Annotated in this window: 61 protein-coding genes, 1 tRNA gene and 2 pseudogenes; 17 read left to right on the forward strand and 47 right to left on the reverse strand. The window is 52.3% G+C overall.

The window, feature by feature from the left end; translation table 11 throughout:
* Positions 1-165: 165 nt before the first annotated feature.
* From IPH59_07585 to IPH59_07665, 17 genes and pseudogenes are all read right to left on the reverse strand, one after another.
* Positions 166-864 (reverse strand): uracil-DNA glycosylase, encoded by a 699-nt coding sequence (locus tag IPH59_07585; protein MBK7091568.1) that lies wholly within the window; start codon positions 862-864, stop codon positions 166-168.
* Position 865: 1 nt separating this feature from the next.
* Positions 866-2,062 carry a bifunctional phosphopantothenoylcysteine decarboxylase/phosphopantothenate--cysteine ligase CoaBC gene (gene coaBC, locus IPH59_07590; protein MBK7091569.1) on the reverse strand — a complete coding sequence of 399 codons (1,197 nt, stop codon included), beginning with the start codon at positions 2,060-2,062 and terminating at the stop codon, positions 866-868.
* An 18-nt stretch (positions 2,063-2,080) separates the two neighbouring features.
* Entirely contained in the window at positions 2,081-2,542 is a 462-nt protein-coding gene (locus IPH59_07595; GenBank protein MBK7091570.1) for a DUF494 family protein, read from the reverse strand.
* Between the two features lie 166 nt (positions 2,543-2,708).
* On the reverse strand, positions 2,709-4,271 hold the full coding sequence (gene purH / locus IPH59_07600) for a bifunctional phosphoribosylaminoimidazolecarboxamide formyltransferase/IMP cyclohydrolase (GenBank protein MBK7091571.1): 1,563 nt from the start codon (positions 4,269-4,271) through the stop codon (positions 2,709-2,711).
* Positions 4,272-4,306: 35 nt separating this feature from the next.
* Positions 4,307-5,200, reverse strand: coding sequence for a phosphoribosylaminoimidazolesuccinocarboxamide synthase (locus IPH59_07605; protein MBK7091572.1), 894 nt, complete (start codon positions 5,198-5,200; stop codon positions 4,307-4,309).
* Between the two features lie 3 nt (positions 5,201-5,203).
* Positions 5,204-5,808 (reverse strand): annotated as a pseudogene (locus tag IPH59_07610) (phosphoribosylglycinamide formyltransferase).
* Positions 5,809-5,810: 2 nt separating this feature from the next.
* Complete coding sequence (gene gatB, locus IPH59_07615; GenBank protein MBK7091573.1) at positions 5,811-7,247, reverse strand: Asp-tRNA(Asn)/Glu-tRNA(Gln) amidotransferase subunit GatB; 1,437 nt, start codon at positions 7,245-7,247, stop codon at positions 5,811-5,813.
* Positions 7,244-8,665: an Asp-tRNA(Asn)/Glu-tRNA(Gln) amidotransferase subunit GatA gene (gatA, locus tag IPH59_07620; protein ID MBK7091574.1), complete on the reverse strand. Its 1,422-nt coding sequence runs from the start codon at positions 8,663-8,665 to the stop codon at positions 7,244-7,246. Before gatA ends, gatB begins: the two co-directional genes overlap by 4 nt.
* A 2-nt stretch (positions 8,666-8,667) precedes the next feature.
* The gene (locus IPH59_07625) at positions 8,668-9,993 is read right to left on the reverse strand and encodes a glutamine synthetase (protein MBK7091575.1); all 1,326 of its coding nucleotides are present in this window, start codon (positions 9,991-9,993) and stop codon (positions 8,668-8,670) included.
* A 299-nt stretch (positions 9,994-10,292) separates the two neighbouring features.
* Positions 10,293-11,279 (reverse strand): NAD(P)-dependent alcohol dehydrogenase, encoded by a 987-nt coding sequence (locus IPH59_07630; protein ID MBK7091576.1) that lies wholly within the window; start codon positions 11,277-11,279, stop codon positions 10,293-10,295.
* A gap of 97 nt (positions 11,280-11,376) precedes the next feature.
* Entirely contained in the window at positions 11,377-12,159 is a 783-nt protein-coding gene (locus tag IPH59_07635) for a slipin family protein (protein MBK7091577.1), read from the reverse strand.
* On the reverse strand, positions 12,160-13,455 hold the full coding sequence (locus IPH59_07640; protein MBK7091578.1) for a nodulation protein NfeD: 1,296 nt from the start codon (positions 13,453-13,455) through the stop codon (positions 12,160-12,162). It abuts the gene before it with no gap.
* Positions 13,456-13,753: 298 nt separating this feature from the next.
* A complete protein-coding gene (locus IPH59_07645; GenBank protein ID MBK7091579.1) occupies positions 13,754-15,991 on the reverse strand; it encodes a hypothetical protein in 2,238 nt (745 codons plus the stop codon).
* Between the two features lie 116 nt (positions 15,992-16,107).
* Positions 16,108-17,619, reverse strand: coding sequence for an amidohydrolase (locus tag IPH59_07650; GenBank protein ID MBK7091580.1), 1,512 nt, complete (start codon positions 17,617-17,619; stop codon positions 16,108-16,110).
* Positions 17,610-19,475 carry a selenocysteine-specific translation elongation factor gene (gene selB, locus IPH59_07655; protein MBK7091581.1) on the reverse strand — a complete coding sequence of 622 codons (1,866 nt, stop codon included), beginning with the start codon at positions 19,473-19,475 and terminating at the stop codon, positions 17,610-17,612. The genes IPH59_07650 and selB overlap by 10 nt, the downstream gene beginning before the upstream one ends.
* Positions 19,463-20,842 (reverse strand): L-seryl-tRNA(Sec) selenium transferase, encoded by a 1,380-nt coding sequence (selA, locus tag IPH59_07660; protein ID MBK7091582.1) that lies wholly within the window; start codon positions 20,840-20,842, stop codon positions 19,463-19,465. Before selA ends, selB begins: the two co-directional genes overlap by 13 nt.
* A 12-nt stretch (positions 20,843-20,854) precedes the next feature.
* Positions 20,855-20,947 (reverse strand) — tRNA-Sec (locus IPH59_07665).
* 235 nt (positions 20,948-21,182) lie between these two features.
* Between IPH59_07665 and IPH59_07670 the strand changes: the two genes are divergently transcribed.
* The 7 genes from IPH59_07670 (at position 21,183) to IPH59_07700 (ending at position 36,536) form a co-directional block, all read left to right on the forward strand.
* Positions 21,183-23,711 (forward strand): tetratricopeptide repeat protein, encoded by a 2,529-nt coding sequence (locus IPH59_07670; GenBank protein ID MBK7091583.1) that lies wholly within the window; start codon positions 21,183-21,185, stop codon positions 23,709-23,711.
* A 181-nt stretch (positions 23,712-23,892) separates the two neighbouring features.
* Entirely contained in the window at positions 23,893-26,634 is a 2,742-nt protein-coding gene (locus tag IPH59_07675) for an SBBP repeat-containing protein (GenBank protein MBK7091584.1), read from the forward strand.
* A gap of 1 nt (position 26,635) precedes the next feature.
* Positions 26,636-28,516, forward strand: a complete 1,881-nt coding sequence (locus tag IPH59_07680; protein MBK7091585.1) for a hypothetical protein — start codon at positions 26,636-26,638, stop codon at positions 28,514-28,516.
* Positions 28,517-29,052: 536 nt separating this feature from the next.
* A complete protein-coding gene (locus IPH59_07685) occupies positions 29,053-29,259 on the forward strand; it encodes a hypothetical protein (protein ID MBK7091586.1) in 207 nt (68 codons plus the stop codon).
* A 251-nt stretch (positions 29,260-29,510) separates the two neighbouring features.
* The gene (locus IPH59_07690) at positions 29,511-31,502 is read left to right on the forward strand and encodes a HAMP domain-containing histidine kinase (protein MBK7091587.1); all 1,992 of its coding nucleotides are present in this window, start codon (positions 29,511-29,513) and stop codon (positions 31,500-31,502) included.
* Positions 31,503-31,618: 116 nt separating this feature from the next.
* A complete protein-coding gene (locus IPH59_07695) occupies positions 31,619-33,004 on the forward strand; it encodes a sigma-54-dependent Fis family transcriptional regulator (GenBank protein ID MBK7091588.1) in 1,386 nt (461 codons plus the stop codon).
* Between the two features lie 118 nt (positions 33,005-33,122).
* The gene (locus tag IPH59_07700; GenBank protein MBK7091589.1) at positions 33,123-36,536 is read left to right on the forward strand and encodes a TM0106 family RecB-like putative nuclease; all 3,414 of its coding nucleotides are present in this window, start codon (positions 33,123-33,125) and stop codon (positions 36,534-36,536) included.
* Between the two features lie 24 nt (positions 36,537-36,560).
* On the opposite strand, the gene bshB1 is transcribed toward IPH59_07700, so the two are convergent.
* From bshB1 to porU, 29 genes and pseudogenes are all read right to left on the reverse strand, one after another.
* On the reverse strand, positions 36,561-37,277 hold the full coding sequence (gene bshB1, locus IPH59_07705) for a bacillithiol biosynthesis deacetylase BshB1 (protein ID MBK7091590.1): 717 nt from the start codon (positions 37,275-37,277) through the stop codon (positions 36,561-36,563).
* A pseudogene (locus IPH59_07710) lies at positions 37,267-38,159 on the reverse strand (glycosyltransferase). Before IPH59_07710 ends, bshB1 begins: the two are co-directional and overlap by 11 nt.
* 17 nt (positions 38,160-38,176) lie before the next feature.
* The gene (bshC, locus tag IPH59_07715; protein MBK7091591.1) at positions 38,177-39,796 is read right to left on the reverse strand and encodes a bacillithiol biosynthesis cysteine-adding enzyme BshC; all 1,620 of its coding nucleotides are present in this window, start codon (positions 39,794-39,796) and stop codon (positions 38,177-38,179) included.
* Positions 39,777-42,455 (reverse strand): efflux RND transporter permease subunit, encoded by a 2,679-nt coding sequence (locus IPH59_07720; protein MBK7091592.1) that lies wholly within the window; start codon positions 42,453-42,455, stop codon positions 39,777-39,779. The genes bshC and IPH59_07720 overlap by 20 nt, the downstream gene beginning before the upstream one ends.
* A 422-nt stretch (positions 42,456-42,877) precedes the next feature.
* Positions 42,878-43,897 carry an efflux RND transporter periplasmic adaptor subunit gene (locus IPH59_07725; GenBank protein MBK7091593.1) on the reverse strand — a complete coding sequence of 340 codons (1,020 nt, stop codon included), beginning with the start codon at positions 43,895-43,897 and terminating at the stop codon, positions 42,878-42,880.
* Positions 43,898-45,235 carry a TolC family protein gene (locus tag IPH59_07730; GenBank protein MBK7091594.1) on the reverse strand — a complete coding sequence of 446 codons (1,338 nt, stop codon included), beginning with the start codon at positions 45,233-45,235 and terminating at the stop codon, positions 43,898-43,900.
* The gene (locus tag IPH59_07735) at positions 45,232-45,840 is read right to left on the reverse strand and encodes a TetR/AcrR family transcriptional regulator (protein ID MBK7091595.1); all 609 of its coding nucleotides are present in this window, start codon (positions 45,838-45,840) and stop codon (positions 45,232-45,234) included. Before IPH59_07735 ends, IPH59_07730 begins: the two co-directional genes overlap by 4 nt.
* 47 nt (positions 45,841-45,887) lie before the next feature.
* Entirely contained in the window at positions 45,888-46,856 is a 969-nt protein-coding gene (corA, locus tag IPH59_07740; protein MBK7091596.1) for a magnesium/cobalt transporter CorA, read from the reverse strand.
* Between the two features lie 130 nt (positions 46,857-46,986).
* A complete protein-coding gene (locus IPH59_07745) occupies positions 46,987-48,015 on the reverse strand; it encodes a flippase-like domain-containing protein (GenBank protein ID MBK7091597.1) in 1,029 nt (342 codons plus the stop codon).
* A gap of 123 nt (positions 48,016-48,138) precedes the next feature.
* Complete coding sequence (locus IPH59_07750) at positions 48,139-48,876, reverse strand: tetratricopeptide repeat protein (protein ID MBK7091598.1); 738 nt, start codon at positions 48,874-48,876, stop codon at positions 48,139-48,141.
* On the reverse strand, positions 48,873-50,681 hold the full coding sequence (locus tag IPH59_07755) for a protein BatD (GenBank protein ID MBK7091599.1): 1,809 nt from the start codon (positions 50,679-50,681) through the stop codon (positions 48,873-48,875). Before IPH59_07755 ends, IPH59_07750 begins: the two co-directional genes overlap by 4 nt.
* Positions 50,682-50,696: 15 nt before the next feature.
* Positions 50,697-51,548 carry a tetratricopeptide repeat protein gene (locus tag IPH59_07760; GenBank protein MBK7091600.1) on the reverse strand — a complete coding sequence of 284 codons (852 nt, stop codon included), beginning with the start codon at positions 51,546-51,548 and terminating at the stop codon, positions 50,697-50,699.
* Positions 51,541-52,566, reverse strand: a complete 1,026-nt coding sequence (locus IPH59_07765; GenBank protein ID MBK7091601.1) for a VWA domain-containing protein — start codon at positions 52,564-52,566, stop codon at positions 51,541-51,543. The genes IPH59_07760 and IPH59_07765 overlap by 8 nt, the downstream gene beginning before the upstream one ends.
* Positions 52,567-52,614: 48 nt before the next feature.
* Positions 52,615-53,601: a VWA domain-containing protein gene (locus IPH59_07770; GenBank protein ID MBK7091602.1), complete on the reverse strand. Its 987-nt coding sequence runs from the start codon at positions 53,599-53,601 to the stop codon at positions 52,615-52,617.
* Positions 53,598-54,542 (reverse strand): hypothetical protein, encoded by a 945-nt coding sequence (locus tag IPH59_07775; GenBank protein ID MBK7091603.1) that lies wholly within the window; start codon positions 54,540-54,542, stop codon positions 53,598-53,600. The genes IPH59_07770 and IPH59_07775 overlap by 4 nt, the downstream gene beginning before the upstream one ends.
* Positions 54,529-55,752, reverse strand: a complete 1,224-nt coding sequence (locus IPH59_07780) for a glycosyltransferase family 39 protein (protein ID MBK7091604.1) — start codon at positions 55,750-55,752, stop codon at positions 54,529-54,531. The genes IPH59_07775 and IPH59_07780 overlap by 14 nt, the downstream gene beginning before the upstream one ends.
* A 23-nt stretch (positions 55,753-55,775) precedes the next feature.
* On the reverse strand, positions 55,776-55,997 hold the full coding sequence (locus IPH59_07785) for a hypothetical protein (GenBank protein ID MBK7091605.1): 222 nt from the start codon (positions 55,995-55,997) through the stop codon (positions 55,776-55,778).
* A 1-nt stretch (position 55,998) separates the two neighbouring features.
* Positions 55,999-56,877, reverse strand: a complete 879-nt coding sequence (locus tag IPH59_07790) for a DUF58 domain-containing protein (protein ID MBK7091606.1) — start codon at positions 56,875-56,877, stop codon at positions 55,999-56,001.
* Between the two features lie 3 nt (positions 56,878-56,880).
* A complete protein-coding gene (locus tag IPH59_07795) occupies positions 56,881-57,750 on the reverse strand; it encodes an AAA family ATPase (GenBank protein MBK7091607.1) in 870 nt (289 codons plus the stop codon).
* A 166-nt stretch (positions 57,751-57,916) separates the two neighbouring features.
* Positions 57,917-58,744, reverse strand: coding sequence for a BatD family protein (locus IPH59_07800; GenBank protein ID MBK7091608.1), 828 nt, complete (start codon positions 58,742-58,744; stop codon positions 57,917-57,919).
* A gap of 56 nt (positions 58,745-58,800) precedes the next feature.
* Positions 58,801-59,646, reverse strand: a complete 846-nt coding sequence (locus IPH59_07805) for a geranylgeranylglycerol-phosphate geranylgeranyltransferase (protein ID MBK7091609.1) — start codon at positions 59,644-59,646, stop codon at positions 58,801-58,803.
* Positions 59,643-61,253, reverse strand: coding sequence for a BamA/TamA family outer membrane protein (locus tag IPH59_07810; GenBank protein ID MBK7091610.1), 1,611 nt, complete (start codon positions 61,251-61,253; stop codon positions 59,643-59,645). Before IPH59_07810 ends, IPH59_07805 begins: the two co-directional genes overlap by 4 nt.
* Positions 61,250-64,366: a hypothetical protein gene (locus IPH59_07815; protein ID MBK7091611.1), complete on the reverse strand. Its 3,117-nt coding sequence runs from the start codon at positions 64,364-64,366 to the stop codon at positions 61,250-61,252. Before IPH59_07815 ends, IPH59_07810 begins: the two co-directional genes overlap by 4 nt.
* A 169-nt stretch (positions 64,367-64,535) precedes the next feature.
* On the reverse strand, positions 64,536-65,480 hold the full coding sequence (locus IPH59_07820) for an NHL repeat-containing protein (GenBank protein MBK7091612.1): 945 nt from the start codon (positions 65,478-65,480) through the stop codon (positions 64,536-64,538).
* Positions 65,481-65,484: 4 nt separating this feature from the next.
* A complete protein-coding gene (locus IPH59_07825) occupies positions 65,485-66,231 on the reverse strand; it encodes a hypothetical protein (GenBank protein ID MBK7091613.1) in 747 nt (248 codons plus the stop codon).
* A gap of 2 nt (positions 66,232-66,233) precedes the next feature.
* Complete coding sequence (locus tag IPH59_07830; GenBank protein MBK7091614.1) at positions 66,234-67,079, reverse strand: hypothetical protein; 846 nt, start codon at positions 67,077-67,079, stop codon at positions 66,234-66,236.
* A 22-nt stretch (positions 67,080-67,101) separates the two neighbouring features.
* Positions 67,102-70,245 (reverse strand): T9SS type A sorting domain-containing protein, encoded by a 3,144-nt coding sequence (locus tag IPH59_07835; GenBank protein ID MBK7091615.1) that lies wholly within the window; start codon positions 70,243-70,245, stop codon positions 67,102-67,104.
* 9 nt (positions 70,246-70,254) lie between these two features.
* Positions 70,255-73,395, reverse strand: coding sequence for a PorV/PorQ family protein (locus IPH59_07840; protein MBK7091616.1), 3,141 nt, complete (start codon positions 73,393-73,395; stop codon positions 70,255-70,257).
* Between the two features lie 35 nt (positions 73,396-73,430).
* Positions 73,431-77,297: a type IX secretion system sortase PorU gene (porU, locus tag IPH59_07845; GenBank protein ID MBK7091617.1), complete on the reverse strand. Its 3,867-nt coding sequence runs from the start codon at positions 77,295-77,297 to the stop codon at positions 73,431-73,433.
* Positions 77,298-77,791: 494 nt separating this feature from the next.
* On the opposite strand from porU, the gene IPH59_07850 reads away from it, so the two are divergent.
* Together IPH59_07850 and IPH59_07855 are read left to right on the forward strand one after the other, a co-directional pair.
* Positions 77,792-78,118: a hypothetical protein gene (locus IPH59_07850; GenBank protein MBK7091618.1), complete on the forward strand. Its 327-nt coding sequence runs from the start codon at positions 77,792-77,794 to the stop codon at positions 78,116-78,118.
* Between the two features lie 3 nt (positions 78,119-78,121).
* A complete protein-coding gene (locus IPH59_07855; GenBank protein MBK7091619.1) occupies positions 78,122-79,051 on the forward strand; it encodes a hypothetical protein in 930 nt (309 codons plus the stop codon).
* 45 nt (positions 79,052-79,096) lie between these two features.
* On the opposite strand, the gene IPH59_07860 is transcribed toward IPH59_07855, so the two are convergent.
* The gene (locus IPH59_07860) at positions 79,097-79,537 is read right to left on the reverse strand and encodes a nuclear transport factor 2 family protein (protein ID MBK7091620.1); all 441 of its coding nucleotides are present in this window, start codon (positions 79,535-79,537) and stop codon (positions 79,097-79,099) included.
* Positions 79,538-79,879: 342 nt separating this feature from the next.
* Between IPH59_07860 and IPH59_07865 the strand changes: the two genes are divergently transcribed.
* The 8 genes from IPH59_07865 to IPH59_07900 all read left to right on the forward strand — a co-directional run.
* Complete coding sequence (locus IPH59_07865) at positions 79,880-81,346, forward strand: dockerin type I repeat-containing protein (protein ID MBK7091621.1); 1,467 nt, start codon at positions 79,880-79,882, stop codon at positions 81,344-81,346.
* 187 nt (positions 81,347-81,533) lie between these two features.
* Complete coding sequence (locus IPH59_07870; protein ID MBK7091622.1) at positions 81,534-82,517, forward strand: polyprenyl synthetase family protein; 984 nt, start codon at positions 81,534-81,536, stop codon at positions 82,515-82,517.
* Between the two features lie 47 nt (positions 82,518-82,564).
* Positions 82,565-83,656 carry a hypothetical protein gene (locus IPH59_07875; GenBank protein ID MBK7091623.1) on the forward strand — a complete coding sequence of 364 codons (1,092 nt, stop codon included), beginning with the start codon at positions 82,565-82,567 and terminating at the stop codon, positions 83,654-83,656.
* A 10-nt stretch (positions 83,657-83,666) separates the two neighbouring features.
* On the forward strand, positions 83,667-84,752 hold the full coding sequence (locus tag IPH59_07880) for a hypothetical protein (GenBank protein MBK7091624.1): 1,086 nt from the start codon (positions 83,667-83,669) through the stop codon (positions 84,750-84,752).
* A 306-nt stretch (positions 84,753-85,058) separates the two neighbouring features.
* A complete protein-coding gene (gene eno, locus IPH59_07885) occupies positions 85,059-86,363 on the forward strand; it encodes a phosphopyruvate hydratase (protein ID MBK7091625.1) in 1,305 nt (434 codons plus the stop codon).
* Positions 86,364-86,372: 9 nt separating this feature from the next.
* On the forward strand, positions 86,373-86,675 hold the full coding sequence (locus IPH59_07890; protein ID MBK7091626.1) for a septum formation initiator family protein: 303 nt from the start codon (positions 86,373-86,375) through the stop codon (positions 86,673-86,675).
* Positions 86,676-87,298: 623 nt separating this feature from the next.
* Positions 87,299-88,084 (forward strand): DNA repair protein RecO, encoded by a 786-nt coding sequence (recO, locus tag IPH59_07895; GenBank protein ID MBK7091627.1) that lies wholly within the window; start codon positions 87,299-87,301, stop codon positions 88,082-88,084.
* A gap of 431 nt (positions 88,085-88,515) precedes the next feature.
* On the forward strand, positions 88,516-89,792 hold a 1,277-nt coding region (locus tag IPH59_07900; GenBank protein ID MBK7091628.1), incomplete at its 3' end, for a glycine--tRNA ligase.

Below are 89,792 nucleotides of genomic sequence, written 5' to 3' on the forward strand. Positions count from 1 at the left end.
TAAACAACCGGTGTTGATAGCTATACACACATAGACTTGTTGCGCACAACATATTCACATAGAAATCGATTGAATGTCAATCACTTTCGAGGATATCGACACAAGTCACACTCGGTATCGAACAAGGTGTGGATAAGTGCAATGGGGTTGGATAGAACGGTTGTGCTACTTCGCCATAAACGCGTCGTATTCGCGGCGCAGCATCTGCACATCTTCCCAGGTGTCGCGCTTGTATTCAGGGAATCGCAGTAGCGCAGCCGGATGATAGGTCACCATCAACTTGCGGCCCTCGAATTCATGCCACTTCAATCGCAGTTTGCCCAGAGGCGTCTGCGTATTGAGCAATGCCTGCGCGGCAATTCGGCCAAGACAGCAAATGAATCGCGGGTTGATCAGTTCAATCTGTTGTTTGAGATACGGCATGCACTCGGCCATTTCGTCAGGCTGGGGATCGCGGTTGCTCGGTGGACGACATTTGACGACGTTCGCGATATAGATCTGTGTGCGATCAAACTGAATCGCCGCCAGAATCTTGTCGAGCAATTGCCCGGCGCGGCCAACGAACGGCTCGCCCTTGAGATCTTCATCACGCCCTGGACCTTCGCCGACAAACATGACCTTGGCATTCGGATTGCCGACGCCAAATACGAACTTGTTGCGACCCTGATGAAGCCTGCACTTGGTGCAGGTATTTATCTGTCCGCAAAACTCTTCGAGACTTCCCGCCTTGGCCGCCAATCGTCGCGGCTGCGGCGGAGTGAGCGTGTTGATCAGATCGTATGACAGCCTGATCCCGCCGAGGCCAAGCGCTTCCTGTTGTTTGATCGCTTTGGCGACTAATTCGAGCGAGCGTTTATCGGTCATGCTATTTTGCCAGTCTTTCAATTGCGTCCAGAATACGACCAGCCATTTCCGACTTGGTCATTCTCTCAAGCGTGACCGGAGCCGCATCCTTGGAGAATAAAGTCGCAGCATTATGATCTCCGCCGAATTCGATTCCCGGCAAAGTCGGATTGTTCATCAGAATCATATCGAGATTCTTCGCGTGCAACTTCTTGGTAGCATTCTCGGCGCTGGAATCCACCTCGAGCGCAAATCCGATGTTTATTTGTGAAGGCTTCTTCATCTTGCCGATTTCGGCAAGTATATCCGCGTTCGCCGCAAGTTCAATCTTGTCGGGAGTTGGGTGCGACAGCTTCTTCGTCGAATAACTCGCCGGTCGATAATCTGCCACTGCCGCCGCCATAATCAAGACGTCGCAATTTGCGTAGGCGCTCTTGACAGCTTCCAGCAACTGCTGCGCCGATTCGATGTTGACTCGCTTCACGCCAGCCGGCGTATCAAGCGCTGTCGGTCCGGAAATCAAGGTCACATCGGCACCGCGACTAGCAGCTTCCTGCGCCAGTGCATAACCCATCTTTCCCGAAGAGAAATTCGAGATGTATCGCACCGGATCTATGCGCTCGATCGTCGGTCCTGCCGTTACCACCACGCGTTTACCGGCGAGCGTTTTCTTTCCACCGAAGTACTCAACGACGCGCTGGTAGATATTTTCCGGCTCTTCAAGTCTTCCCACGCCAACAGTATGACAAGCTAACTCGCCGGAGGCCGGCATCACGAAGATGTAACCGAGCTTCTGCAATTTGGCAATGTTCTCCTGCACAATCGGATTGTTGAACATCTCCGTGTTCATCGCCGTAGCGATCATAACATCCGATTGCTTTGCCATCACAATCGTACTCAGCAGGTCATCGCCAATCCCGCTCGCGATCTTGCCGATGATATTCCCCGTCGCCGGAGCGATCACAATCAAGTCCGCCCATTCGGCGTAAGAGATGTGATGTGTCGCAACAAAGCGGTCAGCGGGAAACATCTCGACCGCGACTGGATTATCGGAAAGAGTTTCGAGTGTGGTGACAGTTACGAATTTTGTGGCTGATTCAGTGAGAACAACTTTGACCTCGGCGCCGGCTTTGCGAAAGTAGCGCACGAGATAACAAGCTTTGTAGGCCGCGATGCAGCCTGTAATGCCCAGTAGAATTTTCTTGCCTGTAAGTGGCATGCGTTCAGATCGAAGCGATCAATTGACCACTTCACTCCCGTCGATATTAAACAAGTTCAGATCGACGGATGTTCCGGAGGAAAACACGTAGCGGGATGCGATCACTTTCATGACCGGCAAATCAATCTTCTCGGTTCCGAGCAGAAACGCCTTGTCGACGATTCGCTCGAACTGCGCCGGGGAGATCAATCGGAATCGCAGCATCAAGATCAGGAATCCGGCGGCGTCCGGCGTGAAGTGTTCCATCTCCAGTTGGCTCATGACGCGCACGGCCTGGGATGAACTGCTGTTGGGATTGACCTTGCCGCCTTCTTTTTGGAGTTCCTCAAGAAACCAGCCATACGCCGAAGAGATTTCGGAATCGGTAAACCCGCGGCTCTTCAGATCTTTCGAGATTGCCCGAAACGGCCCGATTTGGCCATTGTGGCTGCGAAGATGCTCCACGAGGTAAAATACTATTTCGAGAATTCGTTCTTCCATAGCCGTACTCAATTCTATTATCGGCTGTGAACAGTCAATTTCTTTGCGGATGATTCACTCATCCTTGTCTTGAAGGTACGTTGCTGAAGGGCAATTCGCAAGGATAAAACAGCAGGAAAAAACCGGGCACGCCACTGCGAACCCGGTTTTATGAACTACAATTTGATTAGTGACGGAAATGCCGTATGCCTGTCATCACCATAGAGATACCGGCCTTGTCGGCGGCAGCAATTGCCTCATCATCCTTCTTCGAACCACCCGGCTGGATGATTGACTTCACTCCGGCAGCAACCGCGGCCTCTACGCCGTCCGGCATCGGGAAGAACGCATCGGAAGCCAGCACTCCGCCTTTGGCGCGTGCGCCGGCCTTCTTCACGGCATTCTCCACAGCATCAACGCGCGAGGTCTGCCCGCAACCCATGCCAACCATCGTCGTGCCGTTCAGAATGGCAATCGCATTTGACTTGATGTGCTTGATCAATTGGAATCCGAACAATAGCGACTTGATCTGTTCTGCAGTCGGCTTTACTTTGGTAACGATACTCAACTCGGCTTCGGTTACAGTATGACGATCTGCAGATTGATACAGAAATCCGCCATGCACAGCCCGCAACCAGCGCGATGCCGGAGCGATCTTGCCAATCGCTGGAAGTCGTAGGAGTCGGCGCTGTTTCTTCTTTTCCAGTAAAGCCAGCGCGTCGGCATCATAGTCGGGCGCCAGAACGCATTCGACGAATTGTGTTTCGTGTAGCAACTGTGCGGTCGCCATATCGACTTTGCGATTGAGGCCAATGATCGACCCGAAAGCCGACATCGGATCGGCGTCGTGAGCTGCGCGATATGCTTCGATCAATGTCGCTGCACTCGCAGCACCACAGGGATTGGTGTGCTTCACAACACAAGCAAACGGCTCGGCGAAATCGAGGACCATCCCCAACACCGAGTCGAGATCGACATAATTGTTGTATGATAGTTCCTTGCCTGCAAGTTGTTCGGCATCGGCAATCGAGAGCGTCGTGTCGCCGATGGTCTGATAAATCGCCGCCGCCTGATGCGGATTCTCGCCGTAGCGCAAGTCAGCATTCTTCTTCAGGTGGAGATTGATTTCCGACGGGAACTCACTTGCCGATTCATTTGAAGTTTTTGCTGCAGCCGATCCAGCGAAGTAGCCGCTTATTGCTGCATCATATTCGCTGATCATCTTGAACACTGCACCAGCATAACTGCGGCGCAACTCAGGCGATAGTGCGCCGCCGGTCGCCTTGTAGTCCTTGACAAATCCCTCATACTGATTCGGATCAACCAGCACTGCCACCGACGAGAAATTCTTCGCTGCAGCGCGAATCAGCGTCGGACCGCCGATGTCAATGTTTTCGATGATGTCCGCCTCCGGCTTTCCCGAAGCCACTGTCTGCGAGAACGGATACAGATTGACGATAACCAGGTCAATCGGCTTGTAGTCGAGTGAATCCAGTTGCTCGCGGTCTTCCTCAACTTCTCGCCGGAACAAAATTCCCGCCGCGATTTTCGGATGAAGCGTCTTCACGCGCCCATCGAGAATTTCTGGAGCGCCGGTAAATGACGACACCGGGACGACCTTGATTCCGGCATCTTTGAGAGCCTGTTTGGTCCCGCCGGTCGAGATAATCTCGATCCCTTCGTCTTGTAGAAACTTCGCCAATTCCACGATTCCGCGTTTGTCGGAAACGCTGATCAGGGCACGTTTCATTTTGTTTTCCTTCTTGCCTTTCGTCATCGTCATCATCACTTCGCCAGAAGCAAATTCTGGACTTCTTCATATTTCTTGCGGGTGCCTTCGATAATACCGGCTGGCAAGTTCGGCGGCGGCGAGTTCTTGTCCCAGCCGCAACTGGTCAAGTAATCGCGCACGAATTGCTTATCAAACGACTCCTGCCCGCGTCCGATCTGAAACTTGTCCTTCGGCCAGAATCGCGACGAATCCGGCGAGAGAATCTCGTCGATCAAAATCAACTTGCCATTGTGCATGCCGAACTCAAACTTTGTGTCCGCAAGAATGATACCCCGCGTCTCGCAGAAATTCGCTGCCTTCGTATATATCTGTTTCGATACGGTGCGCAGTTTTGCCGCCAGTTCTACGCCGACAATTTGCGCCATCTCCTCGAATGAGATATTGATATCGTGCCCGCTTGCTTCCTTGGTTGCTGGAGTGAAGATCGGCTCGTCAAATTTCTGTGATTCCTTCAAATCAGTCGCAAACTTGAACCCGAGAACCGTGCTGTTACCCTTCTTCACTTCGCTTTGATATTCTTTCCAAAGCGAACCGGAGATGTAACCGCGCACTACGCACTCGATATCGATACGTTCTGCTTTGACGACGAGCATTGAGCGCCCCTCGAGCTGATCGCGGTACTTGTGCAATTCCTGCGGGTAGTCATCGACATTGGCGCTGATGAAGTGATTGGCGACAACGTCCTTGACATAGTCGAACCAGAACAACGACATCTTGGTAAGAATCTTTCCCTTGCCGGGAATTGCGTCGGGAATCACATAATCGAATGCCGAAATGCGGTCGGTTGCGACAATAAGCAGTCGATCGTCGAGATCATAAACGTCGCGCACCTTGCCGCGCGCAAAGATTTTGATGTCGGGCATTTCGGTTTGCAGAAGGCTATCCATGTTTCACTCCAATGAAATTTCTCCCGATGCGATCTTTCCCACCGTCTCGGGATATAACTGATGTTCCAATTCCAATACTCGTTCTTGCAATGTTTGCGGCGTGTCACCGTCGCGAACCTGCACTTTTTCTGCGCGAGAATCCGGCCGTCGTCATACACCTCATTGACGAGATGTATCGTAACTCCGGTCTCCTTCTCACCTGCGGCAATCACGGATTCGTGCACGTGGATGCCGAACATCCCCTTGCCGCCGTGCTTCGGCAGCAGCGCCGGGTGGATGTTGATAATCCTATTACGGTACTTTTCGATGATGCGTTTAGGAATCATTTTCATGTAGCCAGCGAGGCAGATGAGATTCACGTTGCGGCGCGCCAGTTGCGAAGCAAGCTCTTCGGCATAAGCTTCCGGCGTTGCAAATGCCGAATTTGTCATGATCAGGGTATCGATGTGATGATTGCGCGCGCGTTCTAGCGCAAACGACTTGCTGTTGTTGGATACGACAAGCACGATTTCCGCGTCGATTTGCCCCGAAGCGCAACCGTCAATTAGTGCCTGGAGATTTGAGCCGCCGTGTGATGCAAAAACCGCAATGCGGAGATGTTGCTTCATTGTTATCTATCGAGCCGCGCCTTCAACAGCGCCCCGGCTGTCTCTGGGTCGGCCTTCCCCTGTGTCGCCTTCATAAGTTGACCGACGAAGAATGCAAACAACTTCGTTTTGCCCTCGCGATATCGGGCAACTTCGTCGGGATGATCGCCAATAATCTTGTCGATCAGTTTTTCAAGATCGCCGGAATCGGTTACCGGAGCAAGCCCTTTCTCGGAAATGATCGCATCCAGATCGCGGCTGTCGCTTAACATCAACTCAAACAAGTCCTTCGCCATTTTGCCGGTAACTGCCTTAGACTTGATTTTGCCAATCAATCGGCCCAGCCGTTGTGAAGAAATCGCAAACTTGGAAACATCAATATGTTGATCCTTGAGCCGCGCCAGCACCTCGGTCATAATCCAGTTTGATGCCAACTTGGCGTCCGCACATTCCTTCACGACCGCCTCGAAGTAATCCGCCAATTGGCTGGTGGTGGTCAGAACCTCCGCGTCATAAGCCGGTATTCCATACACGCTCACGAATCTTTCGCGGCGTGCCATCGGCAATTCAGGAAGCGAGGCAGCAATTCTGTCAATCCACGAAGCGTCTACGGTCAATGTCACCAGATCGGGATCGGGAAAATAGCGGTAGTCGTGCGACTGCTCTTTCGACCGCATTGGATAACACTTGCCGTCGGCATCGTTGTATAGCAATGTCTGCTGGACAACCTTGCCACCGGAGGACACAACCGCGATCTGTCTGCCAATTTCATAAGTTATCGCTCGCTCAACGCCGCGTATCGAATTGAGATTCTTCACCTCCGTCTTGGTGCCGAGCGTTGTTTCACCAACAGGACGAATGCTGACATTGGCATCACAGCGCAACGATCCCTCTTCCATATTGCCATCGCAGATGCCGAGATACTCGACAATTTGCTTGAGTGAGTGCAGATACAGAAATGCCTCATGCGGCGTGCGAATCTCAGGCTCAGATACGATCTCAATCAAAGGCGTCCCGCAGCGGTTGACATCGACGCGCGTGTAGTCCTGCGACGTATTCTCCGGATGCAGAGATTTTCCGGCATCTTCTTCAAGGTGAATTCGCGTCAGATTGACGCTTTTCCCAATCCCACCATCAATGAAGCTAATCGCGCCGCCGACCCCAATCGGCTTGTCGTATTGTGAGACTTGATACCCTTTGGGCAGGTCTGGATAAAAATAGTTCTTCCGTGCAAAGACCGATTGCTTGCCCACTTCGCCGCCAACAGCGAGAATCATCTTAAGTGCAAAATCCACTGCCCGTTTGTTCAACACCGGCAATGCTCCCGGCAATCCGAGACACACCGGACACGTGGCACTGTTTGGTTCTTGGCCGAAGCTCGCTGAACATCCGCAGAAGATTTTGCTAGTGGTCAGAAGTTGCGCATGAACTTCGAGCCCGATTACAGCTTCGTAGTTCATTTCGCGAGTCTTTCCACTGTCTTGCCGGCTCGAAACAAAACTGCTTCGTCAAAGTGCTTGGCTGTCAACTGCAATCCAATCGGAAGATTCTTGCCGTCCTTTCCGATCGGCACCGACATCGCCGGAACGCCTGCGAGATTTGCGCTGACAGTGTAGATATCTGAAAGATACATCTCCAACGGATCATTCGATTTTTCGCCAATTTTGAACGCAGTCGTTGGTGTTGTCGGAGTCAGAAGAACATCCACGACTTTGAACACATCAGCAAATTCTTGCTTTAAGATGCTCCGTACGTTCATCGCTTTCTGGTAGTACGCATCATAGTATCCCGCCGACAACACATACGTTCCGAGCATGATCCGACGCTTGACTTCCGCGCCGAATCCTTCGTGGCGCGTGTTCGTATACATCGAAATCAAGTCTTCATTCTTCGCCCGCAGGCCGTACTTGACGCCGTCATACCGTGCAAGATTCGAGGAAGCCTCCGCATCGGCAATGATGTAATATGTCGCGATCGCATACTCCGTATGCGGCAGTGACACATCAATAAACTCGGCGCCTTCGGATTTCAGTTTCGCAATCATCGACTGAATGGAAGAGCGTATCTCGTTATCAAGTCCATCGCCAAAATACTCTCGCGGTAATCCGATCCGCAGCCCCTTTATGCCCTTCTGCATTTCACTTTGATGATCCACCGCTGTAATCTGCGCAGAAGTCGAGTCCTTCGGATCGTGCCCCGCAATCACGCTATACAACAACGCCGCTGATTCGACATCGCTTGCCAACGGTCCAATCTGGTCGAGCGACGACGCATACGCCACCAGCCCATATCTGCTCACTGCGCCATATGTCGGTTTGAGTCCCACCACGCCGCAATGTGCCGCTGGTTGGCGCACCGAACCGCCGGTATCGGAACCAAGCGCAATCGGTGTCAAACCCGCAGCAACGGCGACCGCCGATCCGCCCGATGATCCTCCCGGAATCCGCGTTGAATCATGCGGATTGAGCACCGGACCAAATGCCGAGTTCTCATTCGATGATCCCATCGCAAACTCGTCCATGTTGGCTTTGGCGATAATCACCGCATCTTCAGCAATCAGCCGATCGATTACGGTTGCATTATAGGGCGGAACGAAGTTCTCGAGGATTTTCGAGGCACACGTCGTCGGGTAGTCGCGCAAGCAGATGTTGTCCTTGACTACAACAGGCAGGCCGAAGAGTTTTCCCTTCGGCCTGTCATTCTTCAAATTAGTCTTCAATCGTTCGACAGTAGCCATCGCCAACTGATTGGTGATGGCAGTCAGACAATTGAATCGCGCTTTCGCGCTTACGCACTCGCTTAACAGCGTTTCATAGTAGCTTTCGAGAGAAATCTCCCCCGCAGCTATTCGCCGCTGCAAATCAAGCGCGGAGTCCATTCCTACAGAATCGGATAGAAGCGTTCGATTTCGTAGTTGCTGACTTGGATACGATACTGGTCCCACTCCTTCACCTTGTTGGCAATTAGACTGCCGTGAATGTGGTCGCCGAGCGTTTCCTTCATCAGCTTGGAGTTCTCGAAAAGCTCAATCGCCGATTCCAGCGTTCCCGGAAGCGAATCAATCTTCTTCTTCTTGCGCTGGGCGTCGTCCATGTGGAAGATGTTCTCTTCTACCGGATTGCCAAGTTCATACTTGTTCTTGATTCCTTCGAGACCTGACGCCAGCATCACGGCGAACGCCAGATACGGGTTGCAGGCCGGATCGGGTGACCGCAACTCGACGCGGGTCGCCTTCTCTTTGCCGTAGCGATACATCGGTATGCGCACCAGCGACGAACGGTTGCGCTGTCCCCACGAAATGTAGACCGGCGCTTCGTAGCCCGGCACTAGGCGCTTGTACGAGTTCACCCACTGATTCGTCACCAGCGTAAATTCCTTCACATGCTTCAGTAGACCAGCGATGTATGAACGTCCAGTGTCGGAGAGATGATACTCGCCCGTCTTCGAGAAGAACGCATTATTGCTGCCCTTGAAGAGCGACTGATGACAATGCATTCCCGAACCGTTTTGGCCGAACAACGGCTTCGGCATGAAGCTTGCAAAAATACCGTTCTCCAGCGCGACTTCTTTGACGATCATGCGATAAATCATCGCTTGGTCCGCCATCTTCAGTGCATCGGAGTACTTCAAATCGATTTCGTGCTGTGACGGCGCAACTTCGTGATGCGAACATTCGACCTGAATGCCGACTGACTCCAGAGCGACAACGGTTTTCTTGCGGACTCTTGCGCCCTGATCGATAGTGCCGTAATCGAAATATCCCGACGAATCAATCGTCTCCGGCGTGCCATTTTGTCTGAAATAGAAAAATTCCAACTCCGGCCCGATGTAGGCAGTGTAGCCCATGTCGGCGGCTTTCTTGAGCACGCGGCGCAAAATCTGGCGCGGGTCGCCGCTGTACGGTTCACCAGTCGGTGTCTGCACATCGGCAAACATCATCGCGACTCTCTCGCCCGCGATATCCCACGGGAAAATTCTGAACGTCGATAGATCGGGGCGGGCGCTCAAATCGGATTCTTCGATACGGGCAAATCCTTCGATCGAAGATCCGTCGAAGCCCTGACCATTCTCAAGCACTTCGTCGATTTCGCTGCGCGTAATCGACATGCCCTTGAGTGTGCCGAGGACGTCGGTAAAGTAAATGCGAATATACTTCACCTTCTCCTTGTCCATCAGCTTGGTAATTTGCTCGGCGGTATATGTCATCCATTTCTCCTTAAATAGAAGTTGGCAATTAATGAGTTCGAATTTTCGCTGTCAAATGAATCTTGGAATTGGCTGGACTCCCTGGTGTGCTGAAATCCACAATCCCAGAAAGCGCTAAACAATATAGATTTCTTTACTCTACACAAGAAAAATTGTCAGCAATGCGCCAATTAGTCCATAGTACGTCAAAGGATGCCGCCGAGATTAGCTTTGGGTGATGTACGATTTTGGGAATGTAGACCAGTTCAATCGAGAATAGGAGGGCTCGCATTAACACCGGCGCGCGGTGATTTAAGGACCTACCACAAACTGCCACTACCCACAGCTACTATCGCCTTCCCCCGCATATGCCCTTTTTCAACAAAGCGGATTACTTCCGGAACCTCGCTCAAGGAATACTTCTGTTCTATGACCGGCACAACTTTGCCGGACTCCAAGAGCTCTTTTAAGATCTCCAAATCTGACTGCTTAATTCTCGCCATGAACGAGACGAGCTTTCTTTTCGCGATCAAAGCAATCACGGGATTAACAATCAGTGAGAGCAAGACACTTGCGCTAGACGAGGAATCGCCGCCGACCATGACATAGATCCCATTTGGTGTCAGTGCGCGCAGTGATTCTCTGATGGATTGAAATGCTGCGTTGTCGAGAATCAGATCGTACTGTTTTCCGCTCTTCCAGAAATCTTCTTTCGTATAGTCGATCACATGGTCGGCGCCAATCGACCGGACCAACTCCAGATTCTTCGTGCTGCAAACACCCGTCACTTGAGCACCAAGCGCCTTGGCGATTTGCACCGCAAATGTGCCCACGCCTCCCGATGCGCCGTTGATCAACACATTTTGCCCCGACTGGATTTTTCCGTGATCGCGTAAGCCTTGCAGAGCCGTGATTCCTGCGACCGGTACGGCGGCACACTGCTCGAATGTGAGGTTTGCCGGTTTCGACACCAACTTATCTTCACGCATGCATGCGTATTCTGCGAATCCTGCCGTTCCGGCACCAAACACCGCATCGCCCACCTTGAACTTGGTCACATCCTTGCCTACGGCCTCTATGCGTCCGGCAATGTCGGTTCCGAGCAGTTGTTGTTTCGGCGTAAGAATTCCAAATCCCATCAGCCGAATCAAAAACGGCTCACCGCGCAGAAGATGCCAGTCAAGCGGGTTGACCGACGCCGCACAGACTTTCACAAGTACCTGATTGTCCTTTGGAATGGGCTTATCAATCTCGCGCAGTTCCAGTACATCCGGCGATCCGTATTTGGTGCGTACAATTGCTTTCAGACAGTAACTCCGAGGAATGAATTCGGATTTAGTAGGCAGTTTGTAGGTCGGGTTCCCAACGAAGTGCGGAACCCGACATCGTCAAGTTTCTGGTCCCCTACTCCTTGATCTCCTTCGCCGCCATCTTGCGATAATGATCAATAAATGGCGTGAACAAATCTATCGGGAACGGGAACATCAACGTCGAATTCTTCTCGGTTGCGACCTCGGTCAATGTCTGCAAGTAACGCAACTGCAGCGTATAGCTCGAGGTCTCCATCACCTTGCCGGCGTCGGCGAGCTTCTGCGCCGCCTGGTATTCGCCCTCGGCATGAATGACCTTGGAACGGCGTTCGCGTTCGGCTTCTGCCTGCTTGGCGATTGCGCGGGTCATCTCCTGCGGTAAGTCGACGTTCTTGACTTCGACGACAGTGACCTTCACGCCCCACGGCTCGGTCTGATCGTCGATAATCTTCTGCAATCTCTTGTTAATCGATTCGCGCGCTGAAAGCAGATCATCCAGATCTACCTGTCCCAGCACCGAGCGCAATGTGGTCTGGGCAATCATCGACGTCGCATAGAAATAATCCTCGACATTGACAATCGCCTTTTGTGGTTCCATCACCTGGAAATAGACGACAGCGTTGACCTTCAGCGTGACGTTGTCGCGAGTAATGACGTCCTGCGGCGGTACGTCCATCGTGTAAGTCCGCAGCGACACCTTGACCATGCGGTCAACCAATGGTATTAGCAGAATCAAACCGGGGCCCTTGACACCGATCATGCGGCCAAGCCGGAAAATCACGCCGCGCTCATACTCCTGAAGTATCCGAATCGCATTCATGAGGATGAATAATGCGAAGAGTACGACAACAATTAACGGAACTGCACCTGCAAACATTTATCCCTCCCTGGGAGTTGAGACTTTAGCCACTTTCAAAATCTGATTGTGTCCCGACAAGATCGTTACCGGCTCATCCTTCTCGATGATTTCGTCCGCAACAGCCTTCCATAGGGCTCCCGCGACATACACCATGCCTTCGCTTTCAATCCGCTCCGACACCTTGCCAATCTGCCCGACCATTCCCTCGAATCCCGTCAAGACCTGCTTCTTGCGCGCGACAATCGCTCCGACAACCAAGACGAGGAACCCACCGATGCAAATTGTGATCGTGATAATCACACTCAACGACACCCTGAGCGCCGGTTCCGGACTATCGATCAAGAATAGCCCCCCCAGCACCAGTGAGATGACTCCTCCTACGGTGAGCATGCCGTAGCTCGTGACTTTAATTTCTAGCAGGAACAAGACGACGGCCAGCACAATCAGCGCCAGCCCCGCATAATTGATTGGTAAGGTTTGCATAGCATATAAGGCAATAATCAGACAAATTGCACCGACAACACCGGGCAAGATCGCGCCCGGATTATATAGCTCGATTGCGAGCCCCAGTGTACCCAGCGAAAACAGTATGAAGATGATATTCGGACTGGTGAGAACTTCAAGTACTGACTCCGAAAACGTCTTCTCGATTTCCTCGTGTGTAGCGCCCGCCAATCGAAGCGTGTCTTCGCTCTCCGGCATCGTCACGACCATTCCATCTGCCTTTGTCAGTAACTCCTCGAGGTCCTCAGCAATGAAATCGACGATATTCGAATCGACCGCTTCATAGTACGCAATGCTCGCGCCCTCGCGAACGGCTCGCTCAACCCAAGTCTTGTTGCGTCCACGTTTCTCTGCCGACCCGAGCAAGTTTGCGACAGCGTCATTGACGACCTTCTTCACCATTGCCGAATCCATTTGCTCGCCGCCCATTGTCACCGGCGTTGCCGAACCGATATTGGTCGACGATGCCATCGCCGCCACGTGCGCGGCATAGGTGATATACACACCCGCCGATGCCGCTCGTCCTCCCGATGGCGCAACCCAGACAATGATCGGCACCTTGGAATTCATGAACGCCGTCGTGATGCGCAGAGTGGTTTCCATCACACCGCCCGGTGTGTTGAGCTTGACGACCAAAGCCGCAGCCTGTTCATCCTCCGCGATTTTGATCGCGCGTTCGACATGTTTGAGAGTAATCGGCCCGATAGCGCCATCAACCGTCATGACCTTGACAACGGCTGCCTGCGTAAAGCTGGTCAACAACAGGAGTGCGGCGAAAAGCGCGACAATCGTTACACGAAGTTTCATCATTTCACCTCACCTTATATACGTAGCTTGCAATGTTGTAATCTGAGGAAAGTAGCAATTAAGGTCAACTAAAATCAGTGTACTGGATTGTGATACACGCGCCCACTTTGTCTGCTGTCGTAGGGCAGGTCTCATTGCAGAAAACGCGTGTATTCAGGAGTACATTCGCTGGAGCCCTGCAATCATTCGGAGTACTTCTGCAAGGAAATTGGCAGGTCTCTGTCGACTTGCTCCAAAATCCCAATCAACTTCCAGAAAGGAGACCTGCCCTACCAAAGAGCAGGCGTCCCGCGAACTGTATCTAAAACTCCGCCACGCCAAACAGATTCGGATCAACCGGTCCCAGCGGCTCGCGCGTCGGCAGCAAAAAGCCCAACGACTTCACCAAACCTGAATTGTCAGCAGTATCGTAGTCCACGATTTCAATCCCAAGACCAACGCGCTTAGTCTGCGGTGTGTACCGCTTGCCAAATGCCGCCAGCGGGATCTTCGCCTCGAAGCTGAACCCCGTTGCCGATTGCTGTCCTGCGATTTCATATGCTGCCGCTACGTTCATTTTGAGATTGGCGCGCGGTAGTGCGTTCACAGTGACAGTAAAGCATCCATCGCCACATGCGCCGCTACGAGTAAAATAGCTTCCCGCTTCCTGGCGCATATCCAAGTAGAACGTCACGCCGTCATTCTTACCGTCGGGAAATGACAGCAACGTGTTATCAATGACGTTGCCGGCGATGTAAAGGAATTCTTTCGAAGCAGCAACATAGAATGACGCCGACAAGTCATTGACTCCCGACCACAGTGCTGGACCGTAGACATACCCGCCGTCACCGGTTAGTGTCAACGCTTTCTGTTTCTGCCATTCTTCGATATTGCCATCCATCACAATGTCGTCCTTGCGATCACGAATCTTGTAAAACGCGGCTGCATTGCCAGTCGCTAGTGCCAGCCGCGCCGACAGTGATAGCATCGCCATGCGATCTTGTATCGTCGCAACCTGCGCTTCTGACTCGACGAAGCATCGCTTCGCAAGTTTGGTTTCATTTTGCAATTGCAGGTTATATCCAAGAGTGAAAAACAACTCCGCCAGAATTGGATTCTGCGCCGACACCTTCAGATACTTCTCGGCTAGACGTTTCAGATAATCCTTCTGATACTCTTTGTCGAATTCGGCAAGGCGATTCAATGCGTTCAAAATGTCATATTGTTGGGGCTGGCGTTTGTCCGCCGAAGACATCAGGAAATCAGCGTAGTTGTCCAACGCACGCATGCTGTATTCTGCCGTCTGCCCGAATAGCTTCTCTTCATAAGTGATATCCCCCATCCTTGCACCGGCAGTGATTGCCGCAAGGCTCAGTGGGTGAAGCGAAATCACTTTGTTGTAGGTTGCGACGACTTCATTCTTTCGGCCCGCAGTGGCATAGAGATACGCGAGATCAAGATAGCTGTCGGCAATCGAATTGGAATCCAGCGAAGTCGCCATCGCGGCTTCTAATTCGCGAATCTGCGCATCGACATCGACCTGCACTGCACCGACTTGAAGCGGTATCGCTCCTTCAATAGCATCGCCAAAATTCTTGCTGCTTTCGTCGGTAAGATTGACCAACACTGGTCCTGCGGTCTTGTCGCTGCCAATCCAATAGGCACCCTTGTTGAATACCAATCCATGCGCCGGTGACGCTCCGTGAAGGAATCCCTCTGCGGCTGTCAATTCAAACTGGTCACCTGAGCGAGCCATGTGATAGACGCGCACGTTTACTTGCGGATGTGTCTGGGCTTGATGATACGCGAGCACCATCCGCGTCACGTCGGGCGAGACACTGATAGATTGCGGACCACGCCCGACATCGTTGAATATCCAGAACAACTTGTCACTTTCGGTATCGATAACCGCCACCTGCGAACCGCCGCGTCGTCCACTATCGAGTCCTTGGCAGGCGGCAAAAACCAGCTTGCCATCCGCGCTGATTGCAAGATCAACCGGCTCCGGTCCAACATCGATCGTCTTCACAAGCTGGAAGCTCGGCACCGACACTTTGGCGACGGTTCCGTCATTGAATAGCGATACGTAGAAGAATTTCGAATCGGGCGTTGTGACGATTGCAGAAGGCGATGCAAATCCGCCGACACTATAGAGAGGCTCTTTCGTCGTGCAGTCAATCGCCATCACGGAGTTACCGGGTTTGTCTGATGTTGTTCCGACGACAAAGCAATACTTGCCGTCGGCGGTGAATGCCACATCTGTCGCCATAATCGTCAGGTCAATCGTACGGACAATGCGGTCGCTGATACTGTTGATGACATAGCAATAGGTGCTGTGCTCGCCAAAGAGCCAAATCTCCGACGCATCGGCGTTTGCAGAAGCGATACCAACTTCAAACGCGCCGGAAATCCGGTTAATCACCGACCCCGACTCCAATCCGTACACGGTCGTTACATTGCTCCCGGTGCCGGACGGAATGTACAGCTTGGTCACCGGTTGCGCGCTCAACACAGCCGCCCACAGCAAGCTCAACGCAGAAATTAAAATCAGTCTTCGCATATTCAATCCCTCTTCGACTTGTTACTCAGGAAATCCATTCCCGGAATATTTCAACTCACCGTCAATGTATGTCGCGACAACTTTGGTGTCGAGAATTTGCTCGCTCGAACAGCGCATCAGGTTTCGGTCAAGCACGACAAAGTCTGCGCACTTGCCAACTGCAAGACTCCCGCGGTTTGCCTCATCACCGACGGCGCGCGCACCCTCAATTGTAAATCCGCGGATCGCCCGCTCAACCGACACTGTTTCGGTGCGGCTGTAGGCAGTCTTCCCACCAATGCGCTTGCCGGTGACGGCGGCATAAATCCCATGCAGCGGATGAAGTTCTTCGATTGGCGCATCCGATCCAAAGCATTGGGTGGCACCGGACTTGAACAGTGAGCGCATTCGGTAACTGTCTTTTGCCGCTCGCCTAAGTATCGTTTCATTATATCAATATCGGCTGTGGCGTGGCTCGGCTGTACCGAAGCAATCACTCCCAACTTCGCAAATCGCGGCAAATCGCGCTTGTCGAGTATCTGACAATGTTCAATGCGGTGCCGGTGTTTGCGCGAAGCATGCTTGCCGACCGCTTCATAAGCGTCAAGCACATTGCGATTTGCGCGATCGCCAATGGCGTGAATCGCGCAGGCCAGCCCTGCCTTCGTCGCCAGTGCAACCAGACGCTTCAAATCGCTCGGTGACGTCACCTCGATACCGATATTTGATTTCGATCCCTTGAACGGTTTGAGCATCAACGCAGTCTGCGAACCGAGTGCGCCATCAGAGAAAATCTTCACACCTCCGATTGACAAGCGCTGTGACCCGAATCCCGATCGCAACTTGAGTCTAATGGCGTCCTCGAGAAACGCGACCGGCAGGTAGTAGACAACTTTGATTGGAAGTTGCTTTTCCGCTTCCAGCGACTGCAATACATCAAATCCATTGAGCTGATCGAACGAGGTTACACCGACGCACCCCTGACGGTACATCTCTTCAAATCCCGATTCTACAAGCGGCTTCATCTCGCGGACCGAGGGCGGAACGTACTTATCCCACACCGGTTTGTCTGCGTGGTCTTTGAGAATTCCATTGGGCTCGCCGTCAGCGTCGCGCATTATCTCGCCGCCGACTGGATCGATACTATCGCGCGTGATCCCAGCGATTTCCAGCGCACGCGAATTCACCCAAGTCTGATGTTCGTCCTTTGAGTAAATTGCTGCCGGTCGATCCGGCACGAGTTTATCAAGGTCCCGTTTGTGCGGCCAGCGAATTGACTTCCACTGTTCCTTTTTCCAACCTTTGCCGGTAATCCACGAGCCTCTGCGGGCAGGATGAGATTTCAAATGCCGCCGTATGCGCCCGAGAGCATCCTCGTACGAAGTTGCTCCATCAAGATCAATCTGTGTCCGCGACAGCGCCCAAAACACAACATGCGTGTGCGAATCGATGAACCCCGGGAATATCGTGCGCCCATCGAGATCGATCATCTCATAGTGACCACTGGGAATCGCTGACAAGTCTCCTGCTGTACCCAACCACGCAATGCGCCCGTCGCGGATGATCATCGCGTCACACAGCGGCTGTTTGCTTTCCATCGTGTAAATGCGGCCGCCGAATAATAATGTTGGTGTATGGTTCATTCGCATAGGTATCGATAGTCTCCTTCGCGCCGCGTAATTCGCTTGCGGTCAAGTTCTTCCAACACCGGCAGCACTACCTTGCGCGAGGTACCGGTGATATCGCGCACTTCGGCGACAGTGATCTTCCCGCGCTCCCGCAACGCCGCGACAATTACGGCGACCAGCGCTTCGTAATATTCTTTCTTATAGACGCTGCCGCTAACATCAACAATTAGTGCATTTTGCTTCAAATACGCGTAAACTTTTTTTGCCTCTTTGTCCAGAGCATTGATGTCATCGCGCGATGCCACTCCGCCCGATTTTTCTGCAAGCAGTTCGAAGATGCGCTGTTTGATTGATTCCAACTCCGAACTTAATCCGGCCGAATATTCCGCCAGTTTCACTCCAGATTCGTGCCGTTGCAGTTTGCCCAATGCGACTAACGATGACAGCGCAAAATCGACCAGTTGACTCGGTAACGCAAGGCGCGAAGTCAGTTCCGCCAGCGACATTGAAGCCAGATGCTGATTGCTGTCGTGAAAGTTCTTCACCTGCGACAAGATCGCAGCTTGCGCTTCATCCCAGACACTTTTGAGTATTAGGAAATCGTCCCGCTTTAACACGGTCTTTTCAGCTAACATGCGGGTGATCGCAGCACTAGTTTCAGTTTCCGGAATCAACGACTGGAAAAGCAATTCGCCATCGCGAATCAGGCTCTTCTCCCTTAGTTGCACTGCAATCAAATCTTCAACCTTTAGCGAAGACGCTTGTCGCGCCAGCGCCCACATCTTCTTGTCGCGACGATCTATTTCGCCATTCCTGAAATCTGCAACAAACCCGCCGCCGATCAGAAGCGACGGCGTCGGCAGTCGAAGTATGAATCGATCTCCGATTTTGCAGACGACCGGCGTAGACAACTTAAGCACAGCCACCAGCGATCCATCATCAAGCGCAATAGGTTCCGGCGGGAGCATGAGTTTGCCTTCTGCTTCAGATGTCCCATGCAGTAGAACCACATCGCGATTGTTCTTGAGATAGCGCGCTACCTTTGGCTCAACACTCAGCCGAATAGTCACACAACTTGCCGACTCGAGATTTTGCGGAGTGTAAAGCAAGTCACCACGCTGGATTTGCCCTCGATCGAGCGCCTGTAACCCTACTGCCAATCGAATTCCCGGCGGAGCAGTTTCCAACTGTGCATAGAAACTCTCCAGACTGCGTACTTTGGTCTTTGCTCCAGATGGATGATGATACAGCTCCTGTCCAATCGAGAGATTCCCCTCACGCAGCGTGCCGGTTACCACTGTGCCCGTTCCGGCAACACTAAAACTACGGTCGACATACAGGCGCGTCGATCTCGCCGGCAGTGTCCGCAATGTCGTCCTCAACATCTCTTCAACTGTACCGAAAATCACTTCGAGATTACGATTGTCGGTCGCCGAGAATTCAATGATCGGGCAACCCTCCAAGAAGGTCCCGGTTGTGCGATTGCGCAAATCAGCCTTGACCATTTCTCTCCACTCGTCTTCCACCAGATCGACCTTGGTCAGCACGATAAGACCGCGCTCCACGCCAAGATAACGTAGTATTGCCAGATGCTCTTCCGACTGCGGCATCCAGCCGTCATCAGCGGCAATGACAAACATCACCAAATCCAAAGCGCCGACCCCGGCGATCATCGTCTTGATAAATCGCTCGTGCCCGGGGACATCGATGATGCCGATCTCTTCGCCGCCGGATAGCCGGAAATGCGCGAACCCCAATTCGATTGTCATCTGCCGCTCTTTTTCTTCCGGCAAACGATCCGGGTCAATTCCGGTCAAGGCGCGAACGAGCGAAGATTTTCCGTGGTCTATGTGCCCCGCGGTGGCTATTGTAAACATGAGGCGATATTTGCGAGAACAGCGATCAATTCCGCATCCTCGCTTGGATCAATGGTGCGCAGATCGATATAAAATTCCTGTTTCTCGATGTACCCCACCAGCGGCGGGTTGGCATCAAGCAACATTCTTGTCAGCTCTGTCGGTTTCACGCGTGGAGTCAAAACAATCGCAACGGACTCAATCGCTCCTCCCGGAAGCGAACCACCACCCGGTGTCGCTTGTGACTTGCGAATCGTTGCATTCACGCCGTGCTGCAACAGCGCCTTTTGGATCAGTTCCGCTCTTGCCTGCAATTCCGCTACCGACGTGCGAATCTGCCGCCACAACGGGAGGATTGTGCTGTCTTCCTTTCGCAAGTACGCAAACGCGGTCTCTTCCAGAAGCGCCATCGTTAGCTTGTCGAGACGCAGAGCGCGATAAATCGGGTTGGAGTGCAATTCTGATGTGTACTTCTCTTCACCGATTATGATACCGCCCTGCGTACTTCCCAGAAGTTTGTCCGCTGAGAAGCAAACCAGCGTCGATTTCGATCTAAGTGCAGTCGTAATATTCGGCTCAGCTTCCATACTGAATTTCTCAGTCTGGTGATACGCCCCCGATCCGACATCATACACCGAAATCAGTTTCTTCTTCTCTGCCAATTCCGCCAGCTTGAAGGCGTCAACTTCATCAACGAAACCTTCGAGATGAAAATTCGAACGATGCACTTTCAAAATCATCGTCGTCTTGTCGGTGATAGCATCGCGATAATCGCGCAAAGTCGTCTGATTGGTCGTGCCTACTTCCACCAATTTGGCGCCGGCGCGGCGAATAATATCCGGTATCCGGAATCCCCCGCCGATCTGCACGAGTTCCGATCTCGACACCACGACTTCACGCTTATTGGCAAATGTGTTGAGAATCAGAAACAGCGCCGCCGCATTGTTGTTTACAGCAATCGCGCTCTCAGCGCCGGTAAGTTGCGCCAGCAGATAGGCGAGGAAACTTCCGCGCCGACCCCGTTTGCCGCTCTCAAGATCAAACTCTAATGTCGAGTATCCGCGGACCCGCTCAGTCACGCGCTCGAGCAGTTCTCTGCCTAACGGCGAACGTCCCAGGTTGGTGTGAATCAATACGCCCGTCCCGTTGAGGACTCTGGTAATCCGCCGCATTGTCAACACGCGACAACGCGCTTTGACAATTTCAATGATCTCTTCGAGAGTTGGCGTCGACTTCGATTTCTTGTGCGCTTTCCTCGACTCAGCAAGTACTTCCCGCACCACCGTCGTCACCAGCGTACGCGACAGCTCATTGGTCTCAGTCTTAAGCTGGCTCGAATTGAGCACTTGATCGACGGATGGTAATGACCGTAACTTGTTTTCTGTCACAATTCCTTCATTTGGCGGAAGGGGTAGGAGTCGAACCCACCGCGAGTGCGAACACCCGCCAACGGAGTTGAAGTCCGCGAGAGCCACCGGGCCCCATCCTCTTCCGCGCGGATAAACTGTTGACCGCCAATATACTCTCCACAGGGAGTTTCTACATCAAAATATTCGCCCTTCAATGCAACTCCATCATCATCAGGGTACCACATGAAATCGGATAGTCAAAGTAGTCTTTCGGCTCGGCAAATTGATATTAAATTGACATGATTGGTGCATAAAGTATACATTGGCACCTGACTTCACAGTAATTAGCTAACACAGGGGGCGACTTCGCAGGGAGTTCATGAGCGACAATAATCAGGACCTCGATCCGACATTCGAATCCGACAAAAACAAAGCCGACAAGGACAAGACTGTCCTCTCCTCAGATCCTTCAGCAAAATCTGCTCCGAGAGCTTCCGCACCAAACGAAATCGGCGGATATCGCATCATTGGCATTCTCGGCGAGGGTGGAATGGGTGTAGTATATGAAGCCGAACAGCCGTCCCCGCGTCGCTTAGTGGCTCTCAAGGTCGTCCGTGGAGTCGAGTTAGTCGACGATATGCGACTCAAGATGTTTGAGCGCGAGGCCGCAACTCTGGCGCGACTCGATCATCCCAACATCGGCAGAATCTACGAATCTGGCCGCACTGCCGAGGGTCGTCATTTCTTCGCAATGGAATTAGTCCGTGGTCCGATTCTTTCAACCTGGCTTGCACAGCGCCCAGTCAATCCCGACCGTGCCGAAATCGAAACGCGTCTGCGTCTCTTTCGCCAGATTTGCGAAGCTGTGAATTATGCACACCAGCGCGGCGTCATTCACCGAGATCTCAAACCTTCCAATCTCATCGTTACAGATGCGCCTTCCATCGGAACCGAGTCAGAAATGTCCGTACCGGCAATGGTCAAGATTCTTGACTTCGGTCTGGCACGAATTACCGAAGAAGACGTCGCCGCCACGCAAGTCACTGAAATCGGCGTCATCAAAGGCACTCTTCCCTACATGGCGCCTGAACAAGCACGCGGTGAAGTCGATGAAATCGATGTACGAACTGACGTATACGCCTTGGGTGTAATCCTCTACGAGCTTCTGACGGGCAAGCGTCCCTACTCTACCGATACCGGCTCGCTACTTTCGGCGGTGCGTGTGATCTGCGAACAAACGCCGCGACCATTGCCCGAGGTTTGGAACGCTTCCGTCCGCCTCGATCCCGATCTTGCCACAATTACCGCAACCGCTCTCGAAAAGGATCCCGATCGCCGCTATGCTACAGCCGCAGCATTTGGAGAAGACATCGGCAGATTCCTCACCTCGCAGCCGATTCAGGCACGACCGCCCAGCACAATGTACCAGCTGAAGAAACTCATTTCGCGCCGCAAGCCGCTCTTCGCGACTGCTGCAGCTGCGTTGGTATTATTAGTTGTTGCGGCGATTTCTATGAGCGTGCTCTACGTCCGCTCCGAGGCAAACCTCGCTCGCGCGCTGGAAGCCGAGAAAATCGCACAACGCGAAGCCAACACCGCCGAACGAACATCGAACTTCTTGGTCGAGCTGTTCCGCAATTCTAATCCCGAAATCACCCGCGGCGAGACCATCACCGCCAGAGCAATTATGGACGAGGGCGCCAAACGCATTGAGACGGAACTCAGCGGCGAGCCGGTGTTGCAGGCGCGTCTGATGAACACTATTGCCGAGGTCTACCAAAGGCTGGGGTTGAATGAACCTGCCCACGATCTTGCCGCACGCTCACTCGAAATTCGTCGCCAACATTTGCCACCGGACCACATGGATATTGCAGCCGGCACTCACTTACTTGCGCGAATTCTCCAAGGTCAAGGCAAGTCTGCGGAAGCGCAAAGTCAATTCATTGCCGCTGTGGCGCTATATGAAGCCCACGGCGACAGAGGCGTTGCCCGTCTCATTGACGTTCTTGGCAATCTCGGTTGGATGTATGGCGAGATGGGTCAGCTGCGGCAGGCAGACAGCATTCTCAATCGCGCTCTCGCTCTTGCCGACTCAGCTAACTCCGGCGATGAAAACCAGATGCTCTCGTTACTTAACAATCAGGCTTCGGTCAAAATGAACTCAGGTCAGCCCGACACGGCAATTCAAATACTCGATCGAGCGCTGCCGATTTCCAAAAAAGTACGCGGCGAACGGAGCCACCACTCCGCCGATATTCTCACCAATATCTCAATTGCCAGCGGAATGATGGGGAATCTGGAGCGTGCCGACACAACTGCCGAGCAAGCTTTGGAAATCTATCGGGAAATCTATGGCAATTCCCATCCACTCGTCGCCAAAGCGCTGGCCAATGTTGCCATCACGCTTTCACAACTGGGCAAGTTCGCAGACGCACGCCCCTACTTCGAAGAAGCGCTTGCGGCACTGATCACAATTCACGGTCCCGATCATCCCGATGTCGGAGCGGGCTACACCAACCTTGGTCTGCTGAAACTCCAGTCCGGCGACCCGAAAGGCGCTGTTGCCGAGCTCCTTCAAGGAGTCGCAATTCATGGTGGCGTCGACGGAGCAGGCACGATTAGTCTCTCAACGGCTCTTTATCACCTTGCCAGTGCTCGCTCTGCCCTTGGTGAATTTCCGGAAGCGCGCCGTTTGATGCTGCGCGTCGTCGCAATTGACGAAGGTATCTACGGACCCGATTCGGAAGTAATCGCCGATGATCTTGAAGGCCTAATCGGCATCGAACGCGAATTGGGAAATCATTCCGAAGCCGATAGACTCGAAGCGAGAATGAAGTCGATTCTCGCGAAATCGGGCGGTTCAGCTCCCGCTGAGGTTCCAGAGGACAGCGCCGCCAGCAAGTCTTAGCGCCATCCTGCCACAAGTGGCCGAACACCTGAAGGTTTGGTTCGGCTCCAAGCAAGTTTACACTTGCTACCTGATTCGTACCGATGTATCTTGGAATAAATAGGTACATTTTCTCCATACTGAGACCATTCACTTACAGGCGGTGAGGTCGCAGTACAATCATATTCCCAAGTGAGGCAGTATGTCCGAATTCGTCCTCTGGCGCTCTTCACGGGCGCACCACATTATAACTCCGCAGTTGCTGCTTGCCGCTCTCATCTTGACACTACTCCTTTCGCCGGCGGTGTCGCAGGCTGAATCTCAATCATCAAGCCCATCGACTGTCCAGGTTGCTGCCGGTGCCACCGGCCTGACGGCAAATGCGGGCTCGCAAGTCGATGCTGAAACTGAACAGCGAGTGGACGAATGGATGGCCGGGATCAACTCCGGATTCCAGCCTAATCGCGGACAAGTCGCAAATTCGGAAGGAAAGTCTGCGGATGAAGTACTCCTGTCAGCCAACGTCCGGGGTGCTCAGGTTTATGTAACGACCAGTGGATTGTCTCATTACTTCTTGAAACGGATCAAGAAGGGCGCGAAACAGTGGCGGCCGAAGAACGCCGGTTTCAGTTCCAAGGAATTCGAATGGTGTCGTCTCGATGTCGACTTGCTCGGCGCTTCAATCTCGCTCGATCGCATGGTATTGGAAGAGCCGCTTACTGACATCGGGGTTACCAACTTCTATCGCGGACATTGTCCCGATGGCGTTGTTGACGTCACGACATACGCCAAGATAACTTTCTCTGAGGTTTATCCCGGCATCGACTGGGTTGTGCTAAGTCGATCCGGCGAAGCTGTTCAACATGACTTCATCGTGCGCCCCGGCGCAGATCCCTCACAAATTCGCATGGAATACAAAGGCGCAGATGCTATCGACATATCCGATGACGCACTGCGATTGACGATTCAAACGCCGCTCGGGACGGTAGAAGAAGGCGCGCTCTATTGCTACCAAGGCGATCGTGCCAATATTGTTGGTGCCCGCTATCACATTGAGGGAAACATCGTCACACCGATCATAGAAGCCTATGATCACAGTCAGCCGCTCACTATTGACCCGCCACTCGTTTGGAGTACTTATTACGGCGGCTCGAACTTCGATGGTCCGCGCTCAATCCTGTGTGATAATGTGAACAACTATCTTTATGTCGTCGGCTACAGTTATTCAAACAACATGCCGACACAAAACGCCGGCGGCGGTGCCTTTTATCAAGGGACGTTCTTTAGCGGCACTATAATAGACGGATTTGTATGGAAATTCACCCAGGGCGGCGTCCGCCTGTGGGCAACCTACTATGGCGGGCTCGGTGACGAGATAAACAGCGACGCTGTGCTTGATCAATTCCAAAACCTTTACGTGAGCGGGGCTACCTCGGCTACAAACTGGCCCACGCAAGTTTTGCCAGGCGCCTACAATCAAGGAAGTAACGCCGGCGGTGCGAATGACGCGATCATCATCAAGTTCAATTCTCTCGGCGTTCGACAGTGGGCATCATACTTTGGCGGCAGCGGCTATGATTGGGGAACGAGCCTTGTGTCCGACGCTTCCGGCTCCATCTATATGACCGGCTACACCCAATCCCCTGACTTTCCTTTGGTCAATCCCGGAGGAGGCGCCTATTTCCAGAATACTCTCGGCGCGGTTGAGGATGCGTTTGTGTCAAAGTTCAATCCCCTCGGCGTGCTCGAATGGTCAACCTTTCTCGGTGGTCCTGACCTTGACGAAGGTCACGGTATCGCGAGTACTGTCGGCTCGATATATGTCAGTGGCCTGACGAAATCACCATCGTTCCCGACTTCTAACCCCGGAGGCGGAGCCTACTTCGACAGTACTCTCAACGGCTCTCAGGATGGCTTCATTTCCCGCTTCAGTCTCTCCGGTGTGATGTTGTGGTCAACCTATTACGGCGGCGACAGCACCGACTGGGCTGATGATCCTGCAGTCGATGGCAGCGGCAACGTATTTGTCGCGGGCTACACCGAGTCCAACAATTTTCCCACGCTCAATCCGGGCGGATCGACCTTCTATCAAGGTACTCCGGGCGGCGAGCTTGACGTAACACTCGCCAAATTCAACAACGCCAACGTCCGCATGTGGGCTACTTATTACGGCGGCAGCGATCTCGATTTTCTCCTTGGTGTCAACGGCAAATCGATAACACTCGACCCGCAGGGGAGACTATATGTCACCGGCTTGACAGTCTCCACGAATTTTCCAGTGTTTAACCCGGGCGGAGGGTCATTCTATCAGGGTACGAACCTTGGCGGTCCTCATGATGCATTCATCGGCAGGTTTAGCAATACCGGAACTATGCTCTGGTCGACATATTGGGGAAGCGATGTTCCCGACTTCGGCTGCAGTATTGCCATCGGTAACTCAGGCTGTATTTTTGCCACCGGCGAGACGATTGACGTCGGATCGCTATTCCTGATGAATCCCCTTTTCGGCGCATATTTTCAATCTGTCTCCGGCGGATTGGATGATGGTTATATTGCCAAGTTTTGTCAACCGACGGGTTCCTGCTGCATCGACTTCAATTGTTTCGGCGCTAACTCGCAGGCCGAGTGCACGCAGATGGGCGGGCAGACGTTCTATCCCGATCAACCTTGTTCGACCACGGCCTGCAGCATACTTTGCAACATCTGCGGTACCAAATACAACGACCTTAACAAAAACGGCACGCAGGATTTGGGCGAACCGGGTATCTCCGGTTGGACGGTTCAACTCTACTATTGGAATGGTCCCCTGTTCGCGTCCACAACTACCGATTCACTCGGCAACTACTGTTTCAATAACATCCCCTTGCGGCGCATGGACTGTCAACGAACAACTTCAGCAGGGCTGGGTACAGACCTATCCGTCGCCCAATGTACACAACTATAACATGGGAACGGGAACAACTCTCAATGATATCGACTTCGGAAACGCAACCTGTGTACAGGATACCTGCTGCGTAAAACCAGCCCTTGGAATGATCGCTTGGTATCCTTTTGATGAAGACTCCCCGGGACTTGCCCACGATATTGCCTCGAAAACTCAAAGCGGTTGGCACTATCTGGATCAATTCGGTACTACTGAAGGCAAAGTCGGCGGTGCTTTCGTATTCGATTCCGAACGCTATGTTCGTGTCTTCGAAGATCCGTTCGCACAAATCGATACCGGAGATTTCACGATCGATGCCTGGATACAGCCAACTGCATTCGACCCCGATTGCCTGGACTACCCGTACCATCCATGCGCGGCTATGCCGATTGTCGACAATCGTCGTTGGGTAGAAGGCGATACCGGCGACAACGGTATAATGTTCTATGTCAAACCTATCTCCGCAACTCACGGTCGTCTCGGCCTGGCAATGAACATTCACCCGAATGCACCGGACTCATTTGAGACATCAACTGCTCCGGTCGTGCTCAGCGACTGGCAGCATGTAGCGGTCACCGTTGCGCGTAACGGCGGAACCACACTTGGAACATTCTACTACAACGGCAACCCCGTCGGCACATTCATCCCGTTGGCAGGATCAATCTTTAGCACAGCAGGTCCGGGATCGACGATGGACATTGGCCACGGTCCGACCAGCAGCAGCTATGGCGCAGGACAGGCTTGCCGCCAGAAGGAAAAGTACTTCACCGGGCCCATCGACGAAGTTGAAATTTTCGGACGCGCGCTAATTGGTGTCGAAGTTCAAGACATTTACCTTGCAGGCTCGCGCGGCAAATGCAAGATCTCGTGTGCGATTCCCGGTTCCGTCGTGTTGTGTCGAACCGCGACGACAGTCACAGTGAACATGACAATCTGCAACCAGTCGCCATACACCTCGGTTGCAAACTTCTCGTTTGCTCCCTTGGCATCCGGCTCGGGCTGTAACTTTGATGCGTCCGGCGTGACTTTCAGTCCGGCGAACGGCACTCTCACTCTTCTGCCGGGACAGTGCACTCAGATTCCTGTAACGCTGACTCGCCCCCTTGGATTTGTGCCGGGCAACGTCGCCTGCTTCTGCATCACCGTGCGCGATACACAAACTGGCGCAATGAGCACTTGCTGTTCAAAGCTCCTTGCCAGCAATGCTTGGTGTGTGACAGTCAAGGATCCGATCGACATTATCAAGTTGAACACTGGAATGGCGCGAGCGTTTACCTTCACGGTCAAGAACGAATCCGATTCACTGGCGACCTTTGACTATTCCCTTCGTTCCGAAAGCGGCGAACATGGCAGTACTCCAACTTCACTGGCTCTCAACGGCCTCCCGCCCGGCGCTCCGGTGAGCGGCTCGCTCGTCCTCCCGCCGTGGTCCGAAAGTGATATCGTTGGTGATGCGGTCCTGATGGCCTATCGCCCGATGGATCTGGAGTCGATTTTGTTGGAAGCTGATGTCGATGGCGACGGTATTCCCGATCCGCTCGGTTCAGTTCGAATTCAGCCAACGAGCTTCCCTGATTGCAATGACAATGGTATTGATGATGCACTCGACATCCTCAACGGAACATCCGCTGACGGCAATAGCAACGGGTTCCCGGACGACTGCGAAGGCACTATGAGCGATCCTTCTCAGTGCTACATTTGCGGTGACGCGGATGGCAGTAGCGTCGTAACAATCAGCGATGTCGTCTTCCTGATCAATTATATCTTTGGCGGTGGTGCTGCACCAAATCCAATTCTTGCCGGCGATGCCAATTGCGACCTCTCAGTTACGATTTCGGACGCAGTTTCGCTGGTGGGTTACGTTTTCTTGGGCGGCGCGCCTCCTTGCGATGCTTGTCCATAGAGATCGAATTACCATGCACAAAGGCAAAGGGCCGGCTTGCGCCGGTCCCTTCTGCCCTCCCTTTTCCCTTTAGCTTTTGAGCCCTGCCCTCATTGTTGGCCTTATTGTCTCTGACTTGTCGCTAATTATCTTACTTCACGGCCTCGCACGTTTTCTCTTGTCGATCGCGAGCTTGTCCAAGAATCGATCGCCGCAATAGGTCTAATCAACTTTCGTGCCAAGCAGGAAGCAGACTCAATCTGTCTAACTCGTTAGATTTCAATTGGGATTTTGTCTTCTTGCGCGGACCTTCTCCACCGCGTGGCAAATCCACCCATAAATGGCACTTCCACTCATGGCAATTCCGCCATATTGATTCACAGATCCGCGACAATGTTAGGACTGCTCAGTAGATTTCGCTACTCGCCTTCCCCTTATTCTAATAAAAGACTCATCGCCCTTCATTTCCAGTTTGACCAACAGGCGATAGAGGACTATCTTGCAGTAAGGATGAAGACATTTTGACAACTCGATTACTTGTGACTCAATCGCACACTATGACACGTAGCATCCCTGGAACTCGCCAAGTGCTCCTGCTTCTTGCCTCTCTGTTCATCACTCTTTCGCCAAGTCTATTCGCGATTGAAAAGTTCTCGATCGAAATCGACCGCGATACATCGTTGCTACCCTACAAATTCGTTACGCGCTACAACAATCCGGATGCCGTGAACCGCGTCCCAATTAGCGGCGTGGTGCCGTTCTGAAACCGTTTGTCGAGCCATCCGATTCCGGTATTGTTATCTTGTTGCGAAATGGCAATACTGCCGAAAGAGGTCCAGCAGTTATCAGCAAAAACCGGCTTCCTTCTCTATACGGCATTGACTGCTCTCCGTTTCTAACAATCACAAACTGGAGTACCTACCGCGACTCACTACGCCAGCGCGAATTACTCTGTGGCTGCGCACATTGGAACGATTCTGTCTGGGCATTTCGATTTGACCCGGAGACCGACTCGTTGAAAAAGACCCTTTTGCTAACAGTTGACACTCCCGGATTTCCACCCAGCTCTTCATGCTCACCAACCCTTCACTTAGTTTCGGACTATGACTTCGATGGAATGCACGAAATGATTGTCTACTTTGATGCAGGAGCCAAGCGTCTGCCGCGCGAGCTCTTCTCTATCAAACTGGAAACAATGGAATTGCAGTGGTCGCTACCGATGGCTTCCGAGATGCATCCAGGTTGTCTGTTCGACTGTCGCGATTCGCTCCGACCAGCAATCATACTTGCAACCAGCCCATCTGGTCAGGGAATGGAAGATTCTGAGTTCAGCGACTTCTACAGCTACTTGGTCAAAATCGACCGAAATGGCAAGATCTTGCTGAAGCGAGTCGTAGCTGCCTATCCGTATCACACCTATTTTCAACGATGGTCCATTCCCGGAGAGTTTCTTCTATTGCACAACATCAAGTCTGATGAATCTGAGACGAATACCGAGTACGTCACTAATCAAAACTATCTCTCCGTCATCGACATTGATGGTGCTTTGCTGCAGTCGACACCGATTGGAGACTACGTTGCAGGTGTGTGGCAAATGCCGTACCGCGAGATTTCAGCCGCCAACTATCTGCTTCTCCAGGACGACATCATCAGAGTATATGATGACTCGCTTCGACTCATCGCCATTTCCAATCAATTGGACAAAGTACGTGCACCAAACAACTACTTGGGTCACTTCAAACTGCCTAATCGTGCGGACGAGGTATTTGTCTTTTGCAATGGCGTTTATTCACGCGACATGGAGAAGCTCCTGGCGTTCCCGTTTGGCATAGAGTACTACGATTTCACTGCATTCGACAGTAACGGTACCGCGAGCGAATTCTTGATAAGCAGTATCAATGGCTATGCGATTGGAAAGATCGAATACCGAAGTATCTGGGAGCGCCTGTCAATCCTTTACGTCGACTACCAGAAATACATTCTCGTCGCCGTAACTGCCCTGCTCGTAACTTTGGTGCTCACCAACTTCTATCGTAGCCGCACCAAACGCAACCTGCTGATGATAACCCAACAGAAACAGGAAATCGAACGCTCGCATCACGAGATCACCGAAAAGAATCACGCACTCGAAAAAGCTTATCGCGACCTCGAAAGCGCCACCGAAGAAATTGCTCTTCAGCGCGCTCGACAGGCAGCCGCTGAGCAATACCGAACGGCCTCAGGGCAGTTCAGGCACGAAATCAATAACGCACTCGGTGCAGTTAAGATTTTCGTATCCAATGTCGTTCACGGCACAGCCGGCGGCGGACACCGCATCCAATTCGAAAAACGCCATTCGGAGTTGTCCCAGTCTCTTGATCATTTGTTTCGCGATGTGACCAACATCGACCCGGCGATGCGCTCGAGCATACTGGCGCAATTGGTCGAACTCGATGCCATAGACAAGAAGCTGATGAAAAGCATGGACGAAGTCGTTCTACGAGGCGTCGAACGGGGATTGGGACTGGCCGAACGTCTGCGCAAGTATGAACGCATCGATCACGACGACACGTGGCAACCAGTATCTTTGGCAGCCGTCATCGACGAAATCGCTTTTCCATCCCAACAACAACGCTCCGAAGCCGGGATCGCATTTTCCAACTCAGTAACCGCCGATTCAATCGTCACCGGAAGCTACGAGCTGTTCGCAATTCTTTTCCGCAATCTGCTCGACAATTCCATCGACGCGCTGATCGCAAAAGTCGAAGGCAGCCGCAAGATCGAAGTCAGCACTTTCGCAGCCGACGATAAGTCGATCTCTATCAACTGGACAGACACCGGCGTCGGCATCTCAGCCGAGAATTGTCCGAAGATATTCGAACCATTCTATACTGAGAAACCAACTACCGGAAGCGGACTCGGATTGTCAATGGTCAGGACCATTGTCGAGAAATACAACGGCAGCATCAGCGTCGAAAGTACGCCCGGTCAATACACAACTTTCTCACTTGTCTTTCGGAGAAGTTAATATATATTGAACTATCCAGTTTCGCAGAATTGGACAACAGGACGCTATACTAAAGCAGGAAACAGGTACAAAGGTGTTCTCAACTGGTACGTTTTTCATACTCCAATCCGTACGATATGAATAGTCAACTTCGCGACGTCCTTTCCCAAGCCACCATTCTCCTTGTCGATGACGACCCCACAATGCTCTCTTCTCTGGCTGCCGTGTTTGGCGACCAGTACCAAACCGCGCTTGCAGCATCGGGCCAAGAAGCAATCGATGCCGCAACTTCCGATAAAGCGATTGCTTGTGTGGTTATGGATATCAAGATGCCCGGCATGGACGGCATCACAGCGGCGCGCGAAATCAGGCGCACCAACCCTGATCTGCCGGTGATCTTCTTCACAGGTTTTGCAGGTCAGTATTCAGAAAACGATATCGACCGCTCAGAGAAACCGTTCGACTTCGTCACGAAGGGACAATCGCTTACAACCTTGTCGCGTTCTATCCGCAACGCCATTGAGTCATTCTATCTCAAGACTAACAACAAATTACTCACGCTCTATGGCGAAACCAACTACGGCATCATTGGCGGCTCATTTGCCATGCAAAAAGTCAGCGCCCTGATCCGTCAGGCGGCACAGAGCAACACGCGTGTGATGATTCTCGGCGAGACTGGTACCGGCAAGGAATTGGTTGCGCGGGCGATTCACGCCCATTCGAGTCGCAACAACAAGCAACTCGCTATTCTCAACTGCAATCATAAGTCGCCTGACTTGGTCGAATCAGAATTATTCGGTCATATCAAAGGTGCCTTTACAAGTGCAATTGCCGACCGCACCGGCCTGTTCGAGTTTGCCGACGGCGGCACGGTATTTCTTGATGAAATCGGCGACCTCGACATCACAACGCAGGGCAAACTGCTCCGAGTGCTCGAAACCGGCGAGTACCTACCGGTCGGCTCGACCTCAACCCGCAAGACCGACACGAGATTGCTGTGTGCAACTCACCGTGATCTCGAGCAAATGATCAAAGACGGCAAATTTCGCGAGGACCTGTATTATCGCCTCAAAGGTGTCGTTATTACAATACCTCCGCTGCGCTCGCGCAAAGAGGACATTCCCCTATTGGTGGAAAGGCTATTTGAAAAACTCACCTTGGCTTCGGGTGCGCCAATGAAAATCTTCGACCCGTCCGCCATCAAAGCCCTCCTCGAGTTCGATTGGCCCGGTAACGTCCGCCAACTTCTTAATATCATCGAGTCGGCAGTTGTGCTTACGCCTTCAGATTTGATTATTGCCGATGACATTTACAGCCTTCTCAACTCATCCCCAGTCGATGGTAACAACAGCCGCCAGCGTCTTTCTGAAAGACTGCGAGATATGGAACGAACTCTCATCATCGAAGCGCTTTCCGAGACAAACTACAATGTCGGCGCCGCGGCAGGTCTTTTGGGCATCGACAGCTCAAATCTCCACAAGAAGATAAAATCCTACGCCATCAACATCGCTACTCAACGCTAAACCAATCTTGAATTCAACTGCATCAGTTGCTTGTCAAACTTCAGTCCTACCTTATCTTCCCAATCACTTGTGCTCATCACCCGGCGCTTCTAAAACTAATGGCTAAAGGGCGAGAATCTTGAAAACTGTCGATAACAAAACCGTCTATTCTGCAACCGATCTCTGCGATCACCTCGAGTGTCTTCATCTGACAACGCTCAAAGTGCGCGACTTGACGGAGGATCTGCCCAAGGACGCCCCCGATGATCAAAGCCAGATCATCATGGCTCGCGGTATCGCACACGAACAGCGCTTTCTCGATCATCTGCACAGCTCGGGCAAGACCATTGCCAATTTGAAAGACTTGCCCAAAGACGACGACCAACGCGCCCACGCTACGATGGATGCCATTCGCTCCGGTGTCGACGTAATCTATCAAGCCTACCTTCGCGATGAGCCCTTTGCCGGTTATGCCGATTTCCTGATCAAATCTACGACTCCATCAAAGCTTGGAGACTTTTCCTACGAAGTCGTCGACACCAAACTGGCGCTTCATGCCAAACCGCTTTACATCATCCAGCTCAGCCTTTACACCGAGTTTCTCGGCAAGGTTCAGGGAGCCGCACCAAAACAGATGCACGTCGTTCTCGGCGACAATCGCCGCGAGTCGTATTTGCCGCAGGATTTCTATCACTATTACTGCCAATTGAAATCAGACTTCCTGCAGCACATCACAGCTCAGCCGGAGGTCTATCCTGACCCTTGCGATCACTGCGGCGTCTGCAGTTTTCGTACCCTGTGTCAAACGCGTCGCGAAAAAGACGACCACCTATCGCAGGTTGCCAATATCCGCTCCAGCCAAATTCGCAAACTCGCTACCGCCGGAGTTTTGACCCTCGCGCAACTCGCAGACACAAAGGAAACTCACATCAAAGGCGTTTCCGACAACTCGCTTGATCGACTAAAACGCCAGGCTCAACTTCAACTGCACAAACGCACAACCGGTGACGACAAATACATCCTGCTTGATCCGCACGGTGATAATCTCGGCCTTCATACAATTCCCGAGCCCAGCGAAGGCGACCTGTTTTTCGATATCGAAGGCAATCCCCTCTATCCTGAAGGTCTGGAATACCTCTTTGGAATCTACAGCATCGAAAAAGGTATCCCCAACTTCAAAGACATCTGGGCGCACAATCATCCCGACGAGAAACGTTCATTCAAAGAGTTAATCAGTTTCTTTATCGAGCGCCTCGACCAGTTTCCCGACATGCACATCTACCACTATGCGTCATACGAAGAGACCGCCGTTAAGCGCCTCATGTCCAAATACGGCGTTATGGAATTCGAGGTTGACCGGCTTCTTCGCGGCAAGGTGTTCGTCGACTTGTACAAAGTCGTCACCCACTCGCTGCAAACTTCGGAGCCGTCATACTCCATCAAGAACATCGAGACTTTCTACATGACCAAGCGCCAAAGTGAAGTCAAAACTGCATCGGCGAGCATCGTCTACTACGAGCGCTACATCGAATCGCACGACCAGAAGTGGCTCGATGACATCAAATCGTACAATCTCGAAGATTGCAAATCACTGCTCCTGTTGCGCGATTGGCTCCTGAAACTTCGTCTTGATATTGTTCGTCCAGCAGTACCCGCACCGGAACCTGACGAACCGAGCGAGAATCGTCTTCAGCAGGAACGACAGATACGTGAGTTTGAACTGGCGCTGACATCGACTTTGCCCGATGACGAATCGCTCTACACCCCGGAACAGCAACTCGACAAACTGATCTTTGACCTTGTCGATTTCTACCGGCGCGAAGCCAAGCCTGCATGGTGGCGCATGTTCTCGCGTCAGACGATGACTACCGAAGAGATCATCGACGACGGCGATTGCATCGGTGGACTTGAGATTTCCACCGAGCATCCGCCCTATCCTGACAAGCGCTCAATGGTCTACACCTACAAGTTTCCCGAACAGGACTTCAAACTGAAAGTTGGCGAGCAGTGCAAGATCGCTGCAAACCTCGCTCTCGCAGGAACTATCATCGACATTGATCCCGATAAGCGTCTGGTCAAACTCAAGCGTGTCGATGCCGGCAAAGAGCCGTTGCCGACCCGCTTCGATCTCGTACCCGGGAGTCCGATTAGCACAGATCCGCTGCGTTTAGCTTTATGGCGGTTCGTCACAGATTATATTGACGCCAAGCCCGCCGGACAACGGCCGTATCCCGCCCTTCTCGACTTGCTCCAGCGTCGCGTTCCGAATATCACCGGCATTTCACACGGTACGCCGCTGTATGATCCACCATCGCTCAAACCCGAAGTCTGCACTTCACTCGCCAAACGCATGTCCGATACCTACCTCTTCATTCAGGGTCCTCCCGGTACCGGCAAGACCTATACTGCCTCTCGCATGATTGTCGAACTGATGAAGTCGGGTAAGAAGATCGGTGTCACTGCCAACAGTCACAAAGCTATCCACAACTTGCTTGAGAAGATTGAAAAGCATGCCCTCGAAATCGGTTTCAATTTTTCCGGCTACAAGAAGTCCTCTCGCGGCGATGACGACACCGCCTTCAACGGGCATTTCATCGAGTCAGTCCCTGCAAACGAAGATGTTATCGCAAATCTTCCCGGCTGTAGCCTTATCGCCGGAACCAGTTGGCTCTTCGCCAATCCAGGGCTGATTCAGCAACTCGATTATCTCTTCATCGACGAAGCTGGCCAATTGTCATTGGCGCACATCATTTCCGCTGGAATCTCGGCGCGCAACCTCGTTCTCATCGGCGACCAAATGCAATTAGCACAACCGACGCAGGGAGTTCATCCCGGCGAGTCCGGCAAATCTGTATTGGATTACTTGTTGCAGGGAAACCACACAATCCCTATCGAGTCCGGCGTTCTCCTCGATACCACCTATCGTATGCACCCCAGGGTTTGCAGCTTCATCTCAGACGCAATTTACGATGGTCGTATCAAATCGCATCCCAAGTTGGACCAGCATCGTATCCAACCATCAGCAACTGAAAAGATGACCCTGCCCGACGCCGGAATTCTCTGCGACTTCGTCGTCCACATCGGCAATGGCCAGCGCTCCGCTGAAGAAGCCGCCCGCATTCGCGATTACTATAGCCGACTACTCAAGCTCGAGTTTCGTGATAGCGACAGCACAATCAAGAAGCTGACCGAAGACAACATTCTCGTCGTTTCGCCATACAACATGCAGGTGAATCTACTCAAACAGCAGCTTGGCCCTCTTGCGCGAGTCGGCACCGTGGACAAGTTCCAGGGTCAGGAGGCCGAAGTCGTCCTAATCTCAATGTCTACCTCAAGCCCGGAGGAAATCCCGCGCGGTCTCAACTTCCTCTACAGCCAGAATCGTCTCAACGTTTCGCTCTCGCGAGCCAAAACACTGGCTATTCTTGTGCTGAGCCCGGAACTGCTAAGCGTCCGCTGCAGCACCATTGATCAAATGCGTTTGGTCAATACACTTTGTTGGGTTAAGTCGTACAGTGAATCGCTAAATGGGAAGACTGATAGGCTTGACTAAGTCGCCAACTGTTTATCGAAAGAACTAAATCGACAAACCGCCCAATTTCATCGGGTCATCTATCGCAACAATCTCTTTCAAGACGTATGCTTCGGCAAACTGCACTCGTATTTGACTTCCCAGCGCTCCATCATTGGCTCGAACGAAATCAAACAGATCGGCGCCGGGCGAAAATACCTTGTTTGTCTTGTCCCCTTCGCGGAACTGCGAGTTATAACACCGGATCGCGGCAAGCTTACGCTCGTATTGCGCGGACACATCAACCGCGAAACTCGGAACTGTTGGCTCGTAATACGTAGAATACAGAATTTTTCTCGGTCGATGCGGCTCTCCGGTCAACTTTGCCTTTTTCAATCCCGCATAATGGCACGCATCAAAACTCAACTGCGAACAAACACGATGATCCGGATGCCGTTGCTGCCAATGTGGAATGATTATTAACTGCGGCGCAAAATCGCGAATCTTCTGCGCCAATACTGCTCTTGCTGCCAGTGAATTTTCAAGATACGCATCCGGCAGTCCCAAATTCGCACGCTCCTTGACACCGAGTATCTTTGCCGCTTCCGTCGACTCCGCCAATCGCGTCGCCGAATCTCCTCGAGAACCCATTTCCCCTTCCGTCAAATCGAGAATCCCAACGCTGTAGCCGAAATCCACAAACTTTGCGATCAGTCCGCCGGACGTTATCTCCACATCGTCGCGATGAGCCGCGATCGCCAATACATCGACTTTAGTCGTCATTGTTTCTCCCTGCGATTACGCGCAGATAGTAGTCCTCGTACATCGGCACCATCCGGTCAGCGGAGAATCTCGTCACTGCAGTATTGCGCGCCGCTTCCTTCATTGTCGCCAGCTTGCCCCTATCGCTCAACAGCCCTATCGCCGCCTCCGACATACCTGTGACATCCCCAACGGGTAACAGAAATCCATCCACACCATTCGTGACCAGTTCCGGCAATCCGCCGGTATCGCTGACCATCGCCGGGACGCCACACGACATTGCCTCCAGCGCCGATAATCCAAACGACTCTGTTTGCGATGGCAGTACGAACAAATCAGCCACTGGAAGAATCGTCCCGATCGAATCCTGATTGCCCAACAGCATCACTTCATCATTTAGTCCGTGCTGTCCGATCAGATGTTCCGCCAGACTCATTTCCGGGCCGTCGCCCACAAGTACCAGCTTCGTTTTGACTTTTTCGCGGACGCGCCTGAATATCTCAATCACGTCGGGGATTCTCTTCACCGGGCGGAAGTTCGACGCATGCATCATGATCATTTCGTCTTCTGCCGCGAACGTCCGCCGCGAGCAATGGCGCACGCCCGGTTTGAAGTCGTCGACATCGACGAAGTTCGGAATCACCGCAATCGGTTTCTTAGTGTCGAACATCTCCACGGTCTGCTCGCCAACGACAAGGTGTAAGGCGGATACTTGAAAAGCGGGTAACTGGACACATCCACCTGGTGGAAGAACACATTGTCGCGGAACTGATCGAGACGAAACGGCAATTGGTACGAAATGAAATGCACCTGATGCCCGCGCGCAGCTAACAGCATCCCCAACTCAGTAGCGACAATGCCTGATCCACCGACCACAGGGTAACACGTTATGCCGATCTTCATCTAATCCTCGCCACAGCCTACTCCAGACTGATCAAATGATGAACCTTGCTGTTGCAGTCAACCGCATCATACAGTGTATCGACAACGCTCGGTCCGTACTTTGCTATGTAATAATTCAAAGGGAAACTGCGCTCCTGCATCTTCCCGTCCGGAAACAAACTGAACGCCACCCGCTCTACTTGCGCTCGCAAGGTCTGATTTTTTTTACGATGCGCTTGGAAAACCTTCTCTTCGAGATTCTTGATCTCAAGGTCGAGCCTGCCCGCGATACGGTTCGCATTTGTAATCAGCCCGTGGTCGCTTTGGTCGAGATGCACCGCGATTTCATCCATCTGCCGTTTGACTTCCTCGCGCAATGTCGCAAAGCGTTGCTCGAAATCTGAGGGGAAAGTGCGCTTCAATATCTCATTGGTCAAATGCCCGAGATCCTGCAACGCATCCTCAAACGAAATTTCCAGCTTTTCCATCAACCTCGCTATTGCCGGTTCGATTATCGTCGCTGAATATCGCGGATAGATGATAGGCGCCGCCTCATCAAATACGTCGAACAACTCCTTGATCTGACTGAAATACGCCGCCTCCGCCGGACCCGCAAAATACACCAATGTCGGAAACATGTGGCTCTGCACAATCGACCGCAAAAACACGTTTGGCGAAAACAGCGATGGCGATTTCTCCAACATTGCCTCAAGGTCAGTCTGCGAAACAAACTTCCCTTCAATCGCAAATCCGCCCTCGGCGAAGTCGATTCGCGTCCGTTTGCCATTATAGTAGAACAAATTCGAATACGATCCGGGGCGCGCTACCTGAAGATGATAACCCTGCTGCTCAAGCCGCGAATTGCGTTCTTCTACCAGTTTCGCAGCCTTCTCGCGCAGTTGCACTTCTTTCCTGAATATCGGTAATGCTAACTCCCGGAACACGGGATCGGTGGGATCAATAAGTACCAAACCGCGATCGGCGAAGATCTTACAAAGATATTTGCCGAACGCCGTCACAACCGATTCACCCGGTTGATAGCATTCCCGCAAAGTCGCCATCAATTCTGCGCGAAACTCCGTTTCCGGCAGCGTCTGCTCATAAGCATCAAGCAACTCGACAATCTTCTCGTCCAGTCGCACCGAACCCATCGGCTGACCGCTGATCGGCGTGGCCGGCTCCCAACTCAAGTTCGCCATCTTGTTGTCCGCAGTCGGCACGGTTATCTTGGCGACTTCTTCAAAATCCGCATCGTCAGCGGCGAGCCAGAAAATCGGCACAACCGTTCCCGCCAGTTTGCGGCAATTTGACTCGGCCAGTTTGATCGCAAGGCTGGCTTTGTAGAACGTAAACAGCGGCCCACCGAAGAGCGTAACCTGCTGTCCTGTGAAGACTGCGCTAGTCGCCGGGTCAAGCAGCCTATTGATATTGTCTATTGTCTTCGGCCCGGCGCCAAATGCCTGGTTTTGACGCAATAACGCCGCTACGATCTTCTCTCGATCATAGCGGCGTTGTTTTACTTTGTCGTGCACTTGTTGAAGCGCACTATCCGAATTGAAGTCGTAATGAAAGTAGTCCGTTGTCTTGCCCGCCAAAAAATCCAGAAACAGCTTCCGGCTGCCGGGCATCTTTTCGAAACTAATGACCTTCTGCGACAACAACTTCTTTCTTACGCCATTTCTTCGTCAAATCATCCAGCAAACTATATACGACTGGTACGACAACCAGGGTCAATCCGGTTGAAGTGATCAGTCCGCCGATTACGGCGCGGGCGATACCGGCGCGAAGTTCCGCACCCGGCCCGATTCCCAGCGCCAACGGCAACATACCAAAAATCATCGCTGCTGTCGTCATAATAATCGGCCGCAATCTCACCGAGCTGGCCTTAATCAACGCTGCCCTTCGTTCAGTGCCGCGCGCCATTTCCTGTTTGGCAAAATCAATGAGCAAGATTGCGTTTTTCGTCACCAACCCCATTAACATCACAATTCCAATCAGCGACATGATCGAAATCGAACTGCCAAAAAACAGCAGCCCAAGGAACGCTCCCAGCAGTGACATCGGCAGCGATAACATGATCGAAAATGGATCGGTCAGACTCTCGAACTGCGAAGCCAACACCAGATAAATCATCACAATCGCCAGGAAAAGCGCTTCAATGATGTAGCCGAATGCTTCCATCTGGAATTCCGCCTCGCCGGTCGCGTAAATGCTGTACCCGGGCGGCGTCGGAATCATCTGTGCCTTAGCCAGCGCCTCATTGCGGACATCGCCCGCAAACCGACCTGCGTTATTGCCGGTAACTTTGACCGTTTTCTGCCGGTCATAGCGCGTGAGTTCAGCAACGGCACTCGCTTCATTGAACTTCGCTACATAACTCAGCGGGAATTGGTGCCCCTTCTGGCCGTCAATGTCCTTTGCCGAGGGAAGCAGAATTCTTGACAGGTCTGACAGATCATTCCGGTCCTCAGTCTTCAACCGCAGCCTCACATCTGCCTGCTTGTCACCTTCCTGGAATTTGAACGGCACGACGCCATTCACCAGATAACGCGATGCCAATGCAATCTGCGCGACATTCAGACCCAGATCCGATAACTTCTCTCGATCAAGTTCAATCTGAATCTCCGGCTTGCCCTCGCCCAGCGAGTTGTCAACCTCGACAGCGCCGGGAGTCGCACGTACTGAATCCTCGACCATCGCCGCCAATACCTTCAGTTGGTCCATCCGGTCGCCCGAAATCGAAATTTCGATCGGTGCGCCGCCGCCTTCGGCCTTTTCGCCGGTTATACTGATCTGCAATCCCGGATAGTTTGCCAAGTCTGCACGAAGCGACTCAATCACCTCAAACGAGGACCGCTCGCGCTGATCCAGTTCGACCATCCTCACCGTGATGGTTCCTTCATTGTCCGGGTTGATTCCGGTGCCGATTGTAGTGTAAACATCCTTCACCTCTGGATACTTCGCCAACACCTTTTCAATGTCGCGCGAAAGCTCCGAGGTCGCGTTCAGGCTCGTTCCCGGTGAGGTTTTAAACGCTACGAAAAACTCGCCGCGATCATATTCCGGCACAAACTCGGTTCCAATCAGCGGAACAATCATCAGACTGCCGGCAAATGCGAGCGTGGCGACGAGCATCACTATCGCTCGTCTATTTAATGCAAATCCCACTGAGTTCTGCAGGATGATATTCAGCTTTTCGAAGATCCCATTCCACCAGTTCGTGAATCGATAGATTGGATTCTTAGTCGCCTGATGGAATTCATGCTCCTGTTGAAGCCAGCGCGAGGACAACATCGGCGTTAGCGTAAACGCCACGAACAGCGACACCGCAACACTCACTGCCACAGTGATGCCGAATGCGTAGAAGAACTGTCCGACGATGCCCTTCATAAACGCCACCGGCACGAATACCACAATAATCGTCAGCGTCGTCGCCAATACCGCAAGCGCTATCTCCTTGGTGGCATCATAAGCTGCATCCGCCGGTTTCTTTTTGTATGACAAATGCCTGTAGATATTCTCGATGACGACGATGGCGTCGTCCATCAACAAACCCACAGCCAGCGACAATGCCAGCAATGTCATGAAATTCAGCGTGAAGTTAAGCATTCCCATGAACAGGAATGTCGCCACAATCGAGGTCGGAATCGCAATCGCCGAAATAATCGTCGCGCGCAAATCGGCCAGGAAGAAGAAAATCACAATGACCGCCAGTAGGCCGCCATAGATGATATTGACAATTACGTCGTGTACGGCTTCTTCGGTAAACTTCGACTTGTCCGCTGCGATCGTCACTTCGATATCGGACGGTAGCGTTTTCTGCAACTCTGCCAGACGCGACTTGACGGCTGCTGCCACGTCAACTTCATTGGCGCCGGATTGCTTCACCAGATCGAGTCCGACTGCCCTGCGGCCATTCAGTCGCGAAATCGACTCGACCTCCTTGGTCGTATCCTTAATCTCGGCAATATCTCGCAACAGCACCTGAACGCCTTGGTCGTTCTTGATTACAGTATTCGCCAGCTGTTCGACACTCGTAACCTTTCCGAGCGTGCGGATCGACACATCGCGGTCACCGCGCTCGATCTTGCCTGCTGGAAGTTCAAGGCTCGCCGCCTCAATTTTGTTCTGCACTTCGAATATCGAAAGATTGTACGACTCGAGACTGGTCAAATCCAGCTCCACCAGAATCTCCCGTTCTTCGCCGCCGACCAGTTCGACATTGCCGATACCGGCTGTACTCTCCAGTGCTTTCTTTATATCTTCCTTGGCAATCAGCGTCAGTTCTCGCGTCGAGCGGTTGCCTGCGATAGCCAAGCGAAATGATCGGCTGTGCCATTGGGTCGAATTTCTGGATAACCGGCTCTTCCATATCGTCCGGCAATTCGGCTCGAATACCGGCAATCTTGTCGCGCACATCCTGCGCTACAATATTCTCGTCCGACTCAAGCTGAAACTCCGCGAATGTAAAAGCATAGCCCTCATACGATGTCGATGTAATATGCCTTACACCCGAGACCGTGTTGATCGCGTCCTCCATTTTGGAGACGATCTCCGTTTCCATCGTTTCTGGTGAAGCGCCCGGATATTGCACCGTCACCACCACAAACGGGAATGAAATGTCCGGAAACATCTCGACGCTTAGATCGCGATAGGCGAACATTCCCAGTACCAGCAGCGCCAGCATCACCATCACAGTGAACACCGGCCGCGCTATCGAGATTTTTGCTAGTATCATATTACTTCTCTGATCTCACTACCGGATAACCGTTGGATAGAAAACCCTGTCCCAAGTAAACAACCTCGTCACCAGCTTCAAGCCCCGACAAAATTTCAATCGTTGTCTCATTCTTCAAACCCAAAGTCACAGTACGAGCATAGGCAGTGTCGTTCTTCACAACAAAGAGACTGTACACGCCTTCCTGCGACAACAGCGAAGACTGCGGCACACGCAACGCTGCCTCCGAACTCTCAATCACAAACTTTGCTTTAGCGAATGCGCCCGGCTGAAGTCTCTGATCCAGATTCGGTACCGACACCTCTACGGTGAATGTCCGCGTCTGCGGATCCGCCGCCGAAGCTACCCGCGTTACAATGCAGGTGTAATTGCTGTCGGCCATTGCCAGATGCAATTCGCCTGTCATTCCTACCGAAAACTTCTCCGCAAGACCTGCCGGAACTCCAAATGACATTCGCAGCGTATCCGTCCGGGCGACTCGCGCCGCTACCTTTCCCGCCGGAGGGATGTCGCCAACCAGCACATTCAATTCGACCAGCGTTCCGCTGATTGGCGAAGTAATCTCCACCATTTCCCGCGCCGCTGCAAAATTCGCCCGCGATACCTCGTATGCGCTCTCAGCTTGATCAAACTGTGTCTCGCTGATCGCCTTCTCTTCAAAGAGATACTTCATTTTGTTGAACGTTTTCTCAGCGTTCTCGAATGTCGATTTAGCCTGGAAATAGCTCGAGGATGCGCCACTCTTATCCAGAAACACCACCACGTCGCCTGACTTCACTTTGTCGCCGATCTTATGCGGAAGCGCTGTTACGGCTTCTGACAACCTCACATATAGATCTGCCTGCTTGATACCGACTAGTCCGCCGCCAAACTCGCGCTCGACCTCGATTCGACCAATCTCGGCAGCCGCCGTCTTGACCGGAATTGTCGGCAACGGCGTCGCCAGCTCGGCGTCAGAATTGTTTCCGCATGACGCCAACATCGCGGCAGCCAGTAATATTAGTAACCACCTGCTTCTCATCTATTGCTCCTTAAGTGCATCGAAATTATCCGAACCTGTAACCCGCTGAAGTCTATAAACCGCCAGCGCGACATCGTGAGTTGCCTGCACGTGATTTGTGCGCGCCAATGTCAACGCCGACTCCGATGAAAGTATTTCCAGTTGCGTACCGACACCATTCTGGTATCGAATCCTTGCGATTCGCAACCCTTCTTCTGCTTGTTCAATCGTCTTAAGCTGCGACTGCAGTCGCTCTACCGCTTCACTGTAGCGCAGGTATGCGTCGCGAACCTGAAATTCAACCTGCTCACGAGTTTTTTCATATCCCAACTCGGCTTGCAGCTTGTCGACCTTTGCTTTTCTGACCGATGCCTTGGTCGAGAATCCATTGAAGATTGGATAGGACAACGATATCGAAGCGACCCAATTCGGCGACCAGTCCTTGCCGTTTAGCCCAAGATCATCCGACTGGTAACGCCAGCCATATTGACTAACAAAATCAAACTTTGGCGAACCTTCCGACTTGGCAATTCCCACAGCGCGTCTGGTGATTTCCTTCAAGTGCTCCCTCTGCCTCAGCGACGCCCGATTGGCAACAGCTAATTCTGTCAACCGCACAAGGTTCAGGGTCTGAACATTCGAACTTGCATCATAGGAGTACTGAAGCTCCAGCGGCTCCGTCAGATCCATTGAAAGCAGATTTCTCAGCGCGTGCAGCGCCAGTTCCGATTGATTTTGCGCTTGCAGTAGTTGCGGACGCAAGTTCGCGACCTCAACCTCGGCGCGGAGTTTTTCATATTCTGAAACAACCCCCTGGGACTGCATCTTATCAACCATCTCCAGATTCAATTCCGCCGTTGCCAAAGCGTCGCGGTAAACGCTAACAACGTCGCGAGCCAGAATCACATCCAGAAACGTATTCCGAACCGCAAATGCAATCTCCGCTCCCGTTTCGTTGACGGCCTCTTCGACATACTTCCTGTAGGTGTGAGCAATCTTGATTGCCGCCAGTACCTTGCCGCCTTGCCAAATCGGCTGCGTCACGGTCAACCCTGCATCAATTTGATTGTCCGACCCCATCTTGAACGTCTGCCCTCCAAACACCACCTCTGGCACCAACAGATAGCGCGAATAGGTCGAACCCAGGCTCAGATGCGGGTACGCATCAGCCGTCGCCTTCTGTATTTCAGCTTCGGCTTTTTCAAGCTCCGAACGCGCTATCAGGTAATCCTGATTACTACGCAATGCCTCGGCTACGGCATCCTCAATAGTTAGTGTCCGCGCCGTCGCCTGATCTGCAACTATCCCCGACAACACGACGAACATCACCAAGGCCAACAGCCTCGCAACTATTTTCATCTCATAAGTCCCTTCAACGTAATTTCCACAGCCTCTCGGATATCTTTGCGACGGGAGTGGCCTTTGCCATAAAGCTGGCGTTCAACTATCAGTTTCATTAGCGATAGAAAATATTCTGCCGCGAATTCCGAATCGACCTTCTTGATGCGCCCGGCGCGAATATCTTCCTTCACAGTGGCGGCAATTACCTTCAAAAAGTGATGATACCCGGCATCCATATCCAACTTGACTTTGAGCCGCACTTCCGGCTGCTCAATCATCATCACCCGGTAATAATTCGGATATTCGACAAAAAAGTCAACAAATTGTGTCAATCCCGTCGTGATATGCTCAGCTACTTCGCATTTCTCTTCTACGAGATTGGCAAATCGTTGCAGTAGAGCGGTATGCCCCCGTTCAACTACTGCCGCAAACAGCTCCAATTTCGATGGGAAATGACGGTATATCGTCCCCTTGCCCGTGCCTGCCAATTCCGCAATTGCATCGACATTGCAGGTGTCGTAACCGTGGGTCGCAAACGATTCTAACGCCGCATCGAGAATCATCTCTTTGCGCTCGTTTTCCGGCAAATTGCGCCGTTTTGGCTTGATTGGTTCTCTTAACATTGTCTATTAGACGGACTGGTCAGTCCGTTTGTTCCGAAAAAAAACCATTATATCCACTTTTTTCTTTTGAAGAACCACAGAAGCCCGACAATTACCCCCACAATCAGAAGTACCGCAAAAGGATAGCCGAATTTCCACCGGAATTCCGGTATCGTCTCGAAATTCATTCCGTAGAACCCTACAATGAATGTTGCCGGGAGAAATAACGCCGAAAGTATCGTCAGAAACTTGATTACGGCATTGGTCTTGGTCGATACCATCGAGAAGTACAAATCCATTGCCGAGTTGATCGAGTCGCGCTGATTATCCGCGGTAGAAATCATCACATGCAGATGGTCATTGATATCCGAAAAGTAAATCGCCGCTTTCGGTGTTATTACATCAAACTTCTCTCTTGTAAACTGCGACATGATTTCCGACTGCGGCACAATCACGCGCCGGATAATCGCCAAATCTCGCCTGATCCGGAACATCTTCTTGAGAATATCCTGATCTGGATCTTCGAACACTTCCGCCTCTACCCCGTCTACTTCCTTCTCCATGGTGTTCTGCGCGCTGAAGTACGTGTCAACGATATGATCGAGCATCGTATGGAACAAAAAGTCCGCACCGCGTGAAATCAGCCGGCTGTCGCGCTGAAGCCTCTGCGCCACTGAATCCAGCGATGGTACCTGATGGAAATGCACTGTCACGACTGCATTCTGCGTCAGAAACAGCCCGATGCCCTTTGCCTCGATCTCGGTTTCCTGCACCGGTGGACCAAGTACTTGCACAATCGTGAACAAGTATGTGTCGTAATCATCTATTTTGGGATGCGACATTTCCGACAGAACGTCTTCAATCGCCAGAGGATGGAACTTGAACTCCGATGTCAGGACATACGACTCTTCGTCGGTCGGCGAGGACAAATCAACCCACAGCACACTGTCGCGTCGTGCGCAAAGCTTCTGGAATTCGCTAATTCCTTCGGCATAATTCAATCCGTCGTCGGTGGTATAGTAAAATGACCTGATCATCGCGGTTTCTCCGCCGTTTGCCACCAATTCTTAAGTGTACGCACGGCAATGTTCACATCTCGGGCGGTCGTGCAGGTTCTTGACCGGCCGCGCTTGGGAAGTGGGTAATTAGGCTGTTTTTAGCCCTTTGTCAAGGTTGAAGTGTCTCCGTCGTGTCTGCCTTCTGAGCCTCAATTTCGGCCTCGGCGCGGAGCTTCTTGAAGGTAATGTGATTCGTAAACAGGAAGTATATCCCGATGACAAAGACCGGAACAATATCCATGAAATGCAACACCAAACTGAACGCGGCTGCTTCTGCCCTTGGCACCTTAAACAGCTCATGCAGTACACTGATTACGATAATCTGGAACGAACCGATGTTTCCTGGCGATATCGGTATCATCAGGAGAAACGAGTTGATAATTACCACTACCACGCCCGCCCACGCCGGAATGTCAAGTTTGAATGCCAGGATCAGTGTGACTGCAACCAGCACATGGAATAACCACACCAATATCGAATAATAGCTGACCTCAAGGATTCCCCGACCACTCTTGAGCGAGGTCAACCCGCTGATCATCGACTGCGTCCATTTCTGCAGTTTCGTATACAGATTGGGGAAACGGCGCTTGATTCGCGTCTTGCCAAAATACTCCAGCGCCCTCTTATTCCGCCAAACCAGGAAGGCGACGCATAGGAATACGCCAATCCCGATTGCCGCGTAAATCTCCGCCTGTCTCAGCCAAACCGGGAAGGCAAAGATAAACGAAGCCAGATAGACGAGTACTATCAAGCTGATTCCGTCAAAAAGCACTTCCATCGCCACGGTCGTGAAGCACAGCGTCTTGGAGAGCCCTTCAGCCTTTGAAAGCATGACAATCCGCCCCGCCTGCCCGGTCAATGCCGGCAACGAAAGATTGATCATCTGCCCGACATGGAACAAAGCAAACATGCGCGTCTTTGACACAGGCTTGACTTCTCGAATCAGAGCCCGCCAACGCATCCCCTTGGCCCAGTTCATTGGTACGGCCGCACCAAACGACGCTAATAGATAGAGATAGTTGAGTTGGGCGATACTTGTCCACAACTCGCGCAGATTAACTTTGTAGAAGCTTAAGAATAGCAGGCCAATTGCCACCGCTACTCCCAAGACCTTCTTCCAATCCAGATTTTTGATCAATACCTCAGTCTTAATGCGATTCAATTGAAGAGCGAATAATAGTGTTCAATTGTGGTAGTGTCAACGAATTAGAGCGGGTTAGGATCAAGGGGAAACAAGTCCGGCTTTGACGCAAAGCGGCCGTCAAATGGTGACAACGTCTGAACGTCGCACCCAACCCTTCAATTGATTGGCAAACAACGCCAGATAGTAGTCCGGACGGCTTTCGAGAATTGTGAACATTAACCCCTCATGCGCTTCAAACTGCAATTCAAACTCATCCCCAGGTCCCGACATGATTTCCGTTTGTTCGACCGTGACAACCCCTTCTTGGATCAGATAATTGTTCTGCAACACCCACACCATCGCCACAGCACAAATCACTGCGACCAGCACCAGCGATACCACACTGGTCGACCCGATACTCACCTTCCCCATCCGTTTGAGCGTTAACAATCCGAACAAAACCGCAATCGCAAGGAGCGAAATCAAGAAGTACTGATTCGGTGAGAGAACGTTAAGCACCCTCCCGATCTGCGTCTGAAACGACGCACCCTCCTGGTCAATCTTGTCAACCGTGTAGAGCCGGGCAAACTCCAAATTCGCCTTGATATCGGCATCTTCTGGATTCAACCGCTCAGCCCGCCGGAAATTGGCTATCGCTAGACCGATTCGACCCGCTTTGTAGTACGCACATCCTGCATTGTAAAAAAGCTGAGGCGAAGAGTACCCTTTATCGATGATCGCTTGGAATGCCGTCGATGATTCAACAAACTTCCCCTGGTCATACAAGCTTATCGCAGCACGAAAGTCGTCATCCGCACCGGCAAACAACGTCACCGGCACGAGCATAATCAAGGCAATCCACAAGAATCGCTTCAACGCGTCTTCTCCAGATCAATAATCAACTGCCGTGCATCATCAAGCAACTTCTGCATCTGCGCTGTCTCAGAACCTCCCGGGGCGAATCTGCCAAAATCGCACTGTTGCAGCAACTCAAGCATCTTTGCGACAAGAACATCGCTTTGTTTGCCCGCCGCAAATGCTTTGATACTATCCGCCGTCAGTCCGTAAGCCGGCAAGTTGTAGCGGTCGGCAAAATACTCTATCAGTGAGCGATTGATCTCGGTGTAGAACCCATCGGCGTCATTTGCAATTAGGCTCGACTTGGCACGTGCCAGCCTGCCTTCTGCCATTTTGCGCGCCTGCTTCAGCCGCCGGAAGCCGTGATCGGTTTCCAACCTCTCTTTGCGTCGCTGCGTCTGCAGAATCGCCACATAGCCGATAATCGGAATCAAATACAATGCGAGAAAGAACGGGCTCATCGCCAGCGGCTGACTGCGGCGTGTATTCAAATCACCAACATCCGACTTCAAATAGCGAATGTCCTTCGCCGCAAGATCGATGCGATTGGTCTGAAGATTCTGCACCTGCGAAGCAAACCTATCTTGCGATGGCGTCGCTTCAATCTGAATCGCATCCGTCGTAATAGTCTTGTAACTGCGAGCCTTTGGATCAAAGTACGAGAAACTTAGCGACGGGATCGTATAAGTGCCGGCGCGCTTCGGGATAAACACTTGCTCATAGATCTTGCTGCCGCCCAACACATAGTCCATTCGTTCGATATTTTCAGAATCACCCGCCTGATAACTGCGGAAATCGGGCATGTCTGGAATCGATGGCATTCCAACAGTCTTAATATTGCCAACTCCGGAAATCTTCACCGTCATCGTAATCGGCTCATTTACCGGCACGGTTCGCCTGTCGACGCTCGCTGTCATCGTGAATTGGCCCACCGCACCGCCGAAATCAACGGGCTTGCCTTGAGTCGGCAATGGCAGGGCAACAACAGCAATCGGATCAGAAGTCAGTTTAACGCTCTTCGTTTCGCCAAAAACACCAAAATTGTTGAAGATCGAAAACGGATCGCGATTTCGTGCCCGTTCCTGAACCAAACAAGTTAGACTCGCCTGCCCAATCGATTGAATTCCCGGAGCCGTCGGGAAGAGTCCGCTCTTGATCTCGGTCACCCGGTAGTCGCGTCCATTGACAGTCTGATAAATTGACCGCTGCGGCCCCAAGTCCTCGACCCAAAACCCCGTCTTCTGGGGTGGGACATAGTCAGTACCCTGCAGCAGTTCAATCCCCTGAAAGAACTTGAATGTCAGTGTAATCTGCTCATTGACATACACAGTGTCCTTGTCGACAACAGTGCGGATAAACAGGTCATCCTTGGCTACACCGCTCTGCTGAGATTGTCCTTGTCGCCTTGTTGTCTGCGGATTTGTATTTCTGGTCTGCGGCGCACCGCCGGCACTTACCTGAACTGTCTGCGCTTGAGTCATGTAACGTTGGCCGTCAATATCAAGAGCAAACGCCGGTATCTCCAGCTTCCCTGACCGCTTGGGTGTCATCCGGAATACATAACGCTTGGTGTTTTGCGACTGACCATTCACCCACGTGAAGCTTTGGCTCGTTCCTGTCGAGTAGACCTCGAAATCCCCCAGCTTCGGCAACGCCACATTAGGCACCTTCGATACGTCGCCGCTGATTTCGACCGTGTACTCAAGCGATTCGTCTTGCGAGATCTGCTTGCGGTCGACTCGTGCGGTCACGGCTACGTCACTGGCAAGCACGATCGCATGCGCCAGAAGAACAACAAATATCCGAGTCAGTATTTTTCGCAAACTGCCAATCATCGCTTACCAGTCTTTTTTGCTATCGTAATTTCCGTACTTGACCTTAGTCCGGTTGATTTTCTTCTGCAAGTCCTTTTCGGCATTTCCGATCGCCTTCAGAATACGATCTGCGTCTTCCTTGCTCATCTTTTCATCCTGCCCCTTGCCCTCTTGCTGCTCAGTTTGGCCCTCACTGCCCTGCTGCTGCTGCCCCTGGTCTTTTTTATCCTGCTCCCCTTCGCCTTGCTGCTGCTGTTGTTGCTGCTGCTTGTCTTCGCCATTCTCGCCTTGCTGGCCCTGTTGCTGCTGTTGCTGTTGATCCTGCTCGCTTTCGCCCTGATCATCCTGCTTTTGCTGATCGTCGCCCTGCTGCTGTTGTTGCTGGTCTTGCTCTTCTTGCTTCTCCTGGTCTTGCTGCTGCTGGTCCTGCTTTTCATTCTGCTGATTTTGTGCCTGTTCTTTCAACTTCTTGCGCGACAATTCCAGATTGTACTTCGCATCGACATCATCCGGTTTCAGCTCAAGACACTTCTGATAGGCGTTGATCGCCTCCGCATACTTCTCGTTACGGAAGAAGCTTGACCCCAAGTTATAGTATGCATCCGCCTGAAATGCCGGGTCGTCAGTCAGAAGCGCCTTCGAGTAACGCTTAACTGCATCCTCGTACTTCGCCTGGTCGAATAGTGCCGTTCCAATATTGTATTCTAATACCGGCTCCTGCGGTTTCTCTATTTCCGCTTCTTGATAGTATTTCAGCGCCTGCTCAATATCACGCTTCGAATAGGCTTCGTTCCCCTTCTTGTTCAACTTCCGGTAGTCCGCCAACACGCTCGTGCTCACGCAGGTTATCAGGATGAAAATCAGTACTCTACGCATTGGAACCATTCTCCTTCTTGCGGCGCCGCCGCTCTGACAACAAAGCTTCTCCCGCCAGGAATACGATGGCGAACGGCAAAATATACTGATAGCGGTCCTCATACTGAGTCAACAGCATATCAGACAGCTCTTTCTTCTCCATCTTCGAAATCTCTTCATATATCATGTCCAGCGCGATCTCGCCCTGTGATGCATGATAATAGCGCCCATCCGTCTCAGCGGCGCACTTTTGCAGCGTAATCTCATCGAGCCGCGTCATGATCAATTCGCCGCCCTGATCCTTCTTGTATCCGACCATTTCACCGCGAACATTGCGGATCGGAATCGGTTCGCCTTCGGGTCTGCCAATTCCAATTGTGTAGATATTGACGCCGGCAATTTTCGCTTCATTTATCGCCGCATCGATCCCTTCGCCAAAATCTTCTCCGTCAGTGATAACGATCATCACCTTATTCTTGCGTTCCTTAATCACGAAGGCCGCGGTCGCCACCGAAATCGCCTCAGCAATATTCGTTCCCGGATTGGGTATCAAGTCTACGTCAAGAACATCTACAAACATCTGTGCCGCCGAGTAGTCGAGAGTCAGCGGACATTGCACAAACGCGCTGCCGGCAAAAGCCACCAGTCCGATTCGGTCGCCCTGCATTCGTGCAAGCAATCCGCGGACCTCTTGTTTTGCGCGTTCAATGCGATTCGGTTTCATATCCTCTGCCAACATCGAAGCTGAGCAGTCTACCACGATCATCACGTCCTGCCCCTCGCGCTTCAACATCTCCATGTGCGTGCCGAACTGTGGCCGCGCCAGACAAAAGACCAGGAAAATCATTGCGAGGAAAATGAACGCCGTCTTGTAGCGGCGCTTCAAAGGCGAATAGTTCTGGATTAGCCCGGCAAGCAACGACCGGTCGGCAAATGACTCCAATTGCCGTTTCTTGCGGCGAGACACCTGCCACATGAACAACGCCAGTGCCGCTATGACAAGGAATCCGTACAGATACTCCGGAGCCGCAAATCTCATCTAACTGCCTCGACCATATTAGTTATACCCGCCATAAACCTTCTGTGTTTACGGCAACCTCCTGAAAATGGTTTCTCTCAATACCAGTTCCAGAAGCAGCGCTATTGCCGCCGCAATCAGGAAGTACGGAAAGAACTGGTCAAACTGAAGGTACTCTTTAATCTTGAACTTCGTCTTTTCCAGCTCGGAAATCTGCTGATAAATGTCCCTCAGCATGTTCTCGGATTTGGCGCGGAAATACCTGCCGCCGGTTAGTTCGGATACCTGCGTCATAAGTTCTTCATCGATTTCATTTTCTAACTGAACATATCGCCGGCCAAACATCGGATCATCCACCGGATACAGCGCTTTGCCCAACTTGCCGGCACCTATTGTGTACACGCGAATTCCCAGAGTCTTGGCGATTTGTGCCGCCGTCAGGGGATCAATCTCACCCGCGTTGTTTATACCATCAGTCAACAAGATAATAATCCGCGACTTCGCATCTGACGACCGAAGCCGGTTGACGGCGTTGGCTAACCCCATCCCGATCGCCGTTCCATCCTCGATCATGCCAAAATCAACTTGTTCGAGGAAGTTCAGCAGGACGCTATAATCCATCGTCAACGGACACTGAGTAAACGACTGCCGCGAAAACACCACCAGCCCGATTCGATCGCTCTGCCGCCCTTGCACAAATTCCTTGATCACTTCCTTGGCGGCAACCAGTCGGTTTTGCGGCTTAAAATCTTCAGCCTTCATACTGCCGGAAACGTCAAGTGCCAGCATGATGTCGATGCCCTCCGACGAAACCTCCGTCGTCTTCTTCCCAGCCTGCGGACGCGCCATCGCAATGATTAGCAATACCAGAGCCAGCAGTCTCAGTGCATACAGTATCTTTCGATTCTTGACCCGGCGGCTTCGTCGTACATTGCGCAGAAGCGAAATATCGGAGAATTTGATCGCCGCTTCGCGACGACGGCGAAACATGAAGTATGCCACCAACGGCACCGCCAGGAGCAGCCACAGGAACATCGGATTGGCGAATTGTATCATTCTTGCGCCCCTCCCTTTGCCGAGGAATATGGCAATGAGCGGGTCTGCAATACGAATTCGCGCGCTACTCCAAAATGCCGGTCAATGTCTTCATTTGATGGATCATACTTGGCAAATTTGACCAGATCGCATTCGTCCAGGAAGCGATTGATGACTTCTTCTTCTCGTTTGTCCAGTGCAAGTCCGCGGAACTCCGTGATGATCTCATACGTTGTCCGCTCCAGCGCCGATATACCGTAACGCCGTTCGAGATATGCGCGGAAAATTTCCGACAACCGCAAGTAGTATTCCTTGTATTCGCCTCTCGCCACCAAATCTGATGCCCGCAGCGCATCCAACTCCGCCAACGCAATTTCCCATGGCAATCGCTCATCAACCGGCTCCTTGCCCAGATCAATTGGCTTGCTGGCACGGCGATACAGATACCAGAACACCAGAATCCCCACCACAATAGCGATAGCAGCCGCAATCATCCAAATCGGAATCCGGCTCTCAAATTCCCTCGGACCGCGCAACGGCTTGATATCTTCCCCCTCTTCGCCGGTCAGAAGCGAATTCACCTTTATCGCAATCGCATCGGTTGTAACCGATTTCAGCTCGCCCGTTGCCGTCGAGTATTTGATCGTAATCGGTGGAATCTGATAATCACCCGTTGTGAATGTCGTAATATTAAACGACTCGGTCGAAACCTTCATTTCGTTGCTAATCTCGGTCGAACGCGGAGTATAGTCTTTCACCTCAAACATGCCGAGATTCGTGCCGACGACCAGCGAATCGACTATCAGCGAAGTGTCCGCCGAAATCTTCACGGTATATTTTATGATATCGCCGATGGTCACCGACTGTCTGTCGACATTCGATTCAACCGAAATCCGCTCCTGCGCCAAAACCGGAGCCGCAAGTGCGAACATCAGCAACAGAATCCAACTACAGCGCTTCATTGGCCCTCTTATAGATGAAGGTCTGATCGTGTTGATCGATTAACCGATAGTGTGCCGCCAATGCGCCTTCCCATTCGGGGTATACCTTGTAGTCAATTATCACCAGATGCGGCCTCTGCGCCGACAGCGCCGAAACAATTGCGGAATTCGTCAGCAGGTGATGATCGTTGTATTCTGTTTCTGTCAATTCGAGTGGAAAATGAAATCCCACATGCTCCGAGCCGGTCAATTGCGGCCTCTGCGACAACGCGCTATATCCCGCCCACTCCGATAGCAAACTGTCTGAAGTCGTCGAGTTGTTTTTGATAGCTTCGACAACGCTCTCCAATTGCGGCCATTCAAAACGATGATCCTGCTCGCGCGGTGCAACAATGAACAGATACGCGAATGGCACAATGCCGACAAGATACAACACTGCTGCCGACCGCAGCATCGGCTTGAGACGCTCATGATGAAGTACAAACTTTGCACACGGCAGAGCCAGCAAGATCAAGTAAGGTGTCGCCTGCTGAAAGTATTGCATATGCACCGGCGTCGGGATCAAGTAGACTATTGTGATCACCGCAGCAAACATCGCCGCCGGCTTCTGAGTCATCATCCGGGCCACATGCCCGTACTTGATGAGCAGGTATGATGCCAAAGCCGCTCCCAGAAGCAGAATCGTTTGCGGCAACGCCAGAAACTTCCCGAATACCGTCGCCTTGTGTAGCAACAGCGCCGAAAACGGTTCAATCGGTTCGCGCTGAAGGTGAAATCCCAGATTATTGAACAAGAACTCATTTGGCGCTGACACGAACAAATAAATCGCCGGCAGCGTTGGAATGAGAATCCCCAATAACGCATACTTGAGCGCCTGAGCATTCCCTACCTTTGCGCGGCGTGCCGACAGCACCAGTGCGTAGATATAGATTGGCAGCAACAGCAGAAATATCGATCGGAAATTTATCGCTACTCCCAGCATCAACCACGATAGCAAGATCGCCTTGCCGTCTAACCTTTCGTCATTGCCGCTCTTGAGCAGGTAGAGAAACGATATCAACAACGCGAGATCGACGAACGCGTATGGCTTAAATGTCGAGTGCCACGTTAGGAACAAGCCGCAAAACGCCATCAAGAATGCCGCCACTAACGCTGTCGCGTCGTTTCCGTTCTCGCGTCTCACTAGCCGATACATCACCACCGTGCTGACAACTCCCGCCAATGCAGCCAATACTCGCAGCAGGAGCAGCGAATTCAGCCCCAGTTCGAAAGTCCGAAAAATGTCAGTGGCAATAGTGGTGCCTGCGGAAAGAAGAAATCCACATACGGCATCATCCCATCGGCGACACGTTGAGCTGCCGCCAAATAGAATCCCTCGTCGGCATCGACGGTGCGATAGTAAACAAATACCAGCGCTGCCGCCAATTGCAGCGCCAATATCAATATCAAGCGCTTGTCGAGAGTCTTGATCGACACTCTAACGGTACCTCCGCTCGCGCTTCTTGAAGAACGAAGTCAGCGGTACGAAGTAATCGCGCCCGGTAGTCAATTGCACAAAATCTATTCTCATCCGGCTGAATGCCTTCTCCAGTTCAGTACTCAAATCTTCTGCCTGCATTCCATATTGCCGACGGAAATACGAATCCGATGTATCTACCGAAATAATCTCCCCCGTCTCGGCATCCTCAAAATCGATCAGACCGAAATTTTCCATCTTCGCTTCGCGCTCGTCGCCGATCTTGATCGCCACCACATCGTGTTTGCGATTGGCGATCACCAAATCCGAGGCATACCCTGAACTCAAAAAGTCGCTCACCAGGAACACAACTGACTTGCGCTTAATCACGCGGTTGAGATACTCCAGCGCCTTGCTGATATTGGTTGATCGCCCCACCGGCTTGAAATACAAAATCTCCCGAATCAATCGCAGTACATGCCCGCGACCTTTGCGCGGCGCAATGAACTTCTCGACTTCGTCAGTGAAGATGATCATTCCCACTTTATCATTATTGCGAATCGCCGAAAACGCCAACAGGCCGCAAATCTCCGCAGCCATCTCTTCCTTGAGCTGGCTGCGGGTGCCGAACTGGCCGGATGACGAAGCATCCACCAGCAGCATGACAGACAACTCGCGCTCTTCGCGAAACTTCTTGATAAACGGCACTCCGGTGCGCGCCGTGACGTTCCAGTCGATCAGGCGTACATCATCCCCCGGCTGGTACTCGCGTACCTCCTCGAATTCCATGCCTTGTCCGCGGAAACTCGAGTGATATTCGCCCGCAAAGACATCATTCACCAATTTCTTGGTGGTGATCTCAATGCGCCGGATTCTTCTCAGGACTTCTGCTGGAAGCACGGCCTACGGTACCTCAACCTCGTTGAAGATCTTCGTGATGATTGCCTCGCTGTCAACCTCTTCCGCTTCAGCTTCGTAGGTCACAATGACGCGATGGCGCAGCACTTCCATGCCGATCGACTTGACATCATCCGGCGTGATATAACCGCGGCCCTTCATGTACGCATGTGCCTTCGAGGCCAGCGTCAAATTGATGGTCGCGCGCGGCGAAGCGCCGTATTCAATCAAGCCCTTCAAATTGAGATTGAACGCTTCGGGATTACGTGTGGCAAAGACGATATTGACTATGTATTCCTTAACCTTGTCGTCGACATAAATCCGGTTTAGCACTTCCCGCGCCCTGACTATATCCGCAGGCGTGATCACCGGCTTGGTCTCGAACGTCGTCCCAACCGTCATTCGATTGAGAATCTCAAGCTCTTCCGCCTTGCTCGGATAGGTTACCTTCAGCTTGAACATAAATCGGTCGACCTGCGCTTCCGGCAGCGGGTAGGTGCCTTCCTGCTCGATCGGATTCTGTGTCGCCATCACCAAGAACGGTTTCGGCAGTGCATGTGTCGTCTCGGCGATTGTCACCTGACGTTCCTGCATCGCTTCCAGCAACGCCGACTGCACCTTGGCGGGTGCGCGGTTGATTTCGTCCGCCAGAATCATGTTCGCAAAAATCGGCCCCTTCTTGACAGTGAACTTGCCGTCGTTCTGCGAATAGATCATCGTTCCAATCAAGTCCGCCGGCAGCAAGTCGGGTGTAAATTGAAGTCTCCGGAAATCCGCCTGAATCGCCTGGCACAGCGTTTTGATCGCCATCGTTTTCGCCAGACCGGGCACGCCTTCGACAAGAATATGACCGTCGGCAAGCAGCGCCATGATCATCCTGTCTACCAGATACTCCTGCCCGACAATTACCTTGCCGATCTCCGCCTTGAGCCGCAAAACGAAATCGAAACTGCGCTCAACTTCAGCCTGAATTTGTCTAATATCCTGATCCACCGATATATCTCCCTAAACTATTGATTCATTTCGACCAAATTGTACGAGATCATTTCAAAATCAGTTCCAGCAATTTTGTCGCGTTGCTCACCGCCGCGCGCCCGCTCTGGACATCCACCTTGCCGCTGGAAAACTTCACCTCTTCACAAAACGCAAACAGCTCCTTGCAGTGGCTGCGAATCTCCTTTTCGATTCCCCGCTCTTCCATCCACCGCAATATGTCTGTCGTAGTATACCCCGTCAGCCTCGCTTCGTTCGCTTTCTCAAGCAATCCGACCACAAACTTGCTCGCTTGCGAGGAAAATTCACGGTAATCCTCTCTCTCGGCCAACCGTTTGATCTCGGCAAACTTCGCCTGCGCCTCTGCCTTCCAGTCAGCTTCAACAATCACCGGAGCTTTTGTCCTGCGACGACGGAAAAGCAGCGCCGCAATTATCGCGGTGCCTATTGCGGCAGTGATGAAAATCGGAGCCAAACTCACCCGCGAGTCCTTGCTTGGCCGCGGCTGTGCGACATTCACAACTATCGGGTCCGAAGTCAGCGTATCCACACCTACCGCGCTCTTGAATTCCACCTTATATGACGGAATCGTCACTTCGCCGCTCCGTGCAGGCTTGAGGTTGTACGTGTATCGCCTTACCGTCAACTCGCCAACCTTCTCGACACTGCTGCCCGACCCGCCGACACGAAATCCAATCATCTCCGGCGGCGGCACCGGTGTCGTTGTAACTGACGGATCACCCACACTCACTTCCAAGGTCAATACAAACTCGTCTTCAAAGGCCGCTTGCACCTTGTCAACATGCGCCTTAAACCCGATTTGCGCCGAAGCAACTCCTGCCAGGCACAACACAATTACCCATGTTTTCAGTATCATGTACATAACTTACGGAATTATAACGGTTAAGCTCGCCCTGGTTTCAGTTTTTAACATTAATTAACGCCGGCAAGCAGCAGCGCCATCAAAGCCGGCAACATTATCACTTTTAGCGCCATCGAGGTCTGCCCTGCTCCCTCTTCAGCGCCCTTCCTCATATAAATAATAAAAATTAATGCCAGTGGCAAATTCACTCCTACACTAATTGCGACCAAATAGCTCCTTGAAAGCTCCAACACCCAATATCCGCTATAACTCGTCGCAATCAGCACACCAAATAGCGCTATCGCCGCCACCCTTGCCCGATTCGGTCCCCATTTCAAGGGCACCGTCGACCGCTTAATCGCCTTGTCTCCCGACATATCCTCGATGTCTTTTACAATCTCCCGTCCAAGATGATAGAGAAAGGTCAATATGGCGGACAATATCAATAGCTCGACCGCCTTGCCTTCGACCTCGCATCCCAGCGCTCCCAGATAAAACACCGAAGCGCACAGCACTGCCACCAGCACATTCCCGACAATTAGCCAGGAAGAAATCGCCGCCGCATACAGATACAGCGCCGATGCTACAGAGAGATAGTACAGAGCACATATCGGATTCGCTCCGAACAAGAATACCTTCCCTGCAATCAAGAAGAACACCGCAACTACCCACGCATTCTTGACCGACAACACTCCCGAGGGAATTGCTCGTTTCGGGCGATTTATCAGATCTGCCCTCAAATCGAAGATGTCGTTTATCGCATAGCCGAACGACACGAGGAAGAATATCAACCCAGATTCCCGCCACGGAAAAGTCAACTCCCCGCAAGCTATCGACGCCGCCGGCACGACCGAAAGTGCCGCTACCAGCCCGTTAACCGGCCGAATCAGCTTTATGGCGGCTATCAGCTTCTTCATATCCCCGTCTCAAATCCGAAATGCACCAGCATCGCGTCGAGCTGCTTCTCCTCGCCAAGCGAAAAATCGAGCCGGAATCGACCCATCGTCGTTTCCAACTCCATCCCCAACCCGAAACCTGTCAACCGCTGTGTTCCAGCCTCTGTTTCGACAACAGCATTATCGCAGAAGATTCGGGCAAGAAAATTACTCTCAAAGAGATACCGCAATTCAGTGGCCGAGACAACACCGATATCGACCAAGAAGCTCCGCTCCCGGTACCCGCGCAGACTTGCCGCTCCGCCAATTTCCATCAACTGCTCCGTCGGAATCGGATCAAAATCCGATCTGATCTGAAACGGCATCAGTCGCTGATACACAATCCACCTTCTTCCCAACGGCTGCCAAAGCTCCCCTTTCGCCTTGATAGTAGTCGAGTATCCGGTGCTGATATCATTGCCGCTGTCAAACGACTTTCGATAGAGCGAACCGAATTCGGTCGTCACCGCCACTCCCTTACGCGTTGACCTGAGTCGATCCCGCTTCTGAAACGCCGTTTTCAGCGTTACTCCGGCGATTCGCGCCGAGGGCGAATCCCTTCCCTCGTCCGGCGTAATCTTCTCCCAGGAAATTGTCGAACCAATCTGCCATTGCTCGCTGAGATGATACATCGCACCTGCTTGAATCTTCGCCGACACATACGCCGAATCTCGATCACTCTGTGCGACATCGAATTTCAAGTCCACGGGATATCCTCCCGCAAACGGGAGTTCCACACCTATCCCCAACTCGCGCGAGTTCTTGTTTTGCCGCGACCAATGCAGCCCAACTCGCTCCCCAGTACCGAAAATGTTGAGCAGATCCAAATCACCACTGCCGCCAATCGTATTGTCAGAATTCAGATAGAACAACCCGTCCACCGTGAGATTTCGTTCATCCCGCATTGCAAATACGACGTCCGCGGAGTTTGTGCGCGTATTGTGCGCCACTACCGGCGCCGAAATCGCCCTCGTGAAATTCAACATCGTCAACGCCCGCTCCGATTGACGCAGCTGCGACTCGCGGTAGGACTTGCCTTCTTCCAGCTTCAGCCTGTCACGCAATCTTTCCTTCTTCGTTGATACCAGGCCCGTGAATTCAACTCTGCCAAACGTTGCCCGTGGTCCGGTGACAACGGTATATTCGATTTTGATTTCATCGCCCCAGACGTCTGCCCGCTTTATCTCTGCTTGGCAGAACGGATATCCCGCCTCGGCGTAGGCATCGACGACACGCTTCGACAACTCCTCGATCTTCGCGGTTGTCACCGGGCTATTGTCATTTAACGATTGCCGCTGTACCACAATACTCGTATCGATTCCGCCGAGAATCACATCTGAAACTCGATATCGTTTCCCTTCAACAATCGTGACTGTCGTGTCATTTCCTGCATCGATCTCTGCCGTCGCCGCGAAATATCCAGCCGCAAAGTACGATTCGAGCACTTGTCGCTGGTATTCCTCAAGCGAACCGGCCGTTCTCAGCTCCTTGCGCAGCTCTTCCGATCGAAAGAGCCGATTCCCCGCAATATGCACTTCTCCCAGCGCACAACCGGCAATCAACAGCAATATCAACAATACCTTGATCATTGAAATGTCGAGGTTAACTCGCTCCTTAAGAAATACCGGTTTTCATCATGCTCGCGAAATTCCGCCTGCCCGATAATCTTGAAACTGAATGTATCCGAAATCCCGATATCAATTCTAATTTTCCCTCCCCAATGCGTCCCTGTTGGAAATCCTTCCGCCATCTGCAGAAACAAACTTCGATCCGCGTACTCGCTGACATTCAACACGAACGGCGACAACTCAACGCGGCCCCTTGTCGACAAGCTGTAATTCACACCCGGTGCCACTCGCACGCTATACGCCAGCAAATCCAGCGAGTCCGCATGTTCTCGCGCGATACTCGATGACACCGTCCACTCCCACGCTCCGCTGAAATGCGAGGCCGTCAGCTCAATCCGTTTCTCCCGCAGATTCAGTCTCAGCCTGTTGTACTCGGCAATCGCGCGCTCTCGATTCACCAATCCCAACTGCAGATTGTCGCGCTCAGCAATGCTCTTGCTGAATGATAGCCGCACTTCATCAGATTTGCGCTTGATCGGCGCGGTCACTTCTAATCGGTTCTCATCACGGCGTATCGTGTAAGATAACTCCGTTCGCAACCCGGCGCTCCATTCATATCTTTTCAGTCGATAGTCGAAGTATCTCTGTGATACCCTTGTATCACCTTCAAAATATCGCGTCGGCGGAAGCAGCCACTCTGCTGTAAAATCACTCTCTGGCGTACCGATTTCGCGCAAGCTTACTTCGTAACGAAACGACGTCCCGCGCGTCAATACATTCGCCGCCCATTTCGCGAACTCAAATTCTGCCTGAATTCGTTTCTCTGCATCAATATTCTGCGATACATCCCCCACTTGCTCAGTCACTAATATGTAATCCCCGCGCGTCTGAGCGACATACACCGAGTCAATCAGGACATAGTCGCCCTCGCCCGCATCAACCTTGAGATAGGTCTGATTCGTCTGCGAATACCCGCGTCGATTCAGTCGATAATTCGCAGTCAGCGCCGTTCCGGGAATCAGCGAGGGCCACGCCAGTGACAACGACCCTGTCTGATAATCTTCCTTAACCCCGCCTTGCGTATACCGATTGACATTCACATTCGCATCGACCTTGTTCCCGCTGCCGATTACTCGACTCATCGAAGCTACCATACTACGCTTGCTATCAATCAACTTCCAGCCTGCGTCATCCTCAAACCAGTTCTCTCGCAGTCTCCCGCCCAAACTCACGCCGCCATAGCCGATCGTCGATTCAATTTCTCGTTTGCTGTCCGTTCGTTGACTGCTGTCGCTCTCAAGTCCGCGTTGATCATACTCACCCCTGACAACAACTCTCACCGGCAGGAAGTCTGTCTGCAATTCCGGCCGCAAATCAAGCAGCGTCCGTGAATTCCCGCGCTCTTCTGACGACGCAAGATTGACCTTCATCCTAAGCTGCGAGTGCTTTACGCCCTTGATTTCTGTCTCGAAGTTGAGTCTCCGAGCCGTCAGTCCGGTCTCTTCATCGCTGAATCCCGTTGATACCTTCCCGGAAAATTGATCGCTTGGCCTCAAAATCAATCCACCCAAAATCCGCTTACGCCCGCTGTTTTCAGTCGTTTCCCGTTGCCACAGATACTGATCTTCTATTGCATCCAGTCGCGCGATCTGCGGAAATCCATCAGGAACAATCTCCGCGCTCGCATCAGCCTCAACTTTTCCCGCCGGCTTCCTGTACCTCAACCCAACCAGTCCCGCAACACTGCCGTTGTCTCCGTCATCCTTGTTCGAAAATCGATTTCGATCGTAGTTGGACAGCACCGACTCGACATTAACTCGCAGTCCCGGTGCCAACGAAGCTTCCCCCGCCACCGCAGTCAGATGCACCGTCTCCGGCATCGGCAATTGCTTAAGCGGCAGAAACCGTCCTGCACCCTTGCCGACATACTGGTACCACCCATTGCCGAGATACGTATAGTCGCCGACTTCAAACTCCGAGAAGCTCACCACATAGTCGCCCAGACCTTCGCCGATGTATGAATAGACCGCCTCCCCGCTCGTGTCCGTCTCAGCCACATAGCTTCCCAGACCTGTGCCGACGAACTTGGCACCGGATATTATCGTCGAGTCGCTGTTGTCCCCTGCCCTTTCCAAAACGTCGATTTCATCTTCCGACAAACTAAAATCCAGAGGATCATTGCGCGCACTTAAAAAACCGCTGTACCCAATAGTTACGCTCCTGCTCGAGTCCGCCGAAGTGAACTTATTACTTGCCGTTAACAGCGTCTTGCGATACTCCAACCGCTGAAACTCGTATTCAACACGCACCCGGTCGTCGGCATCAATGACCCGCCTCCCGGTGAAATACAGTTCACCTTGCAGGTAATCGAGATAATAATCCTGGTCGCGTCCGCGCTGAAGTTTTTCTCCATTCAACCACAGCACATCCGAATTCTCAACTACGGCGATACCCTGCTCGCCGTTGCGCCCCGGTAGCCGGTATGGCCCATAGTTGCCGTCGCGTGTGACAAATTCATGCTCTCCATAGTTGCCCAGCGGTACCGCAACTGCAAACTCCGTCCGGCTCGTCGGCAGTGTGTAAGCTAGTTGCAATCCCTGCACGCTCCGCTGATAAGCGATCAGCGAGAACTGCGTCTGTTGCTGCTGGAAATTTCCGAACACACTTCGAAATTTCGGCGACTCCACCTCAAGATAGATATTCTCCAACTCCGAGAATCTTCTCGTCACCAGCCGATTGTCTCGCAATCCTCGATCGGAAAAACTCCCCCTTACCGAAACATCATGCCCCAGATCCCCCGTCACCGTCATCGTCAAACCCTGCGCCAGTGTCGTCCGCCCGCGATCCGAAACATCCGCATAGAAGCTCTTGCTTCCTGCCACTTTGAGATTCGACTTGGCAGCGCCAATTCCTCGGACAGTATCCGCTTTCGGTTCCGGTACGCTTGCCAGTTGCGTGGTGGTCAAATATGGCCGCAGGCTGAACGGATTAGACGAAAGGCGATGATCCAATCTCGTTACAACCATCACCGAATCGCACTTCTGCGCCGCTTCACCAAGACAGACTCGACTCGACAATGAGTCAACCTGGTCCGTCAGCGAAATTGTGTCTCCACGGCAATCGATAACAGCCACGAGCTCAGACGTCGAGACCAATCGCTCAAGACATCCGTTCGAATCAAGAGCGACATATCTGTGAATGAAAATTGGAGTGGTTGAATTGTTAGCGAGGATCGCAGTTGACAAAAATATGGCGAGAAGTAATGCCGACAAGCCCGCCCGTGACAGCATCAAAATCAGACGATCACGGCAATGGCGCCGCAAGCTCATAGATCACGATGCGATTGTTGCCGGTATCGCAGACGTACAGAAGATTATCGCTCCGCATCGCAAGTCCTGTCGGACCGTTCAAACTCAGGGTACCCGATCCGAAGCTCCCGGTCGCCATCATTCGCTCGCCGTTCATGTCGTAAACCACGATTTCGTGGCGCTCCTTATCAGTCGCGATGATCATACCGGTGCGAACTATGAAATCGCCCAGAATCCCTGCATCCTCAAGTTCAATTGACCCTTTGGCATTGCCGAAGCTATCGAATATGTAAATCGCATCAAGATCGCGATCATACACGTATGCGTTCCCCTCATCGCCAACCGTCACGATAGTGCACTGCGCAAATCCGCCGGCCGGAAACAACTCCTGCTCACGCGCATAGTCCTTGTCCAGCATAATCACTTTCAAGTTGTCGGGATCGACCAAATACATATTGCCGAACCGCGAGAAAGCGATATCCGCAATTTTCCCGGCCAGTTCCAGGTCCGGATTCGAATTGAAGCGAATCTCATCGGAGAACACCAGATTGTAGTCCGAACGAATGATTCGATTGTTGCCTTGATCAAGAATGAAGAAGCTAATCCCGCCATCCGATTCCATCGACACCGGATGACTCAGTCCGTTGAAACCTAATCCGTAGCCGCCATTTTCCCGCTCGAATGTATTATCCGGTCTCAGCTTAACAACGCGGTTATTGCCCTGGTCGATCACATAAGCGCTGCGGCTCATGTCGAACGCAATCGCCACCGGCAGGCTCAATTCCTCGTCGCCAAACTCGCCTTTGATTTCGCCAACGTAACTGAATTTTCCGGCAATTGGTGTTGGTGCAACTTCCAGTTGCGGCGGCGGTGAGCACGCTCCCAGCATCAAACTGAGAACCAATACTCCGCCAAGCAATCCTTGCTTTGCAACATTCACGAACTTAGAACCTCGCGTTCAATGTCAACTGCCATCCGCCGTCATCAAGCATCCGCAAATCGACGCCCGAAAACCCTGACTCGATGCCGCGATTGTGCCGCTTCGCGCTCCAATAAGCATCGACCGCGGAAAGAAAGTGATTCGCGAGGATGAATCCAAGTGCAAAATCGGAATTGCGCTTATAACTCTTGCTGTCGTTTTTCAAATCCCGGTATCGTTCGCGCGCAATATCCGAACTCCAATTCCAGAAATACTCCTCATTGTCAGGGTAGTACTGCCGGCTCGGATCAAACACGCCGCCGACCCGGTTGTATTCTTCGCGCGAATCGTAGAACCCGACAACATCAAAATATCGCTCGTCCTTGCCTTCAACATCGGCGCCTGCTTCACGCGCTGCCAAAAGCCGATAGTCATCTTCGCGCCAGTTGGCAAGATGCTTAAACGAAATCAGCGAAACCCACCCGCCGACTTCCGCGATCATGAAAATGCGCGACTTCACTGTTGACCCCGTGTACAGTTCCCCCGTACCCGGTAAGACCAACGACATCGCAAATGCTTGCCACGGGCTCTTCCGCAGATCGTCGCCCGACTTCTCGTCGCGAACCTCCGTATACCCGGAGCCGCTTTCCACCTGATATTGAATCGTCGGCGGCTGTGCGGAAGCAAACTTCGATTCCGGCAATTTGCTCTCCGCAAATAGACTGCCGGTAACCACCAGACCTGCTGCGACGATTGCGATTGTCTTCTTCATGCTTAGAACTTATAGGTGAAAATCAGTTTAGGGATTTGCTTGCCTTCATATTTCGCCAGACGCGCCTTCACGGAAAACTCCGAGAAGCTGTCCTGCTGACGATTATAGCGCCGCGCCGACAATGCCGCATCAAATGCTGAGAACAAGTGATTGGCAAGCGATACAATAGCGCCCAACTTCGCCTTGTCAAACTTGCTGTTCGCTTTGTCGCGATCGAGCAGATACGCCGCCCGGTACGCCGAACTGCTGTCTTGCGTCAAATAGTCGGAGTCAACCCAGCCGTAGCGGAACTGCTCGTACTTGCCTATCATTTCGTAAAACTGCTGTGTCTTGGTGTCGGGAAGATGGTGCGTAAACGTCTTCGTCTCGTCACCTTCGCTGAACTCCATTGTGTCGCTCGTGATCCCGTAGGTCTCGATCAACCAGTTGTAATAGCGTTCCGGATCCCAATTGGCATCGGCAAATGCGTTGTTGTCATCTTCCTGCTTCTTTCCCTGGCCGTGCCAAACCATGTATCCGCCCCACGCCAGAGCTTCAATTCCCATGAAAATGAACGCCTTCGTTTTTGAACCGGCATACAATTGACCTGTGCCCGGTATCATCATCGAATACAAGAATCCCTTGCCCGGCGACTTGTAATTGACATCGAAAATGTCCGAGGTCATCGGAAAATCTTCGAAGCCGGATGCCGCAAGATTGAAGTCGGTCAGCTCCGTCAGGCGCTGATACTGCTCCAGCTCTGTCTTCGCCAGCGCCTTGCCGATCTCGCCAGTTGGTAATGACTGGTCGTCGGCAAATCCAATTGCTGCCGAAAGCAGTACCAACATTATGACCAGATACTTAATCATGAATTTATCCTCCAAAGCAGAATTATTTCAATATCGCTATCGAGCAATGCTTGCGATCGCCCGAATTAGTTTCCAATTGACAGAAATACACCCCGGCTGCCAGATTCGAAGTATCTACCAGGTGTTCATTATCGGTGCCTGCGACGGCCGCCACGCTCGACTCAAGGACGAGATCGCCTGCCGTATTGTAAAATTTCAAACTAACCGTCCCCGATTGACGCAGTGCAAATCTGATTGTCGTCTGATTCACTGCCGGATTCGGGTAATTGTACACATAACCAATCGCTTCATCCGAAACCTTGACTGCCGGAACACCACGTGTGTATGAACCGGTGTTGTTCGCGCTTCCATATTGCGTGTTCCAGTCGCGATCCTGCGCCCGCGCAATGCTGAACGCGCTGATTTCGCCCTCTCGTGATTGTGCAACTGCCAGCCCTGCATTTACAGAACGAGCGATCGCAATCGGCAGGTCGATATTGCCGCCGGCTGCGCGCGGGAAATTCTCAAGGCGATGTCCTTTGATATCGAATCCACACAATTCGCCATTCGCCGTACCGACAAATATCTCCATCACGCCGTTGGCATCAACGTCGACCAGCGCTGGACTGCTGCGCAGCGGTCCCGCCGGATTTGCTCCATTGACGATGATCGGAAAATCTTCCACCGGCGTCCCGTTGTAGTTGTAGGCATAAATCAAATTGTCGCCGCAGAAGAGGATTTCCACGTGCCCGTCATTGTTGATATCTCCCAGCGAAATCTCCGAAAAAATCGGGCCGCCGACGTTTATCGTCAGCGGATTCGCGGAATAATTGATCTTGAGTGATCCGTCGAGATACACTTCGCACGTTTCGTAGGTGCCATTGCGGTCAAAATCACCTGCCGCAGCGCCGCGAATACTGGTTGCATTCACATTGCCACGCATACCGCCTTCGGGCGATGTCAGCTCAAACTGATGCAGCGAGTCGGTAAAAACTCGATACGGCCATGTCGCCGCCTCATTGACAATGATTGTGCCGCTCTTATCGAGCACCAGCTTGCGATTCGTCATCGTGTAAATCAGAATCTCCTTACCGCTGACCGCCGCATCGTAGTCAAGAATGATCGGCGCTATCGCAATCGGTTCGTCGATGAAAACTTCAAATCGCTTTACCGCCTCACCCACCTGGCTCAACGCCCGCGAATTAAATGCCGCTATCGTAAATCTATTCGTTCCACCGACGATCTCCGGGAATCCGTCGCCGTCAAGATCACCAATTGCCAGCGGCATGGTGAATTCACGATCGGGAGCTACTCTCCCGAGTACCGCCAATGTGTCCTTTACCGCACCCTCACCATACAGGGCCGGTCGCTCAGCGATTACTTCGGTTCCCGGTATTGGTTGGAAATACGATGTGCCGTCAAAGCGATATGCCAGCACATAGTTGTCGACTGCGGTAATAATTTCCTCTGTCCCATCGGAATTCAGGTCATACACACGCAGTGGCGAAGCGCCTTTGCCGACAAAATTCGGCCAATTCGTACCCTCTCCATCGGTGCGTATTCTACACGTCATCGTCAGCAACGCTGCCGAGATATTGTCGATTGTAATCCCGCTGTAAGCGCCGGTATTCGCCGCTGAATTCGGGTTCGTAAACGGTCCAAAGTTGTTGTTTCCATTGATATCGAACAGATCGCGCTGACGGCCATAACCGGCAAAGTACTCGCGAATCAATTCAATACTGCCATCCGCTTCCATCACCGCAAGGAACGGATGGCGGTTGTCCCAGCGTCGCGGAAGCGACGGAAAATTGAACCACTGCAGATCATTGTCATCAAAGTTGTTGAATCCATCGCCGTCATAATCAAGCCGTGCCGCTAACTCGTCGACATGCCAAATCAACATTCCCGATCCCGGCGTCAAGAAGTCATATTCGCGATTGTTGGCGGCACTTCCCGGTGACCGCGGATGCATTATCACATCGGTAGCTTCATCTGCTTGCAAATTTGTCACACCGTCGCCGTCAATATCGGTGCGGCGATTCTCAATCAAGAAATACTCGTCGGCATTGATCGGCACGAGAACTACCTGATTTTCACTCGTGCTCATCTCAGCCGCCGCTACCCGTACATTTGTGCCGGACGTAACAGTGACCACATCAACGAATCCGAGATATGCCCGCGACCAGGCATCTGGAAAGATCGGCATCACTCCCTGCACCAGCACCGGTACATCTTCGCCAAGATCGATGTTCACTCCAAAACCGTTGTTATCCATCAACGAGAAATCACCGACAGCAGTATTGAACGTCCGCGAATCGTACAGGTCAACCAATCCCAATTGATGTCCAAACTCATGCGCCATCACGGCATTCAACGCCGTCACTCTGCCGTCCTGCGACACCGTCTCCGGCATCACCATTCCATCCAGAATCATCAGGCTGTCGTTTTGCACGAAGATTGGCCCACCCAGCTTCAGATAGCCTGTAAACAAATCGCCAGGAGTGGCATCACCAAAATTCGGGAGGTTGTTCTGCTGGTCCGAACCGGGATGAAACACTACGAACGCGTCATAATTCGGCTCGCCGGTAATCGGATTCACGAATTGTAGTTCCGGATCTGTATCCGCCGCTTCCCAGGCATCCTGATAGAATTCCCCTAGACCAAACTCCGGCTGCTGCAAACCGTAATATGCCATCGTTTGATCCAGTTGGTACACTCCTGTCGGATCGCTCGGATACACGTCAAAAACTAACGTCACTCTTCCATTCGAGACTGTCTCGTAATAGGTGTTCAGCGCCTGCAAATGCGCCTGGAAATATTCGTTGTTGTGTGGAGTCGGGTCAATCGAATGACCTTCTGCCTGCCGGAACTGCTCCTTTGTTCGCAAATCGAAATTCCCGTCACCCGTCGTCTGCGGATCATCCGGCACTTCTTTCACGAATTGCGCTTTGATCGCCAGAATCCGAATTACTCTCGGCTCGTTAATCGATAGCGCCTGCTTCGGCAGCGAGAACTTTGACTCTCGCTCCAGACCCAGTAGATTGCGCTCCGATACACCCTGGTCAATGCACCCGCGAGTCGGTGTATCCACGACTTGCTTGCTGCGAATAGTTAGATTCTTGGCGACAGCGCTTAGTGTCAACACCGTCACCAAAATCAAACTTATTACAATCTCCCGCTTACGCATCTTGGCTTCCTACAGCTTCACCGTTAGCGACGTTCTCAGAGTATTGGCAAGCGGCAGATTGTCCGATGACGGGATGTAGGCAAAGTCCAAACGATACCGTCCCTTGTATTGCAGACCCACACCAAGTGTCGGTGTCTTGATCTGGCCTTCCTTGTCATAGATATAGCCCGCGCGCAGCGCCAATAACGAGCCGTACCAGTATTCAATACCGACATTCTCAACCGCTTCTTGCAGCTCGGTCGAGAAATCGTCGTTGACCGTCGCCAACAGCTTGTTGATTTCGCCCACTACCGTCAGACGATTGTAGGGCGAATCCAGAAGCTTATAAGAAAAGCCCAACGCCAGGTTGCGTGGCAAAGCATCCGACTGCGCCGCGTCGATGTAACTCATGTCTGGACCGAGATTGGTTATCACCGCACCAAGTCTGAGTCTCTTAGTGGCCGAGTAGAGCAGACCGCCTTCGACTGCCATTGAAGTTCCCGAACCTTGTCCCACTTCGGCGCCCGCTCCAACTACTGACAGTTTTGAGTAGATGATCTTCGCCGAAAGTCCAACTGCCAGTTTCTTCGACGCCCGCGTTCCGTACGACAGCGTTACCGCTACGTCAAACGGGTTGATTTCGCCGGTTACATCTGAAGAGTTCTCTCCCGTAGTCGGAATCGTTCCATACGACAAAAACGTCACGTTTCCACCGATGGTACCGAGACCTCCGAACGGCTGTGTATAGCTCAGGAATTCGTAGTACAAGTCTTCCGCTAGATCCGGAAGCCAGTTGGCGTGGGTAAATGCCAGTTCATTTTTGCCCTGCGCGAATACGACAATTCGATCCGCCGTAGCAAACCACATTTCGCCGGCATGTCCGACGATATCGCGCGTATTGGCTTGATGCAGCCCTTCATGATAGTAACGCTCCCACGAACCGCCACCGTATGAAAACGTACCATAAATTGATCCGACATACAGTCTGCCGCCATGGAACTGCAGCGAGTTGATCGTACTGCCCGCTGGATTGGCATAAACCCAAACCACGCGCCCGATCTGCAAATTGCCCTGCTGAATCGTGTTCTTTTGCTTGAGGATACTCACGAAGCTGTTGACCTTGTCCGGCTCCGTCGTCTTCAGATATTCCTGTGCCAATTCTTCGATAGACATCGTGCGTTCGACCTTGATAGCTTTGTAGCCGTAACTGGTCCACGAGCGGCCATCGTACTTCTTGATTCCCAATTCAGTACCGACCCAGAGATTGTTGTCATTGTCCATCTCCAGCGCCGTGATCTTGCCCTCAAACACCGGCTTGTGCGAAAGCGTCACAGTCTGACCGGCTTTGGAATCGCTATTGAATTCCGGATTGGTTCCCCCGAACTTCATGATTACCTGATCGATGCGCGTCTGATCAATTGATCCGTAGAACCTATGCAAGATCGACTCTACCGAATCACCCACGGAAGTTGTCATCTTGTGCAGATTCGTCCACTTGGTACCATCAAACGAAAACAAGTCGTCTTCGGTCGCCGCCCAGGCTAATCTGTCATTCTTCACATAGATGTGCTTAATCGGTCCAGCTGTAATTCCCAGATCCTGCCCAAAACTCGTCCACTTTCCATCTTTCAGGATATGGACACCATTCTCCGTTCCGACATAAATCAAACCGCGCTTCACCGGGCGAATCGACCACACGGCCGAAGAATCAGCCGGGATGTTATACTTCTCCCAGCTCCGGCCATTGTAGCGATAAAGTCCGCTCGCCGTACCGGCATAAAGAGTCTTGTGATCCACACCGATGTCATTTATCTGACCGTCAAACACCGCAGCAAACGGGAATCGCAATTCGTCCGGCAACCGATCGCGAAATGCCTTCTCCAGCGAAAACATTAAACGGTCGCCTTCCGATTCAGTGATTTTGTTATCTTGCATCGCCTTTCCATAGTCCGAGATGAACATGTTCATCCGGACATTGTCGAGCCGGCAACCCATCCACGCCTCTTCAAGACGCGCCAGGTTCTTCACAAATTCACTCCGCCCTTCAAATTCTTCCGGCAACGCCGCTTCTACTTCAGCCTTGATCTCGGCAATGCGCTCGCGCGGTATCGTATTATTAGCGCGCGCCACCATGTCGAGACGCGGATTAATGATTTCTTCCTTTGCCGTTCCTAATGCACGCGAAATGATATCCTTCAGATTGTCGCCGCGTCGCGGTTGAATTGCGTCGCTATTGAGCCAATTCGTACCGTCGTAGCGCATCAGCCCGAAATTCGACAACGCCCATATATCGTAGTGGGTGTAGTTGTCGCTGGGAACGCCGTTTTCCATCACAGCGATCTTCTCGATGCGCTGTTCCCACGGAACTTCCCAGCCGCGCCATACCGTCAACAGAATCGGATACGTCACCTTGACAACTTCCGGACGCGTCGTTGTCTCGCAGGCGTTTGCCTCGCTCTCAATGCGATTGCGCTCATCCGTCGTCAGCTGACCATCTATCGTGACTTCTTCCACGCTGTTCTTAAATGCACTAAATGCTTCCCCATTGATTCGCAGATCCTGCCAGTTGGCGAGCAACTTCTCCGTCATTGCATTGATTTGGTCGGCGCCTTCTTTGCCCGCCAACTTCATCAGCTTGACCCGCAAGCTGTTGATCTCATCGAACGAGATTCCAGTATTCACTTGGCTGATCTGACGAACTGCTTCCTTGAATTTGTCCTTGTCGGCAGCAATTAGACGACGCGACAAACTCGCCAGTACCGTCTTTGAAGTATCAATCTTGATCTCTTCCCATTCCAGCCACTGTTCGTTCTCGAAGCGGCTGATCGTGTTTCCTTTGATCTGCCACGATTGAATGCGCTCGAAAAACGTCTCGGAGAGCTTGCGATCAAACGCACTTGCAGCCAGCTCCTTGAGCCGGTTGTCGTCGGCAACCTGTATCTCGTACCACGCATGTGCCAGCGGATACTCGCCCAATCCTGCCGGATTCCAGTGTGTCGCTGAAGCGTCATCCGCCACTGCCACAAACGCTTCTCCCATACCGGCGCTGCGTGCACCCGGGGCAATGCGCAGGAACAACACCGCCGCATCGCTCACCTGCGCTTGCGCTTGGACTGCACCGAGAAGTAGCATTAGGCCGAGCAAGAATATGAAAACCAATTTGCGTTTCATCAATCTCTCCTTAATGTATGAAAACAACATTTCTTCTATTTTAGAACAACCAGCTTGCCTGAGGCAGTGGCCTTTTTATTATCGACAGATTCCCCGCCGCCGTTCGTCGGACGAGCGGACATTTGGATCAGATAAACCCCGTTGGCGATCCGGTCGCCGTCGGTATCAAGACCATTCCAGCTGATGCCCTGGTGATAGCCCCTCGTCCCCGGGAGATTGCCCGACGACCAAATTTCCAGCCCTGAAAGTGTAAACAGTTTCAGAGTGACATCATCGGCATCCGCAGACAGCGAATAGCTGAATTCGCAGCCTTGTTGCACCGGATTCGGATAGCAAAGCAAATCCCGAATTTCCAATCCAGCTGAGGACGAAACATTCACTGAAACCAGCTTTTGGCTCGAATTATTCGCCGAATCCCACGCCTTTACCCGTAAGCTGTGTTCGCCCGCACTCAGGTTCGGCAGTTTCATTTTGGCACTGCCGCGTTGGTAACTATCCGCGACATATGTGAAGCTGTCGGTCAATTCATAGCTGAATTCCCGATTATCATCAAATTGCACTTCAATTCCGTGTCCGATTTCGCCGCTCAGATTTATCCCCAACGAATCGAACAATTCGATCGTCAGCTCGCTCCCCGGCGTCACGGTCGCGCCCTCATTCAGGGTCGCCGATCCTGCAAGGATCAGCGTTATCTCCGGACCGACACTATCAACGACATCCTTGTTGATGCTTCCGATTGCTATCGGGAAAATCGCCCCTGCCGCTCCCGTGCCTGATCCGGCTGCATAGCCGCTGATTCGCGCATCTCTTCCGCCGTAGGTGATATCCTTGGGCACGACAAACTTCAAACTGAAATCGCCGTCTGTCACCGCGATACTTCCACGGTAAATCTCCGGGCCATACTCCGTGTAATTCACCGTGAACGCGCTGCTGCCGAATGGAATCGAAACACTGCGCTCGCGAGAATTGTCGAAAACACTCACCGTCGCCGTGCCGTCAAAGCTATCTTGCTTAATGCCATCCTTGTTTACTATCTGTCCGGCCAGTTCGGTTACCGTCAAAGCCACCAGCGAATCCGGTTCAAATGTCACATACTGAATCTCATTCGGTGCAATCGCCAGCCTCGTCAACGGGTCGCCAATGTAAATATACTTTCTGTCATTGTCGCCGACTCCGAATCCGCCTTGACGAAGAAGCTTCGTCACGAACACCGCCTCGGCAATCGTGTAATTCTTGTCACCCAACAGCTGTGTCATCCCGGCTTTATTGAACTCAAAATTCGGACGCGAATAAACCAACCTCGTTGCCGAAATCGTCCCCACCGCTCCGCCATTGGCGTAACGCAGCAGGTCTTCTGCCATTCCTTCACTTCGTGGATCATCAAAGAACCCGATCGAGCAAGAGGCGTTGAATATCAATGGCTGGCGAGCTGTATTGTTCAGCCTCGGAATATCCTGCGTACGTCGGAAAATTCTCTCATCCGCCCACAGATTCTGATTTCCATGTCCGGTGTAGTTCACAATCAACCGCCCGTCATTGATCGCGCGAATGATATCCTCGCGCATCAGCGGCTTCTCTGCAGCTGCACCGAACGGATAGGCAATTCCATAAATCTTATCGAGCACGAAAGTCGGCGAGATAATCGTAGTCGCCAGCACCTCAGTGTCCTGCGTGTGAAAAATCTCTGGCAAGCTCGACTGCGGATGATTCTCATCATCGGCAATCAATGTGATCATATTGCGCCAACTGCCGGCATCGGCGCCCTCGTCATAGCTTTTCATCTTGTCGAACACCGTCTGGAATTCCGCCGTCGACTTGACCGGCCAGCGTGCGATCACCATATCGACGCCTCGGTCTTCCGGATACGAGTTGTCGGAATCGAGATCGAATAGCGAATCAAGGAAAACAAAATTCTCATCCGATACGGTCTCGTCAGCATCTACAACAAATGGCGGAACATAATTCACACCGCCGGTGCCGAGATTATTGCGGAAATCATAAACTCCGTCTCCAACCAGCAGGCAGTATGACGGCTTTGCACCGCTCCAGTTGTAGTAAGCGTGTCTCAAGAAATCGCGGATCGCGATCGGGTCGAGTCTGCCGCCGGAAAACTGCGCATAAACATCCGAAATTCTCACTGTACGTACTCGGAGATTATCATGCGCCTGGCGATAGGCTGCGTACACTTGTGCCGATGCATAGAAGTTGTCGTGTGTTATCACAATCAAGTCCGCTCCATTGCCTGCCGACTTGATATCGTCAATCTGCGTGCTTACAATCGAGAGCGGCGTCTTCAAAGCAGAAGTATTCGCGACAAAGTACGGAGCAACTTCTCCATTCGGAATATTCTCTGAGAATACCAGCTGATTAGCAGAGCTGTTCGCCGTTATCAAGACTTGATTATGCAAATCCCCAATTCCAATCAAATAGGGCGTCGCAAATTGACCATTCATCTTGAAAGCACGTAGACTGCCGTTGCCCGCGCCGGTGAACATCAACTCACCGCTCGCCGGAAGTGTCAACGTCCTTTGCAGCTCGACAAAGACATCATCGGTATAGCCATCGTTGAGTTGGTAATCCAACGCTATCTGGTTCAAACCGGTCGTAAATCTATCCGAAGTATACGAATGCACATTGCTGCCGCTCGATTCGCGCGTCAGTTCGAAATTATTCAAGCGAAGCGTAAACGACTGACGCGTCGTTTTGATCCACAAACGATTTACCGATTGTGCCACCGGCTGTGGGAGCGTGACGAACATCGTCAGATCGCCCGCCAATCCCCAGTACCAGTTGTAGTAATCAAAGATATCGCCGCCAGACGAGCTTAACTGCGCTTCTTCTTCAAAATGCAGGTAGTCTGTAAATTGCGACACAGTGTCGACAGCATTCGGTAACGTACCGTCAACAACCGCCATCCGCTTGACCGGTGTGGTAAACGTTCCGCCGAACGTCATGTAATACACGTTGCGGTCGCTATAAGGGTGACGAACAAATCCCGGCGCGTCGTCCCACGTATTGAAATCTCCCCCATTGGCGTAAAACATCACGAAATCCTGATCGCCGAAATTCCCATCGCTTTCGCCGAATATGGTAATCGCCATCTCCATCAGCGAGTCGTGCGGCGTCGTGTTCGAATTCGGCAGCGGGCGCCCGCCTGCGTTGAATAGCCTGATCGTCCTCGGATCAACAGCACCGATATTGACCCCTGCGTTGACAAGATCCGTCCGCGAGATTCTGTAGATGCCGCTCTGAGTAATCGCAATTCTCAGCCAATTGCTCGATTGTGCGAACGGATTGTAAATCTCCTTTGGCGTCGCAACCTTCGAATAAGCACTCCAGTTGCGAGCTTCAGCGCTATTCACCGCCAGACCGTCGAGAACCCGATCAAGCGGACCCGCCGGAGTTTGTGCTGTTTCCACATTTGGCTCACCAAACGACAGTTCGACATCCGCCGCAGAGACTTCGTACCATTCGCCGCCCTGATTGGCTATCTTCGGTATGATGATTTTCCCCAGCCAACGTCCTCGCACCAGCACTGGCTCAACAATCTGAACCCGCGTTGCCGGACCGTCCGTCAATGAGTTTGAAACTCCCGCTGCCTGCTTGCCGACGATGATATTGCTCCGCTCAAAAGCCACTTCGTTCGAAGGCGCCCAGAAGCAGATCACATGAGCATCAACCGTAAGGCTGTCATCGAACGCAAAACTTGACTGCTGTGAATTGGATAGTCTCGTAGATGTGGATAATGCGCTTTTATTGGCTGTAGCATCCGCTTCCCAACGCAATGACAACTGCCGTTCATTGGCAATATTGATCGCTACGCCTGCAAAACTAATAGTGCTGAATTGGGAAATCAGAAGTGCAGCAATAGATATGAGAACGCTATACGAGATTCTGGACATCAGTTCAATCGACCTAACCTTAGAATTTCGAGTATACTCACGTCGCCGGATTCTGCAAACTAAAAAACGGCAAACGTAAGTCAGCTCTGAACTTGTAATGCTCCGCTGTCGCGGACAACTTCATTACCTATCGGTCGATAAAACTACTCCGTATCTCCTTAATAACTTTCTCGTTAGAAATTAACTACTTTGCTCCCCATTTGTCAATCTGTTCGTGCAACTTTCCTGCCAACTTGACGACCTATGGGAACTTTTCATGATTTGATTTGCCTTGCATTATAACCTCTTCATTTGCGTCAAGTTCCAGCTATCATTGCAAGAATCTCGTCAACGAAAATCGACACTTCGACTCCCCATTCCATACCCTTTTCTGCACTCGCGTGCATATCTTGAACACTCACCACCCTTTCACTGACACAGAACCCGAGTCAATTCGACTTTCATTTCCCTGTTGCTAAAAATCACCCTAACGGCCTATATTGTCTGTGACAAGGATGTCGACTTCAATACCGGACGGAGCTCACCCTCACGGGCTTATCGCCAGATTCAAAGTCGACAAAGGCTGGGTAAACAAAGGAATTTTGCGTTCAGAAGGTGCTCTTCACCTTCCGGGCGCAGAATTCCCCGGTCATACACAATTGAGTGTTGTGCTCGCCGGTGTCTTCACCTCCGGTGAGTTCATTGCCTCGGGTTGTATGGCGCCGGATCGTCGACTGCACGGTGAGTCCATTTGGGCAGATCAGGACTTATTCGCCGCACCGCCGGCGCCTCAACCGCTATCGCAAAAAGACCTCGCATACATACAGAATGTCGTATACTAAATCATGTTTGGTGTTCGAATCCACAGCCTGATTTCGTCGCTTCTTCTCTCCATCGCCCTGTTCCCTTCGCTCGCACTCTGTGGTGACGCTCTCAAAGTCCCTTTTCGCATCGAGCGCAACCGCATTATCATCCCAACCCAAGTCAACGGCTCGCCACCACTGAGTATCATCCTCGACACCGGAATGCGTTTCGACGGCGTCTACTTGTTTCATCAGGACGCGTTGAAATTGATCGACACAACCGGAGCCGTCGAGGCACGCGTCCCTGGCGCTGGAAGCGGCGAAGCCTCTATTGTAACGATGATCGAGACAGGAAACGTCAAATTCGGCGAGGTCATCATCACGAATCAGCGCATAATGGTATCTCACAGTGCGCACACCCAGACCTTTCCTACCGACGGTGTCATTGGCTGGAATCTCTTCGGCCATTACATCGTTGAGGTTGATTACGACCAACAACTAATCCAATTGAGGGACACGGCATACTTCTCCTTTGATTCAAGCTGGACAGTTATTCCCGTTGAAATGCGCGATGATTTTCCCTTTTTCGATATCACTGTCGAAGTCGTCGATGGCGAAGTCGTGCCGCTCGAGGTTTACATCGATCTCGCATCTGGTGATGTGCTCGAACTGCTCGTCCACCCAAATCAAAAATTTACTCTTCCGAAAAACGTGACTTGGGACCGGCTCGGCACTGGACTTAGCGGCGACATTTACGGAAACCGGGGACGCAGCAAACGTCTGCTACTGGGCGGCTATGAACTGACGAATGTTACGACTTCCTTTGCCCCAACCGAAGTCCGCTCCAAACAAGAAACCGGCGATGGCATCTTTGGCAATGACCTCATTCGCCGATTCAACATCGTATTTGATTACCCCCATCAGCGCCTATTGATCAAACCCAACAAAACCTTCACGCAACCCTTTGAATAGACACATATTGTAAACTCCCCGACAATCGACTACTTTTCCCTAGCGTCACTTCTTCGCAAAATCCTCCGTCGCATGAGAGAAGTGCATTTGCACAATCTTCCAGTCGCCATCGCGTTTTTCCAAGACTCCCGTCCACCGCACATTCTCCCAATTTGCCGGCTTGCCGTCCCACTCATTGAAGTCATCTAAGTAACACGACCACCACGCACAGTCGCCCGACTGCGACAGGCTGACCCGCAGATCCTTGAAATCCGCTTTAATTGCCTTGAATGCCGGATTCATGAACAAATTGTCTACCAGGTCCTGGAAAGCCGCAAATCCAGATATCGTACCGGCGTTGTCAGGGCTGAAATAGAACAGCGTCGAGTCGTTGACGAACGAATTGTACAACAGCTCCTTGTCCTTGTTGACCGCCCACGTGATCGAGTTCTTTATAACTTGCTCGACTATTGCCTTTTCTGCCCGACTATCGATTTTCTCGGTCATCTTTCGACATCCTCCCGTTAGTATTGCCAAAATCACTAACACTACCAACATCTGCCAAAATCGGTGCATGGTATACCTCGCTTTGAGGCACGTGGTCGGGTTCAACCACGACCTCCTGTAATCAGCGGCACAATGATTGATAATTACATATACGTTCAATGGCGCTTATCGTTGCTTTATTGTTCAGCACGCGCCCGATAAGGAAGTCTGTCTCCTGCTTGTGCATTTAACGAACGGATTTGCCGCAAGGTTGACGACGCCCAATCCCTGCTTGATTTATTCCCACTTGGTGCTATATTCAAACTGATAGCTCGACTACTTACTCGCTCAAGGATACTCACAATGCGCTACTCTGCCACCGCACTGACATTCTTTGCCCTTCTTCTGTCTTCTTCTCTGTTCGCGCAAAGTTTCCCGACACCATATGCTCCCAACTTTCACAGCGCGCCTGACTCAAACACCACTTTTCAATATGATATCCCCGACTCAACCTTCTACAGCCCAGCCGCGGTTTATCGAATGAACTACCGCAATGTCAGTTCCACCGCTTGGAATCAAGTCGCGATGGATGTTCTGTATCAAACTTGCTCGACTTGGACCGTTTCCGGCGCACTCAACTATTTCCCGCCTTCAGGAAATCTCGAATACTATTTCCGCTCCGAGGTCGACACCATCGTTATATCCCAGTCACCGAAGAACGCCGCCAACACCTTCCCGGTCTCGGTTGATCTGCTCGCCGACATGGGTTCCGACCCGATTGGCGATGTCGACGGCGGTGGCGGCACGCATCTCGATATCACTGCCTGCGCTATGAGCTATTCCGATACCCGCATCTATGCACGTTTGACCAACAATGGCGGCGGATTCCCAACCTCCAGCGGCTTCAATTTCTTCCTCTACTCAGTGGGCATTATCGATCCCGACGCCACTGACTCTGCCGCCTATGCGATGATCTATGTCAATGTTCCGCTCGTGTTGAGCGCCGGCTTATACAGAATCAATCCCGTCGACAGTTCCTTCACCAAGATTGGCAATATCTCGACTAATATCAGCGGCAGTAATCTCAACCTTGCCTGCAACATCGCCGACCTCACTGCCCAACCCGGCTGGTCGACTTGGCCGCCACCCTCGGGGATGATCTTCACCGCTCCGGTTACTGCAACCCAGAATCTCACCGACTTGACCAGTAATGACATTGGTCGCGCCGGAGGATTTGTTCCCTCGTCACAAGTCCTTGCCTATGGCGCCAACATTGCCCCGACCTTGTCTTCGCCGCAAATCTCGTTCACCGATGACTCGGTTTCTGCTTCGATAACTTTTGCCGATCCGGACAACAATCTCGCAACCCTGCTTCGCTTCGTATTTGGCGGTACATCTTTCGAAATGGTAGCCTGCGAGAAGCTCTACCAATCCGGCACAGACTTCGACGTAACTGTCGACTACGACACTTCCGGTTGGTATGAGTACTACTTCGAGTTTTCCGATGGCCGCGACACTGTCGCGACCACACCACAGATGATTCACGTGCAAACATTGCTCATCGGCGATTGCGATGGCAGCGGCTCTATCACAATCTCCGATGCCGTCTTCCTGATAAGCTACATCTTCGCCGGCGGATCTCCGCCAGTTCCTCTGCAAGTCGGTGACGTCAACTGCGATACCCAAGTCTCTGTCTCCGATGCCGTCTACTTGATCAGTTACATCTTTGCCGGCGGACCCCCGCCATGCACCTATGGGGTCACCTTACTCGGCCCCAAGCCGGCAACGGTGGGTCCGAACTCTCGTTTCGAATCACACCCTATTTCATAGCATACCGTCGCAGAGTGATAAGAGTTTTCCCCCTCTCCCATTTTGGGAGAGGGGTTAGTGGTGAGGGCGTTTACAGGGAGGTGAGGGCGTCTTGTACGAGTCGCTCCGAACCTTCATTCCAAAGCACCTCTTCCCGTATCATATAAAAAGATTGACGCACGCCTCAGAAAGCGATACAATACAGCCCATGTTGAAGAGCAGCGAACTGAAAGAACTGATAAAACCAATCGAGGCCGACCTTGAGCGTTTCAAAAAGCTCGAAGTCCGTGTTCTCAAAAATGAGTCGCCGCTCATTTTCACCATCTCCAAGCACATCCTCAACACCCGTGGCAAGCGGCTCCGTCCGACCTTTGCGTTCCTCGTTGCCAAGACGACCGGCTTCAAGTCGCCGCACTTAGTTGAAGCTGCACTTGCGGTTGAGATGATTCATACGGCAACCTTACTCCATGATGACGTAATTGACGAGTCGGACACCCGCCGGGGCGAGTCGACGGTCAACAGCAAGTGGAGTAATCTTGTATCGGTTTTGATGGGCGACTATTTTTTCGCCAAAGCCTTTACTCTGCTGGTCAAAACCGGCTCGCTCGAAATGCTCGAACGCGTCTCAAAGGCTACCGAACGGGTCTCTGTTGGTGAACTTCGCCAAATCGAAGAAGCCCACAACTACGAGCTTACCGAACCCGACTATATCAAGATCATTTCCGACAAAACCGCCAGCCTCTTCCAGGCATCCGCGGCATCAGCGCCGATATTGTCCGGTGCCTCCGAGGAGATGGTCAAGCGCCTTGCATTCTTTGGCGAATACACTGGCTGTGCCTTCCAAATTGCGGATGACCTTCTCGATTTCGTCGGTGAGGCCGAACGCACCGGCAAGAAAGTCGGCAACGACCTGATCAACGGCAAAATCACCCTGCCTTTGATTCACGCTTTCCGCAAGTCACAAGCCCGCACCAAAAAGAGCATTATCAAGATTCTCGAAAACGGCGTCGAGCAGAAGGGCTTTGATACAGTCCTTGATTTCATTCAGGATTCCGGCGGCATCGACTATGCCCGCACTCGCGCCCAGTCGCTTGCCGATCAGGCTCTGTCGTACTTGAAACCCTTTGCCAACAGCCGCCACTATGATTCGCTCGAAAAACTGGCCACTTTTTCGATAAATCGTGACGTTTAATTTTCTCTTGATACATCTTTTCACCCCTCCGGCAGTATAACCATAATATGCTGAACGTTTTGCTGGTCACACATTACAGCCTGTCGTTCACCTCGGTTTGGCTGTGGGTGATCACTCTGACATTCCTCGCGACAATTGCCGCGACCTATTTCTATTATCGCCGCACCAATCCGATGCTGACCCGTGGTTTCCGGATTACACTGGGCGTTTTGCGCGGACTCGCACTCGCCGCCTTGTTCTTCGTTTTTGCCGAACCGTTGCTGATTATGGAAAACTCGGAGTCGAAGCCGGCCACCGTCGCGATACTAGTCGATAACTCAACTTCCATGGCGCGCAATCGCCACTCATCTGAACAATTTGCCCAAATCGAAAATATCATCACCGGCATCGAATCCAGACTCCCTGCCGGATCAGAGATCATCCGTTATGCCTTCGCCGACACACTTACTCGCGATGGCGTTATCGACGGCTCATTTCCCGTCACAGCAATTGGCAACGTTCTGAACGCCCTTGACAAAGAACTCGCTGAGGCAAACTTGCAGGGCGTGATTCTCCTCTCGGACGGCGTTTCCAATTTTGGCGCCAACCCTGTTACCGAGTCCCGCTCTCTTGGCGTCCCGGTAACAACACTCGGTTTTGGCGATCCGAACCCGCTCGCTGATATTAAGATTTCGCAGATCAACTGCAACCCCATCGGTTTTGTCGGCAAAGATTTCCCAATGGAAGTCATCATCGAGTCGCGGGGCTTTGAGAATCTCCGTCTGCCGATTCGCATCCGGCAAGGCGAGCGCGTCCTCGTTCAAGAAGACATCGACCTTGAGGGCCAGGGGCGCCAACAAAAGGTCGCTCTTTCGTTTTTGCCCGCCAAAGAAGGTGATATCGTACTGGAAGCATCTGCACCGGTTCAATCAAACGAAGAGTCCGAGAAGAACAATAGCAAACAGGTTTCGGTTAAGATTCGCGCAAGTCAAATTCGCATCCTGCTGGCAACATCCTCGCTGAATTGGGATTTCAAATTCTTCAATCGCGCGCTTGCAGCGAAACAAGATTTCAAGATCGACCAGTACATCAACTCCCCTCAGCGCATTAACGGCACGATTCCGTTTCCCGGAAAATGTCGATGCGCTCGCCGCCTATGATGCGTTGATATTGCTCGATTTTGATTCCGATTGGCTCGCCGATCACAAACAATTACTCGATGCATTTTTCGAGCGCACCGGCAAAGGCATGTTCTTCCTCGCTGGCGAAAATTTCGGCGGACGTCCCAAAACGCGGCTCCCTGCGGACCTGTTGCCGTATCAGCCCGTGAAGTCGAACTTCGCGATCGTTACGCAGGAAACGAATCTCCAACTTACCGAGCGTGGTCGCATTCATCCTTTGATGCGTCTTTCCGAAGATGGCGCCACAACTCAACGACTTCTCAATGCGCTTCCGCCGTTTGCAGGTTTCCTTCGCGCCGAGAATCTTCGCCCCGAAGCCACCGTCATCGGCATCGTACCCGGCGCCGCAACACCTGACCAGTCGATTCCGATTTTGGCTGCACAGCGGTATCGCAACGGCAAGATTGCGATTCTCTCGGCATTTCCGCTCTGGCGTCTTGATTTCCTCGCCAAGAGCATCAACGAATCCGATTCGACCTACAACAAGATGATTGACAATCTGGTACTCTGGCTCGTCGCCCGAGAAGATGTCGAACGCGTTACCATCACACCCGAGCGCCCCATTTTCATCGCCGGTGAATCAGTACGACTCAATGCCCGCGTCTTAGATGAAAGCTATATCCCGATCGACAACGCCGAAGTTGAAGCCTCCCTTAGCTCGCGCCAGAATCCCGGCGACAGCATGGTCGTCAGTTTCCGCTATGACCGACCGGGCAACTATTCGGCGGACTTGCATTACCTGCCGTCCGGCGAATACGAAGTCAAAGGCACCGTCAAACGCGAAGGCGTCGCCATCGGCAGACCGTCATCGTCATTCATCGTCGAACCTTATAGTTTGGAAGACCTCTCCCAGACCGCCAATTTCGACGCGCTCAAACGCATCAGCGAAGTCTCCGGCGGTCAATTCTATGCCGTCGCCGACACCGCATCCATCACGCAGTTCTCCGGCCTCGCTCCGAAGACTTTTACTTCCCGCAGCGAACTAACCCTTTTCGACAACAAATTCCTGCTGGTGTTCATCATCCTGATGCTCTGCACCGAATGGTATCTGCGCAAGCGCTACCAACTGCTGTAGTCAGCCTGACCCAATTTAGTTTAACAAGTCCTCTTGGAACTTGATATTCCATCATGATTGTCATTCCCGCGGAAGCGGGAATCCAGGTTAGCGGCGCAGATCAAATCCTCAGCTTACCTCGCACTTCAGTTGAGTGCTTTAGGGGTTGCGCTGAAATGCTGGTTTGTATTTCTCACCCCAAGTTGACCACAGCGAAGTTCGAAGAGTTGTCTGCGACGTTCGCGCGCCCCCCAAAGTTTTATCTTGCTCCTAACTTTTTACTTCATACTTTCACCGCAAAGTCTGTCTGTTTAAGGAGTTTTGGCTATGCCGAAGATTGCTCAATGTCTTGCTCGCGAAATACTCGACAGTCGCGGCAACCCTACTATTGAAGTCGATGTCCTGCTTGAAGATGGCTCTTTTGGCCGCGCTGCCGTCCCATCCGGCGCCTCTACCGGCTCCAACGAAGCCCTCGAATTACGCGATGGCGACAAAAAACGCTACGGCGGCAAAGGTGTCCTCAAAGCCGTCGCCAATGTCAACGACAAGATCGTCCCTGCCATCAAGGAAGAAGGCATCGATGTCCTCAACCAGCGCGAGGTCGATGGCTTCATGCTCAACCTCGACGGTACACCCGAGAAGAAGAATCTCGGCGCCAACGCCATTCTCGGTGTTTCGCTCGCGGTCGCCAAAGCTGCCGCATCATATTCGATGCTGCCATTCTACCGCTACGTCGGCGGCACCAATTCGCGCGTCCTGCCGTTGCCGATGATGAACATCCTTAATGGCGGCAAGCACGCCGACAACAAGGTCGACCTCCAGGAATTCATGATCATGCCCGCTGGCGCAGAGACATTTTCCGATGCGTTGCGCATGGGCACCGAGGTTTTCCACTCGCTCAAGAATGTCCTTCACGCCAAGCACTACAACACCTCCGTCGGTGACGAGGGCGGTTTTGCTCCCGACCTGAAATCTAATCGCGAAGCGCTTGAAGTCATCACCGAAGCGGTTGAAAAAGCCGGCTACAAACCCGGTACCGACATTCTCTTCGCACTCGATCCCGCGGCTTCCGAATTCTATGACAAAAAATCCAAGAAGTACGTCCTCGCCGGCGAGGGCCGCAGCCTTACCTCCGACGAGATGGTTGATTTCTATAAAGAACTCTGCAAAGCATTCCCCATCATCTCCATCGAAGACGGCCTTGCCGAACACGATTGGGAAGGGTTCAAGAAACTCACTCACGAAATCGGCGACAAAGTCCAAATCGTCGGCGACGACTTGTTCGTGACCAACCAGGTCTTCCTCGAACGCGGCATCAAAGAAAAAGCCGCCAACGCTATCCTGATCAAGCTGAATCAAATCGGTACCCTCACCGAAACGCTTGACACGATCACCATGGCCACACGTGCCGGATTCGCATCGGTTGTGTCGCATCGCTCCGGCGAGACTGAGGATACGACGATTGCTGATATCGCCGTCGCCGTCAATGCCGGCCAGATCAAAACCGGATCGCTCTGCCGCACCGATCGCGTCGCGAAATACAATCGCCTGTTGCGCATCGAGGAAGAATTGGATAATATGGGAGAGTTCCCGGGCAGAAGTGCCTTCTTCAATTTGACTTCAAGGAAGTAGTCAATATCAATGGTGCGTCAGGAAGAAAATCGCTGGATACGTATTCGTACCCGCATCATCATGTTCATTCTCCTGTCGCTGATATTACTGCTTTGCTACCATCTTACGGTGGGCCAATACGGATTCCTCAACATGATGGAACTCCGGGCTCAAATCACCGAACTTGACCGCGAGGAGGTCCGTCTCAACACGGACCTCGTCGACCTCGAATACAAACGCTATCGCTTGCATTCCGACACCCTCTTCATCGAAAAACTCGCCCGCAAGAATTACCAGCTCTCGCGCCCCGGCGAACGCGTCATCGAATACTAATTCGTTGCGCCACTCAACCAGACCGTAGCCTAGCCCCTTGTGGGCGTCTCTCTCAACTCGAACTGCCAAACCGAAAACGGTAGCCTAGCCCCTCGTGGGCGCCAATCTCAACTCGATCTCTCAAACCGAATACACCGTAGCCTTGCCCCTTGTGGGCGTCTCCGTTTTGCCAATCGTCAGTTGAAGTTCCGCGTTCCCAGCGACGCATCCTGCGCTTTAGCAGGAAGCACGGAACCCGACACCGAGCCTTTCCAACTGCCAAGTTCTATTCCCTCTATGGGGCGCGGGGGGTAGCGCACAGAAATCCTGATTCCTTCCCCTCTCCCATTTTGGGAGAGCCAGCAACTCGTCCGCCGTAGCGGAAAGTATGTAGCCCGACGTCCAACCACTCCAACTGCCAAGTTCTATTCCCCTCTATTAAGAGGGGTGCCTTGAGTGTGCGATCCGCCGCGGCGGAGAGCACACTCAAGGCGGGGTGTGTAAGCCCGTACGCAAGAAATCACTCGCGACGATTCCTTTCCCCTCTCCCATTTTGGGAGACGGGTTCCGAAGGCGACGGAGGGCATCCTCTTACTTGCGATACCGTTTGACACATCGCCCTTAATTCGTTACTCTGTTTAACTATGCCGATCAACAAAACGGAATTAATTGTCCTTAAACGGACCCGCGTACAGGACAGCTCCCTCTTCCTCGTCTGCATGACTAAGGAACGCGGCAAGCTTCCCCTCGTCGCCAAAGCCGCAACACGGCCCGGATCGGCAATGGCCGAGGCCCTTCAATACTTCAATGTCAGCGATGTCGTCTTCTACGAAAACGAGAAAGACACCGCCGACTACGTCTCCAAAGCCGAAACCCGCGAGCACTTCGCAAATATCGTCAAGGATGAACTCAAGTACGGATACGCCTCAGCCGCCATGGAATTCGTCAATCTCTTCCTTCCCGAAAGAGAGGTCAACCTTCACGTCTACTTGCTCCTCAAGCGCTACCTGCGCTTGCTAAATGACTCACAGCAGAAAAACTTCCGCCGCGAAATTCTGCATTTCTGGTATGTGCTCTGCATTTTCTCCGGCTACGCGCCTGAACTGGAAATGTGTACCGAATGCGGCAAAATGATCTCCGCCGAAAAACTGATGTTCAGTTCGCATTCCGGCGGCGTCGTCTGCCCAAAATGTGTCGGCGACCAGCTTGTCGTCACGCTCGATATCTCGACCGTGCGCGCCCTGAAATTGCTCGCCGGAACCAATATCTCCGATTCGCGCAAGATGTTGATGTCCCAGGCGCAGATCGAACAAATCCGCGACCTGCTCGTGGCGCAAACCGAGTTCCACGTCGGCAAACGCGTCGACCTCAAGTCATTCGACTTCCTGCGCAAACTGCGCTTCTTCGAAAGAGACACTTCTCCAGCCTAAGCGTTTTCTCGGATCGCAAGAAAACCGCCAAACATCGCCAATTTCGCGACTTTTCCACCGCTATTCTACCAACTAATCCTTGTCCGAACCCTTCCGCACTTCTCCCCATCGCGAACGGCGGGACCACCTTTCCTTGGAGGGGGTCGAGAGCTACCATATTGCGTCTGGTGTTGTCGGGCGGGTGACCAGCGTTCCCCCTCTCCCTTTGGGAGAGGGTGAGGGGTGAGGCTTTGTCGGGTGAGGGGCATTGTCGTTAGGTGCGAGGCCCCTGAGCCTTCGCCAAGGCGGTGAGGTCGACAATAACCCCGCCGATGCTTTCCCCTCTCCCCATGGGAGAGGGTAGGGTGAGAGCTCCGTGGTGTCGGCGCTTGTTACGAATTTATTAACTAACAATACTCTTGGAGGAATCTGTGGCAAAACCTGTTGACCGTATGGAGCAAATCGTCTCCCTCTGCAAAAGACGCGGCTTCGTCTTCCCGTCATCCGAAATCTATGGCGGCCTCGGCTCCTGTTGGGACTACGGTCCTTACGGCATCGAACTCAAACGCAATCTCAAAGACTTCTGGTGGAAGGCCATGACGCAAAAACGCGACGACATCGAAGGTGTCGACGCCGCCATCCTCATGCACCCCAAGGTCTGGGAAACCTCCGGCCACGTCGCCAATTTCACCGACCCGATGGTCGACTGCAAAAAATGCAAAGCCCGCTTCCGCGCCGACCAACTCGATGTCGCCCGCTGTCCGATGAAACCAAGCAAATCCCCGCTCGAATGCGGCGCCGAACTCACCGAACCGCGCAATTTCAATCTGATGTTCAAGACCTTCATGGGTCCCGTCGAAGATTCCAGCGCCACCGTCTACCTGCGCCCCGAAACCGCGCAAGGCATCTATGTCAACTTCCTCAACGTCATGGGTCCCTCACGCCAGAAACCACCGTTCGGTATCGCGCAAATCGGCAAAGCCTTCCGCAACGAAATCACTCCCGGCAATTTCATCTTCCGCACCCGCGAATTCGAACAGATGGAAATGCAGTTCTTCATCAAGCCGTCCGATGACGACCAGTGGTTCGAGTACTGGAAAGCCGAACGCCTCAAATGGTATCTCGAACTCGGCATCCGTCCCGAACGTCTGCGCTATCACGAACACGGCGAGGGCGAACTTGCCCACTACGCCAAAAAAGCGTTCGACATCGAATACGAATTCCCCTTCGGCTGGAAAGAACTCGAGGGCATCCACAACCGCACCGACTTCGACCTAAGCCGCCACATGGAAGCCACCGGCAAAGACTTGAGCTACTTCGATGACCAGACGCGCGAAAAATTCGTGCCCTACATCATCGAAACCTCCGCCGGTTGCGACCGCACACTTCTCGTCTGTCTCGTCGATGCCTACGAAGAAGAAGAGGTCAAAGGCGAGGTCCGCGTCGTCCTGAAGTTCTCCCCCAAGATCGCCCCGATCAAGGCCGCAGTTCTCCCGCTCGTCAAGAAAGACGGCATGCCGGAATTCGCGACCAGTCTCTTCCACGATCTGAAGAAGCACTTCAAGATGTTCTATGATGATGCCGGCGCTGTTGGCCGCCGCTATCGCCGCATGGATGAAATCGGCACGCCGTATTGCATCACTGTCGACGGCCAAACCCTGACCGATCAAACCGTCACCATCCGCGACCGCGACACCATGACCCAAGACCGCGTCAACGTCGGCGTCTT

It is taken from the genome of bacterium (assembly GCA_016708315.1).
Classification (GTDB): Bacteria; Zixibacteria; MSB-5A5; order CAIYYT01; family CAIYYT01; genus JADJGC01.

What these genes read in the sequence shown, in the direction of transcription:
- IPH59_07585 (MBK7091568.1), bottom strand. Translation starts at nt 864, where the DNA reads ATGACCGATAAACGCTCGCTCGAATTAGTCGCCAAAGCGATCAAACAA.
- coaBC (MBK7091569.1), bottom strand. Translation starts at nt 2,062, where the DNA reads ATGCCACTTACAGGCAAGAAAATTCTACTGGGCATTACAGGCTGCATC.
- IPH59_07595 (MBK7091570.1), bottom strand. Translation starts at nt 2,542, where the DNA reads ATGGAAGAACGAATTCTCGAAATAGTATTTTACCTCGTGGAGCATCTT.
- purH (MBK7091571.1), bottom strand. Translation starts at nt 4,271, where the DNA reads ATGAAACGTGCCCTGATCAGCGTTTCCGACAAACGCGGAATCGTGGAA.
- IPH59_07605 (MBK7091572.1), bottom strand. Translation starts at nt 5,200, where the DNA reads ATGGATAGCCTTCTGCAAACCGAAATGCCCGACATCAAAATCTTTGCG.
- gatB (MBK7091573.1), bottom strand. Translation starts at nt 7,247, where the DNA reads ATGAACTACGAAGCTGTAATCGGGCTCGAAGTTCATGCGCAACTTCTG.
- gatA (MBK7091574.1), bottom strand. Translation starts at nt 8,665, where the DNA reads ATGGACTCCGCGCTTGATTTGCAGCGGCGAATAGCTGCGGGGGAGATT.
- IPH59_07625 (MBK7091575.1), bottom strand. Translation starts at nt 9,993, where the DNA reads ATGACATATACCGCCGAGCAAATTACCAAGCTGATGGACAAGGAGAAG.
- IPH59_07635 (MBK7091577.1), bottom strand. Translation starts at nt 12,159, where the DNA reads ATGTTTGCAGGTGCAGTTCCGTTAATTGTTGTCGTACTCTTCGCATTA.
- IPH59_07640 (MBK7091578.1), bottom strand. Translation starts at nt 13,455, where the DNA reads ATGATGAAACTTCGTGTAACGATTGTCGCGCTTTTCGCCGCACTCCTG.
- IPH59_07645 (MBK7091579.1), bottom strand. Translation starts at nt 15,991, where the DNA reads ATGCGAAGACTGATTTTAATTTCTGCGTTGAGCTTGCTGTGGGCGGCT.
- IPH59_07650 (MBK7091580.1), bottom strand. Translation starts at nt 17,619, where the DNA reads ATGCGAATGAACCATACACCAACATTATTATTCGGCGGCCGCATTTAC.
- selB (MBK7091581.1), bottom strand. Translation starts at nt 19,475, where the DNA reads ATGTTTACAATAGCCACCGCGGGGCACATAGACCACGGAAAATCTTCG.
- IPH59_07670 (MBK7091583.1), top strand. Translation starts at nt 21,183, where the DNA reads ATGAGCGACAATAATCAGGACCTCGATCCGACATTCGAATCCGACAAA.
- IPH59_07675 (MBK7091584.1), top strand. Translation starts at nt 23,893, where the DNA reads ATGTCCGAATTCGTCCTCTGGCGCTCTTCACGGGCGCACCACATTATA.
- IPH59_07680 (MBK7091585.1), top strand. Translation starts at nt 26,636, where the DNA reads ATGGGAACGGGAACAACTCTCAATGATATCGACTTCGGAAACGCAACC.
- IPH59_07685 (MBK7091586.1), top strand. Translation starts at nt 29,053, where the DNA reads ATGACACGTAGCATCCCTGGAACTCGCCAAGTGCTCCTGCTTCTTGCC.
- IPH59_07695 (MBK7091588.1), top strand. Translation starts at nt 31,619, where the DNA reads ATGAATAGTCAACTTCGCGACGTCCTTTCCCAAGCCACCATTCTCCTT.
- bshB1 (MBK7091590.1), bottom strand. Translation starts at nt 37,277, where the DNA reads ATGACGACTAAAGTCGATGTATTGGCGATCGCGGCTCATCGCGACGAT.
- IPH59_07725 (MBK7091593.1), bottom strand. Translation starts at nt 43,897, where the DNA reads ATGAGAAGCAGGTGGTTACTAATATTACTGGCTGCCGCGATGTTGGCG.
- IPH59_07730 (MBK7091594.1), bottom strand. Translation starts at nt 45,235, where the DNA reads ATGAAAATAGTTGCGAGGCTGTTGGCCTTGGTGATGTTCGTCGTGTTG.
- IPH59_07735 (MBK7091595.1), bottom strand. Translation starts at nt 45,840, where the DNA reads ATGTTAAGAGAACCAATCAAGCCAAAACGGCGCAATTTGCCGGAAAAC.
- corA (MBK7091596.1), bottom strand. Translation starts at nt 46,856, where the DNA reads ATGATCAGGTCATTTTACTATACCACCGACGACGGATTGAATTATGCC.
- IPH59_07760 (MBK7091600.1), bottom strand. Translation starts at nt 51,548, where the DNA reads ATGCGTAGAGTACTGATTTTCATCCTGATAACCTGCGTGAGCACGAGC.
- IPH59_07765 (MBK7091601.1), bottom strand. Translation starts at nt 52,566, where the DNA reads ATGAGATTTGCGGCTCCGGAGTATCTGTACGGATTCCTTGTCATAGCG.
- IPH59_07770 (MBK7091602.1), bottom strand. Translation starts at nt 53,601, where the DNA reads ATGATACAATTCGCCAATCCGATGTTCCTGTGGCTGCTCCTGGCGGTG.
- IPH59_07775 (MBK7091603.1), bottom strand. Translation starts at nt 54,542, where the DNA reads ATGAAGCGCTGTAGTTGGATTCTGTTGCTGATGTTCGCACTTGCGGCT.
- IPH59_07795 (MBK7091607.1), bottom strand. Translation starts at nt 57,750, where the DNA reads ATGATCATGGCGCTGCTTGCCGACGGTCATATTCTTGTCGAAGGCGTG.
- IPH59_07800 (MBK7091608.1), bottom strand. Translation starts at nt 58,744, where the DNA reads ATGATACTGAAAACATGGGTAATTGTGTTGTGCCTGGCAGGAGTTGCT.
- IPH59_07805 (MBK7091609.1), bottom strand. Translation starts at nt 59,646, where the DNA reads ATGAAGAAGCTGATAGCCGCCATAAAGCTGATTCGGCCGGTTAACGGG.
- IPH59_07810 (MBK7091610.1), bottom strand. Translation starts at nt 61,253, where the DNA reads ATGATCAAGGTATTGTTGATATTGCTGTTGATTGCCGGTTGTGCGCTG.
- IPH59_07825 (MBK7091613.1), bottom strand. Translation starts at nt 66,231, where the DNA reads ATGAAGAAGACAATCGCAATCGTCGCAGCAGGTCTGGTGGTTACCGGC.
- IPH59_07830 (MBK7091614.1), bottom strand. Translation starts at nt 67,079, where the DNA reads ATGATTAAGTATCTGGTCATAATGTTGGTACTGCTTTCGGCAGCAATT.
- IPH59_07835 (MBK7091615.1), bottom strand. Translation starts at nt 70,245, where the DNA reads ATGCGTAAGCGGGAGATTGTAATAAGTTTGATTTTGGTGACGGTGTTG.
- IPH59_07840 (MBK7091616.1), bottom strand. Translation starts at nt 73,395, where the DNA reads ATGAAACGCAAATTGGTTTTCATATTCTTGCTCGGCCTAATGCTACTT.
- porU (MBK7091617.1), bottom strand. Translation starts at nt 77,297, where the DNA reads ATGTCCAGAATCTCGTATAGCGTTCTCATATCTATTGCTGCACTTCTG.
- IPH59_07850 (MBK7091618.1), top strand. Translation starts at nt 77,792, where the DNA reads ATGTCGACTTCAATACCGGACGGAGCTCACCCTCACGGGCTTATCGCC.
- IPH59_07855 (MBK7091619.1), top strand. Translation starts at nt 78,122, where the DNA reads ATGTTTGGTGTTCGAATCCACAGCCTGATTTCGTCGCTTCTTCTCTCC.
- IPH59_07860 (MBK7091620.1), bottom strand. Translation starts at nt 79,537, where the DNA reads ATGACCGAGAAAATCGATAGTCGGGCAGAAAAGGCAATAGTCGAGCAA.
- IPH59_07865 (MBK7091621.1), top strand. Translation starts at nt 79,880, where the DNA reads ATGCGCTACTCTGCCACCGCACTGACATTCTTTGCCCTTCTTCTGTCT.
- IPH59_07870 (MBK7091622.1), top strand. Translation starts at nt 81,534, where the DNA reads ATGTTGAAGAGCAGCGAACTGAAAGAACTGATAAAACCAATCGAGGCC.
- IPH59_07875 (MBK7091623.1), top strand. Translation starts at nt 82,565, where the DNA reads ATGCTGAACGTTTTGCTGGTCACACATTACAGCCTGTCGTTCACCTCG.
- eno (MBK7091625.1), top strand. Translation starts at nt 85,059, where the DNA reads ATGCCGAAGATTGCTCAATGTCTTGCTCGCGAAATACTCGACAGTCGC.
- IPH59_07890 (MBK7091626.1), top strand. Translation starts at nt 86,373, where the DNA reads ATGGTGCGTCAGGAAGAAAATCGCTGGATACGTATTCGTACCCGCATC.
- recO (MBK7091627.1), top strand. Translation starts at nt 87,299, where the DNA reads ATGCCGATCAACAAAACGGAATTAATTGTCCTTAAACGGACCCGCGTA.